Raw genomic sequence first — 113875 nt, forward strand, 5'->3', positions numbered from 1 at the left:
TTAAGACTTCAAGTTTTATTTAATTTTTTAAAACAAGTCAATCAACAAGTGCCCACACAGATTGTCTGATAAATTGTTAAAGAACAAATCGCTATCTTTAAGCGAAAATAAAACGACGCACGTTAGAAAGTTTAAGTTTTCACAACAGTGCGTCGTTGTGTGGAGCGTATTATAGAGATCTGAAAATCCTTTGCAAGTATTTTTTGCAAAAAAATCTAAAATTTTAACTAACTGTTTATTTTTCCAACTTTACCGATTATTTTTACGTCAACTGCCGATATACTTTTAACGCATAAGCATCTGACATGCCCGCCATATAATCACAAATAATCCGTTTTTTGCCTTGCGGTTCGGCATTTAACCAACGATTTACTGTATTTCGTGGCAATAAACGTTCTGGATCACTGGCAAAAATTTGGAACATTTCGGTTAAAATACGTTGCCCTTTATATTCAATACGTTGGGTTTCCACATCACGAATCACATATTTAAACACAAAGGCTTTAAACACGTTTAACACGTCTTCCACTTCGGTGGGTAATTCGGCATTATAACGTAACAACGGTTCGGCAAAATCTGCCGTTAATTTCCACCGCACATTGGTAATAAAGAAATTCACCAATGCCCCAATGGCGTTTTTGCGTTCATAATGGTATTCTGAAAATAATTTGCTCGTTAAAGCATCAATATTTTTGACAATCCATTCTGATGAACAGGCCTTTAATTCTCGTAACGCAATTTGCCACAGATTTTGGTCAATCATGCCAACCACGATGGCATCTTCAAAATCATGTACGCCATAAGCAATGTCATCCGCCAATTCCATAATGCTACAATCTAAGGATTTAAAGCGTGTTTTCAAAAATTCGCTCGGTTCCGACCGCACTTTTTTTAATGAAGTAAATAACTGTTTATCTTGCGTAGATAAAGGTTGCAATAGCCAATCAAACACTGGCAAATCATCACGAAAAATGCCTTTCCCCGGTCGCCAATCAAAGGCCCTAAAATCTTGCTCCGAAGAAGAAAGTGCGGTGTATTTTGGTGAAGTTTCATCTAAAATCGCCGGATATTTCACGATCCCCAACAGCGTCCGGCGAGTCAAGTTCATTCCCGCATTTTGCGTATAAGGCTCTAATTTGGTTAATAAACGGAACGTTTGTGCATTGCCCTCAAAGCCCCCCACATCATACATCATTGAATTTAAAGCCGTTTCGCCACCATGCCCAAAAGGTGGGTGGCCAATATCATGAGCAAAACACAGACTTTCAATCAAATCTGCGGTAGGCAAAAGTGGCTTGATTTCTTGTTGTAACAAGGCTTTGTCTAGCTGTAATTGATCCGCCAAGGCTTTGTAAGTATCAATTAATTTTAATTGGGAAACGAGACTACTGCCAATTTGCGCCACCTCTAAAGAATGGGTTAATCTTGTACGGAAAAAATCATTTTCACCCACGGCGTGAATTTGCGTTTTCGCCTGTAAACAACGAAATGCCGCACTGTGCAAAATTCTCGCACGATCACGTCGAAAAGGTGGACGATGATCTTTCTCTCTGGGTTTATCATTAATAAAGCGTTCAAGCCAAATGGGATCTAACGTATTTTTTAACATTTATGCCACCATATACAATAAGTGAAAAACCAAAGGTGCAAGCACAGAACTCAAAATACCGCATAACACCAACGCAATGGAGCTATACGTCGAGGCGGTCACATCATGTTCCATTAAAGCGGCCGTACCAATCGCATGGGAAGTGGCTCCCACCGCAATACCAATGCCCTCGGAACTGGTCAGGCGAAGTTTACGCAAAATGACATACCCCACCACGGCACCTTGCACCCCCGCCACGACTACGCCCACCGAGGCCATGGACGGAATGCCACCTAAATGGCCAGAAATCGCCATGGCAATCGGCATGGTGACCGATTTAGACATCACGGTTGCCACGATTTCTGGGTTGGCCCCTAACCACAACGCAAACCCACCTGCCGTCAACATGGCAATTAATGAGGCCAATGTGGTCACAAATAAAATGCTTTTCCAAAATGCTGCAATTCGCCGTAATTGTTCATATAACGGCAAAGCTAACGCCACGATACTGACGGCCATTAAATTGTTTAAAGGGGCGTTGCCGGCCATATAATTTTCATAAGGCACGTTGGCAAGTAACAAAGCACCAATCAAAATAGACGCCGTCAACACAAAGGTATTTAACAACACCGATTTTAAGCGTTTATTAATTTGCACCGCCAAAAAAAAGCTGGCAATGGTTAACAAAGAATAGGCGTAAATCATGCTTGCTCCTTAATTCGACGCTGTAATACTTTTTTGCGTAAGCGAGTAAAAGAACGTCGCATAAATAAATAATCCGTCAAGGTTCCCACAATAATCAAAGTAATTAATGAACTCAAAACATTCGGAATTAACAAGGCTTTTGCTTGTGAAATAAGCATATCAAAATGTTGCATAATCCCCACACTAATCGGCACAAACAGCACCATCATATACCGAATAAGTAAATTGGCCCCGAAAAAAATCCATTCTACTTTAATCACTTGCGTGGTTAAACCCAAGAAAAGTAACAATAATCCCACAATGCTGCCCGGAATACCAAGTGGAACCCAATAGACAATCCCATTCCCAAGCCAAAGAAAGGCATATAAAATCGCTAAAGAGCGAACTAAATCAATTAGTTTTTGTTTCATCTTCTCTCTCGTTTTTATTCAACTTTTTTGATAAATTTTATCGATTTATTTTACGCTTATTTTTTCACTTTTGTGATTTTTTCGGTAAAATGTCATTCACCTTTGATTTATACCAAAAAATAATGAAAAAAATAACCTTTTTATTCACCGCACTTGTCTTTTTTCTATTCAGTCACAACGCCTTAAGTGCAGAACGTTGGGTCAACTGTCGTGTGGTTGGCATTAGTGACGGCGACACCATCACCTGTTTATTAGCCAATAATAAGCAACTCAAAGTACGTTTGGCCGAAATTGACGCCCCAGAAAAGGCCCAAGCCTTTGGCAATCGTGCTAAACAAATGCTAGCACAACTTATCCATAAAACCCAAGTCACCTTGCAAATTTCTGACTATGATCGTTACGGTCGCACGGTGGCAACGATCTACAAAGATCGGGAAAATATCAATCTTAAAATGGTACAATTAGGCATGGCTTGGGCTTATACAAAATATATGCGTCACCCAGAATATCTCCAAATGCAACAAATCGCTCAACAACAACGTATCGGCTTATGGCGTGATCCCAATCCCATGCCACCCAGTGAATTTCGCAAACTCAAACGACAAGGTAAAAAATAATGTTTAATGCGATCCCATTTCGTCAAGACTTCCCTTATTTTAACCAAACAGATGCCGTCGTCTATTTGGATAACGCCGCCACCGCTTTAAAACCGCAAGCGTTGATTGATGCCACCGTGGCATTTTATCAATCTGCAGGCTCCGTGCATCGTAGTCAATATGACGAAAAAAACACCACACTTTATGAACAAGCTCGCAGCCGAGTGAAACAGCTCATTAATGCGGAAAGTGAACAAGCGGTGATTTGGACATCTGGCACCACGCAAGCCATTAACACCGTGGCCAACGGCTTACTTCCCCATTTTCAACCTGATGATGAAATTATCATCAGCGAGGCCGATCACCATGCCAATTTTGTCACGTGGCACGCTATCGCCGAAAAGTGCGGTGCAAAATTACATATTTTACCGATCTTAGATAACTTTTTAATTGACGAACAAGCTCTCGTTTCCGCCCTAAACGCACGCACAAAATTGGTGGCGTTAAATTTCATATCTAACGTCACAGGCACACAACAGCCCATCCAACAACTGATTGAAAAAATTCGCCAATTTTCCACCGCACTGATTTTAGTGGATGCCGCTCAAGCCATTAGCCATATCAAAATCGATCTGCAAAAATTGGATGCAGATTTTATTGCATTCTCCGCCCACAAAATTTATGGCCCAAACGGCTTAGGCGTGTTAAGCGGCAAACTGTCCGCCTTAGAAAAAATGCAACCGCTACAATATGGCGGAAAAATGGTGGCCTTTGCCTCAAAACAAGAAATTCGCTATGCAGAACTTCCCTATCGTTTAGAGGCTGGTACGCCGAATATTGCCGCCGTAATCGGCTTTAATGCTGTGTTAATATGGTTAGAAAAATGGGATATTGAACAAGCGGAACAGTACGCTTTACATCTCGCCGAACAAACAAAAGTGCGGTTAAAAACTTACCCAAATTGTCGTTTATTTTCTGCCCCACAACCTAGCACCGTGATCAGCTTTGTGTTTGACAATATCGCCTGTTCTGATCTCGCCACCCTGCTTGCCGAACAATATATCGCCTTACGCACCGGCGTACATTGTGCCATGCCTTATCTCGCTCGTTTAGGTGTGCCTAGCACATTACGCCTCAGTTTTGCTCCTTACAACACCGAGCAAGATGTACAAGCCTTTTTTACTGCCTTAGATAAAGCACTGGAATTATTGGACTAAAAAATGGACATTATCGAACAAATTCAACAAGCTAAAAACTGGGAAGAACGCTATCGCTTGCTAATTCAAGCCGGTAAAAACCTCACCAAACCCAGTGACGAAGAATTGGCCCAATGGCAAGAAATTCAAGGTTGCGAAGTCAGATTATGGTGTAAAATCTCACCAAATTTAGACCGCACTTTACAGTTACAGGCTTATAGTGAGGCACGGATTATGAATGGTTTGCTGTATGTGTTGATTAACCATGTCAATAACAAACCGACAGAAGAAATTCAACAATTTGATTTAACGAGATTTTTCACCGACTTGGGAATTGCACAACGATTAAGTAGCACAAGGTTAAATGGTTTAAAACAAATTGAGCAAGGTATTAAGGCGCAGTCTTAAACTACACAAACACGCCTTGCACCAACCCCATATATAAAGCCGTCCCCACTGCCATGGACAAAAACATATTTTTCTTCCAAAGGTGCAAAGCTAACGTCAACACGCCCGCAATAAAATCAGGAATGCCATGATAACCTTGCAAAATCTCGACGTTTTTATAGCAATACACCACCAACATACCGAACATAGCCGCAGGCAACACTTTGCCTAAATAACGAATATATTCAGGAATCGGGCGGTTGGCGGGGAAGATCCAAAACGGCAGTAATCGGCAAAATTGCACGCCTAACACACCCATAGCAATGGTGATAATTTGTTCGGTTAAGGTCATGGATTTTCTCCCGTTAAACGAATAATTTTGCTTGCTAATTTCGCACGGCGTAAGGTTAATAGGCCCCAAATGGTGAACAAAGTCGGAACTAGAAAATGTTCTTTGCCAACGGTCACGAGGAAAAATAAGGTAATGCCTAAGCCTAATAAACTGCTTTCGTGGGATTTTTCTTTCAGCCAATTTTCCGCAAAAATCACGATAAATAATGCGGTCATGGCAAATTCAATGCCTTTTAAACTAAAAGGCACAATGTCCGTGGCCAGATTCCCGACCACGGCACCAATCACCCAGTAGACTTGCAAATAAAGGCTAACAAAGAAGTAATACCACCCCTTGTCTAAATATTCTGGCACGTTGGCCATATAATTTAATGAAAAGGCTTCGTCTGACATGGTTGAAATTAAATACCAACGTTTTTTACCCAACTGTTTGCCGTATTTTTCTAACATGGAAATGCTGTAAAACACTTGGCGACCACTCACCATTAACGTGACCAACAGCACAGAAAGTGGCGAAAAAATAGCGGTCAAAGAGGTGGCAACAATAAATTCCACAGATCCCGCATAAATCAAGGCTGCCATAAAAAACGGAAACCATACGCCAAAGCCGAGCACTTTCATATAAATACCGTAAGCCACGCCGAGGAAAAGATAGCCAATAATCATGGGGACAGAATAAGGAAAAGCCGCTTTGGCAGCCGCCCAAACTGCGGTGCTTTTTGGCTGATTTTGCATAATTACTCCAAAATCGACAACCCAGGTAACGTAGAAAAACTTTGCGACTTCACCGTGTCATAAAAATCATCAATAAAGGCACTGTCGCCGTCAATTTCACGATAGGCACAATAAAGATTGCTGTATAAACGTTGCTCGGTAATTTGACGTGCCACCACATAACCCCGATCTAAATAAGGTTTCACCGCCCAAAATGGCAATGCGGCTATACCTCGTTTACTGGCGACTAATTGAATAATCGCAATGGTCAATTCACTAGTACGGCGTGTGGGATTAATCCCCGCCGGACGCAAGACTTTGCGGAGTAAATCCAACATATCATCGGGTACAGGATAAGTAATCCAAGTTTGATCAGCAAAATCTTCCGCTTGCCAGATTTCTTTTTGAGCTAAGGGGTGATCTTTGGCGCACAACCCGACCATTTCGTAGGAAAATAACGGCTTATAAATAATCCCGTCAGTGGGTTCCATTTCTGACACAATCGCCCAATCCGCACGGTGAGTAAGCAATAATCCGACGGTATCCGTATGAAAACCCGATACAATATCCAATTCCACCAACGGCCAATGGCTACGGAAACTGTCCATCGCCGGCATAAGCCAGTCAAAGCAAGTATGGCATTCCACCGCAATACGCAACTCCCCCGCCTCGCCTTGTTTGACGCGAGAAAGATCCCTTTCCGCCTCAATAACTTTAGGTAACACATCGTTGGCTAATTTAATTAATCGTTCCCCTGCGGGCGTAAAATGTAAAGGGGTGGTTTTGCGTTCAAATAACGGCAAACCATATTGATCTTCCAATAATTTAATCTGATGCGATAAGGCGGATTGCGTGAGATAGACCCGTTTTGCGGCTAAAGAAACCGAACCGGTTTCTTTTAAGGCTAATAAGGTTTTGAGATGTCGTAGTTCAAGGAAAATGGGTTTCATGAGCGTAATTCATACAAAGCAACAAAAGAATGAATTATATTCTACATTAAAATGTACCGCAGTTTAACTTAAAAATAGAGGATTCATTTCAAATCTTATTTTTCATCAAAAAAAATGCTTGCAAATTTCAGCAAATACAGTTATTTTTCTGCGCGAATTATTTATATAGGGAAATAACAATAATGAAATTGAAAAAAATAAGTTGGGCGATCATGCTCAGTTTGGGGATCATTCCCTCTGTCAGTGCGGTGGAAAAAACAGAAGTTTTAGAGATCATTCAAGTTACTGAAACAAACCAAAGCCCCATGAAAACGGTTCAGCAAACTGAACTCAAAAACGGGCCAACGTCGTTGGGGAATGCTTTAGCGAAACAAATGGGCATTCAATCTAATCACTTTGGTTCGGGGGCCTCGACGCCAGTTATTCGGGGACAAGAAAGTTACCGCAACAAGATTGTGCAAAATGGCGGAGATGTGGTGGATATGGCCAATATGTCGCCCGATCATGCGATTATGGTGGATCCAACATTAGCAAAAGACATCAAAATTATTCAAGGTGTGGATACGCTATTATATGCCTCGGGAATTACGGGCGCCGTGGTGAATGTGGAAGATGATAAAATTCCTACACAACGTCCAACACGCACGGTGGAGGGCAGCTTAGATGCGCATTATAACGCCAATAATCAAGAGCAATTATATAATCTCGCCACCAATGTCAAATTATCTGACCATCTGGTTTTGCACCTTGAGGGCCTACACCGTCAGGCTAAAAATTACAAGTCAGCGGGCTATACGGAAAGATACACGGTGGAAAACCCTTGTAATAATTCCGATACACCAGAATGTATTGAGGCTATTTTCGCTGATGACTATGAAGAAAATATTGAAGAATCAAAAAATTATCGTTATATCAATAACTCTGAGGCCAAATCGAAACAAGGGGCGATTGGGTTATCTTGGATTGGTGAAAAAGGCTATTTGGGTATCGCTTACACCGACAGACGTGATCGCTATGGATTAACCGGACACGAACATAAAGCCCATTTTTGTCATATTCACACCCATGAAGAAAATGACGAATATTTGGAGGGGATTAACCTGCATTGTGAGCATACTAGCGTCAATATTGATGAAGATTTCCACAATCACGATCCAAGTCAACCAGAGCAATATGCCAAACTTAGATTACACTTGAAACGGGTCGATCTGCGTGGTGCATTAAATCAGCCAATAAAAGGCATTGAGCAAATTCGCTTTATGGCCAATGATAGTCGCTATGAACATAAGGAAATCGAGGGGCAATACACCATGTCGAGTTTCCGCCATAATGGTCAATCTTTGCGAATGGAAATGGATCATCAACCCACTGCACAATGGTCGGGAACCGTCGCTTTGCAATACAGTAAAGATCTGATCGACAGTGCCGGTTACGAAGGGATTTTAGATAAAAATACCACGCACTTATACGGCTTATCTGGCGTTGAACGCTATCAATGGCAAGATCTCACCTTTTCGTTATCAGGGCGAATTGATCATCAAAAAATTCAACTTGCCGACGATAAACAGCTACACCGAGGTAAACGCATGGATCCATTACGCAGCATGCAATATGAAACCACCACGTATTCTTTTGCTACGGGAATAGACTGGCAACTCACCTCAGAATGGAAAAGTGGCTTGACCTTTTCACACCAAGAACGTGCACCAAGTGTACAAGAACTCTATGCCCGAGGTACCCACGTGGCCACCAATTCCTATGAATTTGGCGATGAGCAATATGACCGTACCATTAATAATTTGCTGATTGATACCCAAGTTTACGATCAATTTGGCATTCATGAACGGCTGAAAAAAGAAAAATCCAATAATTTGGATATCAGCCTACAATTTAATAATGACCAATGGCAAAGCTATGTGGGCGTTTATTATAAACATTTTAGTAACTACATTTACGCCCACACCATGGATCGTTTTGCGCATTTCCGCCTCTTGCGTTATGCTCAACAACCGGCTCGTTTTTATGGCGCCGAGGGCAATATCAGTTATCGTTTTCACCCCAAATATCGCCTGAGCTTATTCGGTGATTATGTGCGAGGGAAATTGGACAATGGCAACGTGCCTCGTATGCCTGCCGCCCGTTTAGGCAGTCGCTTTAATGCGGATTTAACCAATAATTTATCCGCTAGCCTTGAATATACGCATACGTTCAGCCAACACAAAACCGCACATAATGAATTACCCGTCGGCGGGCATAATATGCTGAATGCAGCCTTGAGTTATGTCGGCGATTTGGGTCAACGGGTTAATTATCGCTTGACCCTTGATGTGAATAATATTCTTAATCAAAAAGTGTATGCGAGTACCTCGTATCTCTCGCATATTCCATTAATGGGACGAAATGTTGCCATGGGCGCCAGTGTGTTATTTTAAGCTGACAAAAAAATGCCCCGTTTTCAACAACGGGGCATTTTTTATTATCTTCTTTTTTTCTTCATTCCCTGACGGGCTTTAAAACGAGGATTTTCCTTACAAATCACATACACCACACCATGACGGCGCACAACTTTACAGCCAGGGTGACGTGTTTTGGCACTTTTTAATGAGGATAATACTTGCATGCTGACTCCTTATTTTGATTTTAATGCGCCGAATTTGCCATAACGATTGGTAAAGTCACTGGCTCGACCCTCATTACCAATTTGACGTGTTTTACCCGTGTAAAACGGATGTGAGGCAGAGGACGTATCACACATAAATACAGGATATTCTTTGCCGTCTTCCCATTTCATGGTATTGGTGGTTCTGGCACAAGAACGGATTAAAAAGCCTTGTTTGGCGTTGCTATCATAAAATAACACGGTACGATAATTATCGGGATGGATTCCTTTTTTCATATTTACACCTTATTTTTTATTGAAAAATAACTAGACTGCGAATATTACCCTAAATAGGCGCATTTCGCAAAACTTATTTTTCAAAAACAAAAAAGATTTTCACCGCACTTTTGTTTATCGATTCTTTATCCAATATTCAATTATTAAAATTATTCATACAAAAAATGAAAATTATGAGTTTGCTTAATAAACTAGAATTCGGCATTATCTCAATCAAGCGGACGTTTAGCCGTCTAAATAGAAATTTATTATTCCCATTATAATAGGAGCAAGATATGACCACATTTCATGTATTAGGATTCCCTCGTGTTGGTGCAAAACGTGAACTTAAATTTGCACAGGAACGCTACTGGCGTAAAGAATTAAGCGAGCAAGATTTATTAGAGTTAGCCAAAGCCTTGCGTGAAAAAAATTGGCAACACCAAGCGGATGCCAATGCCGATTTCGTGGCAACCGGCGATTTCACGTTCTACGATCACATCTTAGATTTACAAGTGGCCACTGGCGCCATTCCTGCACGTTTCGGCTTTGATAGCCAGAATTTAACCTTAAGCCAATATTTTGAATTAGCACGGGGTAACAAAGATCAATTTGCGATTGAAATGACCAAATGGTTTGATACTAACTACCATTATTTAGTACCTGAATTTGCCAAAAACACCCAATTTAAAGCCAACCCCGCCCATTATGTGAATCAGTATCGTGAGGCAGTGGCAAAAGGACATAAAGCCAAACCTGTGATTGTTGGACCATTGACATTCCTTTGGTTAGGGAAAGAAAAAGGCGAAACCTTTGATCGCTTTGATTTATTGAAAGATTTAGTGCCAGTTTATCAACAAATTTTAACCGCACTTGCCAACGAGGGCGCCGAATGGATTCAAATTGATGAACCTGCGTTAGCCTTAGATTTACCACAAGCATGGATTAACGCATTCCAATCTGTGTATGCGGAATTAAGCCAAGTTAAAGCGAAAATTTTATTAGCCACTTACTTCGGTTCTGTGGCAGAACATGCGCCATTATTAAAAGCCTTGCCAGTGGCAGGTTTACACCTTGATTTAGTACGTGCGCCAGAACAATTAGCCGCTTTCGCCGATTATGACAAAGTGCTTTCTGCGGGCGTGATTGACGGTCGTAACATTTGGCGTGCGAACTTAAATAGCGTGCTTGATGTGTTAGAACCATTAAAAGCAAAATTAGCAGATCGTTTATGGATTGCCCCAAGCTGTTCATTATTGCACACGCCTTATGATTTAAGCGTAGAAACCCAATTACAAGCGAACAACCCTGATCTTTATTCTTGGTTAGCGTTCACGTTACAAAAAGTGGAAGAATTAAACGTATTAAAACAAGCGTTAAACAATGGCCGTGCGTCAGTGCAAGCCCAATTAGACGCCAGCCAAACGGCGGCTGATGCTCGTGCGAACAGCAAAGTGATCCACAAAGCGGAAGTGGCAGCACGTTTAGCCAACTTACCAACAGGCGCCGATCAACGTAAATCACCGTTTGCAGAACGTATCGCTAAACAAAATGCGTGGTTAAATTTACCCTTATTACCGACCACCAACATCGGTTCATTCCCACAAACTAGCGAAATCCGTCACGCACGTGCCAGTTTCAAAAAAGGTGAATTGTCTTTAGCCGATTATGAAACAGCAATGAAAAAAGAAATCGAATATGTGGTGCGTAAACAAGAAGAATTAGACTTAGATGTGTTGGTGCACGGTGAGGCAGAACGTAACGACATGGTGGAATACTTTGGCGAATTATTAGACGGTTTTGCATTCACTAAATTCGGTTGGGTGCAAAGCTACGGTTCACGTTGTGTGAAACCACCTGTAATTTTCGGTGATGTCACCCGTCCAGAGCCAATGACCGTGCGTTGGTCGCAATATGCGCAAAGCCTCACCAAAAAAGTGATGAAAGGCATGTTGACAGGTCCAGTTACCATTCTGCAATGGTCATTTGTGCGTAACGATATTCCACGTTCAACCGTATGTAAACAAATCGGCGTGGCCTTGTCTGATGAAGTATTAGACTTAGAAAAAGCAGGCATCAAAGTGATTCAAATTGACGAACCTGCGATTCGTGAGGGCTTGCCACTCAAACGTGCGGATTGGGATGCTTATTTACAATGGGCAGGCGAGGCGTTCCGCTTGAGCTACATGGGCGTGGCAGACGATACACAAATTCACACGCACATGTGTTACTCTGAATTTAACGACATCTTACCTGCCATTGCCGGCTTAGATGCGGACGTGATCACCATTGAAACCTCACGCTCTGATATGGAATTATTAACCGCATTCGGCGATTTCCACTATCCGAACGACATTGGCCCAGGTGTATACGATATTCACAGCCCACGTGTGCCAACAGAGGCAGAAGTGGAACACTTGTTACGCAAAGCATTAAACGTAGTGCCAAAAGAACGTTTATGGGTCAACCCAGACTGCGGTTTAAAAACCCGTGGCTGGCCAGAAACTATCGCGCAATTAGAAGTGATGATGAACGTGACGAAAAAATTGCGTGCTGAATTAGCGTAATATGAAATAGGCTATTTAGCCCCGTATGCAACATACGGGGCTTTTTTTATGGTTGATTTTTTGCTACACTCAAAAACCTAGTCGGGGTGCTTTTTCATCAAAAGCTGAGAAGATACCCGTTGAACCTGAAACAGATAATACTGATGTAGGAAACTAAATTATGTCAAATAACGCTAACTTTATCCAAACCCTTATCCAACAAGCTCAACCTCATTGGCATGATTATGTTGAACATGATTTTGTGCAACAGCTCGGGCAAGGCACACTACCAATCAGCCGTTTTCAATATTATTTAAAGCAAGATTATTTATACCTTTTCCACTACAATCGTGCCTTAGCCTTAGCGATATTTAAAGCGGAAAATTTTGAGCAAATGCGAGAAATTCATCAGGCCATTACAGTTTTATTAGAAGAAATTCAATTACATATCGATTTCTGTCAAGAATGGGAAATTGCTGAACAAGACTTACAGAATCTTGCTGAAGATCCCGCTTGCGTGGCCTACACTCGCTATGTACTAGATTGTGGTATCACGGGCGGACTTGCGGAACTTTATGCCGCCATCGCCCCTTTTGCTATTGGTTATGCGGAAATTGGCTTGCGTTTAAAACAGCAAAATAACCTGCCCAATAATCCTTATCAAAAATGGATTGACACTTACGCCGATGAAAGTTTTCAAACGGCGGTGGAAAAATATCAAGATTTTTTAACCGCACTTTGCCAAGATTTAAACCCAAAACAATTAGCCAATATTCAACACATTTTCACCACAGCGACCCGAATGGAAGTGGCATTTTGGCAAATGGGGTTAGATCATTAATTTTTTTATACTTTGCTGATGAAATTATTGCTATAATTCGCACAATATTTTATTTCAGCACGGTTCATTCAATGAAATTTAAACTGATTTTAGGCTTATTATGCGGATTATTGCCCGCTGTTGTGTTGGCACAATGGAAATCTGTCGGCAAGGCAGATTATAACTGGGGGCCGTTTTTGGTGTATAGCATTACGCTGTCAACCGAAACGGGGCAATATCAAGAAAATCAACGTCCATTAATGCTGACGTTTACTTTCGATAAGCAAGTTGAAGGGAAAAATTTTGCGGTGACGTTGGTGCGGGAAATGGAAAGTTTGAAACTGACGCAAGCGGATACATCCGTTTGGTTAAAAGAGTTGCAACGTATTTTCCCTGACTTTTCGCCACAAGACCAACTGAGCTTTATTGCGTTAAAGGATAAAAGCTATTTTGTGCTAAATGATACGGTGTTAGATTATGAATTTGAGCCCGAATTTGCCCCAATTTTAACCGCAGTTTGGCTGTCTGATAAAACGAATTTTAGTAAAATGCGTGACATGTTGTTAAATCAACAAAATCTCGACAACGAAGAACCCAAAATAGAACGAGAAAACATTCCGTTAGATGAAGAAAATATCAATCCGCAGTTGCCTCCGGAATACCCGTTAGATGAACAACCGGAAGTGGTGTCTTAATTTTGCTATCAGCCCTGTTTAACAGGGCTTTTTCATGGCGTGATGATATTTTCGTTCTAACTGCATGATCATGGCCTGTGCAATATCCACACCGCTTGTTTTTTCAATTAATTCAAGGCCTGGGCTAGCATTGACTTCTAGCACCAATAAACCTTGTTCAGAACGAATTAAATCCACCCCTGCCACATCTAATCCTAAAGCCTTTGTCGCTTGAATAGCGAGGCTTTGTTGTGGTGGTGTGAGGGTGATTTTTTCGGCCAATCCACCACGGTGGAAGTTGGCCCGAAACTCGCCTTGTTGTCCTTGACGTTGCATGCTAGCGACGACGGCTTCGCCAACAACAAAACAACGAATATCCATATTTTCTGCCTCTGCCACAAAATCTTGTAACAACGCCACCACATGGGCCTCTTTCAATGTTTCCAAAATACTCACCGCACTTTGTGCTTTTTCCGCCAACATCACGCCGATCCCTTGTGAGCCAGTGAGGGTTTTTAAAATCGTTGGGCTATCCATTTGTGCCACTGCTTGCTTGGCGGAAAATTCACAGCCAGCTAAACCGCTACTTGGCACAGCCACACCCGCTTGTTGCAATAATTGCAGACTTTGCCATTTATCTCTAGCACGTAAAAAGGCCTGATCCTCATTTAAACACACCGCCCCCTGTGCGGTAAAATGACGTAACACGGCACAACCCATTTGAGTGCTTGCAATACCAAAACGAGGTAACACCGCCTCATATTGAGGCAATAAACGAGGGGAGGCTTGCGCTGAATCTTGATAGTAAATAGCAAAGTGCGGTGCATTTGCGCTGAGTTTTAATAAACAACGATTCGGATCGAGAATATCCATAGTATGTCCTCGCTGTTCTGCGACTTCTTTTAAGCGTTGGCAACTGTATAAACGGGATTCTCGGCATAGCATTAAAATATTCATAAGATTTTGGCGACTTAACTGTTAGAAAAAAACAATTTATATTTTTACTTAATTTCACGTAAAATACCACCACATTTAGTCAAAAAGGAAAAAACGATGTTTGTTAAAATTTATGGTCGTATGACTTGCCCATTTTGCGTGCGTGCAAAAACCTTAGCCGATAAACTTTCAACGGAAGTTGAGGGATTTAGCTATGAATTTATTGATATTATCGAAAAAGACATGAGCAAAGAGGATATTGCCAAAGCCATTGGTGTCGCCGAAGTCAAAACCGTTCCACAAGTGGTAGTGGATAACCAACCGATTGGCGGTTGCACAGATTTCCAAGCCTTTGCGCAACAAAAATTTGCCATTAGCCTGTAATTTTCCACAAAAAAACCTAGTGCATTAACACCGCACTAGGTTTTTTATTTAAACAATTTGCGACTATTTAGATAACACTTTTTGTAGCGCTTGATACAAAGTTTGCGCTTTCTCGCCACTCAAGGCAAATTTATCTTCATCGCTGATCACCACGGCACTTTCATTGCCATAAGCACTGATTTGCATGGAATATTCACCCTTTTCAAGATCAGGTTTCGTTAAGCCAAAACGTGCCCATTCGGTATCATCAAGCGGTTTATATTTTAACAACGCATAACCTTTACCGGCCGTGGATTCTTTATATTCAAAGCCAAGTTGCGGTAACGCTTGTTGTAATTTTTGCCAGGCTTGACGGAAAGTAATATTCATCGCCAAAGCTGTATGTTGATTGCTGTCGGTCACAATAGCGGATTGTACTGCACCGGCGGCCACATCAGCGGTCGCAACTTGTTGTTGCTGTTGACGATAAGCCGCATTCAGTTCACCGACTAATTGATTTAAACGATCTGAAGTATAACGTTCTTTATCTTTTACGGTTGGGGTAAAAATCACTTCATCACGTTTCATTTGCGCCAACGCCACCACTAACGCATTGGAATCGCTCGTGCCGACTTCCTCAATGATATAACGAGCTTGTACATCACCCACATCATCAGCACGCCCCGTTTTCGCCCAATCAGTTTGCACCTGATTGCCCGAGGTGGTGAATGGAATGCCTTGCTCGGTTAACAAACGTTTCACTTGCTGAATATTATAAACCGCTTTTTTCTCAGCAGGATAAACAATAGAAGAACGCTCACCATCAAATTGTGCCACGGAATTGCCAATAATCGCCATCGGCGTAGATGGCGGACGAATATCGGTTCCATCCGTTTTCACCGTCACATTGGTGGGTAATTGATAGGTGTTTTCTTGCCCTAAAATCGTGACGCCCCCCGTATCTAAGGTGGTGAACACGGGAATAATGCCACGTTTTTCATAACTGTCATTCGCCGTTTGCTTACTTTCATTACTGGTTGAGCAAGCTGTCACAGTGGCTAACACGGTGAATGCTAAAAGCCATTTTTTCATCATCAATCCCTTTAAAAAATTTTGTAAAATAGACCGCACTTATAGACCACAAAAACGGTAAAAAGTTTAGGGCTAATCAAATAGCCCTAAAGTGCGGTGAAAATTAAAGTAATTTTGCTTGTTGTAAGGCGGCCAATACTTTTGGTTGTGCCGTTTCACTCAATACGGTTAATGGTAAACGTAAAACAGGTTGACTAATCAAGCCTAATTTATAGGCTGCCCATTTCACAGGAATTGGGTTGCCCTCCACAAATAGATCATGATGTAAAGCCATTAAACGTTGATTAATTTGCTCTGCTTGTTCAAATTGGCCCGCTAATGCCAGTTCGCACATTTTCGCCATATCGGCAGCCGCCACGTTATTGGTCACGGAAATCACACCTTGACCGCCTAATTTAATACTTTCTAAACCGGTCGCATCATCACCACTCAAGAAAATAAACTCTTCACCGGCTAATTCTTTAATTTTACGTACTCGGCTCACATCACCTGTGGCCTCTTTAATCCCGACGATATTTTTAATTTTCGCTAAACGTCCCACGGTTTCTGGTTTCAAATCACTCCCCGTTCTGCCCGGTACGTTATACAAAATTTGCGGTAAATCCGTGCATTCTGCAATGGCTTTAAAATGTTGATACATCCCCTCTTGGGTCGGTTTATTATAATAAGGCACCACGGATAAACAACCGGCCACACCGCTGTTATTCAATAATTTGGTCATAGTGATGGCTTCTGCTGTGGCGTTGGCGCCAGCGCCCGCAATCACAGGAATACGGCCGGCAGCAAATTCGACTGTTTTCAAGATGGCTTTCAAATGTTCATCAGGATTTAAGGTGGCAGATTCTCCGGTAGTGCCCACCGATACGATGCCATGGGTGCCTGCCGCCACATGAAAATCCACTAATTTTTTTAACTCTGGATAATCGACTTCGCCGTGGCTATTCATGGGGGTAATGAGTGCAACAATACTGCCGTGAAATAAAGGTGTTAAAGACATAAAAACCTCTCGTGATATTTTGTTGATGTTTGCTTGATAAATTTCCTTTATCATTGCTAAAATAATCACAATTTGCAAGTAAGTTTTATTATTTTTGTGCAAAAATAATAAAATGAATCAAGATAGTAGGAATTTATTGATGAATTTTTTAAAAATAAGTGCCATTGCACCGCAGTTTGCATTACAAAATCAACACGATGAAACCATTTGCCTGAGCGATTTTAAAGGTCAAAAAGTCTTGGTGTATTTTTATCCTAAAGCACTCACACCAGGTTGTACCACGCAAGCCTGCGGTTTACGTGATGCCAAAGCGGAATTGGATAAACTCGGCGTGGTGATTTTTGGCATTAGCCCTGACAGCCCCAAAAAACTGGCGCAATTTGTAGAAAAGAAAGCGCTCAATTTTGATCTGCTCGCAGATCCTGAACATCACATTGCTGAACAATTTGGCGTTTGGGGCGAGAAAAAATTTATGGGTCGCACCTATGACGGTATCCACCGCATTAGCTTTTTAATTGACGAACAAGGCAAGATTGAACAGGTGTTTGATAAATTCAAAACGGGGGAACATCATCAGGTGGTGTTGGATTATTTATTAGCACATCACAAACACTAAAAAATATAAAATTTTTGTTAAAAATTTGTGCTAGGTCACATTTTTTTATTTTAATTCGTTTTATAATAGAAAAATCGTTTTTTAATTCATCATTTCAAAAGGAAGTATATTATGTCAGATTTACGTCAAGCCGCATTAGATTTCCACGAATTCCCCGTTCCCGGAAAAATTGAGGTTACTCCCACCAAATCCCTCGCCACTCAACGTGATTTAGCCTTGGCTTATTCCCCAGGTGTAGCAGAACCTTGTTTGGATATTGAGAAAAATCCTGCAGATGCCTATCGTTATACAGCAAAAGGTAATTTAGTCGCAGTGATTTCCAATGGTTCAGCGGTATTAGGTTTAGGTAATATCGGCGCCTTAGCAGGTAAACCCGTCATGGAGGGGAAAGGCGTATTGTTTAAAAAATTCGCTGGCGTGGATGTGTTTGATATTGAGATTGATGAAAAAGATCCTGATAAATTAGTCGAGATTATCGCCTCTCTAGAACCGACTTTCGGTGGGATTAACCTTGAAGATATTAAAGCCCCTGAATGTTTCTATATTGAGCAAAAATTGCGTGAACGCATGCACATTCCGGTATTCCATGATGACCAACATGGTACGGCGATTATCAGCTCGGCAGCGGTTATCAATGGTTTACGCATTGTAGGTAAAAAAATTGAAGATGTGCGTTTAGTGGCCTCTGGTGCCGGTGCGGCATCCATTGCTTGTTTAAATTTATTGGTTGCTCTCGGCATGAAACGAGAAAATATCGTGGTGTGCGACTCTAAAGGTGTTATCTACAAAAACCGTGATGACCGTATGGATGACACCAAAAAACTGTATGCCATTGATGACAACGGCACACGTTCTTTAGGTGATGTGATTGAAAATGCAGATATTTTCTTAGGCTGTTCGGCTAAAGGGGTGTTAACGGCTGAAATGGTGAGATCCATGGCTGCGAGTCCGTTGATTTTAGCACTGGCGAACCCAGATCCTGAAATTACCCCACCAGAGGCCAAAGCGGTTCGCCCAGATGCCATTGTGTGTACCGGTCGTTCTGACTACCCTAACCAAGTCAACAATGTCCTTTGTTTCCCATTCATTTTCCGTGGTGCATTAGACGTGAGTGCCACCACCATTAATGAAGAAATGAAAATGGCAGCGGTACACGCCATTGCAGATCTTGCCCTTGCAGAACAAAACGAAGTCGTAACCTCAGCTTATGGCGGCAATGAAGTATCTTTTGGCCCTGATTATATTATTCCTAAACCATTCGATCCACGCTTAATCGTGCGTATTGCTCCAGCAGTAGCGAAAGCAGCAATGGACAGCGGTGTAGCGACTCGCCCAATTACTGATTGGGATGCTTATTTGGAAAAATTAAGCCAGTTCGTTTACAAAACCAATTTATTTATGAAACCGGTGTTTGATCAAGCGAAAAAAGACAAAAAACGGGTCTTATTAGCAGACGGCGAAGAAACACGTATTTTGCATGCGGTACAAGAAATTACCAGCCTTGGTATTGCTTATCCAGTGTTGGTGGGTCGCCATGAAGTCATTGAACAACAAATCAAAAAACTCGGTTTAAAAATTGAAGCAGGTAAAGATTTTGATGTGTTAAGTACAACTGATCCAGTAATTTTTGAAAAATGCTGGGGCTTGTATCACAACAAAATGAAACGCAATGGCGTTACCGCTGCTATGGCAAAACGTCGTATGATCAATAATTCTGCGGCGATTGGTTCTGCATTACTAGAATTAGGTTATGCTGATGCTATGTTGTGTGGACTAGTTGGTACGTTCTCTTCAAGTCTAAGTTTATTAACTGAGATTATCGGTGTTAAAGAAGATGTTAAGGTTCCAGCCACAGTGAATGGTTTGGTGCTTTCTGATCGCAACTTATTCTTAGCCGATACTTTTGTGAACACTGATCCAAGTGCAGAAGAGTTAGCTGAAATCACCTTAATGGCAGCGGATCAAGTACGTCATTTTGGTATTGAACCGCAAGTTGCCTTGATTTCACATTCTAACTACGGTACTTCCGCTCACCCAAGTGCGGTGAAAATGCGTCAAGTTTTACAATTAGTTAAGGAATTAGATCCAAGCTTAATTATTGACGGCGAAATGCACTGTGACGTGGCGTTAACTGAAAGTTTACGCAATGAAATCATGCCGGATAGTCCATTAAAAGGGGCGGCTAATTTGTTAATTATGCCAAATATGGAATCTGCACGGATTAGCTTGAACTTGTTGCAAGGTACTCATACACCGATTACCATTGGCCCAATCCTGATGGGAATGAAAAAACCGGCACATGTGTTAACATCCAAATCGTCTGTTCGCCGTATTATTAATATGGTGGCCGTGGCTGCGGTGAAAGCACAACAAGAAAAGTAAAATAGCACTTAATATTAGGGCGTGAGTTATCCAATCACGCCCTTTTAACAAAAAATTTACATTTTTACTGATCTAAATCAAATTTTTTGTTAATATGGTGTTGGAATTTGTAGAGAGATTCTACAAAAATACATAATAACTCATTAAAAAAGGAAAATATTATGGCATACACTCTACCAGAATTAGGCTACGCCTATGACGCATTAGAACCCCATTTTGATGCACAAACTATGGAAATTCACCATAGCAAACATCACCAAGCCTATGTTAACAATGCCAATGCGGTATTAGAAGCAAATCCTGCATTAGCAGAATTAGCTAATCAAGGTTGCCCAGGTTCATTTTTGAAAAAACATTTGGCGAATGTGCCTGCGGATAAATTTGCAGCATTGCGTAACAATGTTGGTGGACACACTAACCACAGCTTATTTTGGAAATCATTGAAAAAAGGCACGACCTTACAAGGTGCATTAAAAGTCGCTATTGAACGTGATTTTGGTTCAGTTGATGCGTTTAAAGCAGAATTTGAAAAAGCGGCTGCTACACGTTTCGGTTCAGGTTGGGCATGGTTAGTCGTAACAGCAGAAAACAAATTAGCGGTGGTTTCTACTGCAAACCAAGATAACCCATTAATGGGTAAAGATATTGCAGGTTGCGAAGGTTTCCCATTATTAGGCTTAGACGTTTGGGAACACGCTTACTACTTGAAATTCCAAAACCGCCGTCCAGACTACATTAAAGAATTCTGGAATGTTGTGAACTGGGATTTTGTTAGCGAACGTTTTGAGAAACATGCGAAGTAATTTTTACTAAGATATAATAGCAATCGGCTCAAATGAGCCGATTTTTTTTCAAAAAATTCTTCCTTTCTTAATATTTAATTAAGATTTACATGTTCTAATTAACACCAATGAAAGCCAAACAGCTTTCCCAAGCAGTGTACTCGCACGGCAACATATATTAACAAGGAGAAAAAATGAAAAAACTATTAGCTATCGCACTTATCGCAGCATCAACTACCGCCTTTGCTGGATTTAGCAACACAGCGACAACCAATACTGTGTCATCTTCTAGTGGGACAACGACGGTTGCTCAAGCCTTGCAAGCCCGTGATAATAGCGTTGTCACCTTGACAGGCTATATTGTCAGTCAAGTGGATCATGACGAATTTTATTTCAAAGATAATACTGGCAAAATCAAAGTCGAAATTGATGACCATGTTTTCAATAATCAAACCGTGACTCGCAGTGATCGTATTACCATTCGGGGTAAAGTAGATCGTGATTCACATAAAGCAAATGAAGTTGAAGTCTTTGAACTTAGTAAACATTAATTGATAGATCAAGGTATTAAAGGGAGAACAACAGATGAAAAAATTACTCACTCTCGCACTGATTGCGATTTCAAGTACCGCACTGGCGGGTTTTGATAATAACCACAAAGGCGGTTTCGCAGGTGGCTATGCTGGCACGACGATGACCGTTACTCAAGCATTAAAAGCCAGTGATGATACGATTGTCAGCTTAACGGGTCAAATCGCTAGCCAAATTGATGATGATGAATTTTATTTTAAAGATGCCACAGGGCAAATTAAAATTGAAGTAGATGATCACGCCTGGAATGGTTTTACCATCACACCAGATGATCGAATTATCATTCAAGGCAAAGTGGATCAAGAAGTGTTCAAACCCGCAGAAATTGAAGTGTTTAATGTTCGGAAAGCAGACTAATGTCTGAAAAAAGTAAAACGGGCGAAAGCCCGTTTTTTTATGGATGTAATGCCAAATATTCCGTTGCCAATGCGGCCAAATAATTCGCTGTTGGGAAAAGTGCGGTATCATCTACACGGAATTTTGGGTGATGCAAAGCATAAGGCCCGCCTGAACCAATCATAATAAAGACCCCTGCGATTTTTTGTTGATAAAATGCGAAATCTTCTCCGATTGGACTGGCATCCACCAATTTTGCTTCAAAGCCATTTTGACGAGCAATATCTAGGACAAAATCAATCCATTCAGGACTGTTCATTACAGACGGTGGACCTGCGTGCCAATATAACTGAATATCCGCATCAAATGCGAATTTAATACCCTCAATAATCGTTCTAAAACGTTGCTCAATTTGCTCACGCACAGATTGATTGAAACTTCTCACTGTACCTTCTAAATAAGCATTATCAGGAATCACATTCCACGTATTACCACTATGCACTTGGGTAATTGATACCACTGCATTTTCATTAGATGCCACATTACGACTCATTATTGATTGCACCGCATTAATAAGCTGAGCCAAAATAATGATCGGATCATTACCATCGTGCGGACGTGCAGCATGAGCCCCCTTAGCATTGATTTTAATTTCAAAACGATCTACGCCTGCCGTCAGAGCATTTGGCTTCGTCCCTAAGACCCCCACGGGCAAAGTAGGATCATTGTGAATACCAAAAATCACATCGGCATCATTCAACACGCCTGTGTTAATCACATCCAATGCCCCCAACCCTGTTTCTTCAGCCGCTTGGAACAAAATCCGCACAGTGCCTTTAAGGTCTTCTTGACGTTGCTTTAATAAAATCGCCGCCCCTAACGCTGCGGTCTGGTGAAAATCGTGACCACAAGCGTGCATTACACCCTCCTTTTGGGAGGCATAATCCACGCCACTTTCTTCTAAAATGGGTAACGCATCAATATCCGAGCGTAGTACCACGATTTTCCCTGTAGGTTCACCTTGAATTTCAGCGACCAATCCTGTTTTAAGCGGTAAATCCAAAATCGTAATTTGATATTTTTCTAATTCCGCCCGCAAGGCTTTGGTGGTTTCAAATTCTTGGTTAGAGAGTTCTGGATTCTGATGACGTTCTCGGCGAAAACGGATGAGTTGTTCTGCCAAATCAGAATATTGTGCCGTCAGGCTTTCAAAAGTTTTCATCATATTTCCCTGTATTTTTCAATAAAATCTTGCATAGATTGCCCTCGTGCGAGAGCCTGAATATTGCGATAAAGATCATCGCTAATCTGTTGATTTCCTAAGGCATATTCTAGTTTCTTTAACAATTCAGAACTGGCGTAAGGATTTTGCGGACTCCCTTTGGGATGTACAATACGTTGTGATAAAAACTCACCTTTTTTTAACCGCAATTTCACTTCGCCAAAGCGAGTATTCGTTGCATTAGTTTGGTAACGGCGGTGCATTTTTGCCATCATTTTTTGCACATTTTCGCCCACAGGGATAGAAACAAAGGCAGACTGTTCGATCTCTTCACCCAACAAAATTTTTGCCACAATGTATTCTGCACAAAATCGCCCTTGTGCTAGTTCCTGAATTTGCTGATAAATCAACGCCGCATCGCCTTTAGGGTTAAAAATCAGTTCAATTTCTTCAATATTTTCTAAGCAAAATTGCGGTGTTTTTTTTAACAGTTTTGCTGCATCTGCTACAGTCGCAGCGGCAGAACAAAAGGCATAGGTTTTAAACCATAACCCAGGGGTTTTAATTCGCCAAGAAATTCCCCAATCAGAGAAGTCAAGTTCACCCCTTGAGCCAGCATAAACGCGGATAAAGCCTTGTTCTTTATCTAAAAAATCCGTGGGAGCAGCCAAACCGGCTTGCAATAATTCTACCGTTTGAATTGCTGTTTGAGCAGCAAGACCAGCATGTAGTGGCTTAACCGATGAACCAAACATTAGACGTAAGCCCGCCGCTTGTGTTGCGGCTAAACTCAACGCCTGATCTAAAAAATCTAGCTGGTGCAAATATGTAACAGCCGCAACAGCAGCAATTCCCCCGAGAGTCCCTGTGGCATGCCAACCTTGATTATAATGTTGTGGATTCATCACTTCACCTAATCTTGCCATAACTTCCACGCCAATGATATAAGCCGTTAAAAAACGTTGGCTATTAAGGGGTGGTGTGGTCGGCTTGATACTCGCCAAAAGTGCAGATAAAATCACCGCACTAGGATGCCCCCTAACCTGTTCGTGTACGTCATCATAATCTAAATAATGTGCCTGAAAACCATTTAATAATGCTGCTTGACGAGCGGTGCCGCTTTGCGAATGTCCAATAAACCAACTTGTCGGATTCCCTCCTTCTTGTAATAACATCTGTTTAAGCTGAACAACATCCTTTTCCTGACGAGCCGATAATAGACTTGCAAAATAATCAGTTATACCTTGTAACGCCACATTTATCACGGTTTGATCGGTAATGATTGGCGTTGCCAAGATTTTTTCCGCCCATTGTTTTCCTTGCATTAAATATAAAACTCTACTGGATCCGCAAATTGACGGACAAATCGTTTCGTTAATTCATGCTGTGGCTTGCCGATCACCTGTTTTGCTGGTCCTTGTTCTACAATCCCACCATTTGCCATAAACACCACACGATCGGCGACGTTCTTCGCAAATTCCATTTCGTGTGTCACAATGACCATTGTAATTTTTTGTTTAGCCAATTGTTGGATTACCTGCAATACTTCATTAACTCGCTCTGGATCCAATGCCGATGTCGGTTCATCAAATAACAAAACCTTAGGTTTAACCGCTAAAGCTCGGGCTATCGCCACCCGTTGTTGTTGACCACCTGATAACGTGGAGGGATATTGATTTGCCTGTTGTTCTAAGCCGACTTGTTTCAATAAATTCAGCCCGAGTTGTTTCGCCTCTTCAGGATTCATTCTCTGTGCGACAATCGGTGATAAGATAATATTTTCCAACGCCGTTTTGTTTTTAAAGAGATTATAGCTTTGAAACACCATCGCGGATTGATGACGTAATTGGGTTTCTTCTTTATGGGAATATTTCTCCGCATTCAAAGAAACATCCGCAATGCTAATTTGCCCTGAATTAGGTTTTTCTAGCAAGTTTAAGCAACGTAACAAGGTGGACTTACCCGACCCAGAGGGTCCAATAATAGCGACTACTTCGCCCTCTTGAATATACAAATCAATATTTTTTAACACATGATTTGACCCAAAGGATTTAGAAAGTTTTTCAATTTTAATCATATTTACATCCCTCATGTTTAACGTTTATAAGGTGCAGATAACTTGGTTTCTAGGCTTTTTTGCAACCATGAATAAAGAATCACGACTAACCAATATACAATCCCCACGGCTAAATAAGTTTCAAAAAATTTATAAGATTCTACGGTCATTAATTTTGCAGCAGATAACAACTCAGGCACCCCCACAAAAAACGCCACCGATGAATCTTTTAATAAGGAAATAAACATATTCCCCGTGCTCGGCAACGCATTATTAAAGGCTTGAGGTAAAACAACGTGACGATAAATTTGTAACTGACTTAACCCCACTGCACTTCCTGCCTCACGCTGTCCATTATCTACAGATTCCAAACCCGCACGGAAAATTTCGGCTAAATAAGCAGAATATTTCAACGTAAAACAAATAATCGCTGCCATTAATGCTGGCATACTCACCATTGCAGGCACGATTTGTGGTGAACCGTAATAAACGAGAAAGAGCAACACCACTGATGGCATACTACGAAATAGCGAAATATATAAGGCGAATAATTGATCCACCACGAAGAAACGCTGTACCCGCACTAAAGCAATCCCTAAGCCAAAAACAGTGGCAAATAGGATAGAAACAATTGAAATCAGCAAGGTCGTAGGCAAATAGGCAATAATTTCAGGAAAAACACTGAAAAAATAACTGAGGTCAAAATTCATAAACGATCCCATCTATTACGATAACCAAAATGGACACATTGAATACTCCCATTAGCCTAGATTACTGTTCAGGTGTGGTAATATCCGCACCATAATATTTTTCAGACAACGCTTTGATCGTCCCGTTAGCTTTTAATTTTGTGATAGCTTGATCAAATTCAGCACGCAATTTTTCACCTTTTTCCGTACGATTAAAACCATACCCCACTTGTTCAATGACTAATGGTTTATCCACTAATTTAAACGGCAGGTTGCTACGCTTAATTTCCGCCAATAAAATAGGTTTAGAATTGATGTAGCCGTCCACCCGTTTAAATTCTAAGTCTTTCATTGCGCCATCACGGGTTTCGTAGGTTTTTACTGTCACTTCGTGATTTGGAAATTGTTTTTCTAAATTCTTAATATGATTTGAACCCAGTACCCCCGAAATAGTTTTACCTTTTAAATCCGCAAAGGTATTGATGTCAGTATTATCTTTATGGGTGACGATTTGACTACCATAATAGCTATAAGGCTGGGTAAAATCATATTTTGCTTTACGAGCTTCGGTAATTGCCACCGCATTTGCTACGGTATCTAGTCGACCTGCATCTAATTGCCCCATTAAGCCAGCAAATTCAGCATTCGTCCACTCAACGGTGTAGCCTAATTCTTTGGCAATCGCTTCCGTGGTTTCAACATCGAATCCCACTAATTTACCGTCTTGTTTGAAACCATTCGGATAACTCTGCCCTGTGCTACCGATATGCAATACTTTGCTTTCTGTCGCTGGAGTAGATACTGTTTTTTCCGCTGGCTTGTCACCACAAGCAGATAACATAATTGAGCTTAAAAGTGCGGTCGTAAACGCCATTTTTTTCATAAACATAGTTTGGATTCCTTATAGTGAAGAATTAAATTTAATACGATTTGGATGATGTGTTGACCATAATTCAAATAGCATAGGATTAAGAATTTTCCGATAATAAATCGTTGTATGATCAGGTGTTAAATCCGCTCGTCCCACTACTTCAAACCCCTGATGAAAATAAAAATTTGCTAACCAAGGATGATTCTCTGCCGTGCCTAAGGTCACAAAAGGAACTTTCAACGCTGCCAAGACTTCTTGTTCAACCCACTTGAGCAATTGGGCAGCCAAACCTTGCTTTTTAAAATCAGGATGTGTTGCCACCCAACCTATATGCGGTACGCCATAAGGTCCAGGATTATTGCCCCAAGGCAAACGTAAACTGAGAGTGCAAGCCAGCTGATTGTCAATAAATAAACCATACACCAAATTGCTGTTGATATGATTTTGCACGGTGTTTAAATCCGCTGATGCGGCGGCGAAATGAATACCTAATTCAGTAACGGCTTGATAGGCTTGATGCACCACTTTTTGGTATTCCAATGCGTCAACTGCGGTGATTTTCCGAATGGTTTTTGTCATACCAACAATCCCGATTTTTCCGCAAAATCAATCACTACATCCACTTTTTGCGGGGCTGCACCAAGATAATTTTCTGCTTTTAACCAGCTAGCAAGCTCAGCTTTATCCAAATGTTTCACCAATTCGGTGTTTTCGCTTAACACATCTAAAAACGGACGTTGTTGCTCAAAGGCTTGCATGGAACATTCATAAACTAAGTGGTGAGCAGTTTGTTTGCCCAAGCGGTTGCCTAACTCAAACATCACTTTTTCAGATAACAACAAGCCACCTTGCAATTCAAGATTTTTCAACATTTGCTGTTGATTGACTTTCATACCACGCAACACATTTAAAGCAATACTTAATTGAGCCGCAATATACAAATTGATTTCAGGCAGGGCGATCCATTCCGCACGCCAACTCATAGCATCTCGTTCATGTTCCACCCGCATGGACTCATGAATCAATGCCACACTTTTAAATAGCGGTGAAGTCAGACTGGCTAAGCCCTCTAACATGGCGGGATTGCGTTTATGTGGCATAGTAGTTGAACCGATTTTACCTGCACTGAACGGTTCTTCCACTTCGTTAATTTCGGTTCGCATTAGGTTATACAGTTCATTGCCAATTTTGCCCAATGTACCGCTGATTAAGGCAATCACAGAGGCATATTCAGAAAAACGATCACGCGCCGATTGCCAGCCGATATTCGGCGTATTCAAGCCTAATAAATCCAACGTACGTTGTTCCACTTCTGGGCCTTTTTCGCCAAACGAAGCGTAAGTACAGATCGCACCGCTGATATTGCCAACTAACACTCGCTGCTTGATTTCTTGTAAGCGAGTTAAATGTCGAATAAATTCATCGAGCCAGACGGCAAGTTTAAAACCAAAAGTGGTTGGCAAAGCTTGCATCCCATGAGTTCGACCCACCATCGCAGCATATTGATATTTTTTGGCTTGAATTTTGAGTTCCTGTGCCACCAATTTAGCATCACGCTCCACAATGGCAAAGGCTTCTTTGAGCTGCAATACCGTCCCTGTATCCACAATATCTTGCGTAGTCGGGCCATAATGTACAAATTCTCCAGCTTCCCCGCATTGATTTTGCAGGGTATTAATGGTCGCCATAAAAGAATGTTTCAAACGAGCAATACCCTCTGCAATGGTATCTAAATCAAACTGGCTAGGATCGGCTTTGGTGGCAATTTTCGCCGCTGCCTCGGCTGGAATCACACCAAGTTCTCCTTCCGCTTTCGCTAGCGCTACTTCAATTTCAACATGCTTACGTAGTCGATTGGTTTCTGACCACACTTCCCGCATTTCAGGGGTACTAAAATTATTACCAAGGGTTAAAAAATCAATAATATGTGACGCCATTACGATAATTCTCTAATTCATATTGATGGCAAAATTTTATATAAGCGAATTTATCTCAGCCAATAATCTTTTTTTCTATGTTATAGCATTTCGTTATATTTGAATAAAAAAATGGCTCAGTTTTCACCGAGCCATTCATTTATTTCGTTATCATTACAAATTATTTAACAACACTTTCACTTCTTGCTGTTCCAATGCCGAACCGTTTTTCAATACGCTCTCAAGGGTTTGTTTAGCTGTGGCCTTATCGCCTTTGGCTAATTGAACCTTTGCTGTGAGGACATTTTTCCGACTTTCCCATGTTGCGTCTTTGACTAAATTTAAGGTGCTTAATACCTCATCAAATTTGTCTTGTTGTAACTGAATTTCAGCTAAACGAATACCCGCAATTGAGGACAAAATTTCATCTGGTGCTTGTGCCATGGAGTCTTTTAATGCCACTTCTGCTTGAGAAAAATCTTGATTTTGCACCGCACTTTTGGCTTTTTCCAATAAGGCTAAAGTCGCATAACCTGTTTTACTATGTTCTTTCACAAACGCATCAATTTGCGTATTTTTTGTCGTAGCATCCACATTGCTATACACCGCTTGCTCATATTGTGCTGACATTTGTTGCGCTTTGCTCATTTGGTAATCTTGCCAAAAACGCCAACCAAAGACCCCTCCAGCGCCAATAATCACGGCAGCAATCAGGCTTTTATAATTTTCTTTCCACCAAGATTTAATTTCATTCAGTTCTTGTTCTTCTAAACTACTATAAGCCATAATTTATTCCTTAAATGCTTGAGTTAAATAAGCTACTAATTCATCCACGGCAACGGTTTGTTGGTCTGCATTGCCTAATAAATCTTTTACCACCACTTGGTTAGATTGTACTTCAGTTTCACCAATCACAATAGCAAATTTTGCCCCGACTTTGTCGGCACGTTTAAATTGTTTTTGGAATTTGCCACCGCTACAATGGGTCATAATACGTAAGTGCGGTAATTCTGAGCGGAGTTTTTCAGCAATTTTAAACGCTGCCAACGTGGTTCCTTCACCTGCAAAAACAAGGTAAATATCCACCGCACTTTGTACTGGAATAGCTTGGTTCACTTCTTGCACTAGCAACACTAAACGTTCTAAACCCATGGCGAAACCCACACTCGGAGTTGCATGTCCGCCTAGTTGTTCCACTAAGCCGTCATAACGACCACCACCGCAAACCGTGCCTTGCGCACCTAATGCAGTAGTCACCCATTCAAACACGGTTTTATTGTAGTAATCTAAGCCACGTACCAGTTTCGGGTTGATTTCATACTGAATCCCCATATTATCAAGTAAAGCACAGAGTTGAGCAAAATGCTCACGGCTTTCCTCGTCTAGATAATCTAACAATTTCGGTGCATTGTTTAACACCTCTTGTAACGCCTGATTTTTGGTATCTAAAATACGTAATGGATTTTTAACTAAGCGTTCTTTTTCTTCCTCGTTCATTAAATCCAAATGATTTTGCAAGAAATCCACTAAGGCAGAGCGGTAATTTTGGCGAGCCTCTAATGAACCAATGGAATTTAATTGTAACGCTACATGCTGATCGATCCCTAATGCTTTCCATAAACGTGCAGTGAGTAAAATCAATTCCGCATCAATTTCGGGATTCGCAATACCAAAAATTTCCACGCCCGCTTGGTGGAATTGACGATAACGCCCTTTTTGTGGACGTTCATGGCGGAACATCGGACCAATATACCACAAACGTTGTTCATTATTATAAATCCAACCGTGTTCTACTGCCGCACGCACACAACCGGCGGTTCCCTCTGGGCGCAAGGTGAGCTGTTCATCATTGTCCCAAAAGGTATACATTTCTTTTGATACCACGTCGGTCACTTCGCCAATGGCACGTGCAAATAACGGCGTACTTTCCACAATCGGCATACGCACTTCAGCATAACCATAGCTCGCTAACACTTGGCGTACTTGACTTTCTACCCATTGCCATAATGGGCTTTCTGTTGGGGAACAGTCATTCATTCCCCGAATCGCTTGAATGGTTTTTGCCACAATATTTCCTTAAATAATTCTGTTTTTGGGATCTTGTTGAGACACTTTAGCTCGAATTTTGGCCTCAAGCTGATCGATCAATGCGTCATTATCAAAACGTTCTTTCTGGCGTTCACCATCTAAATAATAACCGCTTTTTTTGTTACCACCGGTCACGCCTAAATCCGATACCAAAGCCTCGCCCGGTCCATTTACCACACAACCGATAATCGACACATCCATTGGGGTGATAATATCTTCCAAACGTTGTTCTAAGGCATTCACCGTGCCAATTACATCAAATTCTTGGCGAGAACAGGTTGGGCAGGCAATAAAGTTAATGCCACGCGAACGAATACGTAAGGATTTTAAAATATCAAAACCGACTTTGATTTCTTCCACAGGATCCGCTGCTAATGATACTCGCAAGGTATCGCCGATACCCTCCGCTAAAAGCATGCCTAAACCCACCGCACTTTTGACCGCCCCCGCTCTGGCGCCACCTGCCTCGGTAATCCCAAGGTGTAACGGTTGTTTAATCGCTTTGGCTAACAAACGGTAACTTTCCACCGCTAAAAAAACATCAGAGGCTTTGACACTCACCTTAAATTGATCGAAGTTTAAACGGTCTAAAATTTCCACATGACGCAATGCACTTTCTAACAAAGCCTCAGGGGTCGGTTCGCCATATTTTTCTTGCAGATCTTTTTCCAATGAACCGGCATTCACACCAATACGAATCGGGATATTATTATCTCTGGCACAATCCACCACGGCACGAATACGATCTTCACGGCCGATATTACCGGGGTTAATCCGCAAGCAATCTACGCCGTATTCTGCTACTTTTAAAGCAATGCGATAATCAAAATGAATATCCGCCACTAACGGCACATTCACTTGTTGCTTGATTAACTTAAAGGCCTCAGCGGCGTCCATGGTTGGCACGGAAACACGTACAATATCTGCCCCGACTCGTTCAAGCGCTTTAATTTGTGCCACGGTGGCATCCACATCCGTGGTTCGGGTGTTGGTCATGGATTGCACCGCAATCGGTGCATCACCGCCCACTGGCACCTTGCCTACATAAATTTTTGTCGATTCACGACGTTTAATGGTTGGTTTAAAAGCTGACATAATTTCCGTGATTATTGTAATTTAATGCGAGCCACTCGCCCATCAATTTTCAATGGGTAATTTTCGCCTTTATAGGTAATTTTTACATTCGACGGCGCCCCAATGGTTAAGGCATAAGGGCCTTTTCCGTCCAACGTGATCACTTCACCTTGTTTATATTCTTTTTGTGTCACTAAATTATGACGTTTGCTATCACGCACCGCAATCCAACTGGTGGCGGCGGTTATTTCAATTTGTAAATCCCCTGTCAATGCGCTATCAGCGGTGCTTGACGTATTATTATCGCTCGCTGAATTCTCTGTCACAGCATTGTCTGCGGTGGTATTCTCAACGGTATTATCCGAGGTGCTATGCTGTAATAACATGGCTTGCGCCGTATTACTCGTAACAGTGCTATCCGTTTGCCCCGAAGTTGCGCTAAGATCGTTGCTCGTGGCCGTGTTGTTATTTTCTGTCCCCATTTCCACCGCACTTTCCGTCTGAGGTGGAGGGGCCAAGGTTGCCTGATTATCCACGGGTGCCATTGCATTGGTCGCTTGGCTTACGGTCGGAGTTGACTCTTGCGCAGGCACATAATTTTGCACTAAATTATCCCGTTCTGCATTGGTTTGTTGGTAATTTTCCCACCACCAAAGTGCGGTCATGCCAATAACAAATAACACCACCAAGGCTGTTAACCAGCCAATCCAACGACTATGCGAGGAATGCGGATTTACCACTTTTTTGACTTTAACATGCTTATTTAAATCATTTCTTGCGGTGCCACCAAAATCAATCTTGCCATCAGCCCATAATGTGGCGGGTAATTTCAAGAATTCAGCATAATTACGCACATAGCCTTTCATAAAGGTGGCTGGGATATTTTTCTGTACAAATTCATTGTTTTCAATATGTTCTATCACCGACGGGCGTAAATTCACTTGTTCAGCGGCTTGCTCAATCGTTAAATTTAATTGTTGACGCGCCTGACGAAAAACCTCACCGACGGTTGCGGTAGAATTTTCGATAACGTGCTTCTGCGTATCCATAAATAGCCTTTGCTTCCTAAAAATAAAAGATAAAATTAAGCTGTTAAGTTTAAAGTTGTCGCCTTGCTTTTGCAACTGTTATTTAGCGCTAGGCGTTTGTGATCCCAAAGGACAGCACTTGTTCAATGCGTTCTGCCCCCAATGCAATCATGATCAAACGATCCACGCCTAATGCCACCCCTGATGTATTCGGCATGCCAGCTTGTAGGGCGGCCAACAAACGTGTATCAATCGCTCGAGTCGGTAAGCCTAATTTTTGGCGCAATTGATTATCTTGCTCAAAACGATTAGCTTGCTCATGGGCATCAGTCAATTCATGGAAACCATTGGCTAACTCTAACCCTTTGTAATAAAACTCAAAACGTTCCGCTACTCGGTGATCTTCTGAGCTAATTTGAGCTAATGCGGCTTGACTGGCGGGAAAATGGTAAATCGCCACAGGACGATCTTGACCAATTTTGGGTTCCACTACTTCACTAAACAGAAATTGTAATAATGTATCTCGTTCTTCCGTTTCATCACAGATAAAATGATGTTGTTTCGCCTTATTAACCAATTCCGCTTTGGAGGCAGACAGCGGATCTAAACCCACATATTCTTGAAAAACAAATTGATAGCTTAAACTTTCAGCAGGTTCGCAATCTAAAATATTCTGTAATAAATCATCCACTTCATTAATTAAACGATACATATCGAAGAACGGACGATACCATTCTAACATGGTAAATTCTGGATTATGCCGTTGCCCCGCCTCTTCATTACGGAAAACATGGCAAAGCTGAAAAATGGCGCCTGAACCCGCCGCTAATAAGCGTTTCATATGATATTCTGGGCTAGTATTGAGCCAGAGGGTCTTAGATTGTGCATTAAAAGGCGCAGTAAATTCCGTGCTAAAGGTAGACAAATGCACATCCGTCACCCCAAATTCGCTTAAAATCGGGGTTTCTACTTCTAACACGCCACGTTCAGAAAAAAAGCGTCGGATCTCCGCCATGATTTTGGCACGGGCTAATAAGTTCTTAATTGGCGCAGTGGGCTGCCATTGAGTTTCTGTTGACATAAATAGATAATCAATAAATAAAAAGTGTCGCTATTTTAACGTGAATTACCTAAAATACCAAACCCAGAAATACAATAATCCTGCCATAAAAAGATCACTTCCGCCCAGTTAGCCATAAATAATCGACATAAAAGCCCTGAATCTAACCCTATAATAATTCTCATTTTTATTAAAGTGCGGTGTTTTTTATGAGAAATTTGAGCTAGATCACATTTCTAATCATTAGATGAAAAAAGAGATAGTAATTTATTAAAATTTAAGTAACATTATCCTTAATCATTTTATTCCAACTGTGGGGGAACATTATCGTGCAAATAGTCAATGTAGATATTGCGATAGTCGGTGCTGGTGGTGGTGGTTTGCGTTCTGCAATCGCTGCGGCAGAAGAAAATCCGAATCTTAAAATCGCTTTAGTTTCAAAAGTTTATCCAATGCGTAGCCATACTGTGGCCGCCGAAGGTGGTGCAGCGGCGGTTATCAAAGAAGAAGATAGCTACGATAAACACTTTAACGATACCGTGTCGGGTGGTGACTGGTTATGTGAACAAGACGTGGTAGAATATTTTGTTCAACATTCACCCGTAGAAATGACACAACTTGAACGTTGGGGCTGTCCTTGGTCTCGTAAACAAGATGGTGATGTAAACGTACGTCGTTTCGGTGGGATGAAAATCGAACGGACGTGGTTTGCGGCCGACAAAACCGGTTTCCACTTGTTACACACACTTTTCCAAACCTCTATTCAATATCCTCAAATCCAACGCTTTGATGAACATTTCGTGTTAGATATTTTAACCGATAATGGTCATGCTTGTGGTTTAGTGGCAATGAACATGATGGAAGGGAAACTCATCCAAATTAACGCCAAAGCCGTAGTAATTGCCACTGGCGGTGGTTGCCGTGCATTCAAATTTAATACTAACGGCGGTATCGTGACCGGTGATGGCCTTTCTATGGCCTATCGTCATGGCGTGCCATTACGTGATATGGAATTTGTGCAATATCACCCAACTGGCTTACCGAATACCGGTATTTTGATGACCGAAGGTTGTCGTGGTGAGGGTGGTATTTTATTAAATAAAAATGGCTACCGTTATTTACAAGACTATGGTCTAGGCCCTGAAACGCCAGTGGGTAAACCTGAAAACAAATATATGGAATTAGGTCCTCGTGATAAAGTATCCCAAGCATTCTGGCAAGAATGGCGTAAAGGTAACACACTCAAAACCGCTAAAGGTGTGGATGTGGTGAGTTTGGACTTACGTCATTTAGGTGAAAAATATTTACACGAACGTTTACCGTTTATTTGTGAATTAGCTCAAGCCTATGAGGGTGTAAACCCTGTTGAACAGCCAATTCCAGTGCGTCCAGTGGTGCATTACACCATGGGGGGGATTGAAGTAGATTTCAACAGTGAAACTCGAATTCGTGGTTTATTCGCTGTCGGTGAATGTGCCTCTTCTGGTTTACATGGTGCCAACCGTTTAGGCTCTAACTCCTTAGCGGAATTAGTGGTATTAGGTCGTGTAGCCGGTGAATACGCCGCTGAACGTGCCACTGAAAATGTCCAAATCAATCAAGCCGCAGTGGATGCCCAAGCTCGTGATATTGTTAAACGCTTGGAAGATTTATACAACCAAGAAGGTAACGAAAGTTGGGCAGAAATTCGTGAAGAAATGGGCATGTCCATGGAAGAAGGTTGTGGTATTTATCGTGACCAACAAAGCATGCAAGCCACCGTGGATAAAATTGCCGAATTGAAAGAACGTTATAAACGTATTCGTATTCAAGACCGTTCAAGCGTGTTCAATACCAACGTGCTTTATACCGTTGAATTAGGTTATATCTTAGACGTAGCACAATCTATTGCCAACTCAGCGATTGAACGTAAAGAATCACGTGGTGCTCACCAACGTTTAGACTTTGTTGAACGTGATGATGTGAATTACTTGCAACATACGTTAGCCTATTACAATGGCGACAATGCACCTCGCATTGAATACAGCCCAGTGAAGATTACGAAATCACAACCGGCGAAACGTGTTTACGGTGCGGAAGCGGATGCCGCCGAAGCAGCCAAAGCTGCCGCTAACAAAGGGGAGAATGCAAATGGCTAATGAATCTATGATGACCGTAGAAGTGCTACGCTATAATCCTGAAGTGGATAAAGCACCGCACTTATGTACTTACCAAGTCCCTTACGATAACCAAACCTCTTTATTAGATGCGTTAGGTTATATTAAAGATAAACTTGAACCTGAGCTTTCTTACCGTTGGTCTTGCCGTATGGCGATTTGTGGTTCTTGCGGTATGATGGTGAATAATAAACCTAAACTCGCTTGTAAAACGTTCTTACGTGATTACAGTGGTCACATGCGAATTGAACCATTAGCGAACTTCCCGATTGAGCGTGATTTAGTGGTAGATTTAAGCCACTTTATTGAAAGCCTAGAAGCCATCAAACCTTATATTATTGGCAACAAAATGCCAGAGTTAGATGGTCAACCACATCCGTCAGTGGAATTAGCGAAAAGTCGTACCAAACAAACACCAAAACAGTTGGAAAAATACCGTCAATTCTCCATGTGTATCAACTGCGGTCTTTGCTATGCAGCTTGCCCACAATTTGGTTTAAACCCTGAGTTTGTCGGTCCAGCAGCGTTAACCTTGGCTCACCGTTATAATTTAGATAACCGTGATCATGCTAAAGCACAACGTATGCCAATTATCAACGGTGACAACGGTGTTTGGTCTTGTACGTTCGTAGGGGCATGTTCTGAAGTGTGTCCGAAACACGTCAACCCAGCCGCCGCCATTAACCAAAGCAAATTAGAAAGTGCCAAAGACTATCTAATTTCCATGCTTAAACCAAAAGCGTAGGGGGAATTATGACTGAATTAGTAAGTAAACGTAATAAATACCGCCGTGAAATGACCGCAACTTGGTGGAAAAAATGGGATTTTTACAAATTCTATATGTTGCGTGAAGCGACGGCTTTCGCTGCCGTATGGTTCTGCTTAGTATTGCTTTACGGTATCATCACCTTAGGCAGTGAAAATGGATTTACCACAAACTTTGTGCCATTTTTACAAAACCCTATCGTGGTTATTTTAAATCTCGTGTCAATCGCTGCCTCCATTCTACACTCGGTGACATTTTTCCATATGTCGGGTGAAGTGATGTCTGGAACCTTAGGCGTGAAATCAGAATTAATCCGCAAAGGATTCTATGTGGTTTTCGCTGTGGTCAGTGTTGTGCTGTTGATTTTAGCGTTCATGTAAGGAGAAATAACGATGGTAGATCAAAATCCAAAACGTTCGCAAGAGCCACCTGTCTGGTTATTGTTTAGTGCAGGCAGTGCCATTAGTGCATTAGCTTTCCCAGCATTAATCCTGATTTTAGGTATTTTATTGCCTTTTGATATCATTTCAGCGAATGGCATTATTGCCTTTAGCCATCACTGGTTAGGAAAATTAATCATCTTAGCGTTAGCTGTTTTCCCAATGTGGATGGGCTTACACCGTGTACATCATGGTATGCACGACGTGAAATTACACGTACCAAACGGTGGATTAATTTTCTATGGTTTAGCTGCAATTTATTCTATTGCTGTGATTGCTTCAGTGATTGCTATCTAACGCTAAACTCTCTCAAATACATAATAGGTATCCTTGTGATACCTATTTTTTTGTTTATTTTTACCGCACTTTGTTTAAAAAAACTGATCTTGATCACATATTAATGAAAATATGGTGCTGAAACGTGCAAAGCAACTCAATTCATATTAGAATAGCTCACCTTAATTTCAGACCAAAGGAGTCAACCATGACTATTGCAATTATTATTGCAACCCACGGTGTGGCAGCAAACCAGTTGCTAAAAACCACCGAAATGCTGATTGGTGAGCAAGAAAACGTGGCCACAATTGATTTTGTGCCAGGTGAAAATGCAGAAACCATTATGGGCAAATACCAAGAAAAACTGGCCAATGAGCTTGCTCATTGTGATCAAGTGTTATTCTTGGTAGATACTTGGGGCGGGAGTCCGTTTAATGCGGCCAACCGTGTAGCCAATGATCAAGACAATATGAACGTTGTCACTGGCGTGAACGTGCCAATGTTAGTGGAAACCTTTATGGCTCGTGATGATAATCCAAGCCTTGAAGAACTCACTGCCATTGCCCTTGAAACAGGTCGTACTGGCGTGCGTGCATTGCGTTTTGATGAACCAGAAGAAAAACCGGTTCAAGTAGCCGCTCCTGTTGCACCAGCAAAACCAGCTGAACCGGCAGTAGTGACTCCGAATGCGGAAGGACATTTAGTTATCGGTTTAGCTCGTATTGATGACCGTTTAATTCACGGTCAAGTAGCCACTCGTTGGACCAAAGAAAGCAAAGTCACTCGCATTGTGGTGGTGAATGATGATGTTGCCAAAGACAGCGTGCGTTCCACCATGTTAAAAAGCGTTGCCCCTCCGGGTGTCACTGCTCACGTGGTGCCGGTGGACAAAATGATCCGTGTCTATAACAACCCTGAATATGCCGGTGAGCGTATGATGTTGTTATTCACTAACCCAACGGATGTACAACGTTTATCTGACGCTGGCGTAGAATTTAAGTCTATCAATATCGGCGGTATTTCTTACAAAGAAGGTAAGAAAATGGTGACCAGTGCGGTAGCCGTGAACGACGAAGATATTGCGGCATTCAAAGCCCTTGATGCCAAAGGCATTGAGTTGGATGTACGTAAAGTGTCTAACGATAGCCGTCAATATATGATGGATCTTTTAAAGAAAAATAACTTAATCTAAGGAAATTATTATGGAAATTACAACGTTACAAATCGTACTTGTATTTTTAGTCTCCTGTATCTCTGGTATGGGATCGATTTTGGATGAATTCCAAACTCACCGTCCGTTAATTGCCTGTACACTTATTGGTTTAGTGCTAGGTGATATGAAAACTGGGATCATCATTGGTGGTTCATTAGAATTATTAGCCTTAGGCTGGATGAACATTGGTGCCGCTCTTGCACCAGATGCCGCTCTTGCCTCTGTGGTGTCAACCATTTTGGTTATCGTAGGTGGACAAGAAATCCCAACCGCTATCGCTTTAGCTATTCCATTAGCGGCAGCCGGTCAAGTATTAACCTATGTGGTACGTGCCATTACCGTGGCATTCCAACATGCGGCAGATAAATCCATTGAAGACGGTAATCTTAACCGTTTAGACTGGATCCACTGCTCTGCCTTGTTATTACAAGCCATGCGTATTGCCATCCCAGCCTTAATCGTTGCTTTAACCGCAGGAACAGATACCGTTCAAGCCATGTTAGGAGCGATTCCTGAAGTGGTCACCATGGGCTTAAAAATTGCCGGTGGTATCATTGCCGTGGTCGGTTATGCGATGGTGATTAATATGATGCGTGCAGGTCACTTAATGCCATTCTTCTACGCAGGTTTCGTGGTTGCCGCCTTTACTGACTTCAACCTTGTTGCCTTAGGTATTCTTGGTGCCATTATGGCCGCACTTTACATTCAACTTCACCCGAAATACAACAAATCGCAACAAGTGGTGCAAGTGGTCGCAAACAACAACGATCTGGACAACAGATTAGATTAATGGGGTAATAAAAATGACAACTGAAATCAAAAAAGTCACCCAAAGTGATTTAAATTCCGTGGTATTACGTTCAAACCTATTCCAAGGTTCTTGGAACTTTGAGCGTATGCAAGCCTTAGGTTTCGCCTATTCAATGGTGCCTGTAATCAAACGTTTATACCCCGATCCGAACTCACAAGAACGTAAAGATGCCATTAAACGTCACCTTGAATTCTTTAATACCCAACCATTCGTGGCAGCCCCTGTTTTAGGTGTAACCATTGCGATGGAAGAACAACGTGCGAACGGTAAAGAAATTGATGATGCTGCCATCAACGGTATCAAAGTGGGTCTGATGGGACCATTAGCCGGTGTGGGCGACCCAATTTATTGGGGGACAGCTCGTCCAGTATTCGCTGCATTAGGTGCAGGTGTGGCCTTAACGGGCAGTATCTTAGGGCCTTTATTATTCTTTATTCTGTTCAATCTTGTACGTTTAGGTACACGTTATTATGGCGTGACTTACGGCTACAAAAAAGGTTTGGACGTGGTACAAGATATGAGTGGTGGCTTATTGCAAAAACTCACGGAGGGAGCTTCTATTCTCGGCTTGTTTATTATGGGGGCATTAGTCCAAAAATGGACCAGCATTAACGTCCCATTAGTGGTTTCTACTATCCAAAAACAAGACGGCACCACTGAAATCACTACCGTACAAAGCATTTTAGACAGCTTAATGCCGGGGTTATTGCCATTGCTATTTACCTTTGCTTGTATGTGGTTACTACGTAACCGTGTGAATGCCCTTTGGATTATTATCGGTATTTTTGTTATCGGTATCCTTGGTGCGGCAACAGGGATTTTAGCTTAATTCCCCACAATCCTCACCCCATAAAATCCCCTCTCCCTCTGGGAGAGGGCTAGGGTGAGGGTGAGGGTCATTAACCCCTCACCTCCCGAAAATCCTGACGGATTTTCTCCGTCCTCTCCCAAAGGGAGAGGCTGTTATCGTTCCAATCTAATTTATCATTCACCGCTATGACCAACACCATTCTCATTCTCTACATTCTGGCCTTTTTTGCCTACGCATTCTACGAACAATTTGGATTAGACAAAAGAAAAGGCAAAACCCAACTCAAAGTGCGGTTAAAAAAACGCACGAAATTAGACAGCCTCATTTTTGTTGCTCTAATCGGCATTATTATTTGGCAAACCGAGGGAAATATTGCCCCTGATACCTTGTATTTACTGGCTTTTTTAATTTTACTCAGCCTGTATATGGCATTTTTCCGCTCCCCCATGTTGATCTTAAAAAAAGACGGCTTTTTCTTTGAGAACTTTTTTATTGAATTTGCTAAAATAAGCCAAATTAATTTAGCCGATGAGTTCAAACTGGTGTTTGATCTCACCAACGGAAAACGCCTTGTGGCACAACTCACCGAACAAACTGACGTCGATCAAGTGGTACAATTTTTCGGTGGCTACAAACAGCAAAAATCACAACGCCCAAAACAAGAAAAACAGGAACAAAAATGACCGCACTTTACAAACTCACTGGCACCGCCCAACAATACGCATGGGGTGGCGAAAACTATATTCCCCATTTAATCGGCTTTACCGCTCAAAAAAATCAACCTTATGCCGAATGGTGGCTTGGTGCACATACTTCTTCGCCATCTATGCTTGAAGTAGCGAGTCAAAAAATACCTTTAGATCAATTTATCCGTGAAAATCCAGCGGTTCTTGGTAAACAAAGTCGTACTATTTTCGGTGATGAACTGCCCTATTTACTCAAAATTTTGGATGTGAAACAACCGCTTTCTATTCAACTACACCCAACCAAACAGCAAGCTGAAATTGGCTTTGCGACAGAAAATGAACGTGGTATTGATTTAAAAGATCCGAAACGCACTTACAAAGACAATAACCATAAACCCGAAATGATGATTGCCTTATCCGATTTCTGGTTATTGCACGGTTTCAAACCGAAAACAGAAATTCTAAAAACATTGCGTGAACGTACGTCATTGAAAGCCTTAGCAGATCACTTAGAAACTCAGGATTTACACCGTTTCTATTCAGAGATTATGCAAGCAAACCAAACGCAATTAGCAAATTGGCTATTGCCTATCTTTGAAGATAATCGGCTTGAAGATTTACGTCCAGAAAATCCTGATTATTGGGTCTTATATAGCCAAAAAGAAATGAACATTTCATTAGAAAAATTAGATGCGGGCTTAATGTGTTTCTATTTATTTAATATCGTTGAAGTCAAACAAGGCAAAGGGATTTTCCAAGATGCTGGTATTCCGCACGCTTATTTACGTGGGCAAAATATTGAATTAATGGCGTGTTCCGATAACGTGATCCGTGGTGGTTTAACGCCTAAACATGTGGATATTGATGAATTACTCAAAGTGATTGATTGCCGTGAAGTGATCCCTGAATTAATTCCAACTGCCCCACAACATCATGGATCATTTACCTATACCACACCTGCTAAAGACTTTGCCTTGGCAAATGTACGTTATGATAATGCAGTCCAAATCAATGAGAAGGCAGAAAGTGCGACCATTTTATTGGTCATGCAAGGCAGTCTAAAAATCAGTGATAAAAATACCGCACTTGAACTCAAACAAGGAGAATCTGCCTTTATTTGTGCCGATACGGAATACCAAATTGTTGGACTAGAAATAGGATATTGTGTATTGGCAAAATTACCGTAACCACTTTTATGACATGTATGGAATGAAATCACCGCACTTTCTACCTAATTAGCTTGAAAGTGCGGTGCATTTTTTAAGTGTTTTTGGTACTTAATCTTAACAACGCATAACCTAAAATAGCCGATAAGCAAGATCCTAATAACACGCCCAATCGAGATAGGGTGTTAATTGCATTATCCACTTCCCCCTCAAAGGCCAGACTGGCTAAGAACATTGACATCGTAAACCCGATACCACATAACACCGCAATGGCAAAAATATGTTTGAGTTGAACACCCTCTGGCAATTTGGCGACGCCTAATTTAATGGAGAAATAGCTAAATCCAAACACCCCGAGTGGTTTGCCTATTAACAACCCTAAGGTAATGCCGAGCGGTAAAGCGGAAAGCAGCATGTCACGACTAATGCCACCTAAAAATACGCCCGCATTGGCAAAAGCAAACAATGGCAACACAAAGAAAGAACACCAAGGCGCTAAAATATGCTCCAATGTATGCAACGGACTGTGGCCGTTTTTATCTTTTAAAGGAATACAAAAACCAATAATCACCCCTGCCAATGTCGCATGAACACCCGACTTTAACACGGCTGCCCACAAGACTAAACCCACCATAATATAGGCACAGAGATGACCGACTTTAAGGCGATTTAACACCACCAACGCCAGAATTGCCACGGCCGAAATCGTTAAGGCAAGGACGCTTAAATCAGAGGAAAAGAACAGCGCAATCACCACAATAGCGCCCAGATCGTCAATAATCGCCAGAGCCAATAAAAATACTTTTAACGGCAACGGCACACGCTTACCCAATAACGCCACAATCCCCAAGGCAAAGGCAATATCCGTCGCCATCGGAATCGCCCAACCATTACCCAATTCTGGTTGGTGTTGAGTGAGTAACCAATAAATCACAGCGGGAATCACCATTCCCCCAATTGCCGCAAAAGCAGGGAAAATCGCTTGCTGATAACTGGATAAGGATCCCTCTAAGATCTCACGTTTGACTTCCAGCCCAACAAGTACAAAAAATACCGCCATAAAGCCATCATTAATCCAATGGATAAAGGTTTTATTAATGGCAAAAGAACCAAATTGTACGCTAACGGGAATATCTAAAAAATCAAAGTAATCCGCTTGCCAAGAGCTATTGGCCAATACCATGGCAAGCACGGCAAACACTAATAGCAATATGCCACTGGCGGATTCCATTTTGAAAAAACGTTGTAATAGATTTAACATAAAATAAGTTTCCAAAAAAGTATAAAGGGAAAATACTAACATAATTATTCGGGCTATGTCAGCCCAAACTTAGGGAAAATTCCTCTCGCCTAGCAAATTCCGTCAAAATTAGCCAAAAAAACACCGCACTTTTTATGATGAAGTGCGGTGCCTGTCTTTTGTGAGAAATTAACGTTCGTAAATAATTTCGACGCCCTCATCATCTTCTTCTGACCAATCGTCCCAGAAGTCATCATCACTCTCTTCTGCAGTCTCTAAGGCTTGTTGATGATAATCATCCCATTTGAATTTCACTTCCTCAGCTTGTGGATTTTCATCTTCAACTTCTCTTGGGTTCGCCTCAATAAAATCCATGATTTCACGGGTGAGATCGGACACATTTTTACCGGTTGCAGCAGAAATCAAGAAATATTCTTCCTCATACCCGAGACGTTCGACAATATCCTTGGCTAATTGTTGAGCGTCCTCTGCCGACATGGTATCAATTTTATTAAACACTAACCAACGAGGTTTTTCGGCTAATTTTTCGCTGTATTGAAATAATTCATTTTCAATAATCGCAATATTATCTGCGGGATCCGATTCATCAATCGGGGCAATATCCACTAAATGCACCAACACTCGGCAACGTTCTAAATGCTTTAAGAAACGAATACCTAAACCCGCCCCCTCTGAGGCATTTTCAATTAAACCCGGAATATCCGCCACCACAAAGCTACGATCAGAACCGATACGAGCCACCCCTAGACTGGGCACTAACGTTGTAAAAGGATAGTCGGCCACTTTCGGTTTTGCTGCCGAAATCGCACGGATAAAGGTAGATTTTCCCGCATTGGGTAAACCGAGCATACCCACATCCGCCAATAACATTAATTCCAGTTGCAAATCCCTTTTTTCCCCTGGTGTACCTAAGGTTTTTTGGCGAGGCGCACGGTTGACCGAGGATTTAAAACGGGTATTGCCCAAACCATGATAACCGCCTTTTGCCACCAGCATTTTAGCGCCATTTTGGGTCAAGTCACCCAAGACTTCTTTCGTATCATTATCAATGGCTCGAGTGCCGACTGGCACACGCAAGGTAATGTCTTTGCCCCGTTTTCCCGTACAATCTGAACTACGTCCATTTTCGCCCCGTTCAGCGGCGAAACGTTTTTCAAAGCGGTAATCAATCAAGGTGTTGAGGTTTTCGTCGGCAATTAAATACACATCCCCACCGTCACCACCGTCACCACCGTCAGGACCACCTTTCGGAATAAATTTCTCACGACGGAAACTGACACAACCACTCCCGCCATCACCGGCTTCCACTCTGATTAAGGCTTCATCTATAAATTTCATATTCTTATTCTCCAAATAATGCCCTAATACTATAACAAAAATATCCATACCCCTAACAGAATTTTTTATTTCAAATAAAAAAATAGCCCTAAATAAGGGCTATTTATTTACAACCTAAATATTGCGGTATCTGCCTAAATGCTTTTCCACTGAATTGAACGAAAACTGCACAATGGAGCAAATAATAATATACACCAAAAACACATCAAAATAGGCTTCTACATAGTTATAACCATAAGAGGCTTCTATTCTGCCGATTGCTGTAATGTCTTTTACGGTCATCAAAAATGCCAAACTTGTACCTTTAATCAAATTTAAGGTTAAATTCGCCAAGGCGGGCATGGCGATCACCAAGGCTTGCGGAATAATCACTCGAGTATAGGTTTGAAAACGGGATAATCCGACAGCAATGCCTGCTTCCAGTTGATCTTTAGAAATAGCGAAAAAGGCGGCTCTAAAAATTTCTGATAATAACGCCGTGGTATTCAGCGAGAAAACCACAACGGCGTACCAGAATGGATCAATGGCATCAAAAATATTAAAATTACTGCCCATTTGTTTCAACCACGCATTTAAAAAGCTGGGCAGTAGGCTGTAAATTAATAAAATTTGCAGAATAATCGGCGTGCCACGGATAAAAGAAACATAAACCGACACGAGTTTTGCCCCGATTTTTCCGCCCCCAAGTCTGACCACCGCCATATAAAGTGCAGGCACAAAAGCGATCAAAAGCGATAAAACCGTCAGCGATAAAGTGACACCTGCACCTTGCCAAATGGTAAAAAAGGTGCGATACAGAAATTCATAATCCACTTCCATTTATGCCTCCCTTTTACGAATCCAAAAGCGGGTGAGCCAAGGGGATTTTTGCGAATTTGGCGTTTCAGCTAAGGATCTGTCTTTATTGAGTTTATTTTCAACATACATAAATAAACGCTCCAATAAAAACACAATCACCCAATAAATCAAAATACAAGCGGTGTAAATTTCCACCCCATATGCCCCGTAATTTTGAGCAATAATCAAATTGCCCGCCCCAATTAAGTCAATTAAACCAATGGTATAGGCTAAGGCACTGTCTTTTAACAAATTAGTGGTGGAATTAGCAAAATTCGGCAGTGCAATGACTACGGCTTGTGGCAACATAATTAATAACACTGCTTTAAATGGCGATAATCCTACGGTAATTGCCGCTTCATATTGTCCATGAGAAACCGCACTATAGGCTGCTCGAAACACTTCTGCCATGTACGCACCAAATAACAACACAAAGGTAATAATGGCGAAAATAGCACGATGAAAACCGTTTATATCGTAATGAAATAATACGGAAATCAGCTGCGGCAAGCCATAAAATACCAAAAATAACAACACAATAGCTGGCGTGCAACGCATAATGTAAATATAGCCTGTTGCTAATACGGAAAGTATCGGATTTTTTCCCAATTTCGCCCATGCTAGCAAAATTCCCCATAAAGACCCAAACAATACGCTAAAAAAACATACTGCCAATGTGACATCAAGATATTCTAATAAACGAGGAATGACATTCCATATGACGGAAAAGTCAAAAATTCTACTTTCCATTATTTCCTCACTCTCCACACTTCTGTTAAAACGATAGCATTCAGCATTTTCTTACTAAAATACGCTAAAGAAATAAAAGGCTGTTTTATTCAATAAGATAAAACAGCCCTAATTACATTATTTTAAATAATCACTTAGGCTTTCACCGAAATATTTCAATTCAAGTTCGGCAATTTTGCCTTCTGCACGAAGCGCTTCAATGGCTTTATCGTACTCATCAGCAAATTGCTGTTCATTACGATTGAAAATTGGGTAAGTTGGAATGCCTTTATAACGCACATAAGTTAAACGATCATTAAATTGGTGATAAGGAGCATCATCATTTTTAATATTATTTTTATAACTTAATTCTACATCAAGATAAGCATCATAACGCCCTTCAAGTACCCAGCTATAGGCATCAGAAATTTGGAAAGATTCTGATGGAAGTAACTTGATCGGATTGTCTGGATGTTCTCTATTATAAGAATCTACCACCATATAACGGGCATCTTGCGGTGCAATTGGCACAAGTTTTCCGCTAAATCTAGCAAAAGATTCAATATCTTTAATTTGATCCACATTTTCTTTGCGAATAGTGATACCAATCACACTAGCGGCAATATTATTTTTAGGAAACACATATTTTTTCTTACGTGCTTCGGTAATCCAAATGCCTTTCGTCCCCACAGTGTATTTGCCTGACTCAACCCCAATTAACAGATCATCATCAGAAGTTGGGGTATATTTAAATTCATACTGTGGTAATTTTTTCGCCACTTCTTTAAACACTGCCACCTCAAAACCGTCAGATTCGCCTTTTTCATTCACATAGTCATAAGGTACATAGTAGTTGGTATGAGCCACCACAATTTGTTTTTTTGCAGGCTCTGCATTGGGGGCTTTATTGGTTTCACTTTTATCATTACAACCTGTGACCAACGCCAAAGATGAAGCTAATAGTGCTACCGTAAAAAGTTTTTTAAGATTCATTTTTCTATCCTCTAAATTTATTAATCATCATTAATTAACGTAACGCTTCGCGTACCCATTCTAATCTTTCCCAAGCAATATCTTTTGGCACTGTGCAATCTGCCCCTAAAAGTACCCCTGTTTTTCCTGCTTCTGCCACAATACGGCGAGCTTCTGCTTGAATTTCTTCTTTTGTTCCCGTATATAAAAGATCGGTTTTCAAATTACCAAAGCCACCAATTACGGAATGATTCGGGAAAATTTTACGCCCCTCAGCAAGGGAAATACCCTCCACGACCGCCGCCCAGTTGATGGTTTTTACATCATAATCTTTGTACCATTCAAGGCTATTGCGATGTCCTGCGTAACCACAAATATGCAAAATATTGTATTCGCTAGCTTCTTTGGCGGCTTTCAAAATCGCTTTTTCCCCAGGGGCTAAAATTTCTTGATAGGTTTGCTCATTCACACCCTCGCCCAACAAATTTTGCACACTGAAATAAATGCCCGTTACACCCGCTTCCAAAATCACCCGTTTTGCCAATTTGGCTAAATCGCTGGAAATCACATCTAACGCCTGTTTTACGGTTTCAGGATCTTGTTTAATCCATTCCACTAACAAGGCTTCGCCCTTTGTTGGGTCAGGTTGCATAAAGCGGAAAGTGGAGTTTGCCCCAAAGATATTGTAGAACAGAGCGGTTTCATCACCGTACGCATCTGCCAATTTTTTGGCATAGGCAATTTGATCGGTAAACCAGCGGTCATCATCGGCTAAAGGCTGTAAATTTTTTAAATCAGATACTTGTTTCGCATTCGCCACTTGTGGGTGTTTATAATGAAAATAACCATCAGTCATAATTTTGGCAAAATCAGGTTTAAAAGTTTCAATATATTTCTTTTCACCCTCCAATACCTGTTCAATCAATGCGGGATTTTCAAAAGCATCAACACCTGCTTCATTATCTAAAAAGTGAAACCAAAAACTTGATGGAATCCGTTCTACAGGCTTGCCATTCAAGGCTGCTAACACCAGTTCTTTTCTATTTGACATTGTCATTCTCCATAAAATAAATAAGTGGCTTTATCTTATGCGGAGAAATACCGTTGTTCAAGCCCTTATAACCAAACATTTTGTTATTACTTATAGCGAAATGAAAAAAGAAAAGGGGTAATAAAAATAAATGAATAAAATCAATAAAATAACAATTACTAGAAATGGGTGAAAAATGAGAAATTAGTGTTTTTATAGCGAAATGGAATAATTTATAATTTTTAGGTTGAAAAAATATTTGCTTTTTACACCGCACTTTTATGCGTTATTCACATTTTCGGTGCGATAAAATTTATGTCCAATGGCAGATGACATCACACCCACTATGGAAAGACAAGCCCCAATATAACTTAAGGCGTTAAATTCAGGTCGCTCAAAATCCAGTGGATCAAGCCAGTGCAATAGATGACTAAACAGTAACACAAATAACGATCCTAGGCTTGCAACAACGCTGACTTTGGACACTTCCCAGCGATTTAAGGCTTCCGCATAAGCACCAAAAGCAAGCGGTGTATTTAAACAACAATAAATAAACCAGCCCCAAGCGAAAGGGGTTAATTCCCTCACTTGTCCAATGCTTGCTTGGGGCAAAAATGTCAGCATGCACGCAAAATAAGATAGCAGTAAAATCTGTGGCGTGCTGAAAAAACGCACTAAAATTTTTTGTGCAATACCATATAACACAAAAATCACTGCCGCACTTAAACCGAAAAATATCCCGAGAGAATACAAATTGAGGGTAAAAAATAAGCTAAAGCGTTCATTAAAAAATAAACCTAAGCCAATAATTAACAATATCAATCCTATTTTTTGGTGCATGCCTAATTTTTCTTTAAACACCCATACTCCAGCGATAAGCATGCCAAAGGAGGTAATGGGGCTAAAAATCTGGGTAATCGCAGGTTCTACATAAATCAAACTGGCATTATACAAAAAGAAATTACCAGCCAAGCCAACCACGCCAAGTAGAAATAAAACTAACACTCTCGGGTTAAATTGATTTAATTTTGGCAATTGCTTTTTCCATGCGAGAAACACCAACAAAACCAAACTTGCCGTAGCAAAACGGTAGGAAATCGTGGTAGGAGAATCGACTATCGCAAGCACTTGTTTTAACGCTATCGGCGATGCTCCCCACGCCATTGCTGCCGTGAGTGACAAGAAAAAGCCTAAAATCGGATTTTGTTGCATAGCTAACTTCCCGTGTAAAACATGCCACTTATTTTACGCTAAAAAAACAAAAACGCCTTACTTTTTTAGCAGAGTAAGGCGTTTTAATTTGGTTTAATTTGAAGATTATTCTGTGACGATGCTCACATATTTACGGCTTTTATCGCCTTTCACTTCAAATTTCACTTTACCATCAGCGGTTGCAAATAAAGTGTGGTCTTTACCCATACCTACATTTGAACCTGCGTGGAATTTAGTACCACGTTGACGAACGATAATGCTACCTGCTAATACAGATTCACCGCCAAAACGTTTTACACCAAGGCGTTTAGCTTCAGAATCACGACCGTTACGAGTTGAACCACCAGCTTTTTTAGTTGCCATCTTCTATAACTCCTCTGAAATTATGCTGAAATCCCAGTGATTTTCACTTCGGTGAACCACTGACGATGACCTTGTTGTTTACGGCTGTGTTTACGACGACGGAACTTAACGATTTTAATTTTATCGCCACGACCTTGCGCTACTACTTCAGCCACTACTTTCGCTCCAGTCACAACTGGGGCACCAATTTTAATATCTTCGCCATTAACGACCATTAACACTGAATCAAACTCAACATTTGAGCCGACTTCAAGTTCAAGTTTTTCTAAACGAACAACTTGACCTTCGCTTACTCGGTGTTGTTTGCCGCCACTTTGGAAAACTGCGTACATAAATACTCCGCTAAATTTGTGCTGAATAATGTTTTAGTTCATTTTTAGCACATCAAAATCATATAAATAGGTCGCAAATTCTACGGAAAATTCATCAAAATGGCAAGCGTTAATTTGCAATAAAATAAAAAAAGTCGAAATTATGCGGATTTTGCGACGGTTTTATTTTAGTAATCCCAAAAAATCAGGTAAAATCAACCGCACTTTTGGTTAAAAATAAACAATATTATGCAAAACAATTTAATGGATCAACAAGCTATCCAAGCATTGATTGAAGCGGATATGCAGAAAGTCAATGAAGAAATTTTGGCCCAGCTTAATTCTGACGTGCCCTTGGTGAATCAGCTCGGCTTTTATATTATTCAAGGCGGTGGCAAACGCATTCGTCCGACCATTGCCCTATTGGCAGCAAAAGCGGTGAATTATCAAGGCGATCAAATGCCCACCAGTGCAGCCTTTATTGAATTTATTCACACCGCCAGTCTGTTGCACGATGATGTAGTAGATGAATCTGAGCTACGCCGTGGCAAGCCGACAGCGAACGCAGAGTTTGGCAATGCAGCAGCCGTCTTAGTGGGCGATTTTATCTATACTCGTGCCTTTCAATTAATGGCAAAATTAAATTCATTAAAAATGTTACGAATCATGTCCGATGCCACCAATGTACTGGCCGAGGGCGAAGTGCAACAATTAATGAATGTGCATAATCCGGATACTTCAGAAGAAGATTACATGAAAGTGATCTACCGCAAAACCGCACGCTTATTTGAAGTATCAGCTCAGGCGGCAGCGGTATTGGCGAATGCAAACAAAGAAATTGAACGTGGCTTACAGCTTTACGGTCGCTATGTTGGCACCGCATTTCAGTTGGTAGATGATGTGTTGGATTACAGTGCGAATGCCGTGGCATTGGGCAAAAATGTGGGTGATGATTTAGCCGAGGGCAAGCCGACATTGCCATTGTTACACGCCATGCAACAAGGTACAGCAAGCCAACGTGAACTGATTCGCAACGCCATTTTACAAGGCGGTCAGCGTGAAATTATTGATGACGTATTGGCGATTATGGCGGAACATAAATCCTTAGATCATGCCATGGCACGAGCTAAACAAGAGGCGCAAAATGCCGTAGATGCCATTGCCGTATTGCCTGATAGTATTTACAAACAAGCCTTGATTTCCTTGGCTTATTTATCTGTGGACAGAAGTTATTAATATGGAAAATAATCAAATTCACTTTGAACCGAAACAAAGAAAACGTAAAGAACGCAAGGATCCCAACGCCCCTTTCGTTCGCCCGAAATTAGACTTGCCAAATGGCCACAATAAATTGTTATTACATTCTTGTTGTGCCCCTTGTTCAGGCGAAGTCATGGAGGCGATTTTAGCCTCGGGCATTGAATTTACCATTTATTTTTACAACCCCAATATTCACCCATTAAAAGAATACATGATCCGCAAAGAAGAAAATATTCGCTTTGCAGAAAAACATAATATTCCTTTTATTGACGTGGATGATGACTACGAAAACGACCGTAAAACCTGGTTTAAAAAAGCCGAGGGTATGGAATGGGAACCCGAACGAGGCATCCGTTGCACCATGTGCTTTGACATGCGTTTTGAAAAAGCCGCTCAATATGCACATGAAAATGGGTTTCCTGTATTTACCAGCTGCTTAGGCATTTCTCGCTGGAAAGACATGAACCAAATCAACGACTGTGGCCACCGTGCCGCCAGCCATTATGATGACGTGGTTTATTGGGATTACAACTGGCGAAAAGGCGGCGGCTCGGCTCGCATGATTGAAATCAGTAAACGTGAACGTTTCTATCAACAAGAATATTGCGGCTGCGTGTATTCCTTGCGTGACAGCAACAAATGGCGACTAGAAACAGGCCGTGAACGGATTGAGATTGGGAAGTTGTATTATTCGGCGGATTAAAAAAATCCTAAAAACTACCGCAGTTTGATACTGCGGTAGTTTTTTATGTATTTTTAAGCATAAGCCGGAGCAGTAAACACAGGTTTAATTTGTTGATAAGTCACATTCTTTCCATATTTTGCTTGCCACAAATCGTATTTATTTTGCAATTTTAACCAGAGTTCATCATGCGTATCAAAAGCCTTGCTTAAACGTAACGACATATCTGCAGAAATCCCTTTTTTGCACTTTAAAATCTGACTTAACTCTGAACTTGGTACACCTAAATGTTTCGCCATATCCGTTACGCTAATATCACCCATATATTCTTTTAAAATTTTGCCTGGATGGGGCGGATTGTACATTTCCATTTTTCAACTCCCTAATGATAATCTTGATAATCAACAACTTCGGCATTTCCGCCATTAAATTTAAAGGTTAAACGCCAATTTCCACTTACGCTAATTGACCAATGCCCTGCTAAATCGCCTTTTAACGCATGTAAATTCCAATTTGCCTTATTCATATCTAAGGGCGATGCCGCATCATCCAAGGTTGACAATTGTAAACTTAATTTATTTTTATGCTTCGCCTGAATCCCAGCGGTTGAACCTGTCCTAAAAAAGCGTTCTAGCCCTTTATGTTTAAAAGAAATAATCATTGCTCACTCACCTTTAGTGCAGTGTGCTGTTATATTATACGCCCAGCAAACGGATTTGCAACGACACAGCACGGTTGTTATGGTGAGTGAATTTTAGGAATATCTCAGTAGAAACCAAGATCATTTGTTTGCTTTTGGAATCAAGATCACAAAAATTGTAAAAAAATCATTAAAAAGCACCGCAGTTTAGGCCTAAATTGTGGTGCTTTTTGTACTATTTTTATTTAGCGATTTTACTTCGCCAACCCATCTAGCAATTTCTGATGAATCCCACCAAAACTACCATTAGACATCACTAAAATATGATCTGTCGGTTGGGCTTCTGCCACCACAAACTCCACCAGTTTATCCACATTGGCAGCCCATTTAACAGGTTGAACACAATCGGCGGCAATTTCGGCCACTTCCCAAGGAATATTATCCGGTTGCAGTAAAAACACATTATCGGCTCGCACTAACGCTGGGGCAATTTCATCTTTATGATGTCCCATTTTCATGGTGTTGGAACGCGGTTCTAGCACGGCTAAGATTCGCACGCCACCGCCGACTTTGTCACGAAGTGCGGTCAACGTGGCTTGAATTTCTGTTGGGTGATGGGCAAAATCATCATAAACCGTGACGCCATTTACGGTGCCTTTGACTTCTAAACGACGTTTTGCATTCACAAAGGAACTCAAGGCTTGGGCTGCATTTTGCACGGAAATGCCGGCATGATGTGCAGCCGCAATGGCCATTAAAGCGTTGTGCATATTGTGTTGACCGACAATGTTCCATTGCACTTCAGCGGCCTTTTCGCCTTTGTGGAACACCACAAAATGGGTGCAATCATGGCTAATGCGTTCAGCGTGCCATTCTTGAGCTTTGCCTAAAAATTGTTGTGCGGACCAACAACCCATGTCTAAAGTTTCTTTCACACTTTGTTCTTCCGCCACCGAAAGCACTAGGCCAGATTGTGGCATGGTACGAATCATATGGTGAAATTGGCGTTGAATCGCCTGTAAATCATCAAAAATATCCGCATGATCGAAACCGATATTGTTGATAATTAAGGTTTTTGGGTTGTAATGGACAAATTTAGAACGTTTATCAAAAAAGGCCGTATCATATTCATCTGCCTCAATCACAAAATAAGGGCTGTCAGTAAAACGTGCAGAAACACCAAAATTACCCGCAATGCCGCCGATTAAAAAACCTGGATTTAAGCCATTTTGCTCTAAAATCCAAGTTAACATGCCTGTGGTGGTGGTTTTGCCGTGCGTACCTGAAACCGCAAACACCCAACGATTACGCAATAAATGATCATGCAACCATTGCGGTCCTGACATAAATGGCAGTTGATTTTCTAACACATACTCGACACAAGGGTTGCCACGTTTCATGGCATTGCCCACAATCACCATATCGGGAGCCGGTTGCAGTTGAGAAATTTCAAAATGGGGAATAATGTCAATGCCACTTTGCTCTAAAAATGTGGACATAGGCGGATACACATTGGTATCTGAACCAGTGACATGATAGCCCATTTGTTTGGCAATCATGGCGACACCGCCCATAAAAGTACCACACACGCCTAAAATATGAATATGTTGTTTTGTCATTTTTTGCTCTTTAATCTGATTGAAAATAGACAAATAAGATAAAAATTTGTGCGTTAGATCACATATTTGAATATTTGTCATGTTGATAAAACTGGAATGTTGCTATCATAATCCAACAGGGTGGTTTCGTCTATAAACTGCGGTGAAAAATACCTAACTTTTCTTTCTACTATTAAAATGAGATGCTAATTATGAAAACCTTAGATGCGTTTATTATTGAAAAACAAGCCGAATACCCGAATGCCAAAGGGGCGTTATCGGGTATTCTTTCTTCCATTCGTTTAGTGGCCAAAGTGATTCACCGTGACATTAATCGAGCCGGTTTAACCAATGATATTTTAGGTTATGCAGGCAACCAAAATGTGCAAGGTGAAAGCCAAATGAAACTGGATGTGATTGCCAATGACACCTTTAAACATGCCTTAATGGCTCGTGAAGATGTGGCCGGTTTTGCCTCCGAAGAAGAAGATGAAATCGTGGCTTTTGACACCGAACGTGGGCGTAATGCACGTTATGTGATTTTAACCGATCCACTGGACGGTTCATCTAATATTGATGTGAATGTGTCAGTGGGGACGATTTTCTCTATTTATCGCCGTGTGACTCCACTTGGTACGCCTGTTACCTTAGAGGACTTTATGCAACCAGGGAATAAACAAGTGGCCTCGGGGTATGTGGTGTATGGCTCCTCGACGATGTTAGTCTATACGACGGGCAACGGCGTAAATGGCTTTACTTATGACCCAACTTTAGGGGAATTTTGCCTATCCCATGAAAACTTCCAAATGCCACATTCAGGCAAAATTTACTCTATTAATGAGGGGCAATATCTTAAATTCCCACAAGGGGTGAAAAAATACATCAAATATTGCCAAGAAGAAGATCCTGCCACACAACGCCCTTATGCCTCACGTTATATCGGTTCATTGGTATCGGATTTCCACCGTAATATGTTAAAAGGTGGCATTTATATTTATCCAAGTGCGACCAATTATCCAAACGGCAAACTTCGCCTACTTTATGAGGGCAACCCAATGGCATTCTTAGCCGAACAAGCCGGCGGATTAGCCAGTGATGGTTATGGTCGAATCCTAGATATTCAACCAAATGAACTGCACCAACGTGTACCGTTATTTATCGGTTCAAAAAACATGGTGGAAAAAGCCCAAGAGTTTATGGCGGAATATAAAGACGCAGAATAAGCCGATTAAAACCTGATTTTTACGCAAATTTGTGGCATAATTGCCACAAATTTTTTTTAGTAGAAAGGAAAAAATCATGCGAATTTTACACACCATGTTACGTGTCGGTAACTTAGAGCGTTCCATTAAATTTTATCAAGACGTATTAGGCATGCGTTTGTTACGCACCAGCGAAAATCCCGAATACAAATATTCCCTTGCCTTTTTAGGTTATGCAGACGAGGACGAATCAGCCGTGATTGAATTAACCTACAACTGGGGCGTGGAACAATACGAACTCGGCACCGCTTATGGGCATATTGCTATCGGTGTTGATGATATTTATGCCACTTGTGAGGCTGTGAAAGCCGTTGGAGGCAATGTCACTCGTGAACCAGGTCCTGTCAAAGGCGGCACCACGGTTATTGCTTTTGTGGAAGATCCAGACAGTTACAAAATCGAATTTATCGAAAATAAACAAGCAAAATCGGCCTTAGGCAATTAACCCTCACCCTAGCCCTCTCCCAGAGGGAGAGGGGACTTTTGGTGACTTATTATTTATGACAGAAGAAAATAAAATCCCTGATTATCACTTACTGAAAAATCGTTTTCGTGGTTATTACCCAGTGATTATTGACGTGGAAACGGCTGGGCTGAATTGTCAGACAGATGCGTTGTTAGAATTGGCGGCGATTACCTTAAAAATGAATGATCAAGGTTTGCTCGAAATGGATCAAACCTATCATTGCCACATTAAGCCTTTTCATAATGCGAATATTAACCCTGAATCCATGAAAATCAATGGTATTGATTTAGATAATCCGCTCCGTCAGGCGGTGGCGGTTTCAGAATTAGACGCTATTACGGGTCTATTTCAACTGGTGCGTCGTGGACAAAAAGATGCCGATTGTCAGCGTTCGATTATCGTGGCACATAATGCGGCCTTTGATCAGGGATTTATCATGGCGACAGCGGAAAGAACAGGGGTCAAACGTAATCCGTTTCATCCTTTTAGTACCATGGATACGGCCAGTTTAAGCGGCTTAATGTTCGGTCAAACCGTGTTAGTGAAAGCCTGTCAAGTGGCCAAGATCCCCTTTGATAACAAACAAGCCCATTCTGCCTTATACGATACCGAACGTACCGCAGAATTATTTTGTTATATGGTGAACCACCTTAAACAACTGGGTGGATTTCCGCATATTGTTGATACAAAATAAAAATTCCTTATTTTTTACCGCACTTTATTGAACATTCCTTATTTAATTCAAAAAAGTGCGGTTATTTTTATAAAAATTTTTCAAATCCCCTAGACAAATTCATTTTTTTGAGTACATTTAAATCATTCATTATAAATATAAGGACATAAAATCTATGCTGACCAATCCTGTTGTTATTTCCATCATCGTATTGCTCGTGCTGAGTTTATTACGTATCAATGTCGTGATCGCCTTAGTGATTTCTGCCTTAACCGCAGGCTTAACCGGTGGTCTTGGGTTATCTAAAACCATTGAAGTGTTTACCGGCGGTTTAGGTGGCGGTGCCGAAGTGGCCATGAACTACGCTATTTTAGGGGCGTTCGCCGTGGCGATTTCTAAATCGGGTATCACCGATTTACTCGCCTACAAAGTGATCAAACGCCTTGGCAAACAACCGAGTGGCAGTTCCGTCGCTGGTTTTAAGTATTTTATTTTGGCCGTTTTAGTGGCGTTTGCAATCTCCTCTCAAAACCTGTTGCCAGTGCATATTGCCTTTATTCCTATTGTGGTGCCACCGTTATTAAGTATTTTTAACCGCTTAAAACTGGATCGCCGTGCCGTGGCTTGTGTGTTAACCTTTGGTTTAACGGCCACCTATATGTTGTTGCCAGTGGGCTTTGGGAAAATCTTTATTGAAAGCATTTTAGTTAAAAATATCAATGAAGTGGGAGCGTCATTAGGCGTACATACCAGTGTTGCTGAAGTCTCCATGGCCATGGCGATTCCTGTCACGGGCATGATTTTAGGCTTATTATTTGCTATTTTTGTCAGCTATCGTAAACCGAGAGAATATGCCGTCACTACCGCAGAACCGACCACCGCTGAAATTGAGCAACATATTGCCAACATCAAGCCATTCCACGTTTGGGTCAGCGTGGTGGCTATCGTGGTCACCTTTGCATTACAATTATTCACTAGCTCCACCATTATTGGCGGTTTGGCCGGCTTAATCATCTTTGCGGTATGTGGTATCTTCCGCTTAAAAGAAAGCAACGATATTTTCCAACAAGGTTTACGTTTAATGGCCATGATCGGCTTTGTGATGATTGCCGCCTCGGGTTTTGCCAATGTAATCAATGAAACCGGTGGCGTGACACAATTAGTGGAAGTCTTTAGCCAAGGCCTTGGACAAAATAATAAAGGACTTACCGCTTTCTTAATGTTATTGGTGGGGTTATTTATCACCATGGGGATCGGCTCATCATTCTCTACGGTGCCGATTATCACCTCTATTTATGTGCCATTATGTATTGCAGTGGGATTCTCACCACTCGCTACGGTGTCTATTGTGGGGGTCGCAGCCGCTTTAGGTGATGCAGGTTCACCAGCCTCGGATTCTACTTTAGGCCCAACATCTGGCTTAAATGTAGATGGCAAACATGACCATATCTGGGACAGCGTGGTGCCGACATTCTTACACTACAACATTCCATTAATTGCATTCGGCTGGATTGCCGCCATGGTTCTTTAACCCCTTTTCCCCCTAATGAATGTTAGGGGGATTTCTCCATAAAAATATGAAAAATCACACCGCACTTTTAGGCCAATTAAATCAATATATTGTTGAATTAGCACAACAATATGTACATCTCAAACAAGAAACCCTTTATAACAAATTCGACCCCATGTTATTTAGTGAGAATTTTCAAACCGTTGATTTCTATTTGAATGAGATGCAACAATGTTTCCAACAACTGCAACGACTTAGCGAACAGGATCAGGCTCAATTTGCCTTTTTCACGGAAAAACTGGTCGCACAATACACCGCATTACAAGATGCCATTCGCTTATTACAAACCCCACAAACTGCGGTAGAAAAGAAACCTGTTTTAAATAAACGTGATCAGCTACGCCAACAAATTGAATTACTGCCACCACGTGAAAAATTGGTCAAATATTATGAGGCTTTGCATGCCCTCAATGAAAAATTAGCACAGCAAGAAATTGAATTCAGCCTTGCCACCGCAGAGCAAAAAAGGGTTATTGAGCCACAAATTGCAAGCACCAAACAACGCCGTGAACGCTGTTTAAGTGCAATTGAATTATTGGAAGAATATTTGGCGTTTAAGGATAGCTTGGAGAATGAATAAGCCCTGCACTTGCGTACAGGGCTAACGAAGTGACGATGCTCCGCTACGGAGTAGCGTCACAATGCTTAACCTAGTATGTAAGTGCTAGGTTATTTAGTTTCTCACCCCAAACCGATTGCCCACTAAGAACGCAATAAACCCCCACACCAAAGACGGCACGATTTCGTGGAATTTGCTGAATAATTTAATCCCTTGTACCACATATTGCAAAGCCTCAGGCAAGGACGTTAAATCCACGCCTTTTAATTGCACCAACAAAATATAACAAGCCAAACCTGTCACCATAGAACTAATGGCCCCTGTGGCGTTGGCTTTATCCCAATAAATGCCAAGCACAATCACCCATAAAAAGGCGGCCTCTAGTCCACCAAAGGCGAACAAGTTTAGCCAAATAATCATATCAGGCGGATTTAAAGCCGCCAGCACCAAAAGCAACGTAATGGTCAGCGTGATAATGGAAGAAAACCAACTGATTTTTTTCTGATTGGTGGCCATTTCTGGTTTGGCGGATAAATACAAATCTTTCACGAAAATTGCTGAGGATTGGATTAATTGCGCATCAATGGTGGACATAATCGCTGACATGGGAGCCGCCAAGAAAATCCCTGCCACTATCGGCGGTAACACGTGCAACATTAGGGTTGGGATCACTTGATCGGGAATGGTTAGATCCGGAATAACGGCTCGTCCTAACGCACCAGCCAAGTGCATGCCTAACATAATCACGCTAAGAATAATGGTGCCAATTAACATGCCACGGTGTAAAGCCTTGCTATCTTTGAACGCCATACAACGCACGGCGGTATGAGGCAAGCCCACCACGCCAAAGCAGACTAACACCCAAAATGATGCCATAAATTGAAAGCCTAGCATGTCATTGGGGCCATAAGGGCTGACTAACTGCGGATCGATTTCAGTCAGTTTTTGCACCGCACTTTCTGGCCCACCGGTGGCATAAATGACCGCACCGAGTAAAATCAAGGTACCTAAAATCATCACGGTGCCTTGAATGGTATCCGTCAGCACGACGGCTCGGAATCCGCCAATAAAGGTATAAATGCCAACAGTGGCCGCAAAAATTAACAAGGCACTGGTATAAGAAATCCCGATAGTGGTGGATAACAATCTAGCACCGCCGATAAATTGGGTCATCATGGCGGCAAAAAAGGCAATTAATAAGGCAATACCTGCAATCCAAACAAGGACTTTATTTTTATAACGATAAAGCAGTAAATCATTGATTGTCAATGCCTTACTTTCACGAGATAACAAGGCGAATTTTTTGCCTAACGCCCCTAAAGCTAACCACACCGCTGGCACTTGGATCATGGCTAACAACACCCAACCCAAGCCATATTTATAGGCGGCCCCCGGCCCTCCCACAAAAGAACTGGCACTGGCATAGGTTGAGGCAATGGTCATGGCTAACACAAAGCCGGTCATGGAGCGGTTTCCCACATAGTATTCGGTTAAAAAATCACCTTTTGACCGTTTTACGTACGCATAAACTGCAGCACCAAATACAAACACTAAATAAATAATTAAAGGAAAAATAATCCCTAAGTTCATGATGTGATGTCCTTATCTTGCGAATTTGATAAAGTGCGGTCCTTTTCCGTTGAAATGTCAAGATCAATGTCTTGATACACAATTTTAATCAGCCAATAAGCCACCACAATAAACAAGACAGGCAGATAAATACAAGATAATTCAAACCACAAAGGAAAACCCAAGGGGCCTGCACTGTTATCTGGCAAATAAGCACAAACTGCCCAGCCAATCATGTAAAGAATGGTTAATCCTAACGCCCAACGTGCCTCACGTGCGGCTTGCCGATAACGTTGTTGTAATGTCATGTTCTCTCCTAATAAAAAAGTGGATCCTGACGTTCCACTCTCTTTTTACTATTCTGAAATACCCAACTTCTTCTCGAGATAATGAATATTCGCTCCACCTTTTTGGAAGTTCTTATCCTCCAAAATTAAATGATGTAACGGAATATTGGTCTTAATCCCATCAATAATGGTTTCGGATAGAGCATTTTGCATACGGCGAATCGCCCCCTCTCGGGTGTCGGCATACACAATTAATTTCGCAATCATGGAGTCATAATGCGGTGGCACGGTATAACCAGCATACACATGGGAATCCCAACGCACACCTAATCCACCCGGTGAATGCAAATGCACCACTTTACCCGGTGACGGTAAGAATGTTTTTGGATCTTCCGCATTAATACGGCATTCAATCGCATGACCTTTGACTTTAATATCCGCTTGTTTAATTGAAAGTGACAAGCCAGCCGCAATGCGTAGCTGCTCTTTTACCAAGTCTACGCCCGTGATCATTTCTGTCACAGGATGTTCTACCTGAATACGTGTATTCATTTCAATAAAATAAAACTCACCGTTTTCATACAAGAACTCAAAAGTACCCGCTCCACGATAACCAATTTCCACACAAGCATTGGCACAACGTGAGCCAATATCTTGGCGAACTTGCTCAGAAATCCCTGGTGCCGGTGCCTCTTCTACTACTTTTTGGTGACGACGCTGCATTGAACAATCACGTTCCGCTAAATACACTGCATTGCCGTGGGTATCGGCTAATACTTGAATTTCCACGTGACGTGGGTTTTCCAAGTATTTTTCCATATACACCATATCGTTATTAAAGGCTGCTTTGGCCTCCGCTTTGGTCATGGCAATACTTTCTTCAAGGCTTTCCGCATTACGCACCACACGCATACCACGACCGCCACCGCCACCGGAGGCTTTAATAATCACAGGGAAACCGATACGTTTGGCAATTTCTTTATTTTTCGCCATATCCGAACCCAATGGGCCATCGGAACCCGGTACACAAGGCACGCCCGCTTTTTTCATGGCATTAATAGCGGACACTTTGTCGCCCATTAAGCGAATCACATCAGCAGTTGGACCAATAAAGGTAAAGCCTGAACATTCGACCTGTTCGGCAAAATCCGCATTTTCCGATAAGAAACCATAACCAGGGTGAATCGCATCCGCCCCGGTCACTTCAGCGGCTGCAATAATCGCAGGCACATTTAAATAACTTTTGGTTGATGGGGCGGGGCCGATACATACGGTTTCATCAGCCAATAAAACATGTTTTAAATCACGGTCGGCGGTAGAATGTACCGCAACGGTTTTAATGCCGAGTTCTTTACATGCACGTAAAATACGTAAGGCAATTTCACCGCGATTGGCAATAACCACTTTTTCTAACATAAGATTATTCCAGATTAAAATTGAGGAAGATAAAAATAATGGGCAATACCGCCCATTAGAAAATATTATTCAATCACGATTAACGGTTCATCAAATTCAACCGCATCACCGTCATTAATTAAAATGGCTTTCACCACACCAGCTTTGTCCGCTTCAATGCGGTTCATCATCTTCATGGCTTCCACGATACAAAGGGCATCGCCCACTTTCACCGCTTGTCCCACTTCCACAAAGGCTTTTGCCTCTGGACTTGGGCTACGATAGAATGTTCCCACCATTGGCGAACGCACTTGGTGACCTGATACTTCTTGTGCAGCAGGTGCTGGCGTTACTGTTGCTGTTGCCGTAGCTGTTGGAGCTGGTGCGACTGGAGCTGGAGCCGCTGCTGGAAGTTGGTATTGCACCGCAGTTGGTGCCGGTGTACCACGGCTAATACGAACGGATTCTTCTCCCTCGGAGATTTCCAATTCCATAATGCCTGATTCTTCAACTAATTCGATCAATTTTTTGATTTTACGAATATCCATTGCCATAATGTAGATTTCCTGAAAAATAATATAAAAACGAACCGCACTTTACATCACTTTAATAACCCAATGAATCATCAAAGTGCGGTGAAAAAATTCTGCTCTTTTTGAGAAAAACAAGATTACCCGAAAAAGTGGCTTTTGGCGACAATTTTATGCGAATTTATGCAAATTTCGTGAAAATTTAACGATTTTCTGCTTTTTTTGCTAAAAATTGCACGGCAAAATCCAATCCATATTCGTAACCTTTTGCCCCCAATCCACAAATCACGCCCTCCGCCACATCACTAAAATAAGAATGATGACGAAACGGCTCACGTTTATGAATATTGGACAAATGCACTTCCACAAAAGGGATCGCCACCGCTAACAACGCATCACGCAAGGCCACGCTCGTGTGGGTATAAGCCGCCGGATTGATAATAATAAAATCCACTTGCTGAAAACTTTGGTGAATTTTATCAATCAACTTTTCCTCACTGTTGGCTTGAAAACAATCCAATTTTACACCGCAGTGTTGAGCAAGCTGCTGTAAATGCTGTTCAATTTGCGACAACGACAGCGAGCCATAATGCTTTGGCTCTCTCGCCCCCAACATATTCAAGTTCGGGCCATTTAATAACAAAATGCGTGCAGATAGCGACATAATCTTATCCTTTTGCTGTAATCTGAGGCATTATAACGATTTTTTACAAAAACTCAGCTTAATAAAATGTGGTCTAACCTTTTAGACCGTGATTTTCTCAATAAATTCCGAATCCAAATCAATCACAGGCAAGGTGGAATCTGGCCAAGTTCGCACAATTTGATGTTCCATCAGATCTAACGTATCCAACCCTGGCACCATATTTGGCGTATATTGTTGGGCTAAACGTGCTAATTGCGTTAAACCAAAACTGCTCTCAATGGAAGAACTGATCACTGCTTTTAACCCGCAAGCATGGGCCTGTTCAATCAAACGCACACATTTTTCAATGCTACCGACTAAGGTTGGTTTAATAATAATCGCCACCACATTTGGCTCCGCTTGCACCACAAAATCCGGTTCACGCACCGATTCATCCCACGCAATGGCAATGCCTGTTTCAGCCGCAAATTGACGACTTTCATCACGAGTTTTACAAGGTTCTTCTAAAAATTGAATGCGAGAACGGTATTCAGGTTTGACATATTTCGCAAACATGGCCGCTTTAACTGGCGTCCAACTACGGTTAGCGTCCAAGCGTAAATGCAAATCAGGAATGGCCTCCAACAACATATCGGCAATTAATCCGTCCCGATTGGCCTCATACATACCGACCTTAATTTTCGCCACTTTTTCGCCTTGCATTTGATCCAGTGGCTCATACAATTCATCAGGATCGCCATAACACAGCGGGGCGGTTTGATAATTGCCTTGCTCACCCAATTTACCTTTCAACTCCGCCAACGCACAGCTCAACCCAAAGGCCACTGAGGGATAAACTTCCTCATCCTTTAACGGCAATTTTTCATTGCAAGAACGTGCCTTATTCCAACGGCTTAACCAATCAATGGCTTGCTGTTGAGCCTGTTCCAGCGTTTCTTGGCTAAATTCTGGCAACGGTGCAATTTCGCCCCATCCCTCGTGTTCACCACAAACCACTTGCACCAACAAGCCCTCTCGTTTTTTTAAAAAACGGTTGCGGAGAATTAACTGACTGTCAACGGGAATGCTGTAACGATATAAATTATAACTTCTCATTATTTTCTCTTTGATAAAAAACCTGTCCAACACGATCAATATGTGCCACAAAATCAGGATTGGTAAGTAAGTGATAAACCGACAAATCAAATAAATAAGGGGAATAGGAATCATCAAGATCTAGCCAAATCTTACCTCGAATGTCTTGAGTCAATTTTTCACCTTTTAGGGTTAAATCAATATCCGATCCCTCACGATAATTACCCATAGCACGCGAGCCGTAAATAATCGCTTGTTCGACTTCAGGATATTTTCGTAAGATTTGATGAACTTGCTCAATGGCTTTATCACTTAATCCAAATTTTGGCATAGATTTTCTACCCGTTGTTCAAATTGAATAAATAAAGGTAAATATAAGTTTTCAATTTTCTGAAATTCAGTGGACAAAATAGAATTATCATAAGTATGAACCGTTAAGTTTCGGCTTCTAATCATTTCATACCAAATTTCGCCGTTTTGAATTAGCCCTCGATTAAAAGCTAAACGAGTGGTATCTTTTGATCCGAATATATCCGTCACGCCAAATGATTTTAGAATATCTTGCATTAATTTCCATGCCAATTCGTGGACAATTTCAAAATCTTTGATAATCGCTCTTTTCACAAGATCCGCTTGCCAGTTTTTTGCTTCAAGCAAATCCGCACGCAAATAGCCTAAGGCACTTTGATAATTATGAAAACGCTGTAACCAACGAATATCTTGTTCAACCATCTTAATCTCCTAAAAATCCCCTCTCCCTATGGGAGAGGGCTAGGGTGAGGGTAAAATTAAGGATTCCGCTTAAACTTACTAAAATCAGGTGCTCGTTTTTCATTAAACGCATTGCGTCCCTCTTGCCCTTCTTCCGTCATATAGAACAACATTGTCGCATTGCCTGCAAGTTCTTGTAAACCTGCTTGTCCGTCACAATCAGCGTTTAATGCCGCTTTTAAGCAACGTAACGCAATCGGGCTGTTACGCAACATTTCACGACACCAACGCACGGTTTCTTTTTCTAAATCCACATAAGGCACAACGGTATTCACTAAGCCCATATCCAACGCCTCTTGAGCGTTATATTGACGGCATAAGAACCAGATTTCACGGGCTTTTTTCTGACCCACAAGGCGAGCCATATAACTTGCCCCCCAACCGCCGTCAAATGAACCCACTTTCGGTCCTGTTTGACCGTAAATGGCGTTATCCGCAGACACAGTAATATCACACAACATATGCAACACGTGACCACCACCAATGGCATAACCAGCCACCATGGCCACCACAGGTTTCGGGCAAGTACGGATATCACGTTGAAAATCTAATACATTTAAATGATGTACACCACTTTCGTCTTTATAACCGCCGTAGTCGCCACGTACTTTTTGGTCACCGCCAGAACAGAACGCTTTTTCGCCTTGACCGGTTAACACAATCACACCGATTTTTTCATCAAAACGTGCGTCTGCAAAGGCGTTAATCATTTCTTTCACCGTTTGTGGACGAAACGCATTACGCACTTCAGGGCGGTTAATGGTAATTTTGGCAATGCCGTCAGTGGATTTATGATAAAGAATATCGCTGTAACCGTTGCTGTGATCGACCCATTCAATCGGGGCGTAAAGCACATCATCTTTTGGATTTTGCATAAAAATGTCCTTAATTGTTTTTAATAAAAAGTGCGGTCATTATAACGGAACTTTTGCGATCTCAAAAGCAAAACGGCGTAATTGTTCCGCAAAGGCTTGGGGATTTTCTAAATGGGCATTATGCCCTGCTTGTGGAATGGTACAAAATGACAAATTTTTTTGTATCGCTAATTGCGTAAATTTCTGATCTCGTTCGCCCACCATATAATAAATTGGCAATATTTTAGACCGCACTTTCTCACTCAACGCTGGCTGTTTCGCTAAACTGGTTGCTAATAACATTTTCCCGACATTTTCACCGCAGTTTGTGGCACGTTTAGCAATTAATGCCGCACGTTGTGAGCCAGTCAAATGCGAAAAAACCGGCTGTTGATACCAATCTTGCAACACCGTTTCAGGTAATTCCGTTATAAACCGTTTGGCCCATTGTTGATCGTTTTGCCAACGTTGTTGCTTTTCCTGTTCATTGTTCAGCCCTAAATTCGCCCCCTCTACAATGACCCCTTGTAAATGGCCTTTTGCACAATGGGAATGCAACGCATAATATAATGCTAGCCGTCCGCCTAATGAGTAACCAACTAAAATATAAGGCTTATTTTGAATTTTCTGCTGGATTTGCTGTGAAATAAATTGAGCGGCTTGCTCAAAATCCGTTACTTCTACTTGCTTATTTTCACCATGAAATGGCAAATCCAATGCAAAACAATTAAACTGCGGTGAATTTTTTTGCAATTTTTCAATAATGGCTTGCCAATCAGCTTTGGTGCCAAGTAATCCATGTAAGAAAATTAAAGTTGGCATATTTCGTCCTAATAAAAAAACCACGTTTATCATAACGTGGTTTCAGCAAAAAATCAGCTTTATTTCATCGCTGTGGCTAACGCATGATCATGCAATTCACCGTCCTGTAAGCGTCGGAAATAATCCTTTGTTTCATTCACAATCACATGACGCAAACCAATCAACGCCACTAAATTTGGAAACGCCATTAAACCATTCACAATATCCGCTAAAATCCAGATCGTTTTTAATTCAATAAACGCCCCACAAGCGACCAGCATAATAAAAATCGCACGGTAAACTTTAATGCCTCGAATATCAAACAGATACACAAAACAACGTTCACCATAATAGCACCAACCTAAAATCGTGGTAAACGCAAAAAACAGCAAGCCAATCGTCACAATGGTCGCCCCTATGCTTGAACCTAATCCTTGTGCAAAGGCTAAATTGGTGGCTGCCGCCCCCTCTGTGGGACCGTTCCAAACACCGGTTATCACCAACACCAATCCTGTCATGGAACACACAATAATGGTATCTAAAAATGTCCCAGTCATGGAAATCAACCCTTGGCGTACAGGTTCTTTCGTTTGTGCCGCTGCTGCCGCAATGGGTGCCGAACCTAAGCCAGCCTCATTGGAAAAAATCCCCCGAGCAACGCCAGCTTGAATGGCTTTCATCACGGTTAATCCCAATGCTCCACCAATAGCCGCTTGCGGATTAAACGCACTCTGGATAATTAAGGAAATCGCTGCCGGTATTTTATCGGCATTAAGCAGTAAAATTACCAATGACGTAAGCACATAAAGTATCGCCATAAATGGCACAATTAAAGTCGATGCCTTGGCAATGCGTTTTACGCCCCCCAAGATAATCGCTGCCACCAACGCCGTCACCACCGCTGCCGTGATACCGACTGGCACATTGAAAGAATCTTGCATGGCATGGGTAATCGCATTAATTTGCGGAAACGTCCCAATGCCAAAAAACGCCACCAACACACCAAAAATCGCAAATAATTTTGCCAACCATTTAAGCCCTAGTCCACGTTCAATATAGTACATCGGACCACCTGCCATAAAGCCGTTTTTATCTCGTACCCGATATTTGACCGCCAACAATCCCTCGGCATATTTGGTCGCCATCCCTAACAAGGCGACTAACCACATCCAAAACATCGCCCCCGGTCCACCAGTTTGAATAGCCGTCGCCACGCCCACAATATTCCCCGTACCGATCGTCGCCGAAAGTGCGGTGCAGAGTGCGGCAAAAGCAGACACGTCGCCCGCTTGCCCATTACCTTTCTCACGTTTAAACATATAACCCAAGGCACGTGGTAACTGCACAATTTGAATAAAACCAAGCCGTAGGGTTAAATAAAGCCCTGTGCCAGCTAATAAAATCAGTAGCGGCGGCCCCCAAATAAAGCTATCAATGGATGATAAAAAATCTGACATTAACATAATGATTCTCGTAAAAATTTTAAAAAATTTATACAAGGTAGCGGAAAGCATAGAAGAATACGCTGCCAAACAGCGTAAAAACTGGAATAACCTTTCGCCCCTGTCCTTTTGCCTGAGCGTTTGAAGTGGTTGTTTTACAACAACATTCACTCTTTCGCCTTCGGCGTTTCGCCACATTAATCTGTGCGAAATCTCTCCAAGGGTTCGTCCACTAGCAGTCCTCGCTGATTAAATAAACCAGCACCTGAAAGATTTTACCTCGTCGGTATAGGGTCCATTCCCTATTCTCCAACTAGCTTCAACCGAACTAATTTAACTTTCTTTTATAATAAAGAAAGTGCGGTCAATTTTAGCAAAAATTTTGCAAAATTCAACCGCACTTTGGAAATAATAAGTAACAATAATGATGATTGACAATCGCAAGTTTTTAGGCTGTCTTTTTTACCCCAAAATAGCATGAGATTTACAGCATTAAGAGTTTAGTGTTTCTCAATCACCGCTCTCATTTCTTTCCAACTCTGGCAATCTTTACCTTTAGGATTAGTCTTACACGATTGCTTATCCTCTAATAAAGCTCGAAGATACACCTCTGCCATATATATGCTGCTAAATTTTGAAAGAATCATACCAAAATTCCCAACATATATTGTAGCATCAACATTGCCTTTTTTAGCTAGCGCATTTAAATCTTTAAGATAACTCGTACTAGAAGTACCATTTTGAATGGCTTTCTCAACACGTTGCAATTTTTGGGCATCAGTTTCCGCAAACGCATTATTCACACAAAATAAAGCCGCAAGTGCAGCCGTCAAAATCAGTTTTTTCATCGTAAAATCCTTAAATTTGTAGGAGTGATTGTTTATTGTTTCACCAAAGTGTGAAAGCTTGCGTAGATTAACATTGTTTTTTTTTTGAGCAATATGCTACTATTTTAACCGCTTTATTTTTGAACAATTTTGCTGCTGTTGATAAAATAAAGTCCGCCCAAATTTTCCAGTTTAACCTGAAAATTTGGGCGGACGTTTTGAAATAAGATCAACTAAAATAGCATACCGATTATTACTTTTCCCGTTCCCACTTCACTGCAATATAATTGCAACTCGGGATTAATTTCAAACCGTTTTCACGAATAAACGCCACCAAGGCTTGATAGAGTTTATCGGCCACACCTTGCCCCCGCAACACTTCCGACACATAGGTGTGATTGGCGTTAATAGTTTGATCGTCCACGAAAAAATAGGTCAGTTCAGCAATCTTGTTACCATTTTCGTCTACCACAAAAAATTCGCCTTGATCGTTCTTTTGCTGATGTTGAATATTCATCTTATCGTACCCAATCTTCTGAAAATTCTGCATTTTCTGCAAAATCGGCGGTGTCACAAGGAATGGCTTTTTCTTCCGCTGCCCATTCGCCCAAATCAATTAATTGGCAACGCTTACTGCAAAATGGGCGATAAGCACTTTCAGGCGACCAAACCACGGGCTTTTTACAGGTTGGACATGCTACGCTAAAACTGTCTGTCATTTTTTCTTACTCAAAGTTAAATAAAATTGGTGTAATTCTAGCACTTTTTGGCGGAGTCCGCTCTCGGTTTGTGCCAAATCGCCGTCATTATTAATCACATCATCCGCCACCTTCAAGCGTGCTTCCCGACTCACCTGTGCATTGATAATCTGTTGAATTAATTGCCGTTTATTGTTATCTCGCTGGCTTGCTCGTTCTAATTGCGTTTCAACCGACACATCCACCACCAAAACCCGATCACAAAGTGCGGTCAAGTTATTCTCAATTAATAACGGCACCACAAACAACACATAAGGGGCAGTTTGAGCCTGTAATTGCACCAAACATTCCGCCCGAATAGCAGGGTGTAACAACTGATTGAGCCAATTTTTCTCGCTTTCATTGTTAAACACTTTTTCACGCAACACTGCACGATTTAGCTCGCCGTGTTCGGTTAAAATTTCCTGCCCAAAATACACCGCAATTTGCTCCAACAAAGGCGATCCTTTTTCCACCACCTGACGAGCCACCACATCCGCATCCACCAATGGTACGCCTTGTTCTGCAAAAAGATTGGCAATCGTGGTTTTGCCACTGCCGATACCGCCTGTCAGTCCGATGATGTAGGTCATTTTTTCATCCTGTATGTTATTTTTAATTATCCTACCATATTTAATCCCAATAAAAAAATCTGCCCCATCACCAAAAACGGGGCAAACGGCAAATACACTACTTTTTCCCGTTTTACCGCTTTCCACCCTGCAAACACCAATCCCGAACAGCACGCCACAAACACCAAATACGGCAGTTGTTGCCACGGGTGAAAACTGCTTAATGCGCCCATTAGCCAATAGTCGCCACGCCCGAGAGCGTCTTGCTGATAAAAACAACGGGCGAGATAAAAAATCACATAGAACGACGCAAAGCCAACTAACAGGCTTTGTAAGGCTTGTTCGAGGGAAATCGGGGTAAACTGGAAATAGGCTCCCGTGATGCCTAATGCCATTAACTGTTGGCAATGGGTGACGGAAATAAATTGATAATGCCCGTCAATTTTGGCGATTAAAAATAGCAGCGTACCTGATACTGCCCAAAATAACGCTTGTAGCGGTTCATCAAAATAATAGCCGTTCAAGCCAAAAAAGATCGCTCCAATCCCAAAATACAACCAAAATCCACCGCACTTGATGGGCGTTAAGCGAGAATGTTCGGGGCAATTCTGCGGTGCATTTTCGGGGAAAAGATCGGCATAACTTTGGTAAATTTCTTGCTGAATTTGCGTGGCTAAGTTTTGTAAATAATGCCGAATGGCAACGCCGAGCAAACCGCCCAATACACAAAATCCGAGTATTATCATTGAATTAAGGATCCCATATTAAAGATCGGCAAATACATCCCGAGCATAATTAAGCCAATGAGTCCGCCAATCACCACCATTAACAACGGTTCGAGCATTTGCGAAAGCAGGTCAATTTTGTGATCCAGCTGTTGTTGATAGCTGTCGGCGATATGTTGCAACATTGAGGACAACTGCCCCGACTGTTCGCCCACTTGCAACATTTGTTTGGCTTGCATTGGAAATAAACCCGATCCCACGGCAGCAGAAAACGCATAGCCTTGTGCGATCCAGTGCAATATGGCTTGAACTTCTTGAATTAGGGTTAAATCCCCTTGCAGTTCCACCTTGCTTTGCCAGCTTTTCTTTTGGGGCAAAAAAGATTGTAGGGCTTGGTTTAAGGGTACGCCTGAGGTGAGCATTAAGGCTAATCCCCGACAAAAACTCACTAGCCTTGATAGCTGAACGATATTGCCGAGAACGGGCGTATTGGCGATCAATTTGGTTTTGAGTTGGTTAAGCCAAAGGGACGATTTTAGTTGCTGTTTAATCAGAAGAATCAACCCTACAATAAACAAAATGAGCAACCAAAAATATTGTTGTAATCCGTTCGATAAGAACAATAACACTTGAGTAAAAAATGGTAATTGAGCCTGATTATTGCCGTACATATCGGCAAATTGTGGCACAATAAAGATCAGCAAAAGGGCGGTTAACATCAGCGAAATACCGAGAACGAGCATAGGATAAAGCAGGATTTTCTGTAATTTGCGTTGTAATGCCACCGATTGTTGGCGATGTTCGGCAATTTGACTGCAAACCGTGGCGAGTTTACCTGTCATTTCGCCTACTTGAATCAGTTGGCGTTCTTGTAGGCTTAAAAATTTGCCTTGTTGCTGTAAGGCTTGCGAAAAAGACAGCCCCGTTTCAATTTGCTCCAGCAGTTGACGTAACCAGTGATTGAGCTGAATATTGGTGCAGTTTTGCAATAAAATCAACAGGCTATTTTTTAACGGCACGGCAGATTTAAGCAAAATCGCCAATTGCAACAAGGTATCGCAAATCTCGGCGGAACTGGGTTTAGTCGACAATTGCCAATTTTGTTGTAGCTTAATTTGCTGCAAGCCACGGCTAAATAATTGTTGCCGTGCAGTCTGTTCGGTTTCAGCAATCAATACGCCTTTTTGTTTTTGGTTAAGGCGATTGAGGGCTTGCCAGCGGTACATTTTTAGTTTCATATTATTTTGCTCCACAGTACAACCCCTCTCCCTCGGGGAGAGGGCTGGGGGGAGGGTAAAATGATTTAATTGAACAGAAAAACCCTCACCCTAACCCTCTCCCAGAGGGAGAGGGGATGGTTTGGATAAATGTTAATTGCCTAGCACTCTTCTAATTTCTGCTAGATCTGTAATTCCTTGCTCCACCTTCTGCAAACCAGCCTGTTGTAACGTTTTGAAATCTAATTGATACTGGTTGTCCGAATCGAGCTGTAAAAATTGATAAAGCCCAATTCGCCCTTTGTAGCCTTGATGACAATCACAAGAACTTTCCAATTTTCCACCGCACTTTTGGCAACATTTCCGCACCAGCCGTTGAGCAATCACCAACAATAAACTGTTGTCAATTTCGTGCTGTTTAATCCCCAATTGCAATAAACGTGGAATGGCTGAGGCTGCATCATTAGTATGCAAGGTTGACAGCACCAAATGCCCCGTTTGAGCGGCACGCAATGCCATTGCCGCACTTTCTTCATCACGAATTTCACCAAGCATAATAATATCGGGATCTTGACGCAGAAAGGTTCGCAATAACCGACTGAAATCCAAGCCAATTTGGGGATTAATTTGGGTTTGAATAATGCCTGACAGTGGAATTTCAATGGGATCTTCGGCGGTCATAATATGCTTTTCGGGGCGGTTTAAATAAGACAGTGCGGTGTAAAGCGTGATACTTTTTCCGCTTCCAGTTGGCCCTGTGACCAAAATCAGCCCTTGCGGTTGATCCAACGCCTGTTGAAAACATTGTTGTTGAGCAGCGTTCATGCCTAAATCTGCAAACGCCAATTGCACAGGCTTGTTTTGCTGCATCCGCAACACGGCTTTTTCGCCCAACGGGGTCGGCAAGGTGGAAAGGCGGAAATCCAAAATATCGGAAAACGTGGTTTTAAAATGAAAGCGACCATCTTGTGGCAAACGGGTTTCGCTGATGTCTAATTTTGCCAATAATTTTAGGCGAGAAATAACCCGACTAGACAGGCTCAATGCTATCGGCGGTTGGTTTTGCAACACACCATCCACCCGAAAACGCACCTGCAAATATTGGGCTTGCGGTTCAAGGTGAATATCCGATGCCTGTTGATGGAGAGCGTTTTCAAAAATTTGATTGAGCAACTTAATCACAGGCTCATCACTTTGTTGAGCCGAGTGATGCTTGTCTTCGTTCTCTTGCGGTTGAGCGTGATAAAACACGGGGCTTTCTTGCACCATCAACGCTTGCGGAGCCAGATCCTGCAATAAGCCTTTGAGTACCTTGGTTTCCAATAACACAGGCTCAATCATTTTACCCGTGAGAAACGAGAAAGTTTCACACGCTGATAAATTCGCCAGACTATCTAGCCCGAGCCAGACACAATGTTCATCTTCGGCTAAAGGGCAAGCCAAATAGCGAATTAAAATCCCTTGCTGTTGCTGATTTTGTTGCCATAACTGCGGTGAAATTTCAAAGCGTTTCCCCTCTTGGCTACTCACCGTTTTATTTAACGTGTTTGGGATAGAAAGTAGTGACATATTTATTGTCCTGTGCTACAAAAACCAGATGGGAAAAGTTCCGTATTTGAACCGCAGTTTGCCGCCCACGTCACCCCATCTTTGGCGGTGCCACTGGCTGTTAAGGTGTAACTAACACCGTCTAAGCTGCCATTGCCGACCACTGTAATTACGCCTGCGGATACGGCGACAGATTTAACGTATTTCCCTTTGGCTGTCGTCGTATTAGCTTGAATCCCATTTTTGCCACCCGAACAGTCGGTCACTGCCCCTTGATTATAGACGCAAAGTTCTACTTCCGAACGGTAAGGGGCTACTGCCTGTAACAATTCGGAAATGGCTGCCTTTTTAGTGTAGTTTTGGTAACTTGGAATAGCAATGGTGGCTAAAATCGCCACAATGGCAATAACAATCATAAGTTCAATTAAGGTAAAGCCTTTTTTGAATGAAAAAGATTGGATGGAATGGTTAAAAGTGCGGTGAATTTTCATAGTGTTTTCCTTTTGTTAAAATAAATTCCGTTACACTTTGCACGCCAAGTCAAAATTTGGCAAAATAAACTGTTCAATTTTGGAATCAAGATCACAAAAATCACTTTTTTAGAGGGCAAAACCGATGGTAAACTCACAGGGTTGGTTGGAAAATATACGACACTTACCCTCTCCGCATTTTGATGCTCGCCCCGATCCTGAAGATATTTCGCTGTTAGTTATTCATTACATCAGTCTGCCACCTGAACAATTTGGCGGTGGCTTTGTAGATGATTTCTTTCTTGGTAAACTTGATCCGACCGTTCACCCTTATTTTGAGGACATTTATCAAGTACGTGTTTCCGCCCATTTTTTTATTGAACGAGATGGGCGAATTACTCAATATGTGAGCTTACAAGATCGTGCATGGCACGCTGGCTTGTCGAGCTTTCAAGGACGAGATAAATGCAATGATTATGCCATTGGCATTGAATTAGAGGGGAGCAATGAACAGCCGTTTACGGAGGCACAATACAAGAAATTAGCCGAAATTACCCAACAAATACAAGCAATTTATCCGAAAATCACCGCCGATCGCATTGTGGGACATTGTGATATTTCCCCCGAGCGGAAGATTGACCCAGGACAGTATTTTGATTGGGATAAGTACTTGAAGTTATTGAGATAGATATGTAAATTGGCTATATTTTGTTATTTTTAGATAAAAATAAAGCCACAATGTTTAACTATTGTGGCTCTATCTTATTTAGATTACGCTAATTTTTTAATTTGAGCGGCTAATTTAGATTTGTGGTTAGCTGCTTTGTTAGCGTGAATTAAGCCTTTAGATGCCATACGATCCACGACTTTTTGCATCTCAACGAAAGCGGCTTCTGAAGCTGCTTTATCGCCAGTTGCTACTGCTGCATAAGTTTTTTTGATGTAAGTACGCATCATTGAGCGTTGACTTGCATTGTGTTGACGGCGTTTTTCAGATTGAACCGCACGTTTTTTTGCTGACTTGATATTAGCCAAGGTCAAACTCCTAAGAATTTCTGTTAATTAATCAATATTGCTCTTTCATTCAAAATTAGAATGAGCTGTCTGTAAATTTGTTGTTTTCGGTGAGACACAACCGAATCTTGGCACCGTTTTTCGGTTGCTATAAGCCGTTAAGCAACGCTTTAAACAATGTAGGGCGAGATTTTATCAGTTTTTTTTGTTTTAATATAGCATTAAAATGAAATTTCTATAAAATTAAGCTAATTTTTTCCGATTTCTACATTGAGAACAACCATTTTGAGTAAACGACTTTTAAAATCAGGCATTATCGTCAGCAGCATGACATTACTTTCACGGGTACTCGGTTTAGTGCGAGATGTGGTGATTGCCAATATTATTGGGGCGGGAGCAGCAGCAGACGTGTTTTTATTTGCTAACCGTATTCCGAATTTTTTACGCCGTTTATTCGCAGAAGGTGCTTTTTCGCAAGCCTTTGTGCCAGTGTTAGCGGAATATCAAAAATCAGGCGACATCAACAAAACTCGCGAATTTATTGCCAAAGTATCGGGTACTTTAGGCGGTTTAGTGACTCTTGTTACTGTATTCGCTATGATTGGTTCGCCGATTGTCGCCGCCATTTTCGGTACAGGTTGGTTTGTGGATTGGCTTAACGATGGACCCAATGCGGAAAAATTTAGCCAAGCGTCATTATTGCTTAAAATTACTTTCCCTTATTTATGGTTTATTACGTTTGTGGCGTTATCAGGGGCGATTTTAAACACCATTGGCAAATTCGGCGTGATGTCTTTCTCGCCCGTATTGCTGAATATTGCCATGATTTGCACCGCACTTTTATTAGCACCACATTTAGATAGCCCCGATCTTGCGTTGGCTATCGGTATTTTTGTCGGTGGTTTGCTACAATTTCTGTTTCAAATTCCCTTTTTACGTCAAGCTGGCTTATTAGTTAAACCTCAATGGGCGTGGAATGATGTCGGTGTGAAAAAAATCCGTACCCTGATGATTCCCGCTTTATTCGGCGTTTCCGTCAGTCAAATTAATTTATTGCTTGATACCTTTATTGCCAGTTTTTTAATGACAGGATCGATTAGCTGGCTGTATTATTCCGACCGTTTACTGGAATTTCCGCTCGGTTTATTTGGCATTGCGATTTCTACCGTGATTTTGCCCACATTAGCTCGTCATCATGTGAATCGTAGTGATGATGCACAAAAAAGTGCGGTGGATTTCCGTCAAACTATGGACTGGGGCGTGCGAATGATTTTATTGCTCGGCGTGCCAGCCATGATCGGTATTGCGATATTAGCTGAACCCATGTTACTCACTTTATTTATGCGTGGGCAATTTTTGCTCAATGACGTGCAAGCCGCTGCCCTTTCGTTGTGGGGATTTAATGCTGGCTTATTGAGTTTTATGCTAATCAAAATTCTGGCGAACGGTTACTACGCCAGACAAGACACCAAAACACCGGTGAAAATTGGGATTATTGCCATGGTCAGTAATATGGGCTTTAATCTATTGGCTATTCCGTTTAGTTATGTGGGTTTAGCCATTGCCTCTGCCATGTCGGCTACGCTGAATGCTTATTTGCTTTATCGTGGTTTAGCCCAAGCCGATGTGTATCATTTTTCGAAAAAAAGTGCGGTCTTTTTTGTCAAAGTTTTGCTTTCTGCCGTGGTAATGGGATCGTTGGTGTGGTATTTTAGTCCTAATTTAATGGAGTGGAATGCTATGAGCTTGTTTATGCGTATTCACTGGTTGATTTGGTTAATTGCCGTGGCTGCGGTGAGCTATTTTGCTATGTTAATGTTGTTTGGTGTGCGACAACGGGATATTTTGGTGAGAAATTAAGTTTTGACCCTCACCCTAACCCTCTCCCAAAGGGAGAGGGGACTGGAACTGACATAGACTAATTAACACCCAAAATCGTTCCCTCTCCCTTTGGGAGAGGGCTAGGGTGAGGGTTTGAGGATTTAAGAAACATAATGATTTATTTACTATTAGCTGCCCTTATTTGGGGAAGTTCATTTATTGCAGGAAAATACAGTTATGACATGTTTGACCCTGCCATTACCGTGCAATTACGTTTAGCCATTGCCGCCATTTTTTCTTTGCCTGCGTTTTTTCCTGCTTATCGCAAAATTCCAAGCCATTTAGTCAAAAAAATGTGGCTGATTGCATGTTTGGTGTTTCCAACGGTATTTATGTTGCAATTTATCGGGCTATCTTTCACCTCCGCCGCCAGTGCCGTTACTATGTTAGGGGCAGAACCCTTAATTACTGTGCTAGTTGGCGTATTATTCTTCAAACAACGGCTTAAATTAATCGACATTCTGTTTGGTATCGTTGCCTTTATCGGGGTTGCCTTAGTGGTATTAGGTTCTGAAGAACAAGGCGATGTCAGCCTATTAGGTTGCTTAATGGTTCTCTCTGGTGGTTTCATTTTTGCGTTTTGTTTATATATGAGCAAAGATGTTATGAAAGAACTCAAAGCGGTTGAATTTACCAATATTTTAATTGTATTAGGCACCGTAACCTGTGTTCCGATGACCTTATTATTTACCCAAAATTGGCAGATTAATCCGAGTAGCGAGGGTATTTGGGGGATTCTTTATTTATCCGTAGGTTGCACGTGGTTAGCCTATATTTTATGGAATAAAGGCTTACAAGATGTCAGTGCCAATATTTCCGCTATTTTCAGTGCGTTAGAACCTGTGTTTGGGGTTTTTCTTGCTTTGCTGATTTTAGGCGAACATCTTTCTTTGGTCACAGCAGTCGGTGTCGCTTTGGTTATTTTCTCCGCCATGGGATCCACGCTATTACCTGTTTGGTTTAGAAAATGGACAAGTCCGAAGTTACAATGAGCAAATGGGATATGTATAGAAAAGTGCATTTTTCTATACATATTCTTCAATCTCACCAGAAGAAATGCTTACCAACAACCCCAACACTTCATAATGACTAGTATGTGGAAACATATCGAATAGTTGTATTTTACGAAGTTGGTAATGGCTTAATTCGGCTAAATCTTTTCCCATGCTCACCGCATTACAGCTGGAATAGAGAATAAATGGCGGTTGCATTTGATTGAGAAATTGGGCTAACGGCTTGCCAATACCTCGCCTTGGGGGATTGATGATCACTAAATCAGGCTTTTCTTGTTGATCCTTTAAGGCAAAATTAGCAGCATCTAAGGATTGAAAATTGACATTTTTTAGACCGCACTTTTCCGCTGATTTTTTCGCTGCTTGAATGGCAGACGGTGAAATTTCAATGCCAGTTAATTCAACATGCGGATTTTTCTCGCTAAGTGCTTTCGCACAATGTAAACCAAATCCGCCTACGCCACAAAACAAATCCCACAGCGAATTAACGGGAAAATCTTTTATCCACTGTTGAGCTGTCGCATAAAGGTTTTCTGCCACGGTTGGATTGGTTTGGAAAAAACCTTGTGGACGGATAAATAGCGGAATTTGGTTAAATTGCTCTTCTAACACTTGCTGTTCAGTAAGGAAAATTTCTTTTTCGCCCTCTAAAATCGCCGCATGCTGGGGTTGAATATTCGCGGTAATCACCTTTAACTGCGGTAATTTTGCTTGTAATTTCGCTAATTCTCGTTGAATTAATGCAATCTTGTTCTCAGAGCGTAATACAAAACGCAACATCAATTCGCCGTTATAACGGCTTTCGGTAAGTAAAATAAATTTCAGTTCACCTTTTTGTTTTGCTATGTTGTACGGCACTAACCCTGCACGTCCGATAAAGTCTTTGAGAATAGGGAAAACATCAGCGAAATGTTGGGGATAAAGTTCACAATCGGTTAAATCCACTGCTTGATTTTGCTCGTTGATAATACCTAAAATCGGGCGTTCTACCGCTCCCGACACCACCATTTTGGCTTTATTGCGAAAAGCCGTCAATGGAGACGGAAAAGGATCAAACCACTGTAATTGCGATTGATCCAAGTGGGTGATTTGTTGTTTTAAATGAGCCTGCTTATCGACTAATTGCAACGGATAGGCTTTTTCTATCCATTGGCAAGATTGACACTGCAGGGTTTGATAATGTTGACAATTTATCATTAGGCGTTACGTGCTAACCACAGCTGTTGAACGGCCGTTAAGTCTTTATGATTTTTTAACCAACGTTCGCTTTTCGTTAGTTCATTCCATGAAAAAGAACGGCGTTTAAACAAGAAACGTAAACGTCGTTGACGTTGCTCAAAGTGCAGTGCATTTTCTTGCAGTTTTAAGTTATCCAACACTTGCACCACGCCATCAGGTTCGTTACATAACAAGAGTAAATCACAACCTGCCTGCAAGGCTTTTTCGCTACGCTCTACAAAATCGCCCATAAATCCGGCCCCTTTCATGCCAAGATCATCAGAGAAAATGGCACCGTTAAAGCCGAATTGTTGGCGAAGAATGGTTTGTAACCAGTAGCTTGACCCACTGGCTGGTTGGTCATCACATTGCGTATAGATCACATGAGCAGGCATAATTGCATCAAGCAAATTGTTGGCAATCAACTGTTGAAACGGCTGAATATCTTGCTCAAAAATCACCGCACTTGGACGCTCATCATAAGGCGTTTCTAAATGACTGTCGGCTATCACATGACCATGACCAGGGAAATGTTTGCCTGTGCTTGCCATGCCTGCTTGTTTCATGCCTTGAATAAAGGCGGTGGCAAGACGAATGGTAGGTTCAATCTCGCAGTGAAAACTACGATCACCAATGGCCTTGCATTGATGCCCTAAATCGAGAACAGGGGCAAAACTGAGATCAATATCCAAAGCCGTCATTTCAGCTGCCATTTGCCAACCGCTTTCTAAGGCCAGATGTTGTTGAGTTTCCTGATTGAAACCGATTTCCGCAAAAGACTGCATGGCAGGCAGTTGGGTAAAACCCTCACGGAAACGCTGTACTCGACCGCCCTCTTGATCCACGGTGATCAATAAGGGCTTTTTCACTCGTTGGCGAATCTCTTTAATCAGGGCTTGAATTTGTTCCAGGTCGTAAAAATTGCGAGTGAATAGAATTAAGCCTGCGACTAAGGGGTGTTCTAGTTTTTCGATTTCTTCTTGCTGTAATTCCTGACCTTGCAGATCGATAAGTAAGGTTGACATTGTTTATTTCTCTATTTTTTACCCTCACCCTCGCCCTCTCCCAGAGGGAGAGGGAATAGTTTGAGGAGTATATTTATATAAAAACGCTCATTCAGTCCCCTCTCCCTCTGGGAGAGGGTTAGGGTGAGGGTCAAGGGTTCTATCTCAACTGCAAATACAACCGATAATTCACACTTTCCGGTGTCGGCTTACTCAAATGAATCGCTTGCTGTTGTTCAGGTGCAAGCAATAACGTCGCCCGATATTGATCTTGTTGTAAGCTCACAGGTTGCGTCACGCCATTTTGATCATACCAAAATACGTCATATTGAACGTTAATATTTTGATTTGATTTATTTTTTACCCATGCGGATTGAGCGGTTACATTAGCATCAATCAATGGATTAAGTTCCGCCGTAATATTTAAAATCGGGGCATGAGTATAAACTAATGACGGCTGGCTTGAACTACAGGCGACTAAAAAAAGTGCGGTGCAAATTAACAGAATTTTTTTCATGCACTCGCCCTATTTTGCCAACATTCTGCCGAGCGGTTCACCGCCAACTAAGTGCATGTGGATATGAAATACTTCTTGTCCGCCATGTTTATTGCAGTTCACAATTAAACGATAGCCATCTTCCGCAATACCCTCTTGTTCGGCAATTTTGGCTGCCACGGTAAATAACCGTCCTAAAGCAATTTCATCTTCTGTGGTCACATCATTGACGGTTGGAATCAATTTGTTCGGAATGATTAAAATATGGGTGTTGGCTTGCGGTGAAATATCACGAAATGCGGTCACCAAGTCATCTTGATACACTATATCGGCAGGAATTTCTTTACGGATAATTTTACTGAAAATGGTTTCTTGTGGCATGGCCTTGTCCTTTATAAAAATTGGAAAAATCTTACCGCACTTTTTAGCAGAAATTGAGGAAAATTGCAATTTTTAAGGGCATTTGTTAATACCTTGTTACAGGCCTGTTATGCTTTTTGATCTAAAACAAGTTTTCTGCGGAGTTTGATGAAATTTCTTTGCTTTTGGGGCGAGTTTATCCGTATAATTAACAAAATTTGTAAATTTTCAAAAAATGTTTAGCTTATACGTCGCATAGCAAGAGACGTAACATAGCAATATAAAAATTAAAAATGATGAAATCTGAAGAAAACAGCTCAACAGTTATGGCAAGCCCAACGCAAATGGCACAAATTGGTGAAGATGCAGGGGCCTATAAAGCCAGTAAAAATCAATTCTACTCTTTTCTATCGGCCATTTCTGCTGGGGCGTTTATTGCGTTGGCATTCGTTTTTTATACCACCACACAAACAGGCAGTGCCGGTGCCGCTTGGGGATTAACCAAATTAGTGGGCGGTTTAGTGTTTTCCGTGGGCGTGATTATGGTGGTCGTTTGTGGCTCAGAATTATTTACTTCCTCCACCATGACATTGGTCGCCCGTGTCGGGGGGCGGATTAACACCGCACAAATGCTACGTAATTGGGTGGTGGTGTATTTAGGCAATTTTGTTGGGGCGATTTTTATTGTCAGTTTAATCTGGTTTGGTGGCCAGTTAATGGCTGCAAACGGTCAATGGGGTTTAACCATTTTGCAAACCGCTCAACATAAAATTCATCATACTTGGAGCGAGGCATTTTGCTTAGGTATCCTATGTAACATTATGGTGTGTATTGCGATTTGGATGAGTTATGCCGGTAAAACCTTAACCGATAAAGCCTTTATTATGATTTTACCGATTGGCTTATTCGTGGCCTCGGGCTTTGAGCATAGCGTGGCCAATATGTTTATGATTCCGTTAGGTATTTTAACCGCACAGGGATCTTCGCCAGAATTTTGGCAATTAATTAATGTGGATCCGGCACGTTTTGCGGATTTAGATGTCTATCATTTTATCGTCAAAAATTTAATTCCCGTTACCTTAGGTAACATTGTGGGTGGTGGGGTTTGTATTGCGTTAATGCAATGGTTTACGAACCGACCGCACGCACATTAGGTTAGTCGTAAAAACAAGTTCGCTTGTTTTTATATCGTGAAAAGTTTATTAATTAAAGAGGGAAAGTATCCAAATGACTCAATTAACAGAAACTCAACAACAAGCATGGCAAGGTTTCACTGCGGGTGATTGGCAAACTGAAGTCAACGTACGTGATTTTATCCAAAAAAACTATACGCCGTATGAAGGTGACGAATCATTCTTAGCGGAAGTAACCCCTGCCACGGCGACCCTTTGGGCCGATGTAATGGAAAAAATCAAAGTGGAAAATGCCACGCACGAGCCGTATGATATCGACTGTGACACACCGTCCACCATTACTTCACACAAACCAGGTTATATTGACCAAAAATTAGAAAAAATCGTCGGTTTACAAACTGATGCGCCTTTAAAACGTGCGATTATCCCTTACGGTGGGATTAAAATGGTGAAAGGTTCATGTCAAGTTTATCGCCGTGAATTAAACCCTGAAGTTGAACATATCTTTACGGAATACCGTAAAACCCACAACCAAGGGGTATTTGATGTTTATACACCAGATATTCTACGTTGCCGTAAATCAGGCGTCATTACTGGTTTACCAGATGCCTATGGTCGTGGTCGTATTATCGGTGACTACCGCCGTGTTGCCTTGTACGGTATTGATTTCTTAATGAAAGACAAATTTAAACAATTTGCCTCATTACAACCACGTTTAGAAGCAGGCGAAGATATTCAAGCCACTATTCAATTACGTGAAGAAATTGCTGAACAACACCGTGCGTTAGGCAAAATCAAAGAAATGGCAGCCAGTTATGGTTTTGATATTTCAAATCCAGCAACTAATGCACAAGAAGCCGTACAATGGACTTACTTCGCTTATTTAGCGGCCGTTAAATCTCAAAACGGTGCGGCAATGTCATTCGGTCGTGTGTCTTCATTCTTAGATATTTATATCGAACGTGATTTGCAAGCAGGCAAAATTACTGAACAAGAAGCACAAGAGTTAATCGACCACTTGGTGATGAAATTGCGTATGGTGCGTTTCTTACGTACGCCAGAATACGATCAATTATTCTCTGGCGACCCAATGTGGGCGACTGAAACCTTAGCGGGTATGGGCTTAGACGGTCGTACTTTAGTAACGAAAAACAGTTTCCGTATTTTACACACTCTTTACACCATGGGACCGTCACCAGAACCAAACTTAACTATTCTTTGGTCTGAACAGTTACCAGAAGGCTTCAAACGCTATTGTGCCAAAGTGTCTATTGATACGTCATCTGTACAATACGAAAATGACGACTTAATGCGTCCTGACTTCAACAATGACGACTATGCGATTGCGTGCTGTGTATCACCAATGGTGGTGGGTAAACAAATGCAATTCTTCGGTGCGCGTGCAAACTTGGCAAAAACCATGCTTTATGCGATCAACGGTGGTATTGATGAAAAATCCGGTATGCAAGTCGGTCCTAAATCTGCGCCGATTACGTCAGAATACTTAGACTTTGATGAAGTGATGGAACGTACCGATCACTTTATGGATTGGTTAGCGACTCAATATGTGACTGCGTTAAATATCATTCACTTTATGCACGATAAATATGCGTATGAAGCCTCATTAATGGCATTACATGATCGTGATGTTTATCGTACCATGGCGTGCGGTATTGCTGGACTTTCTGTGGCAGCGGACTCTTTATCAGCAATTAAATATGCCAAAGTCAAACCAATTCGTGGCGATATTAAAGATAAAGATGGTAACGTAGTCGCAAGCAATGTGGCAATCGACTTTGAAATTGAAGGTGAATATCCACAATTCGGTAACAACGACAGCCGTGTAGATGATCTTGCGGTGGATTTAGTTGAACGTTTTATGAAGAAAATCCAAACCCATAAAACCTACCGCAATGCCGTACCAACACAATCTGTGTTAACCATTACCTCTAACGTGGTGTATGGTAAGAAAACCGGTAACACCCCAGATGGTCGCCGTTCAGGTGCGCCATTCGGACCAGGTGCAAACCCAATGCACGGACGTGACCAAAAAGGTGCGGTAGCCTCCTTAACGTCTGTGGCGAAATTACCATTTGCTTATGCGAAAGACGGTATTTCCTATACTTTCTCTATCGTACCAAATGCGTTAGGTAAAGATTACGAAGCACAAAAACGTAACCTTGCAGGTTTAATGGACGGTTATTTCCACCACGAAGCCACTGTGGAAGGCGGTCAACACTTGAATGTGAACGTATTAAACCGTGAAACCTTGTTAGATGCGGTTGAACACCCTGAAAAATACCCACAATTAACCATTCGTGTTTCAGGTTATGCGGTACGTTTCAACTCATTAACGCGTGAACAACAACAAGATGTGATTACTCGTACGTTTACGGAAGCGATGTAATTTTTAATAAATTTCTACTTTAAAATATTAACCGTCTAGGATAAAATCTTAGGCGGTTAGTTTTTTAGAGGATAAAATGGATAAATTCATTGGACTATTCATTAGTATAATTTCAATAGCTATGATTTTTCTTATTGAAAGTATTATATTCAAATTATTAATAGCAATATTGTTAACAGTAATTACAATTATATTTGTTATTTGCATTGATATATCTCTTTACTCTATGATAAGAAAATCTCGAAATATAATCTCCTCTCTAATTACTTTTCATATAATATCAATAATTTCCGTAATATTCGGTTTTCATTGGTACTTTCATCAATATCAGCATTTAACCATTTATGTTGCTCTTCTATCAAGTATTTTATATGTGCTATATTTATCTACTAAATTTAACTGGAGGGATAATAATACATTAAAAGAATACGGCAATAATTTATCTACTTGGTTTTATAATAGTATTGAAGAAATAATGGTTATAATTACTAATATAGTGTTATCAATATTTATCTTAACTTATTCTGAACCAATTAGTATAAATGAATTCTTTGGTAGTAATATAAATATTATTAAACTTTCATGTGCAATGATTATTTGGATAATAAACATCCTTTATCTTATACACAAAATAAAGCTAAGAAAATTTAAATTCATTTCCAGAAACAAATCTATATTTAATATACTATTTGTTTCATTTCTAACGCCTCTTATTATTTCTTTTGTTAGTTCATCGATATATCAGTTATTTGCTTCAGAAGCTATTGGTGGCTGGGAATTTATTGCAATTTCCGCTCCATTTATTACAATGATGTCAGCATTTTATTTCTTTTTATCATATTCAACCCTACTATTAATGGCTGTTGGTATAACATCAATATTATTAATGTTCTTTTCGATAAGACGACCTATTGATATCATATCATTCCTTGTTATTTATACTAGCTCTGTTTTGATTTGGAACCATATAATATTTAAAGAATTAGATATTTTTAATGACGAAAAAATCATTTCATCTTTTATTGACTATTCTTTCTCAGAAGAAATACCATCAAGATGTGATAACATAAAATCTAGACTCAGTCTCATTCATACTCAGAAAATCTTATTTATTGACCAAAATACTGTACTGATTGCAACTAGAAATACATCTGATACAAACAAACTTTATACTTTTAAAACTATAGATTGTACATACAGAAAAAATCGTTAATAAAACAAATAAATTTCAAACAATGCTTTCTTTTATATTAATGTATTTATGCGTATAATAAACCCAATAATTTAAAGATATAAATCCATTTACTATGCAACTAATACGCAGTATTCATCATTTTCCACGTAATTTTTCCCCTTGTGCCTTAACCATCGGCAATTTTGACGGTATTCATTTAGGGCATCAAAAAATCTTAACACATCTGAAAGAAAAAGCTCGGGCGTTAAATTTACCCACTGTCGTGATGATTTTCGAGCCACAGCCTCGGGAATATTTTCAAGGCGAAAAAGCACCAGCAAGATTAATGCGATTGCGAGATAAGTTACATTACTTTCAACAAGCCAACATAGATTATGTTATCTGTGTTAAATTTGACCGCACTTTCGCAGAACAAACCGCACAAGATTTTATTAGCGAATTATTAGTCAATAAACTCAACGTAAAATTCTTAAGCATTGGGGATGATTTCCACTTTGGGCAAGCCCGACAAGGCAATTTTGCATTACTGCAACAATCCGGTCAGCAATATGGATTTGAAGTGGAAAATAACCGCACTTTTTGCTTAGATCAATTACGTATTAGCAGTACCGCCATTCGCCAAGCACTGGCAGAAGATCGACTGGTTGATGCCGAAAAATTACTAGGTCGCCCTTATCGCATTTGGGGCAAAGTGATTCATGGCAAAAAATTAGGGCGTACGCTTGGTTTCCCTACCGCCAATATTCATTTACATCGCCAAGTCAATCCCATTAAAGGTGTCTATGCCGTACGTGCAGAATTAAAAAATGGACAAATTGTACAGGGTGTTGCGAATGTCGGACAACGACCCACCATTAATGGCACAATACAATTATTAGAAGTACATCTGTTTGATTTTAATCAGCATTTATATGGACAGAATATTCAAATTGAATTTTGCTATAAATTACGCAATGAAATAAAATTCGCTAGCCTTGATGCTTTAAAACAGCAAATTCAACAAGATGAAGAAATTGCGAGAGCTTATTTTTCCGAACAATAATCCATAAAATAAAAGTGCGAGAAAATACAAAAATTTTCACCGCACTTTTACGCTAAATATCAGCCCAATTAATAATAAGAATGCTCACCACGTTGGTGTTCGGTCACATCTTTTGCCCCTTTTAATTCATTCGGGAACATGTCGACTAATTGTTTTTCCACACCGTCTTTTAAGGTGACATCCACCATGGAACAACCATTACAGCCACCGCCAAATTGTAAAATGGCATAGCCGTCATCAGTCAGTTCAATTAAGGTAATCCGTCCACCATGGCTCGCTAATTGTGGGTTAATTTGGGTTTGAATGACATAATCCACACGTTCGATTAGCGGTGCGTCATCTGATACCTTACGCATTTTGGCATTCGGTGCTTTTAAAGTTAATTGAGCCCCCAATTCTTCAGTCACATAGTCAATTTCCGCATCTTCCAAAAATGGCAAACTGACTTCATCTACAAAAGCAGAAAATGTGTCATATTGCATTTCGGTATCGGTTTCTTCCACCGCATTGGTTGGGCAATAAGAAACACCACATTCCGCACTCGGTGTACCAGGGTTCACCACGAAAATACGAATATTGGTCCCCTCTTCTTGTTGATCTAATAATTTACGAAAATGTGCCTGTGCAGCGGCTGAAATACTAATTTGTTGCATGTTTTTCCTTGCGTGTCTTTAATCTTACTTATTTAGTCGGAAATGATACGCTGAGATCGGCTTTTATGCAAATTTTATGTGCGAGCAAGCCCCCAAACTTGAATATGTGGTATCCCCATTTTGCGTAATTGTTTCGCCATTTCATTCATGGTTGAACCGGTGGTAATCACATCATCAATAAGACAAACTGAACGATAATTGCATTTTTTTATCTTATTTTGCACAATAAACGCATTTTTTAGATTATTACGCCGAGCTTTAGCGGTTAAACCACGCTGACTTGGGGTATGTTTCGTGCGTAACAACAAATCTTCTCGCATAGGAATGTTTAACCAGCGAGCCAACCATTTCGCCAATAATGCAGCTTGATTATAACCACGTCGCCAATGGCGAACATGATGCAGTGGCACCGGTAAAATCACATCTGGTAACGTTAACCCATGGGTTCGTCTGGCCTGTCGTACCGCCAAATAAAGCAAACGTGCCAAACTGCGATCTAACCAAAATTGCCCTTGGAATTTAAAACGGTGAATCAGCGTCGATAAGGGTTCCGCATAGCGTCCGATAATCACCATTTGTTGCCATGCCGGTTCCTGCTGTAAACATTTACCACAACGCAGTTCATCACGGATTAATTCTGCCCCACAGCAACCGCAATAGGCAAAACGGCGAATCTCCGCATTACAACGGCTACATAAGCCATGGGATCCTATGGCCAATTTTTGCTGACATTGCACACAACTCAAGCCAAACCAGTTCATTTTATCTTTTATCATTTAAGTGAATTTGTGATACTCTTACCGAAAAACCGAATGAACGCAATCATTGCTTGTTCAATTTGGAATCAAGATCACAAAATCAGGAGAATTATCATGGCTGATCCGCACATTAAATCCCCAATGGACGTTTTAGATAAACTGACCGTCTGTCTTTATCGTAGCGGTTTTGTTTTTGCGGCGATTTTCACCGCACTTTTACCCTATTATGAATTTGCGCACATTGGCCTGTTAGCCGCAGCGTTACTTTGTGCCTCATCCTTGCATATTTATCTCAAATCATTCCGTCTATTATTACAATTTGCCACATGGTTAGCCTTATTTTTCCAAATTATCGGCCAAACAGAATTGGCTCTTGGTGCAGCGTTGGTGACCTTGGGCGGACTTTGTTTTAAAGAATATTTTTGTTTCCGTATTTTTGCCTTGAATCTGATGCCGATTTTTGTGGCTTTATTATGGGTCACCAAAGTCATGCAAATCACCTTAGGATTACAAATTTTATGCGTAATTTGCACCGCACTTTTTACGGTGCTAGCCATTCAAAAATGGCGTATGCCGTTGCATTTTGATATTGGGGATAAAGGGAAATATCAAATTTAGCGAGATTGCACCCTTTTTTCGGCCTTTCATCTGGCAATCTGCAGATGAAAAGGCTATTATTATGACCTCTTTGATTAACATAACGTCGCACTTTACCCTATGCAGAAACTGAACATTATTTTCGCCGGCACACCCGATTTTGCCACCCAACATTTACAAGCCCTATTAAATTCTCAACATCATGTGATTGCGGTGTACACGCAACCGGACAAACCCGCCGGCCGAGGCAAGAAACTCCAAGCCAGTCCGGTCAAACAACTGGCCGAGCAATATCAATTACCCATTTATCAACCAAAATCCCTGCGCCAAGCGGAGGCGCAAGCCGAATTAGCCAATCTCAAGGCGGATGTGATGGTAGTGGTGGCTTATGGTTTAATTTTACCTTTAGCCGTGTTGCAAGCGCCTAAGTTTGGTTGTTTAAACGTGCATGGTTCAATCTTGCCTCGTTGGCGTGGTGCCGCACCCATTCAACGGGCCATTTGGGCGGGCGATAAACAAACGGGCGTCACCATTATGCAAATGGACGTAGGGCTAGACACCGGTGATATGTTGCACAAAGTCTATTGTGATATTGCGCCTAATGAAACCGCCGCAACGCTCTATCATAAATTGGCAGAATTGGCGCCCCCTGCGCTGATTGAGGTATTGGATAATTTAACCAATGGAAAATTTCCCTCAGAAAAACAACAAGATAGCCAAAGTAATTATGCAGAAAAACTGAGCAAAGAAGAGGCCCAATTAAATTGGACGTTGTCAGCGGAACAGTTAGAACGGAATATTCGTGCCTTTAATCCCGCTCCGATGGCGTTTCTCACACTCTCCCATCAGGGGCAAGAAGAACGCATTAAAATTCATCAAGCGACCTGTTTGCCACATCAGGATAAAACAGCGGGCAGCATTATTGCGGTGGATAAACATGGCATTCAAATCGCCACCGCCCAAGGTGTACTTAATATTACCCAGTTACAGCCTGCGGGCAAAAAACCCATGTGGGTACAAGATTTTCTCAATGGGCGTGCCGATTGGTTTAAGGTGGGGGATATTTTATGACCGACACAAAAAAACCGACCAAAAACACCGCACTTTCGCACCCCATGGAAGTCAGAGCCGCCGCCGCACAAATGATGTTACAAGTGTTGGATCAAGGCAAATCCCTCTCTGCGCTCATGCCAGAAAAACAAGGCCAAGTAAAAGCACAGGATTTGCCCCTATTACAAGAAATCTGCTTTGGCATTTGTCGTGTTTTGCCTCGTCTGGAATGGATTATTCGCTTGCTCGTGGATAAACCGCTAAAAGGCAAAACACGGATCGTCCATTGTTTATTATTGGTCGGCTTGTATCAGTTACTTTACACCCGCATTCCGCCCCATGCGGCCATTAATGAAGTAGTAAATGCCACCAAAGCATTGAAATCTGAGGGTTTTCGTGGCCTGATTAATGGCGTATTACGCCGTTTCTTACGTGAACAAGACAACCTATTGGCCGTGGTGGATAAACATTGGCAAACCTATCACCCTGAATGGTTCGTGAATAAACTGAAAAAGGCCTATCCAAACTGGCGGGACATTATCGAGGCAAATAATCAAAAACCGCCAATGTGGATTCGGGTGAATGCACAACATTGTTCAGCGCAAGATTACCGCCAGCAATTACTCACCGAAACAGACTTAACCAGTTTTACGGATGACAATCCTTATGCGTTACGTTTAGCCAACCCTACCGCCGTACAAAATTTACCCCATTTTGCCGAGGGATGGCTGACCGTGCAAGATGTCCATGCACAATGGTCTGCTCTTCTCTTAGGGGGACAAAATGGCGAACTGATTTTAGACGCTTGTGCCGCCCCTGGGGGGAAAACCACGCATATTTTAGAATTGGCGCCGCAAGCCAAGGTGGTGGCGTTGGATGTAGAACAGAGCCGCTTAAAACGGGTGGAAGAAAATCTGGCACGGTTACATCAAAAAGCCCTCGTTATTTGCGGTGACGCAAGCCAACCCAAACAATGGTTACCAACCGTGGCAAAAGCGATTATCGGCAAACAAAGTGCGGTGCAATTTGATCGTATTTTATTAGACGCACCTTGTTCTGCCACTGGTGTGATCCGACGCCACCCTGATATCAAATGGTTACGTCAAGAAAGTGATATTGCCCCATTAGTCCAATTACAACAGCAAATTCTCACCGCACTTTGGGCCACCTTAAAGCCCAATGGCGTGTTACTCTATGCGACCTGTTCGGTGCTACCGGAAGAAAATGCGCAACAAATTGCTCGTTTTCTGGCCGAAAATAATAATGCGAAATTAGAAGATTTGCCCTTTGAACAGCAAAATATCGGCATCCAGTTTTTTCCCTCAGAACAAGGGGGAGATGGGTTCTATTATGCGAAATTAAGAAAAATTGCCCTGTAAAAGAAAATAAAAAAACCCGAACCATATGTCGGGTTTTTGTTTGCCAATTTATGATTATTTTTTCAATAATTCACGAATATCTGTTAATAATTCTTCCGTTGTTGGGCCGGCTGGGGCTTCTTCTACTGGTTTCTTCATTTTGTTAATGCCTTTCACCATCATAAAGATCGCAAATGCAATAATAATGAAATCAAACACATTTTGAATAAAGACACCGTAGTTTAAGGTCACGGCTGGGGTTTCGCCCACCGCTTCCGCTAATACGATTTTTAAATCTTTGAAATCCACACCGCCTGTGACAATACCTAAAACTGGCATCACCACATCAGCAACCAATGAACTCACGATCTTACCGAATGCGCCACCGATGATCACACCGACTGCCATATCAACAACATTACCACGCATCGCAAATTCGCGAAATTCTTTCATAAAGCTCATAATTTTTTCCTTTCTAAATAAATTGCTATTAAAGCCCGTGTATTATATAAATTTTATGCAATTTGTATAGCATTTTGTTTATTTTTTAGATAAAAAATGTGGTGGTTTGGAAAAGTTTCTCCATTTCGGAGACCTGTTTCTTATCCGCCAGATACACCACTACATGATCATTTTCTTCAATCACCAATTCTTTGCGAGCAATAATGACTTCCCCCGCACGTAACACCGCACCAATTAAGGCACTGTTAGGTAATTTTAGCTCACCCACTTTACGCCCAATAATATTTGAACTGGTTTTGTCACCATGTACCACCGCCTCCAAGGCCTCTGCGGTGCCGTGACGGAGAGAGGCCACGTTGATAATGTCCCCTTTTCGTACATGCCCTAATAACGCAGAAATCGTGGCTTGTTGCGGCGACACCACAATATCCACGGCGCCCCCTTGAATCAAGTTAATATAGGCCATGCGTTGAATCAAGACCATGACTTTTTTTGCCCCCAACCGTTTCGCCAATAGCGCTGACATAATATTGGCCTCGTCGTCACTGGTTAAGGAAATGAACACATCCATATTTTCAATTTGTTCTTCAAATAACAAACCATGGTCGGAGGCGTCACCATGAAAAACCAAGGTATTGGATAATTTCTCTGCTAATTGTGCCGCCCGTTCTGCATTACGTTCAATCAGTTTGACGGTGCAATTATTTTCTAATTTTTGCGCCACGGTTAACCCAATATTGCCGCCACCCGCAATCATAATGCGCTTATAAGAACGCTCTAAACGTTGTAATTCAGACATCACCGCTTTAATATGTTCGGTGGCACAAATAAAGGTGACTTCATCCCCCGCCTCAATAATGGTCGAGGCTTGTGGGCGAATGGCTTTATCTTGTCTAAAAATCGATACCACACGGCAATCAATATGCGGTAAATGCTCACGCAAAGCAGAAATGGCATAACCTACCAATGGGCCACCGTAATAGGCTTTACACACCACCACACTAATTTGTTTCTCGGCAAAATGCGCCACTTGCAAGGCGCCAGGGTAATTAATTAAGCGAACAATATCTTCCGTCACCAAGTTTTCTGGCGAAATAATATGGTCAATAGGAATCACATCCGGTGTAAATAATTTCTCTTTTTCACGTAAATATTCGGCATTGCGAATGCGTGCAATCTTGGTCGGCGTACGAAATAAGGTATAAGCAATTTGGCTGGCCACCATATTGGTTTCATCGGAATTCGTGACCGCCACTAATAAATCCGCATCCGTAGCGCCCGCCTCACGTAAAACACGTGGCGAGGAGGCAGAACCAATCACCACGCGCAAATCAAACTTATCTTGTAAGCTACTGGTATTCGCCTCATCATTATCGACTAAGGTGATATCGTTATCTTCGCTGACTAAATTTTCCGCCAAGGTTGTCCCCACTTGGCCGGCTCCAAGAATAATTATTTTCACAGGAATTCCTATTTTCGTTCTAACACTAAAGGTTGTATGCCTATATTAACAGAATTTAAACCGCACTTTAACTGTTCAATTTGCTGACAAATCCGATCCGTCACGGATTCGGCTTGCGCCATGTCTTGTGGCGTAATACCCTCAGGGGCTTTTTGAAATAAAATTGCATCTAATAAACGCTCGGCGTGCATGCCGTGACGGCAGTAATGTAATACGCCTTTTTCATTGAACAAGGTGGCTACCCCACTGATTTTGGTCGTGGCAATTCCTAAGGCGCCGTCTTCACCGCCAAAACGTTTAAACAATGTCTCTTGTGGAAAACCACCGCAAGCCAGAAAAAATGAACGCCGAAAAACCACATTGCCACCACAAGTCATTCGCATATGTTGCCAAGCAAAATCAAACTTAGGGTGATTCGCATAACGTTCTGCCAAATTAATCGGCGTTAAAGCCAAACGTACCACGGAAATATCAGGACGGAATGCAAATACCGCACTAGCCACTTCCAATGCCCCTTGTTCATAGGCATCATCTGCATCTAAAAAGGCAATAAATTCCACCGCACTTTGTAACGCTCCCCAATTTCGTGTTTTCGCCACACCGCTATTTTTGGGCATCTGTTCCACTTGGATTTTATTGGGGAATTGTTGGGCTAGTTGGTTCGCTAATGTTAATGTCTGATCGCTAGAGGCATCATCAATGAGCCATAAGGTGCCTAACTGAGGTTGATTTAACACCGATTTTACCGCACGTTCTAAAGTCTGTTCCGCATTATAACAGGGAATGATGACATCAATTTGGGGCAAGTTCATATAAAATCCATCCATAAAAAAACGCTCTCAATCGAGAGCGTCTATTATATTATTTTTTCGCTTTAAGTACACGCTGTGCGAAAATCGTTACCCCTGCGGCAAAGACTATCAGCCCGAGAATCTCGGCGGTGCCGCCCCAGTTTTCTAGGTTGAGTGCGAGCGGTGCGTCAGACCCACCGGAAGTGACCGAGCCTGCGATAATAAAGGCAAGAAGTACCCCGATTAAACTTTCCCCCACGATTAAACCCGCAGCAAATAACGTCCCTGAGCGTTCCGCTTTTTTCTTAAGTTCATCGGCATTCTTGCCAGAACGTTTCGCATAGCTGTCTAAATGACGATTCGTCAACCAAGCCAATATCGCCCCAATAATTAATGGTGCATTAATTGACGGCGGTAAATAAATCCCCATACCGATCGCTAAGGCAGGTAACGCAAAACGATTGTTAGAGGATTTTTTCAATAACGCATCAATGATAATCACCACCACACCTAAACCAATACCAAAGAAGATATAACCCCATTCTAAGTTATGGGAGAAAATACCGTTAGCAATAGTCATCATTAAGGTTGCTTGCGGTGCAGAAAGCACTTGACTTGGATCCATTCCCTCACGTGGTACAGCACCCGTAAATCCATAAGAATAATAGAGAATATCAAGCACCGGTGCAATCACTAACGCTCCAACAATGACCCCAATAATTAAGGCAACCTGTTGACGCCAAGGGGTGGCATGAATCAGATAACCCGTTTTTAAATCTTGTAAGTTATCGTTAGAAATGGCTGCCGTACAGATCACGATAGAACAGCTAAATAAGGTCAACGCCGTTAAGAATTTTTGACCGTCAGCGGTATCTAATAAGCCAGCAGATGAACCAATTAACATTAACACAATGGCCGTGATAACCACGGAAATAATACCGATACCGGAAATTGGGCTAGAGGATGACCCCACCAAACCGGCCATATAACCACAAGCTGCGGCGACTAAGAAACCGATCACAAAGGCCAATAACGTACAAACCACAATTAACGTAATGGCGACTGCAGGTTCAATACCAACCGGTTCTAAGAAACTATATAAGGCTAATACAATCAAGACCACGGAAACCAAGCTGATATAAATCATGGCTTTCGGTGATAAATCTTGCGTAGTGCGGTCATTATTTTTGAAGTTTGGATCTCTTAACGCACGGAATGATTGAATCATCCCTTGTGCCATAGGCTTCATTAACATCAATAATGTCCAGATAGCAGCAACACCGATGGTGCCCACCCCGATAAAGCGGACTTTACTTTTCCAAATACTCACCGCATAGCCGACCATATCCGCATCGACAGGCATTGGCGAAGCAGAGGTAAAATATGGCACCGCAATACCCCATGCAATGAAGATACCGAGTAGAATCGCAATACCGCCTACGATACCAACCAAATAACCGGCACCTAACAAGGCGAGTGAAAAGCCCATTGGCACTTGGAAAATCGCATTACCACCTTTAAACCAAAGGCTTGCACCGTCTGCAATCACACGTAATCCATTGGTCGCAAATCCCACCACTGCAGCAATCACACCACCGGTGGCAATTTCTTTAATGCCACTGTCACCAGAATGATCATCACCGGCTTTCAAAATTTCAGCCGCAGCGACGCCCTCTGGATAAGGTAAATCACTTTTGACCACCATCACATGACGCAATGGCACGGTGAAAATTACCCCAAGCACCCCACCAGAGATACAGATCAATAAGGTTTGCCAAAATGGAAAGCCTTGCCAGTAACCCATCATTAACATGGCTGGCAACACGAAGATCACCGAAGATAAGGTGCCCGCAGAGGAGGCTTGGGTTTGCACCATGTTATTTTCAAGAATATTGGCATCTTTGAAAAATTTTAACACTGCCATAGAAATCACGGCAGCTGGAATAGAAGAAGCGAACGTTAAGCCCACTTTCAGCCCCAAATAAACGTTTGACGCCGTAAACACGACGGTAATTAACGCCCCGAGAATCGTTCCTCGTAGTGTTAATTCTTTTAATGAAAGATCATTGCTTGACATATAAATTATCCCTTAATATAAAAAAACCTCGGTATCTTACTGTAATTTACGCCGTAAAAAAAGCATAAATATCGTTATATAACAATTAATCAATTTTATTTAATAAAATTTAATTAATTTAACGAATTTTTATATTTTTTCTAAATAATCACGCAAAGCATAAATAGCAACTAAATTACGACTCTCACAAAAATCAGGATTGTTCAGTAATTCATCTAATTTTGCCAAAGGGAAACGCAGAATGTCTAACGGCTCCGGCTCATCACCCTCTAATTTTGATGGATAAAAATCTCGTGCCACTAAAATGTGCATTGGGCTGTTCATAAAAGTTAAATTAGAATTGACCGTGCGTAAATGAATAAACTGTTTGGCGCCCAAGCCCAGTTCTTCTTGCATTTCACGGTTGGCACTTTGTTCAATGGTTTCCTCTTTTTCCATCAACCCTTTGCAGAAACCCAACTCATAACGCTCAGTTCCCATGGCGTATTCTCGTACCATTAACAGATCGTCGCCATCAATCGGCAACACCATCACCGCCGCCCGACTGGCAGGCTTAAAACGCTCATAAGTGCGGTGAATTCCATTGGAGAATTTGAGATCCACCGATTGAATGGTAAAAATACGGGATTGACAAGCAGTTTGAATATTCAAAATTTGTGGTAAGGTTTTTTCAGAAAATAGGGGCATTTTGCGATCTCTCGTTTTACAAAAAATAAGAATAACGATACCATAAACAGCGAACAGATTTAAGGGAAAATCATGGCAAAAGGTAAATCAAATAAATCACAGGCACAACCAGACGATAATGATGTTCGTCTTGATAAATGGTTATGGGCAGCACGCTTTTATAAAACTCGCACCATTGCCAAAGAAATGATTGACGGCGGCAAAGTGCATTACAATGGACAACGCACGAAGCCAAATAAAAGCGTAGAAATTGGGGCAAGCATTAAATTACGTCAAGGCAATGATGAAAAAGAGATAAAAGTCACCGCACTTTCCACGCAACGCCGTGGTGCTCCCGAAGCACAATTGCTATATAGTGAAACAGAACAAAGCGTGATAGCACGAGAAAAAATGGCGGTAGCTCGCAAAATGAATATGATGCCACACCCTGATCGTCGTCCCAACAAGAAAGAACGCCGAGAACTTATTCAATTTAAACATCAGTAACCAAATCACAAAAAGTGCGGTAAAATACACCGCAGTTTTTACAAGGAACCACAAAAGAACATGACCGATTACTTAAAAGACCCTCACAAAGATAATGACAAACTGTATCGTTACCTCTTCCAAAACCGTGCTGTACGTGGCGAATGGGTGCGGATTAACCAAAGTTTTATCGATACCTTAAATACCCATCATTACCCCAAAGCCGTACAAAACTTACTTGGCGAAATGCTGGTCGCCACCACCTTACTCACCGCTACACTAAAATTTAACGGCAATATTACCGTGCAAATTCAAGGCGACGGTCCGTTAAAATTAGCCTTAGTCAATGGTTCCGATAGCCAACAAATCCGTGCGTTAGCTCGCTTGCAAGGCGAAATTAGCGACAAAATGAGCTTGCAACAAATGATTGGCAAAGGCGTGTTAGTGATCACCATTGCGCCAAACGAGGGCGAACGCTATCAAGGTGTGGTCGCCTTAGACAAACCGACCATTACCGAGTGCCTAGAAGATTATTTCATGCGTTCCGAACAGCTACAAACGCAATTAATTATTCACACCGGTGAATTTGAGGGTAACCCCGTTGCGGCTGGCATGTTGTTACAAATTATGCCAGATGGTCAGGGTTCACCGGAAGATTTTGAGCATTTAGCCACGCTCACCACCACCGTCAAACCCGAAGAAATTTTCGGCTTATCGGCGGAAGAAATGCTGTACCGTTTATATCACGAAGAAAGTGTTGAAGTGTACCCTGCTCAACCTATCGCCTTTCATTGCGGTTGTTCCGCCGAACGTTCAGGCTCTGCTTTAATGTTAATTTCAGAGGCGGAGATAGATGAAATCCTAGCAGAACATAATGGCAGCATTGATATGCAATGTGAATGTTGCGGCACCCATTATTTCTTTAATAAAGAAAAAATTGCGCAACTTAAGGCGCAATAATTTACCCATTTAAAAGGATAACCATGTCAGAACAAATTTATGGCATTCATGCCGTGAGTGCCTTTTTACAACGTACACCTGAACGTATTATTGAAGTGTTAGTACTTAAAGGCCGTGAAGATAAACGCTTACAGCCTTTACTCAATGACTTACACAAATTAGGCATTACGGTGCAATTTCTCAATCGTCAAAGTTTGGATAACAAAGCCAACGGTGAAGTACATCAAGGCATTATTGCCCGAGTGCAAGCAGCCAAAGAATTAAATGAAAACGATCTGGATCAGATTTTGCAAAACAAACAAAATCCGTTTTTACTCGTGTTAGACGGCGTGACTGATCCACATAATCTCGGCGCTTGTTTACGGACCGCCGATGCCGCAGGTGTGGATGCAGTGATTGTACCGAAAGATAAATCGGCTCAATTAACTTCAGTGGCTCGTAAAGTGGCTTGTGGTGCGGCGGAAACGATTCCCTTAGTTCGGGTGACAAATTTAGCGCGTACCTTGCGAGAACTACAGCAAGATCACAATATCTGGGTGATTGGTACGGCGGGCGAAGCCACAGAAACCCTATATCAAACCAAATTAACAGGCGCTATTGCCTTAGTGATGGGCGCCGAGGGTGAGGGCATGCGACGCTTAACTCGTGAATGCTGTGATCAGTTAGTGAGCATTCCCATGGCAGGATCGGTTTCATCCCTTAACGTTTCCGTCGCTACGGGGGTGTGTTTGTTTGAGATTGTGAGACAGCGATTAGGTTAACCCACCAAAATCCTAAACAACGGCATATCCCAACTTTCTACGGGAAGTTGCTCAACTTGTTGACATTGATGTGCCAAGCCCACGGGGATAAACGATTTCTGTTGCCAATCTTGTAGCGTGCGGTCGTAAAAGCCGCCGCCCATGCCTAAACGATTACCTTGTTGGTCAAAAGCGACCAGAGGGGTAAAAATCATATCCAGTTGCGCCACGGGCAACACATTTTGTACGTTTAACTGCGGTTCAAAAATGCCGAATTTATTGGTAATTAACGGCGTGTCAGGGCGATGTTGTAAAAAAAGCAGATGCCCCGCACAGAAAGGGTGCAACACGGGCAGATAGACTTTTTTGCCTTGCTCCCATAAGGTTTCAATCAATAATTGCGTGGAAATTTCACCGTCAAAAGACAAATATAACGCAATATTTTGGGCTTGGCGTTGTTCAATTAAAGTCACGGCTTGTGCGGTAATCCGTTGCTCTGCTTGCGCTTGTTCAAGTGCGGTTAGATTTTTTCGTGTTTTTCGCATGTGTTGACGAAGATCTTGACGAAGTTGAGCGATATTTTGTGATGGCATAAGCAATATTGATATGAGGTTTGAAAGGCCCCGAGATGCCGTTGCGGGTGGTCGGTCCTTGAACCCGACGGTTCAAGGGAGTCAGTTTTAGTCATTTTTAGGCTTCTTAACTTTGTTACAAGAACAAATTAAGCCTGCACACCAATAACACAGAGAACCAACTCGAAGTATGTAAGTATCGGCTCAGGGACGTAACCCTTTGGCGAACATCTCAGGTAATCTTTGAATTATACTAACGCAAATTCCGCCGCTTGACTAGCATTTATTTCAGCTAACAAAGCAGATTTATTGAATTTCATACGCAGGCTGTTGATTTGTTGTGCGAGTTAAAATATTTTCTAAAGAGGCAGATAATTGCTGAATCTGATCTTGCAACACTTTCTCCATCAAATTGTTTTTTTGCTTTTCTTGCAACAATTCAAAACTTAAATTCAACGCCACAATATTTACCGCACGATCCACTTGCACGGTTTGCATGCGTTCTTTCATTTCGCTGACACGTACATCCAGCAATCTTGCTGCCTCACGCAAGTCATCATGCTGTTCTTCAGGGACATTTAATAAAAAAATCTGCCCTAACAAATTTAATTCAATCTTTTTTAATGCCATATTCTCACCATTCCTTGAATTTTTTGTTATTATGCCACAGAGAAAGATTTTATGTCATGAATAATCTGTTAGAATTAACGGATATTCATTAACGGGGAAAAATATGATCGACTATTTTCAACTGAACCAAAAACTTAAATCTGCCAGTATCGCCCTGTCTGCTGCCGAATTGCACGGATTTCTCAGTGGGCTGATTTGTGGTGGATTAGATGATCAAAGTTGGCAACCCTTGCTTTATCAATTTACCAACGATAATCACGCCTATCCCACCGCCTTATTAAATGACGTCACCGAAATCTATGCCAAAATTAACCGCACTTTAAGCGATATTGACGGCTTTAATTTTGAATTATTATTGCCGAACGAAGACGCTGATATTTTTGCACAAGCCGATGCCTTATGCGAATGGGCGAATCACTTTTTATTGGGTTTAGGTTTAGTGCAAACCCAATTAGACAAAGAAAAAGGCGAAATTGGTGAGGCCATTGATGATTTGCATGACATCTGCCAATTAGGCTATGATGAACAAGATGATCCGGAAGAATTAGCCGAAGCCTTAGAAGAAATTATTGAATATGTTCGGACGATTGCGGCCTTGTTTTATACGCATTTTCGCCCGTTTGAGAAAACCAAACCCACGATTCACTAGGAGGAAAATGATGGATTTAGCCTATATGCACGCCATTCCAAAAGAAGAATTTATTCAACACCGTGCAACCTTATTCGCAGAAATGGAAGATGATTCAAGTGCGGTGATTTTTTCATCAAAAGAAGTATTTCGTAATAGCCATTGTACTTATCCATTTCGTCAAGATAGCTATTTTTGGTATCTCACAGGATTTAATGAGCCTGATGCGGTGTTAGTGTTAAGTAAAAAAAATCAGCAATTTTCTACCGCACTTTTTCTCCGTCCGTCTGATCCTGAACGAGAAACTTGGGACGGCAGACGATTAGGTCTTGAAAAAGCAACGCAAGCCTTACAAATCGATCGGGCGTTTAATATCAGTGAATTGAAACAACAACTACCTAGCTTATTGTCTGGTGCCAAAACCGTTTATTTTTTACAAGGATTAGATGGTCGCTCCGCTGACGATGCGTTTATGCAAAATTTATTGTCTGAATTAAGCGTGACAGAATTTACCCCATTACAACCGATATTAGATGAAATGCGTTTATTCAAATCTGAAAATGAAATTCGCATTATGCAACAAGCAGGACAAATAACTGCACTCGCCCATATGCGTGCCATGAAAGAAGCCCGTGCCAATCGTTTTGAATATGAAATTGAAGGTGAAATATTGCATGAATTTAGTCGCTTTGGGGCGAGAGGGGCATCTTATAATAGTATTATCGGTGGTGGCGAAAACGCCTGTATTTTGCACTACGTTGAAAACGATCACCCACTTAAAGATGGTGATTTATTGCTCATTGATGCAGGCTGTGAGTTTGCCATGTATGCAGGCGATATTACCAGAACATTCCCAATCAACGGCAAATTTAGCCCAGCACAACGGGAAATTTATGAGATCGTGCTAAAAGCTCAAAAACGGGCGCTTGAAATCTTAGTCGCAGGCAATTCTATTCAACAAGCCAATGATGAAGTGGTGCGAATTAAAACCGAGGGTTTAGTCCGTTTAGGTATTTTAAAAGGCAACGTGGACGAACTCATTGCCAATCAGGCGTACAAAGAATTTTATATGCACGGCTTAGGGCATTGGTTAGGGTTAGATGTGCATGATGTCGGCAGTTATAGCAACGGCACACACAATGTGGATAGAAATTCCAAAATCAGAGACCGCACGTTACAACCTGGCATGGTGTTAACGGTTGAACCAGGCTTATATATTTCGTCAAAATCGGATGTACCTGAACAATATAAAGGTATTGGCGTACGCATTGAAGATAATATTTTAATTACCGAAACAGGGAATAAAATCTTTACTTCTGCTGTGCCAAAAGAGATTGATGAGATTGAGGCATTAATGGCGGAAAGATAATTGAAACTAAAACAAAGGCTTGCAATCGCAAGCCTTTTTGTTATCTATTTACCATTATTGCAAAACGGAAATATCCGCCACTTGCAAGAATAAATCTTGTAACGCTTTCAAAATAGCTAAACGGTTTTGGCGAAGTTTTTGATCATCCGCATTCACCATCACGTTATCAAAGAAATTATCTACTGGCTGACGAAGATTGGCTAATTCATCTAGCACTGCACTGTAATCGCCTTTGGCAATTAACGGTTGTACTGCTTGTTGCAAGGCTACCACATTGTCTGCTAAGGTTTTTTCCACAGGTTCAACGCAGGCAGAAAGATCGATATTGCCAATTTCAATATCCGCTTTAGCCAGAATATTGCTCACCCGTTTATTGGCAGCTGCCAAGGCTTCCGCTGAATCCAATGTGCGGAAATGCGACACGGCACGAACGCGGGCATCAAAATCCGCTGGACGAGTTGGACGGCGAGCCAGAACGGCTTGAATTTCGTCCACCGCAATACCTTCATCTTGATACCACGCACGGAAACGACCGAGCATAAAGTCCACAACGTCATCAATTAATTCCTGTTTGGTAACAATTCGCCCTTCTTCCCCTCTTGTAAATGGAGTACAGTCATCTGGTAATGGGTTTAATTTCGAAAATAATTTAGAATTCTTTATTTTTTTATCATCTTGATCTTTATAAATATCAACAGCTGAACGGACTAATCTTACTAAATCAAGAGGCAAATTTTTCTCTACAATAATTCGTAATGTTCCCAATGCCGCACGGCGTAACGCAAATGGGTCAGCACTGCCTTTCGGGGCTTGCCCGATACCGAAAATGCCTGTTAAGGTATCAATTTTATCCGCCAACGCCACCGAACAAGCCACTAAGGAATTTGGCAAATTATCGCCTGCAAAACGTGGCATATATTGTTCATTTAACGCCACCGCCACGTCTTCATCTTCACCATCGTGACGAGCATAGTGCATTCCCATTACGCCTTGCGTGTCGGTAAATTCAAACACCATATTGGTCATTAAATCGCATTTTGACAGCAAGCCCGCACGTTTGGCTTTTGCCACATCCGCCCCAATTTGAGCGGCGATTTCACCTGCCAACTGTTCAATACGAGCGGTTTTATCACGCAATGTGCCAAGCTGTTGTTGGAATAACACGGTTTCTAAACGTGGCAAACGATCTTCCAAACGTTGTTTTAAATCGGTTTTGAAGAAAAATTCCGCATCCGTCAAACGTGGACGCACCACTTTTTCGTTACCTTCAATAATCGCCGTTGGATCGGCTGGATTAATGTTGGAAACAAAAATAAAGTGTGGTAATAATTTGCCGTTTTTGTCGTAAATTGGGAAATATTTTTGGTCGCCTTTCATCGTGTAAACCAGTGCTTCCGCTGGCACAGCTAGGAAACGCTCTTCAAATTTAGCGGTTAATACATTCGGATATTCCACCAGTGAAGTCACTTCATCTAACAAATCTTCATCAATATCCGCCACACCACCAAGTGCGGTGGCTTTTTCCTGAGATTTTGCCAGAATAATCGCTTTACGTTCATTGAAATCCGCAATCACTTGACCACGCTCCGCTAAAATTTGTGGATATTCATCAGCGTGCTGAATGTCAAATTCACGCTCGCCTAAAAAGCGGTGTCCACGAATGGTGCGACCGCTTTTTACGCCTAAAATTTCACCGTCAATCAATTCTGAACCGAGCAACATGGTTACCGTATGCACCGGACGAATAAACTGCACGGTTTTATCTGCCCAACGCATTGGTTTTGGAATGGGCAATTTCGCCAGTGCGACTGCGACCAAATCAGGTAAAAGATTTTTGGTGGCTTGACCTTGTTGTACGGCACGATGTACTAACCATTCGCCTTTGTCAGTCGCCACACGCTCCGCTTGATCCACAGTAATGCCACAGCCTCTCGCCCAGCCTTCGGCTGCTTTGGTCGGATTGCCATTGGCATCAAACGCCGCTGCAACCGCAGGCCCTCGTTTTTCAATTTGCTTGCTTGGCTGTTCGGTCGCCAAATCCGCCACTTTCAACGCCAAACGGCGTGGGGCGGCGAACCATTGTAAATTAGTGAATGTTAAACCTGCTTGATTCAGCTCGGCGGTGAAATTCTCCGCAAAAGCCGTAGCAAGGGTTTTTAACGCTTTCGGTGGCAACTCTTCAGTGCCGATTTCTAGTAGGAAGTTTTTGGTTGTCATTTATTTAGGTTCTCATTTATTTAAAATAGCTTTATATCGGTATCTACGTTTAAGATTACACAAATTCATATTGAATTCGAATTTATTATTCTCATATGATTCCTTTAAATCCGAAAGTTCTTCTTCATAAAAAACCTCATCTATGTCATTCAAAAATTCTACTTTATAAATCGATTTATCATTTTTTACGATACCAACCCTAAAGATTTCTGAACCACAAGAGCCATTAAAAGAATCACCACTAAAATCATTATTTAAATCAAACCTCTCATTTCTATAATATAAATTTAATACGAAAAGTCCAGCTAAAGCATTAATTAAACTTTCTAAGTTTGCTTTTTTAAAGCTTTCCTTATCTCGTTTATTATGCTTAATTGCTTGATATGCTATCAACCACTTTTCACTACTTGTTCCTCTTTTATGAGCTTTTCTTAAGGGGGTGATTAAATCTGTACTAAAATGAATATTGTTATGTACTATTTTTACCACTTTCTTACCTAAATCCCATTGAGAATTTAGGTAAGCCATACAGTCTGTATCAAAATATACTCTTTCATCATCAGGCTTTGAACCACCATTTTTAAAATATAACTCTTTAGATAAAGATTCAAATTCCACGCAAATCCTAATAATCAGCTCAGAAATTTTTAGTGAATACGTATTCTTATTTTCATCACTAAAATGTATAAAATTAGATAGTTCAATTACTTCTTTTTCTAAGTTTTTATACATAAACCAGTATAAATTATTCATATAACAGACCTTATCTAGTTATTTCAATATTTATAATTTAAATACTATCTCGCCATTTTCCCATACCAACACTGGAATGCCAACATAGCCATTCGCCTTTTTCGCTTCAAAAACAGGTTCACTATCGTGCAATTTCAAAAACGCTTTTAAATTCGGCATATTCGCGGAGATATCGGCTTCAATATAATCAATATTGCGTGCTTTTAACTCAGCAACAAATGGTGCGGTGTCTGGGCAATGTCAGCTAAAGTATAAAATCGGTTTTATTGTTGCTCCTTTTTGAATTGTGCAATCACTGATTGCAAAATCTCAATTATCCACGCACTGCGTGGACAATCTCGCCTTAGTAATCCGTTCTTCCAACTCTTTCTCCGTTGGCAAAAACGGTAAATACTTGGCACTAAATAACTGCTTGCGATCTGCCAAAACTGAATATTTCGCCACCGCTTCGCTTTTTTCGCTACATAATACTAAGCCGATAGTTGGATTATCATCCGCTCCTTTAATTTCTTGATCAAATAAGCGAACATAAGTATCCATTTGCCCCACGTCTTGATGTTTTAATTTACCGATTTTTAAATCAATCAACAAAAAGCATTTGAGTTTGAAATTGTAAAACACCAAATCAATGTAAAAATCTTCATCATCAAAACGAATTCGTTTTTGGCGTTCCACAAAAGCAAAACCTTTGCCAAGCTCCAACAAAAACAGTTGCAAATTGTTAATAATGGCTTGCTCAACGTCATCTTCTTGATAGCTACCATCTTGTAAATTTAAGAAATCCAAAATATAAGGATCACGCAAATAATCTTCGATGGTTTCTTTTAGCTCTGCGGTTTTCTGTTCCGCTTCGATCATCACTGGCGTTTTGTTTTGGCTTGCTAATAAACGTTCGTAATACAACACAGAAATTTGGCGATCTAAGGCTCGAGCTGACCAACTTTGCTCAATAGCTTCATTCATATACCACAGACGAGCCTGCTCATTTTCCACTCGAAGTAAGCGGCGATAGTGAGTCCAACCTAATTCGGGTCTCACTGAGTCCCGAATTGGAAAGGCCATAAAAAATTGTCGCATTTTGCGTAAATTTCGCTCATCAAATCCCTTGCCAAACATCTCCGTTAAGCGTTCAGAAAGATCTTTTAGTACATATTTTCCGTACTCCGCACGGCTTTCGCCCTGCTGTTCATCTTCTACAATCAAACGCCCAATCTGCCAATAAGACTGCACCATCGCCACGTTGACCGTTTGGCGAACTTGGTTTCTTGCCTGGTGAATAATCTCGGCAATTTGGCTAAATAGTGTATTGTTGGTTTGTGGCAAATTCGGCATTTTGTTTCTCTATTTAGATTTTGCAATCCGTGCTGGCACAATTCGAGACGCACTGCGTCCCGAATCTCACTTACTTCTTACAGCCCGGGAACCCTAAGGCTTCACGACTGGCATAATAAGCCTCCGCCACACCTTTGGTCAGCGTGCGAATACGCAAAATATAACGCTGACGTTCTGTCACCGAAATCGCTTTGCGTGCATCCAGCATATTAAAGCTATGTGCGGCTTTTAAAATGCGTTCGTAAGCAGGCAATGGCAATGGTTTTTCTAATTCTAACAAGGCTTTGGCTTCTTTTTCGTAATGGTCAAAACATTGGAATAAAAAGTCAGTGTCAGCGTATTCAAAGTTATAAGTAGATTGCTCCACTTCGTTTTGGTGGAACACATCGCCGTAAGTGGTTTTGCCCAGTGGACCGTCTGAATAAACCAAATCATACACGCTGTCCACACCTTGAATATACATCGCCAAACGCTCTAAACCGTAGGTGATTTCGCCTGTGACAGGACGACATTCTAAACCGCCCACTTGTTGGAAATAGGTGAACTGGGTCACTTCCATTCCGTTCAACCACACTTCCCAGCCTAAGCCCCACGCCCCTAAGGTTGGGTTTTCCCAGTTATCTTCCACGAAACGAATGTCGTTTTGCGTTGGGTCAAAACCGAGCATTTTTAGGCTGTCTAAATAGAGTTCTTGAATATTATCAGGGGACGGCTTGATGACTACTTGGAATTGATAATAATGTTGCAAACGGTTTGGATTTTCGCCGTAACGACCGTCTGTTGGACGGCGTGATGGTTGTACATAAGCAAATGCCATTGGCTCAGGTCCTAAGGCACGCAATGCGGTCATTGGGTGGCTTGTTCCAGCCCCCACTTCCATATCAAAAGGCTGTACAATGGTTGCCCCTTGTTTCGCCCAGTAATCTTGCAGGGCTAAAATCATCCCTTGGAATGTTTTTACGTTAAATGTTGTTGTCATAAGTTATCTCAAAAAATAATGAAAATTTGCACCGCATTATACGGGAAAATTGATGAATATAAAACGGTTATAAATCACCAAAACACACTTGTAATGCGGTAATTGCCGTTAAAGCGGCGGTTTCGGTGCGTAATACTCGCTTGCCAAGCAAAATGTCGGTAAAGCCTTGTTGTTTTGTCTGCTGAATTTCTTGTGGCGACAAACCGCCCTCCGAGCCAATCAACAACCGCACACCAGCCGCAGGAATTTGCGGCAAAGTTTTAATGGAATAATTGGCTCTTGGGTGCAAATTGAGCTTTAACGTGCCATCTTGCTCCGCACACCAATCTTGCAACTTCATCATCGGACGAATTTCAGGCACCACATTTCGCCCACATTGTTCACAAGCCGCAATAGCAATTTTCTGCCACTGCTGAATTTTTTTCTCCATCCGCTCTGCATCCAACTTCACGCCACAACGTTCTGACCAAAGTGGCGTGATCACATTCACGCCCAATTCTACGGATTTTTGAATCGTAAATTCCATCCGTTCGCCACGAGAAATGACCTGTCCTAAATGGATTTTTAACGGGCTTTCTCGGTCATCCAGTTGACGATCTAAAATGGTTACGCTGACATTTTTTTTACTGCTTTCAGTAATTTCGGCAGAATAACAATAATTTGAGCCATCAAACAGCGCTAATTTTTCGCCCACTTGCATACGCAATACTCGCCCAACATGATTGGCGGCCTCTTCGCTCAGTTGGCATTGCGTTTGATTTCCTAAAGGTTCGGGGTGATAGATTCTGGGTATTCTCATGGTTATTTCATATTTTTCATCAAGTCTCGCTATAATAAAGCAAAGTGCGGTGAAAAAAAACAAGGTTTTTTAAGGTTATTCGTAATTCAAATAAAAAAGTTCTGCACAAGACAGAACTTCTTTTTGAATAAGGGATGGCACGATAGATAGCAAATGCCGACGGTGATTATTCCACGTAACGACTAATTGCCCCCGCAATTTCCGTATCTTTATATAAGGCAGACACAACATCTTTTAAGGTGGCATCTAAGGATTTTTGAATATCGTTATTGTTCACACCTAATGCGCCTTCATCAATGCGACTTGCGCCGAAGTTTTTGGTGAAATTGCCTTTGATACCTTGCACATGCACTTCTAACTGCACTCTGGAACTGATTTTATGGCGAATATTGCCCTCTTCGACTTTGGCATAAAATTCTTTCACCGTCACAAGCACATTGGTATTCACGCCATTTGTGGCTAAACGGAAACCTTTTGCGTTCAAGTCTTGTTGTACCACTTGTTGAAATAATTTTTCCACTGCTGGCGAAGAATAAAGTTTAAATAATGCACTATTCAGGGTGTAACTTGACACCTCGGTTTGACTCCGTCCGTCTTTACTCACCACATTCACAATGGCTTTTTGATTTTGCGTATTAAATGCGGTGGTGGCCGTTGGGGACTGAGGATTAAAGGTTAAGGTATTGCTCGGCGTGGAAGAACAGCCGGCTAATAAAAGGGCCCCTAAGGCGAATGCCCCCCATGAGAATTTTTTAATCAATGTCATAATTGCTCCTTTTAGTAAGATGAAATTTATATGCACATATTCTTGCAAACTTCGTCAATAATGTATAGCCTTTGCGTAAAATTTTATGATAGGAAAGCCATTATGTCAAAACAACAAGAACTTGAACAACGATTACAGACCGAATTTCAACCGCACTTTGTGAAAGTAGAAAATGAAAGCCACATGCACAGCTCAGGAAAAGGGGCCGATTCGCATTTTAAAATTGTATTAGTCAGCGATAAATTTAATGGACTTCGCCAAGTGGCAAGGCACCGTTTACTGTATCAACTTTTTGCACAAGATTTAGCCCAAGGCATTCATGCCTTAGCATTGCACACTTATACGCTATCGGAGTGGCAAGCCTTACAAGGAAATTATCCAACCTCGCCCAAATGTGTCGGAGTCGGACAATAACGCTTTTGGGGTAGTTGAAAAATATCTTTACTTTTTTTTAACAAAAATAGGGAAAAAAATACGGTTAAACTGGAAGAATAATCAAATTTTGGTTAAAATACCTTGTTATTATTGTTTTTTATGAACAACAACACCGAATTTGAGTTTTTTATTTTTATGATTTCTTGGGGGACTGTCTTGATTCTCCCTATGTTATCGCTCAAAGTGCGGTCATTATTTTGGAATTTTTCTAAAATAATGGCTTAATTTTCAACCCTAACGAAAAAGTAGTGCAAATAATGATTACGATTAAAAAAGGCTTGGATCTTCCTATTGCAGGAAAACCAGAACAAGTCATCCGTGACGGTAATGCCGTAACTGAAGTTGCTATGCTTGGCGAAGAGTATGTGGGTATGCGTCCTTCGATGAAGGTACGTGAAGGTGATGTGGTGAAAAAAGGTCAGGTACTTTTTGAAGATAAAAAGAACCCTGGCGTGGTTTTCACTGCTCCTGCAAGTGGTACTGTCACGACGATTCATCGTGGTGCCAAGCGTGTATTGCAATCTGTGGTGATTGCTCTGGATGGTAACGAACAAGAAACTTTTGCTAAATACGAAGTTTCTGCGTTAAATCAATTAAGCGAACAAGAAGTTCGTCAAAATCTACAATCTTCTGGTTTATGGACCGCATTTCGCACCCGTCCATTCAGTAAAATTCCAGCGGTTGATGCGGTTCCATCGTCTATCTTTGTGAACACCATGGATACTAATCCATTGGCAGCGGATCCAACGGTAATTATTGAGCAATATGCCGATGATTTCGCTCATGGTTTAACCGTGCTAGGTCGTTTACACAACAAAATTAATTTGGTGAAAGCCGCTGGTGTTACCTTGCCAAGCGTAGGAACCGCAACCGTTCACGAAGTGAAAGGCGTTCATCCTGCAGGATTAGTGGGAACACACATTCACTTTATTGATCCTGTCAGTTTCACCAAACATGTGTGGCATTTGAATTATCAAGATGTGATTGCGATGGGTAAATTATTTACCACCGGTGAATTGTTTACCGACCGTATCGTGTCTTTAGCCGGTCCACAAGTGAAAAATCCACGTTTAGTGCGGACCCGTTTAGGAGCGAATTTATCGCAATTAACCGCTAATGAGCTAAATGCCGGTAACAACCGTGTGATTTCAGGTTCCGTGTTAAACGGTGCCACCGCACAAGGCCCACATGATTACTTAGGTCGTTATGCCCTACAAGTCTCCGTGTTAGCCGAAGGTAACGAAAAAGAATTTATGGGTTGGATTACGCCACAAGCAGGCAAATATTCCATTACTCGTACTGTGTTAGGTCACTTTAGCCGTAAATTATTCAATTTTACCACCGCAGTTAACGGTGGCGATCGTGCCATGGTGCCAATTGGTTCTTATGAACGTGTGATGCCATTGGATATTTTACCCACCTTATTATTACGTGATTTAGCCGCCGGTGATACGGATTCTGCCCAAACCCTAGGTTGCTTAGAGTTAGATGAAGAAGATTTAGCCCTTTGTACCTATGTTTGCCCAGGTAAAACCGATTACGGTGTCCTGTTACGTCAAGCATTAGAAAAAATTGAGAAGGAAGGTTAAAAATGGGGTTAAAACATCTTTTTGAAAAAATGGAACCCGCATTCCTACCTGGTGGTAAATTTGCCAAACTTTACCCTGTGTTTGAAGCAATGTTTACTTTGCTTTACACGCCAGGTACGGTAACAAAAAATGGGACACACGTACGTGATGCGATTGACTCAAAACGTATGATGATCACCGTTTGGTTAGCTTTGTTCCCTGCGGTATTCTATGGTATGTACAATGTGGGTCATCAATCCATTCATGCCATTGCTAGCCTTGGCACCACGGTTGATGCCTTAGCGGCTCATGACTGGCATTATGTCATTGTTCAGTTATTAGGTTTAGACGTTTCTGCAGATGCCGGCATTGGTAGCAAAATGGCACTGGGTGCGGTCTTTTTCTTACCAATTTACTTAACCGTTTTCTTGTTAGGTTCAGCGATTGAAGTGGGCTTTGCGGTCGTACGTGGCCACGAAGTTAACGAAGGGTTATTCGTTACTACGATTCTGTTCGCTTTAGTGGTGCCACCAACTTTACCACTATGGCAAGCAGCGTTAGGGATTACTTTCGGTTTAGTCGTAGCGAAAGAAGTCTTCGGCGGTGTCGGTAAAAACTTTATGAACCCTGCTCTCGCTGGTCGTGCATTCTTGTTCTTCGCTTACCCTGCTCAAATTTCAGGTGATGCGGTGTGGACAGCAACGGATGGTTTCTCAGGTGCAACAGCGTTATCCCAATGGGCACAAGGTGGTGAAGCGGCATTAAAACACATCTCTACTGGTCAACCAATTACGTGGATGGATGCGTTTTTAGGCAATATCCCAGGTTCCATGGGTGAAGTTTCTACCCTTGCCTTAATTATCGGTGGATTGATTATTTTATTCGCTCGCATTGCGTCTTGGCGGATTATTGCCGGTACGTTCTTAGGTATGGTGATTACAGCGACAGCCTTTAACTTAATCGGTTCTTCAACCAACGCCATGTTCTCCATGCCTTGGCACTGGCACTTAGTGTTAGGTGGTTTTGCGATTGGTATGATCTTTATGGCGACTGACCCTGTTTCAGCGTCATTTACTGAAAAAGGTAAATGGTGGTACGGTGCGTTAATCGGCTTTATGGCAGTATTAATTCGTGTCGTCAACCCAGCTTACCCAGAAGGGATGATGTTGGCTATTTTATTCGCTAACTTATTTGCTCCATTGTTCGACTACTTAGTGGTGCAAGCAAATATCAAACGTCGGAGAGCTCGCAATGTCTAAATTTAATAAAGATAGCGTCGGCGGCACATTAACCGTCGTGGTGTTATTGAGCTTAGTCTGTTCTCTTGTAGTAGCGGGTGCGGCAGTGCTGTTAAAACCTACGCAAGATATTCAGAAACAACTTGATAAACAAAAAAATATTTTACAAGCTGCTGGTTTAATGCAGCCCAACATTAATGTTCAAGAAGTCTTTGCCAAATCCGTTGAGCCTAAAATCGTGGATTTAGCCACTGGTGACTATGTAGATGACGTGAAGAACTTTGACGCGAAAGTGGCGGCTAAAGATCCTGCGACCAGTATTGCCATCAGCCCTGATGACGATAAAGCACACATTAAAGTGCGGGCAAAATATGCCGAAGTTTATTTAGTCAAAGATGATGCAGGCAATACCACACAAGTCGTGTTACCAATGTATGGTAATGGCTTATGGTCAGTGATGTATGGCTTTGTTTCGGTAGCCACTGATGCCAATACGGTGAAAGGTATCACCTACTATGAACAAGGTGAAACGGCCGGTCTGGGTGGTGAAATTGCGAATCCGCTTTGGCAGAAAAAATTTGAAAATAAGAAAATCTTCAACCCGCAAGGTGACGTTGCTTTAGGTGTACACAAAGGTGGTTCTGCTGATGTAGAACACGGTGTAGATGCCTTATCTGGTGCAACCTTAACCTCTAACGGTGTAGATGGTTCAATTAAATATTGGTTCGGTCCAAATGGTTTCGGTCCATATTTGACCAAATTCAAAGCAGCAATGGGGGCAAACTAATGGCTAGCTCTAATTACAAAAAACTGTTGTTATCCCCAATTGCGGATAGCAACCCGATTGCATTACAAATCCTCGGGATCTGTTCTGCATTGGCGGTAACGACCCAATTACAAACAGCGGTCGTGATGGCGATTGCGGTAAGTTTAGTAACGGCTTTTTCAAGTTTATTTATTTCACTTATCCGTAATTATATCCCAAACAGCATTCGTATTATCGTACAAATGGCGATCATTGCCTCCTTGGTAATCTTGGTTGACCAAATTTTACGTGCTTATGCCTATGATTTGTCCAAACAACTTTCGGTATTCGTTGGCTTAATTATCACCAACTGTATCGTCATGGGACGTGCGGAAGCCTTTGCCATGAAATCTGCTCCATTAGAAAGTTTTGTGGACGGTATCGGTAACGGTTTAGGTTATGGTGCCATTTTAGTCACCGTGGCATTTTTACGTGAATTAATTGGTTCAGGTAAACTTTTCGGTGTGACTATCTTCCAAACCATCAATGATGGCGGT

Annotated in this window: 123 protein-coding genes, 1 other RNA gene, 1 pseudogene and 3 riboswitches (1 of these 128 cut by a window edge); of the genes and pseudogenes, 49 read left to right on the top strand and 76 right to left on the bottom strand. The window is 41.5% G+C overall.

The window, feature by feature from the left end; all coding sequences use genetic code 11:
• Window positions 1-262 precede the first annotated feature (262 nt).
• From ACTG7L_RS07085 to ACTG7L_RS07095, 3 genes are read right to left on the bottom strand one after another with little or no spacing between them, the layout of a single operon-like run.
• Window positions 263-1609 (bottom strand): anti-phage deoxyguanosine triphosphatase, encoded by a 1347-nt coding sequence (locus ACTG7L_RS07085; protein WP_439327979.1) that lies wholly within the window; start codon window positions 1607-1609, stop codon window positions 263-265.
• On the bottom strand, window positions 1610-2293 hold the full coding sequence (locus ACTG7L_RS07090) for a CidB/LrgB family autolysis modulator (RefSeq protein ID WP_439327980.1): 684 nt from the start codon (window positions 2291-2293) through the stop codon (window positions 1610-1612). It abuts the gene before it with no gap.
• A complete protein-coding gene (locus tag ACTG7L_RS07095) occupies window positions 2290-2703 on the bottom strand; it encodes a CidA/LrgA family protein (protein ID WP_439327981.1) in 414 nt (137 codons plus the stop codon). The genes ACTG7L_RS07090 and ACTG7L_RS07095 overlap by 4 nt, the downstream gene beginning before the upstream one ends.
• A 122-nt stretch (window positions 2704-2825) precedes the next feature.
• Between ACTG7L_RS07095 and ACTG7L_RS07100 the strand changes: the two genes are divergently transcribed.
• The 3 genes from ACTG7L_RS07100 to ACTG7L_RS07110 are packed head-to-tail and all read left to right on the top strand — an operon-like array spanning window position 2826 to window position 4903.
• On the top strand, window positions 2826-3320 hold the full coding sequence (locus ACTG7L_RS07100) for a thermonuclease family protein (protein WP_439327982.1): 495 nt from the start codon (window positions 2826-2828) through the stop codon (window positions 3318-3320).
• On the top strand, window positions 3320-4516 hold the full coding sequence (locus ACTG7L_RS07105; protein ID WP_439327983.1) for a cysteine desulfurase: 1197 nt from the start codon (window positions 3320-3322) through the stop codon (window positions 4514-4516). Before ACTG7L_RS07100 ends, ACTG7L_RS07105 begins: the two co-directional genes overlap by 1 nt.
• Before the next feature lie 9 nt (window positions 4517-4525).
• Complete coding sequence (locus tag ACTG7L_RS07110; RefSeq protein WP_439328077.1) at window positions 4526-4903, top strand: SufE family protein; 378 nt, start codon at window positions 4526-4528, stop codon at window positions 4901-4903.
• 1 nt (window position 4904) lies between these two features.
• Here the strand turns inward: ACTG7L_RS07110 and ACTG7L_RS07115 are convergent, their stop codons facing one another.
• From ACTG7L_RS07115 to ACTG7L_RS07125, 3 genes are read right to left on the bottom strand one after another with little or no spacing between them, the layout of a single operon-like run.
• Window positions 4905-5234, bottom strand: a complete 330-nt coding sequence (locus ACTG7L_RS07115) for a branched-chain amino acid transporter permease (protein WP_439327984.1) — start codon at window positions 5232-5234, stop codon at window positions 4905-4907.
• Window positions 5231-5968 carry an AzlC family ABC transporter permease gene (locus ACTG7L_RS07120; protein ID WP_439327985.1) on the bottom strand — a complete coding sequence of 246 codons (738 nt, stop codon included), beginning with the start codon at window positions 5966-5968 and terminating at the stop codon, window positions 5231-5233. Before ACTG7L_RS07120 ends, ACTG7L_RS07115 begins: the two co-directional genes overlap by 4 nt.
• Before the next feature lie 2 nt (window positions 5969-5970).
• Window positions 5971-6897, bottom strand: a complete 927-nt coding sequence (locus ACTG7L_RS07125) for a LysR family transcriptional regulator (RefSeq protein ID WP_439327986.1) — start codon at window positions 6895-6897, stop codon at window positions 5971-5973.
• A 182-nt stretch (window positions 6898-7079) separates the two neighbouring features.
• Between ACTG7L_RS07125 and ACTG7L_RS07130 the strand changes: the two genes are divergently transcribed.
• Window positions 7080-9329, top strand: coding sequence for a TonB-dependent receptor (locus ACTG7L_RS07130; protein WP_439327987.1), 2250 nt, complete (start codon window positions 7080-7082; stop codon window positions 9327-9329).
• 44 nt (window positions 9330-9373) lie between these two features.
• On the opposite strand, the gene ykgO is transcribed toward ACTG7L_RS07130, so the two are convergent.
• Together ykgO and ACTG7L_RS07140 are read right to left on the bottom strand one after the other, a co-directional pair.
• Window positions 9374-9517 carry a type B 50S ribosomal protein L36 gene (gene ykgO, locus ACTG7L_RS07135; protein ID WP_386690910.1) on the bottom strand — a complete coding sequence of 48 codons (144 nt, stop codon included), beginning with the start codon at window positions 9515-9517 and terminating at the stop codon, window positions 9374-9376.
• A 9-nt stretch (window positions 9518-9526) separates the two neighbouring features.
• A complete protein-coding gene (locus ACTG7L_RS07140) occupies window positions 9527-9793 on the bottom strand; it encodes a type B 50S ribosomal protein L31 (protein ID WP_386687186.1) in 267 nt (88 codons plus the stop codon).
• 275 nt (window positions 9794-10068) lie between these two features.
• Between ACTG7L_RS07140 and metE the strand changes: the two genes are divergently transcribed.
• The 3 genes from metE (at window position 10069) to ACTG7L_RS07155 (ending at window position 13833) form a co-directional block, all read left to right on the top strand.
• Window positions 10069-12339, top strand: coding sequence for a 5-methyltetrahydropteroyltriglutamate--homocysteine S-methyltransferase (metE, locus tag ACTG7L_RS07145; protein WP_439327988.1), 2271 nt, complete (start codon window positions 10069-10071; stop codon window positions 12337-12339).
• Window positions 12340-12411: 72 nt separating this feature from the next.
• A riboswitch (TPP riboswitch) is annotated at window positions 12412-12508 on the top strand.
• On the top strand, window positions 12500-13159 hold the full coding sequence (gene tenA / locus ACTG7L_RS07150; protein WP_439327989.1) for a thiaminase II: 660 nt from the start codon (window positions 12500-12502) through the stop codon (window positions 13157-13159). It overlaps the preceding riboswitch by 9 nt.
• A gap of 71 nt (window positions 13160-13230) precedes the next feature.
• The gene (locus tag ACTG7L_RS07155) at window positions 13231-13833 is read left to right on the top strand and encodes a hypothetical protein (RefSeq protein WP_439327990.1); all 603 of its coding nucleotides are present in this window, start codon (window positions 13231-13233) and stop codon (window positions 13831-13833) included.
• An 18-nt stretch (window positions 13834-13851) separates the two neighbouring features.
• On the opposite strand, the gene ACTG7L_RS07160 is transcribed toward ACTG7L_RS07155, so the two are convergent.
• Window positions 13852-14769, bottom strand: coding sequence for a RimK family alpha-L-glutamate ligase (locus ACTG7L_RS07160; RefSeq protein WP_439327991.1), 918 nt, complete (start codon window positions 14767-14769; stop codon window positions 13852-13854).
• Window positions 14770-14865: 96 nt separating this feature from the next.
• Between ACTG7L_RS07160 and ACTG7L_RS07165 the strand changes: the two genes are divergently transcribed.
• Window positions 14866-15132 carry a GrxA family glutaredoxin gene (locus ACTG7L_RS07165; protein WP_439258124.1) on the top strand — a complete coding sequence of 89 codons (267 nt, stop codon included), beginning with the start codon at window positions 14866-14868 and terminating at the stop codon, window positions 15130-15132.
• A gap of 63 nt (window positions 15133-15195) precedes the next feature.
• On the opposite strand, the gene bamC is transcribed toward ACTG7L_RS07165, so the two are convergent.
• Both bamC and dapA read right to left on the bottom strand, forming a co-directional pair.
• On the bottom strand, window positions 15196-16203 hold the full coding sequence (gene bamC, locus ACTG7L_RS07170) for an outer membrane protein assembly factor BamC (RefSeq protein ID WP_439327992.1): 1008 nt from the start codon (window positions 16201-16203) through the stop codon (window positions 15196-15198).
• A 103-nt stretch (window positions 16204-16306) separates the two neighbouring features.
• Entirely contained in the window at window positions 16307-17200 is an 894-nt protein-coding gene (gene dapA, locus ACTG7L_RS07175) for a 4-hydroxy-tetrahydrodipicolinate synthase (RefSeq protein ID WP_439327993.1), read from the bottom strand.
• A 139-nt stretch (window positions 17201-17339) separates the two neighbouring features.
• On the opposite strand from dapA, the gene bcp reads away from it, so the two are divergent.
• From bcp to ACTG7L_RS07200, 5 genes are all read left to right on the top strand, one after another.
• Window positions 17340-17816: a thioredoxin-dependent thiol peroxidase gene (bcp, locus tag ACTG7L_RS07180; RefSeq protein WP_439327994.1), complete on the top strand. Its 477-nt coding sequence runs from the start codon at window positions 17340-17342 to the stop codon at window positions 17814-17816.
• A gap of 108 nt (window positions 17817-17924) precedes the next feature.
• Window positions 17925-20198, top strand: coding sequence for an NADP-dependent malic enzyme (locus tag ACTG7L_RS07185; RefSeq protein ID WP_439328078.1), 2274 nt, complete (start codon window positions 17925-17927; stop codon window positions 20196-20198).
• 161 nt (window positions 20199-20359) lie between these two features.
• Complete coding sequence (sodA, locus tag ACTG7L_RS07190; RefSeq protein WP_439327995.1) at window positions 20360-21001, top strand: superoxide dismutase [Mn]; 642 nt, start codon at window positions 20360-20362, stop codon at window positions 20999-21001.
• Window positions 21002-21174: 173 nt separating this feature from the next.
• On the top strand, window positions 21175-21531 hold the full coding sequence (locus tag ACTG7L_RS07195; RefSeq protein ID WP_439327996.1) for a YgiW/YdeI family stress tolerance OB fold protein: 357 nt from the start codon (window positions 21175-21177) through the stop codon (window positions 21529-21531).
• Window positions 21532-21565: 34 nt separating this feature from the next.
• Window positions 21566-21928: a YgiW/YdeI family stress tolerance OB fold protein gene (locus ACTG7L_RS07200; protein ID WP_439327997.1), complete on the top strand. Its 363-nt coding sequence runs from the start codon at window positions 21566-21568 to the stop codon at window positions 21926-21928.
• Between the two features lie 37 nt (window positions 21929-21965).
• Here the strand turns inward: ACTG7L_RS07200 and ACTG7L_RS07205 are convergent, their stop codons facing one another.
• The 12 genes from ACTG7L_RS07205 to epmA form a co-directional block, all read right to left on the bottom strand.
• Entirely contained in the window at window positions 21966-23129 is a 1164-nt protein-coding gene (locus ACTG7L_RS07205) for an amidohydrolase (RefSeq protein WP_439327998.1), read from the bottom strand.
• On the bottom strand, window positions 23129-24454 hold the full coding sequence (locus ACTG7L_RS07210; RefSeq protein ID WP_439327999.1) for an MmgE/PrpD family protein: 1326 nt from the start codon (window positions 24452-24454) through the stop codon (window positions 23129-23131). Before ACTG7L_RS07210 ends, ACTG7L_RS07205 begins: the two co-directional genes overlap by 1 nt.
• Window positions 24454-25206 carry an amino acid ABC transporter ATP-binding protein gene (locus tag ACTG7L_RS07215; RefSeq protein WP_439328000.1) on the bottom strand — a complete coding sequence of 251 codons (753 nt, stop codon included), beginning with the start codon at window positions 25204-25206 and terminating at the stop codon, window positions 24454-24456. The genes ACTG7L_RS07210 and ACTG7L_RS07215 overlap by 1 nt, the downstream gene beginning before the upstream one ends.
• A gap of 17 nt (window positions 25207-25223) precedes the next feature.
• Entirely contained in the window at window positions 25224-25895 is a 672-nt protein-coding gene (locus tag ACTG7L_RS07220) for an amino acid ABC transporter permease (RefSeq protein ID WP_439328001.1), read from the bottom strand.
• A 61-nt stretch (window positions 25896-25956) separates the two neighbouring features.
• The gene (locus tag ACTG7L_RS07225) at window positions 25957-26763 is read right to left on the bottom strand and encodes an amino acid ABC transporter substrate-binding protein (protein ID WP_439328002.1); all 807 of its coding nucleotides are present in this window, start codon (window positions 26761-26763) and stop codon (window positions 25957-25959) included.
• Between the two features lie 12 nt (window positions 26764-26775).
• Window positions 26776-27324: a GNAT family N-acetyltransferase gene (locus ACTG7L_RS07230; RefSeq protein WP_439328003.1), complete on the bottom strand. Its 549-nt coding sequence runs from the start codon at window positions 27322-27324 to the stop codon at window positions 26776-26778.
• Window positions 27321-28682, bottom strand: a complete 1362-nt coding sequence (gene purB / locus ACTG7L_RS07235) for an adenylosuccinate lyase (RefSeq protein ID WP_439328004.1) — start codon at window positions 28680-28682, stop codon at window positions 27321-27323. Before purB ends, ACTG7L_RS07230 begins: the two co-directional genes overlap by 4 nt.
• Window positions 28683-28835: 153 nt before the next feature.
• Window positions 28836-29447 (bottom strand): YfgM family protein, encoded by a 612-nt coding sequence (locus tag ACTG7L_RS07240; protein WP_439328005.1) that lies wholly within the window; start codon window positions 29445-29447, stop codon window positions 28836-28838.
• Window positions 29448-29450: 3 nt separating this feature from the next.
• A complete protein-coding gene (gene hisS, locus ACTG7L_RS07245; RefSeq protein WP_439328006.1) occupies window positions 29451-30728 on the bottom strand; it encodes a histidine--tRNA ligase in 1278 nt (425 codons plus the stop codon).
• 9 nt (window positions 30729-30737) lie between these two features.
• A complete protein-coding gene (ispG, locus tag ACTG7L_RS07250) occupies window positions 30738-31844 on the bottom strand; it encodes a flavodoxin-dependent (E)-4-hydroxy-3-methylbut-2-enyl-diphosphate synthase (RefSeq protein ID WP_439239764.1) in 1107 nt (368 codons plus the stop codon).
• A gap of 11 nt (window positions 31845-31855) precedes the next feature.
• Window positions 31856-32872: a RodZ domain-containing protein gene (locus ACTG7L_RS07255; RefSeq protein ID WP_439328007.1), complete on the bottom strand. Its 1017-nt coding sequence runs from the start codon at window positions 32870-32872 to the stop codon at window positions 31856-31858.
• 88 nt (window positions 32873-32960) lie between these two features.
• Entirely contained in the window at window positions 32961-33932 is a 972-nt protein-coding gene (epmA, locus tag ACTG7L_RS07260) for an elongation factor P--(R)-beta-lysine ligase (RefSeq protein WP_439239766.1), read from the bottom strand.
• Between the two features lie 308 nt (window positions 33933-34240).
• On the opposite strand from epmA, the gene frdA reads away from it, so the two are divergent.
• The 9 genes from frdA (at window position 34241) to manA (ending at window position 42257) form a co-directional block, all read left to right on the top strand.
• Window positions 34241-36049 (top strand): fumarate reductase (quinol) flavoprotein subunit, encoded by a 1809-nt coding sequence (frdA, locus tag ACTG7L_RS07265; protein ID WP_439257250.1) that lies wholly within the window; start codon window positions 34241-34243, stop codon window positions 36047-36049.
• Complete coding sequence (locus ACTG7L_RS07270; RefSeq protein ID WP_439328008.1) at window positions 36042-36812, top strand: succinate dehydrogenase/fumarate reductase iron-sulfur subunit; 771 nt, start codon at window positions 36042-36044, stop codon at window positions 36810-36812. Before frdA ends, ACTG7L_RS07270 begins: the two co-directional genes overlap by 8 nt.
• A gap of 8 nt (window positions 36813-36820) precedes the next feature.
• Window positions 36821-37213 (top strand): fumarate reductase subunit FrdC, encoded by a 393-nt coding sequence (gene frdC, locus ACTG7L_RS07275; protein ID WP_439239770.1) that lies wholly within the window; start codon window positions 36821-36823, stop codon window positions 37211-37213.
• Between the two features lie 12 nt (window positions 37214-37225).
• On the top strand, window positions 37226-37570 hold the full coding sequence (gene frdD / locus ACTG7L_RS07280) for a fumarate reductase subunit FrdD (protein ID WP_439328009.1): 345 nt from the start codon (window positions 37226-37228) through the stop codon (window positions 37568-37570).
• 187 nt (window positions 37571-37757) lie between these two features.
• Window positions 37758-38741, top strand: a complete 984-nt coding sequence (gene manX / locus ACTG7L_RS07285; protein WP_439239772.1) for a PTS mannose transporter subunit IIAB — start codon at window positions 37758-37760, stop codon at window positions 38739-38741.
• A gap of 10 nt (window positions 38742-38751) precedes the next feature.
• Window positions 38752-39552 (top strand): PTS mannose/fructose/sorbose transporter subunit IIC, encoded by an 801-nt coding sequence (locus tag ACTG7L_RS07290; RefSeq protein WP_439239773.1) that lies wholly within the window; start codon window positions 38752-38754, stop codon window positions 39550-39552.
• Between the two features lie 13 nt (window positions 39553-39565).
• The gene (locus ACTG7L_RS07295; protein ID WP_132302907.1) at window positions 39566-40402 is read left to right on the top strand and encodes a PTS mannose transporter subunit IID; all 837 of its coding nucleotides are present in this window, start codon (window positions 39566-39568) and stop codon (window positions 40400-40402) included.
• A 167-nt stretch (window positions 40403-40569) separates the two neighbouring features.
• A complete protein-coding gene (locus tag ACTG7L_RS07300) occupies window positions 40570-41067 on the top strand; it encodes a DUF986 family protein (protein WP_439328010.1) in 498 nt (165 codons plus the stop codon).
• Window positions 41064-42257 (top strand): mannose-6-phosphate isomerase, class I, encoded by a 1194-nt coding sequence (manA, locus tag ACTG7L_RS07305; RefSeq protein ID WP_439328011.1) that lies wholly within the window; start codon window positions 41064-41066, stop codon window positions 42255-42257. Before ACTG7L_RS07300 ends, manA begins: the two co-directional genes overlap by 4 nt.
• 73 nt (window positions 42258-42330) lie before the next feature.
• Here the strand turns inward: manA and nhaA are convergent, their stop codons facing one another.
• From nhaA to rplU, 9 genes are all read right to left on the bottom strand, one after another.
• Entirely contained in the window at window positions 42331-43497 is a 1167-nt protein-coding gene (gene nhaA / locus ACTG7L_RS07310) for a Na+/H+ antiporter NhaA (RefSeq protein ID WP_439328012.1), read from the bottom strand.
• 168 nt (window positions 43498-43665) lie between these two features.
• Window positions 43666-44835, bottom strand: coding sequence for an Obg family GTPase CgtA (gene cgtA / locus ACTG7L_RS07315; protein ID WP_439328013.1), 1170 nt, complete (start codon window positions 44833-44835; stop codon window positions 43666-43668).
• A gap of 114 nt (window positions 44836-44949) precedes the next feature.
• Window positions 44950-45654, bottom strand: a complete 705-nt coding sequence (locus ACTG7L_RS07320; RefSeq protein ID WP_439328014.1) for an amino acid ABC transporter permease — start codon at window positions 45652-45654, stop codon at window positions 44950-44952.
• Window positions 45655-46422: an amino acid ABC transporter permease gene (locus ACTG7L_RS07325; protein WP_439328015.1), complete on the bottom strand. Its 768-nt coding sequence runs from the start codon at window positions 46420-46422 to the stop codon at window positions 45655-45657.
• A 117-nt stretch (window positions 46423-46539) separates the two neighbouring features.
• Window positions 46540-47394, bottom strand: a complete 855-nt coding sequence (locus tag ACTG7L_RS07330) for a transporter substrate-binding domain-containing protein (protein WP_439328016.1) — start codon at window positions 47392-47394, stop codon at window positions 46540-46542.
• Between the two features lie 34 nt (window positions 47395-47428).
• On the bottom strand, window positions 47429-48424 hold the full coding sequence (locus tag ACTG7L_RS07335; RefSeq protein WP_439328017.1) for a uroporphyrinogen decarboxylase family protein: 996 nt from the start codon (window positions 48422-48424) through the stop codon (window positions 47429-47431).
• 258 nt (window positions 48425-48682) lie between these two features.
• A complete protein-coding gene (locus ACTG7L_RS07340) occupies window positions 48683-49615 on the bottom strand; it encodes a DMT family transporter (protein WP_439328018.1) in 933 nt (310 codons plus the stop codon).
• A 105-nt stretch (window positions 49616-49720) separates the two neighbouring features.
• Window positions 49721-49978, bottom strand: coding sequence for a 50S ribosomal protein L27 (gene rpmA, locus ACTG7L_RS07345; protein WP_005634356.1), 258 nt, complete (start codon window positions 49976-49978; stop codon window positions 49721-49723).
• A gap of 20 nt (window positions 49979-49998) precedes the next feature.
• Complete coding sequence (gene rplU, locus ACTG7L_RS07350) at window positions 49999-50310, bottom strand: 50S ribosomal protein L21 (RefSeq protein WP_439239780.1); 312 nt, start codon at window positions 50308-50310, stop codon at window positions 49999-50001.
• A gap of 243 nt (window positions 50311-50553) precedes the next feature.
• On the opposite strand from rplU, the gene ispB reads away from it, so the two are divergent.
• The gene (gene ispB / locus ACTG7L_RS07355) at window positions 50554-51525 is read left to right on the top strand and encodes an octaprenyl diphosphate synthase (RefSeq protein WP_439328079.1); all 972 of its coding nucleotides are present in this window, start codon (window positions 50554-50556) and stop codon (window positions 51523-51525) included.
• Window position 51526: 1 nt separating this feature from the next.
• Window positions 51527-52252 (top strand): epoxyqueuosine reductase QueH, encoded by a 726-nt coding sequence (locus ACTG7L_RS07360; RefSeq protein ID WP_439239781.1) that lies wholly within the window; start codon window positions 51527-51529, stop codon window positions 52250-52252.
• A gap of 53 nt (window positions 52253-52305) precedes the next feature.
• On the opposite strand, the gene ACTG7L_RS07365 is transcribed toward ACTG7L_RS07360, so the two are convergent.
• The 3 genes from ACTG7L_RS07365 to mpl form a co-directional block, all read right to left on the bottom strand.
• Window positions 52306-52602: a HigA family addiction module antitoxin gene (locus ACTG7L_RS07365; RefSeq protein WP_439328019.1), complete on the bottom strand. Its 297-nt coding sequence runs from the start codon at window positions 52600-52602 to the stop codon at window positions 52306-52308.
• A gap of 11 nt (window positions 52603-52613) precedes the next feature.
• Complete coding sequence (locus tag ACTG7L_RS07370) at window positions 52614-52892, bottom strand: type II toxin-antitoxin system RelE/ParE family toxin (RefSeq protein ID WP_439328020.1); 279 nt, start codon at window positions 52890-52892, stop codon at window positions 52614-52616.
• A gap of 233 nt (window positions 52893-53125) precedes the next feature.
• Complete coding sequence (mpl, locus tag ACTG7L_RS07375) at window positions 53126-54490, bottom strand: UDP-N-acetylmuramate:L-alanyl-gamma-D-glutamyl-meso-diaminopimelate ligase (protein ID WP_439328021.1); 1365 nt, start codon at window positions 54488-54490, stop codon at window positions 53126-53128.
• A gap of 191 nt (window positions 54491-54681) precedes the next feature.
• Here mpl and fbp point away from each other — a divergent pair, with 191 nt between their 5' ends.
• The 5 genes from fbp to priC all read left to right on the top strand — a co-directional run bounded on the left by fbp (window position 54682) and on the right by priC (window position 59020).
• Window positions 54682-55692 carry a class 1 fructose-bisphosphatase gene (gene fbp, locus ACTG7L_RS07380; RefSeq protein ID WP_439239784.1) on the top strand — a complete coding sequence of 337 codons (1011 nt, stop codon included), beginning with the start codon at window positions 54682-54684 and terminating at the stop codon, window positions 55690-55692.
• Between the two features lie 76 nt (window positions 55693-55768).
• Complete coding sequence (gene gloA / locus ACTG7L_RS07385; protein ID WP_439328022.1) at window positions 55769-56176, top strand: lactoylglutathione lyase; 408 nt, start codon at window positions 55769-55771, stop codon at window positions 56174-56176.
• A gap of 55 nt (window positions 56177-56231) precedes the next feature.
• The gene (gene rnt / locus ACTG7L_RS07390; RefSeq protein WP_439328023.1) at window positions 56232-56891 is read left to right on the top strand and encodes a ribonuclease T; all 660 of its coding nucleotides are present in this window, start codon (window positions 56232-56234) and stop codon (window positions 56889-56891) included.
• A 154-nt stretch (window positions 56892-57045) separates the two neighbouring features.
• Window positions 57046-58401 carry a Na+/H+ antiporter family protein gene (locus ACTG7L_RS07395; RefSeq protein ID WP_439328024.1) on the top strand — a complete coding sequence of 452 codons (1356 nt, stop codon included), beginning with the start codon at window positions 57046-57048 and terminating at the stop codon, window positions 58399-58401.
• Window positions 58402-58447: 46 nt separating this feature from the next.
• Complete coding sequence (priC, locus tag ACTG7L_RS07400) at window positions 58448-59020, top strand: primosomal replication protein PriC (protein WP_439328025.1); 573 nt, start codon at window positions 58448-58450, stop codon at window positions 59018-59020.
• Window positions 59021-59113: 93 nt separating this feature from the next.
• Here priC and panF read toward each other — a convergent pair whose 3' ends face one another.
• The 19 genes from panF to ppdD all read right to left on the bottom strand — a co-directional run bounded on the left by panF (window position 59114) and on the right by ppdD (window position 74485).
• Entirely contained in the window at window positions 59114-60589 is a 1476-nt protein-coding gene (gene panF, locus ACTG7L_RS07405; RefSeq protein ID WP_439328026.1) for a sodium/pantothenate symporter, read from the bottom strand.
• Window positions 60586-60876, bottom strand: a complete 291-nt coding sequence (locus ACTG7L_RS07410; protein ID WP_439239882.1) for a YhdT family protein — start codon at window positions 60874-60876, stop codon at window positions 60586-60588. The genes panF and ACTG7L_RS07410 overlap by 4 nt, the downstream gene beginning before the upstream one ends.
• A 48-nt stretch (window positions 60877-60924) precedes the next feature.
• The gene (accC, locus tag ACTG7L_RS07415) at window positions 60925-62271 is read right to left on the bottom strand and encodes an acetyl-CoA carboxylase biotin carboxylase subunit (RefSeq protein ID WP_439328027.1); all 1347 of its coding nucleotides are present in this window, start codon (window positions 62269-62271) and stop codon (window positions 60925-60927) included.
• A 65-nt stretch (window positions 62272-62336) separates the two neighbouring features.
• Entirely contained in the window at window positions 62337-62798 is a 462-nt protein-coding gene (gene accB / locus ACTG7L_RS07420; protein WP_439328080.1) for an acetyl-CoA carboxylase biotin carboxyl carrier protein, read from the bottom strand.
• A 184-nt stretch (window positions 62799-62982) separates the two neighbouring features.
• Window positions 62983-63444 carry a type II 3-dehydroquinate dehydratase gene (aroQ, locus tag ACTG7L_RS07425; RefSeq protein ID WP_439257226.1) on the bottom strand — a complete coding sequence of 154 codons (462 nt, stop codon included), beginning with the start codon at window positions 63442-63444 and terminating at the stop codon, window positions 62983-62985.
• Window positions 63445-63525: 81 nt separating this feature from the next.
• Entirely contained in the window at window positions 63526-64521 is a 996-nt protein-coding gene (gene menC / locus ACTG7L_RS07430; protein WP_439328028.1) for an o-succinylbenzoate synthase, read from the bottom strand.
• A complete protein-coding gene (locus ACTG7L_RS07435) occupies window positions 64508-64831 on the bottom strand; it encodes a nucleotidyltransferase domain-containing protein (protein ID WP_439328029.1) in 324 nt (107 codons plus the stop codon). The genes menC and ACTG7L_RS07435 overlap by 14 nt, the downstream gene beginning before the upstream one ends.
• Window positions 64813-65232: an HI0074 family nucleotidyltransferase substrate-binding subunit gene (locus ACTG7L_RS07440; RefSeq protein ID WP_439328030.1), complete on the bottom strand. Its 420-nt coding sequence runs from the start codon at window positions 65230-65232 to the stop codon at window positions 64813-64815. Before ACTG7L_RS07440 ends, ACTG7L_RS07435 begins: the two co-directional genes overlap by 19 nt.
• Before the next feature lie 56 nt (window positions 65233-65288).
• A complete protein-coding gene (gene menB, locus ACTG7L_RS07445; RefSeq protein ID WP_439328031.1) occupies window positions 65289-66146 on the bottom strand; it encodes a 1,4-dihydroxy-2-naphthoyl-CoA synthase in 858 nt (285 codons plus the stop codon).
• 39 nt (window positions 66147-66185) lie between these two features.
• Window positions 66186-66947, bottom strand: a complete 762-nt coding sequence (menH, locus tag ACTG7L_RS07450; protein ID WP_439328032.1) for a 2-succinyl-6-hydroxy-2,4-cyclohexadiene-1-carboxylate synthase — start codon at window positions 66945-66947, stop codon at window positions 66186-66188.
• Window positions 66948-67006: 59 nt separating this feature from the next.
• Window positions 67007-68389: an alanine/glycine:cation symporter family protein gene (locus ACTG7L_RS07455; RefSeq protein WP_439239892.1), complete on the bottom strand. Its 1383-nt coding sequence runs from the start codon at window positions 68387-68389 to the stop codon at window positions 67007-67009.
• A 97-nt stretch (window positions 68390-68486) separates the two neighbouring features.
• Window positions 68487-68592, bottom strand: a riboswitch (glycine riboswitch).
• Window positions 68593-68594: 2 nt separating this feature from the next.
• Window positions 68595-68691: riboswitch (glycine riboswitch) on the bottom strand.
• A 177-nt stretch (window positions 68692-68868) separates the two neighbouring features.
• The gene (locus ACTG7L_RS07460) at window positions 68869-69216 is read right to left on the bottom strand and encodes a hypothetical protein (RefSeq protein WP_439328033.1); all 348 of its coding nucleotides are present in this window, start codon (window positions 69214-69216) and stop codon (window positions 68869-68871) included.
• A 232-nt stretch (window positions 69217-69448) separates the two neighbouring features.
• On the bottom strand, window positions 69449-69712 hold the full coding sequence (locus ACTG7L_RS07465) for a GNAT family N-acetyltransferase (protein WP_439328034.1): 264 nt from the start codon (window positions 69710-69712) through the stop codon (window positions 69449-69451).
• Between the two features lies 1 nt (window position 69713).
• On the bottom strand, window positions 69714-69914 hold the full coding sequence (gene yacG, locus ACTG7L_RS07470; RefSeq protein ID WP_439328035.1) for a DNA gyrase inhibitor YacG: 201 nt from the start codon (window positions 69912-69914) through the stop codon (window positions 69714-69716).
• Window positions 69911-70525, bottom strand: a complete 615-nt coding sequence (coaE, locus tag ACTG7L_RS07475; protein ID WP_439328036.1) for a dephospho-CoA kinase — start codon at window positions 70523-70525, stop codon at window positions 69911-69913. Before coaE ends, yacG begins: the two co-directional genes overlap by 4 nt.
• A 26-nt stretch (window positions 70526-70551) precedes the next feature.
• Window positions 70552-71250 (bottom strand): prepilin peptidase, encoded by a 699-nt coding sequence (locus ACTG7L_RS07480; RefSeq protein ID WP_439328037.1) that lies wholly within the window; start codon window positions 71248-71250, stop codon window positions 70552-70554.
• Complete coding sequence (locus ACTG7L_RS07485) at window positions 71247-72467, bottom strand: type II secretion system F family protein (protein WP_439328038.1); 1221 nt, start codon at window positions 72465-72467, stop codon at window positions 71247-71249. The genes ACTG7L_RS07480 and ACTG7L_RS07485 overlap by 4 nt, the downstream gene beginning before the upstream one ends.
• A 132-nt stretch (window positions 72468-72599) precedes the next feature.
• Window positions 72600-74015 carry a GspE/PulE family protein gene (locus ACTG7L_RS07490; protein WP_439328039.1) on the bottom strand — a complete coding sequence of 472 codons (1416 nt, stop codon included), beginning with the start codon at window positions 74013-74015 and terminating at the stop codon, window positions 72600-72602.
• A 2-nt stretch (window positions 74016-74017) separates the two neighbouring features.
• On the bottom strand, window positions 74018-74485 hold the full coding sequence (gene ppdD / locus ACTG7L_RS07495) for a prepilin peptidase-dependent pilin (RefSeq protein ID WP_439328040.1): 468 nt from the start codon (window positions 74483-74485) through the stop codon (window positions 74018-74020).
• A gap of 124 nt (window positions 74486-74609) precedes the next feature.
• Here ppdD and ampD point away from each other — a divergent pair, with 124 nt between their 5' ends.
• Window positions 74610-75152: a 1,6-anhydro-N-acetylmuramyl-L-alanine amidase AmpD gene (gene ampD, locus ACTG7L_RS07500; protein WP_439328041.1), complete on the top strand. Its 543-nt coding sequence runs from the start codon at window positions 74610-74612 to the stop codon at window positions 75150-75152.
• Window positions 75153-75235: 83 nt separating this feature from the next.
• Here the strand turns inward: ampD and rpsT are convergent, their stop codons facing one another.
• Window positions 75236-75499 carry a 30S ribosomal protein S20 gene (gene rpsT, locus ACTG7L_RS07505; RefSeq protein ID WP_386689482.1) on the bottom strand — a complete coding sequence of 88 codons (264 nt, stop codon included), beginning with the start codon at window positions 75497-75499 and terminating at the stop codon, window positions 75236-75238.
• Window positions 75500-75763: 264 nt separating this feature from the next.
• Here rpsT and murJ point away from each other — a divergent pair, with 264 nt between their 5' ends.
• Both murJ and ACTG7L_RS07515 read left to right on the top strand, forming a co-directional pair.
• Window positions 75764-77338 carry a murein biosynthesis integral membrane protein MurJ gene (gene murJ, locus ACTG7L_RS07510; RefSeq protein WP_439328042.1) on the top strand — a complete coding sequence of 525 codons (1575 nt, stop codon included), beginning with the start codon at window positions 75764-75766 and terminating at the stop codon, window positions 77336-77338.
• A gap of 134 nt (window positions 77339-77472) precedes the next feature.
• Window positions 77473-78351 (top strand): DMT family transporter, encoded by an 879-nt coding sequence (locus tag ACTG7L_RS07515; protein ID WP_439328043.1) that lies wholly within the window; start codon window positions 77473-77475, stop codon window positions 78349-78351.
• Between the two features lie 33 nt (window positions 78352-78384).
• Here the strand turns inward: ACTG7L_RS07515 and rlmC are convergent, their stop codons facing one another.
• The 4 genes from rlmC to hinT form a co-directional block, all read right to left on the bottom strand.
• Window positions 78385-79569, bottom strand: coding sequence for a 23S rRNA (uracil(747)-C(5))-methyltransferase RlmC (gene rlmC / locus ACTG7L_RS07520; RefSeq protein ID WP_439328044.1), 1185 nt, complete (start codon window positions 79567-79569; stop codon window positions 78385-78387).
• Window positions 79569-80615, bottom strand: a complete 1047-nt coding sequence (nagZ, locus tag ACTG7L_RS07525; protein WP_439328045.1) for a beta-N-acetylhexosaminidase — start codon at window positions 80613-80615, stop codon at window positions 79569-79571. The genes rlmC and nagZ overlap by 1 nt, the downstream gene beginning before the upstream one ends.
• 139 nt (window positions 80616-80754) lie before the next feature.
• On the bottom strand, window positions 80755-81111 hold the full coding sequence (locus ACTG7L_RS07530; RefSeq protein ID WP_439328046.1) for a YcfL family protein: 357 nt from the start codon (window positions 81109-81111) through the stop codon (window positions 80755-80757).
• A gap of 9 nt (window positions 81112-81120) precedes the next feature.
• A complete protein-coding gene (gene hinT / locus ACTG7L_RS07535) occupies window positions 81121-81471 on the bottom strand; it encodes a purine nucleoside phosphoramidase (protein WP_439328047.1) in 351 nt (116 codons plus the stop codon).
• A 275-nt stretch (window positions 81472-81746) separates the two neighbouring features.
• On the opposite strand from hinT, the gene focA reads away from it, so the two are divergent.
• From focA to ribF, 4 genes are all read left to right on the top strand, one after another.
• Entirely contained in the window at window positions 81747-82604 is an 858-nt protein-coding gene (gene focA / locus ACTG7L_RS07540; RefSeq protein ID WP_439258143.1) for a formate transporter FocA, read from the top strand.
• A gap of 73 nt (window positions 82605-82677) precedes the next feature.
• Window positions 82678-84990, top strand: a complete 2313-nt coding sequence (gene pflB, locus ACTG7L_RS07545; protein WP_439328048.1) for a formate C-acetyltransferase — start codon at window positions 82678-82680, stop codon at window positions 84988-84990.
• 76 nt (window positions 84991-85066) lie between these two features.
• A complete protein-coding gene (locus ACTG7L_RS07550; protein WP_439328049.1) occupies window positions 85067-86203 on the top strand; it encodes a hypothetical protein in 1137 nt (378 codons plus the stop codon).
• A 94-nt stretch (window positions 86204-86297) separates the two neighbouring features.
• Window positions 86298-87227 carry a bifunctional riboflavin kinase/FAD synthetase gene (ribF, locus tag ACTG7L_RS07555; protein ID WP_439328050.1) on the top strand — a complete coding sequence of 310 codons (930 nt, stop codon included), beginning with the start codon at window positions 86298-86300 and terminating at the stop codon, window positions 87225-87227.
• Window positions 87228-87295: 68 nt separating this feature from the next.
• Here the strand turns inward: ribF and nfuA are convergent, their stop codons facing one another.
• Together nfuA and ACTG7L_RS07565 are read right to left on the bottom strand one after the other, a co-directional pair.
• Window positions 87296-87880, bottom strand: coding sequence for a Fe-S biogenesis protein NfuA (gene nfuA / locus ACTG7L_RS07560; protein WP_439239912.1), 585 nt, complete (start codon window positions 87878-87880; stop codon window positions 87296-87298).
• Window positions 87881-87954: 74 nt separating this feature from the next.
• Window positions 87955-88641 carry an amidophosphoribosyltransferase gene (locus tag ACTG7L_RS07565; RefSeq protein WP_439328051.1) on the bottom strand — a complete coding sequence of 229 codons (687 nt, stop codon included), beginning with the start codon at window positions 88639-88641 and terminating at the stop codon, window positions 87955-87957.
• A 111-nt stretch (window positions 88642-88752) separates the two neighbouring features.
• Here ACTG7L_RS07565 and ACTG7L_RS07570 point away from each other — a divergent pair, with 111 nt between their 5' ends.
• The 3 genes from ACTG7L_RS07570 (at window position 88753) to rsmB (ending at window position 91664) form a co-directional block, all read left to right on the top strand.
• Window positions 88753-89256, top strand: a complete 504-nt coding sequence (locus tag ACTG7L_RS07570; protein WP_439328081.1) for a DUF2301 domain-containing membrane protein — start codon at window positions 88753-88755, stop codon at window positions 89254-89256.
• A gap of 99 nt (window positions 89257-89355) precedes the next feature.
• Window positions 89356-90306 carry a methionyl-tRNA formyltransferase gene (gene fmt / locus ACTG7L_RS07575; RefSeq protein WP_439328052.1) on the top strand — a complete coding sequence of 317 codons (951 nt, stop codon included), beginning with the start codon at window positions 89356-89358 and terminating at the stop codon, window positions 90304-90306.
• Window positions 90303-91664: a 16S rRNA (cytosine(967)-C(5))-methyltransferase RsmB gene (gene rsmB, locus ACTG7L_RS07580; protein ID WP_439328053.1), complete on the top strand. Its 1362-nt coding sequence runs from the start codon at window positions 90303-90305 to the stop codon at window positions 91662-91664. Before fmt ends, rsmB begins: the two co-directional genes overlap by 4 nt.
• Window positions 91665-91718: 54 nt before the next feature.
• Here rsmB and mscL read toward each other — a convergent pair whose 3' ends face one another.
• The 5 genes from mscL to nudE all read right to left on the bottom strand — a co-directional run bounded on the left by mscL (window position 91719) and on the right by nudE (window position 97122).
• Window positions 91719-92105 (bottom strand): large-conductance mechanosensitive channel protein MscL, encoded by a 387-nt coding sequence (mscL, locus tag ACTG7L_RS07585; protein ID WP_439239918.1) that lies wholly within the window; start codon window positions 92103-92105, stop codon window positions 91719-91721.
• A gap of 85 nt (window positions 92106-92190) precedes the next feature.
• Complete coding sequence (trkA, locus tag ACTG7L_RS07590) at window positions 92191-93567, bottom strand: Trk system potassium transporter TrkA (protein ID WP_439328054.1); 1377 nt, start codon at window positions 93565-93567, stop codon at window positions 92191-92193.
• 8 nt (window positions 93568-93575) lie between these two features.
• On the bottom strand, window positions 93576-94379 hold the full coding sequence (locus ACTG7L_RS07595) for a glycosyltransferase family 2 protein (RefSeq protein WP_439328055.1): 804 nt from the start codon (window positions 94377-94379) through the stop codon (window positions 93576-93578).
• A 49-nt stretch (window positions 94380-94428) separates the two neighbouring features.
• Window positions 94429-96435 (bottom strand): OPT family oligopeptide transporter, encoded by a 2007-nt coding sequence (locus ACTG7L_RS07600; protein ID WP_439328056.1) that lies wholly within the window; start codon window positions 96433-96435, stop codon window positions 94429-94431.
• 129 nt (window positions 96436-96564) lie between these two features.
• Window positions 96565-97122, bottom strand: coding sequence for an ADP compounds hydrolase NudE (gene nudE, locus ACTG7L_RS07605; RefSeq protein ID WP_439328057.1), 558 nt, complete (start codon window positions 97120-97122; stop codon window positions 96565-96567).
• Window positions 97123-97194: 72 nt separating this feature from the next.
• On the opposite strand from nudE, the gene hslR reads away from it, so the two are divergent.
• Genes hslR through rlmB form a run of 3 tightly spaced genes read left to right on the top strand, consistent with a single transcriptional unit; the run spans window position 97195 to window position 99308 of the window.
• On the top strand, window positions 97195-97608 hold the full coding sequence (gene hslR / locus ACTG7L_RS07610) for a ribosome-associated heat shock protein Hsp15 (RefSeq protein WP_439328058.1): 414 nt from the start codon (window positions 97195-97197) through the stop codon (window positions 97606-97608).
• A 60-nt stretch (window positions 97609-97668) separates the two neighbouring features.
• On the top strand, window positions 97669-98547 hold the full coding sequence (gene hslO / locus ACTG7L_RS07615; protein WP_439328059.1) for an Hsp33 family molecular chaperone HslO: 879 nt from the start codon (window positions 97669-97671) through the stop codon (window positions 98545-98547).
• A gap of 23 nt (window positions 98548-98570) precedes the next feature.
• Window positions 98571-99308, top strand: a complete 738-nt coding sequence (gene rlmB, locus ACTG7L_RS07620) for a 23S rRNA (guanosine(2251)-2'-O)-methyltransferase RlmB (RefSeq protein WP_439328060.1) — start codon at window positions 98571-98573, stop codon at window positions 99306-99308.
• On the opposite strand, the gene ACTG7L_RS07625 is transcribed toward rlmB, so the two are convergent.
• The 3 genes from ACTG7L_RS07625 to ACTG7L_RS07635 form a co-directional block, all read right to left on the bottom strand.
• The gene (locus ACTG7L_RS07625) at window positions 99305-99880 is read right to left on the bottom strand and encodes a 5-formyltetrahydrofolate cyclo-ligase (protein ID WP_439328061.1); all 576 of its coding nucleotides are present in this window, start codon (window positions 99878-99880) and stop codon (window positions 99305-99307) included. The genes rlmB and ACTG7L_RS07625 overlap by 4 nt on opposite strands.
• Window positions 99881-99903: 23 nt before the next feature.
• Window positions 99904-100101: non-coding RNA, 6S RNA (gene ssrS, locus ACTG7L_RS07630), on the bottom strand.
• Window positions 100102-100165: 64 nt separating this feature from the next.
• Complete coding sequence (locus ACTG7L_RS07635) at window positions 100166-100489, bottom strand: cell division protein ZapA (RefSeq protein WP_439243687.1); 324 nt, start codon at window positions 100487-100489, stop codon at window positions 100166-100168.
• 103 nt (window positions 100490-100592) lie between these two features.
• Here ACTG7L_RS07635 and ACTG7L_RS07640 point away from each other — a divergent pair, with 103 nt between their 5' ends.
• Window positions 100593-101138, top strand: a complete 546-nt coding sequence (locus ACTG7L_RS07640) for a YecA family protein (RefSeq protein WP_439328062.1) — start codon at window positions 100593-100595, stop codon at window positions 101136-101138.
• 10 nt (window positions 101139-101148) lie between these two features.
• Window positions 101149-102486 carry a Xaa-Pro aminopeptidase gene (pepP, locus tag ACTG7L_RS07645; protein WP_439328082.1) on the top strand — a complete coding sequence of 446 codons (1338 nt, stop codon included), beginning with the start codon at window positions 101149-101151 and terminating at the stop codon, window positions 102484-102486.
• A 54-nt stretch (window positions 102487-102540) separates the two neighbouring features.
• Here the strand turns inward: pepP and glyS are convergent, their stop codons facing one another.
• The 7 genes and pseudogenes from glyS to ACTG7L_RS07680 form a co-directional block, all read right to left on the bottom strand.
• Window positions 102541-104703, bottom strand: a complete 2163-nt coding sequence (gene glyS, locus ACTG7L_RS07650) for a glycine--tRNA ligase subunit beta (protein WP_439328063.1) — start codon at window positions 104701-104703, stop codon at window positions 102541-102543.
• A gap of 12 nt (window positions 104704-104715) precedes the next feature.
• Window positions 104716-105456: a hypothetical protein gene (locus ACTG7L_RS07655; RefSeq protein WP_439328064.1), complete on the bottom strand. Its 741-nt coding sequence runs from the start codon at window positions 105454-105456 to the stop codon at window positions 104716-104718.
• A gap of 30 nt (window positions 105457-105486) precedes the next feature.
• Window positions 105487-105723: pseudogene (locus ACTG7L_RS07660) on the bottom strand (hypothetical protein).
• A gap of 42 nt (window positions 105724-105765) precedes the next feature.
• On the bottom strand, window positions 105766-106788 hold the full coding sequence (locus tag ACTG7L_RS07665; RefSeq protein WP_439328065.1) for a PDDEXK nuclease domain-containing protein: 1023 nt from the start codon (window positions 106786-106788) through the stop codon (window positions 105766-105768).
• Window positions 106789-106858: 70 nt separating this feature from the next.
• On the bottom strand, window positions 106859-107767 hold the full coding sequence (gene glyQ, locus ACTG7L_RS07670; RefSeq protein ID WP_386689237.1) for a glycine--tRNA ligase subunit alpha: 909 nt from the start codon (window positions 107765-107767) through the stop codon (window positions 106859-106861).
• A 67-nt stretch (window positions 107768-107834) separates the two neighbouring features.
• Complete coding sequence (gene rsmE, locus ACTG7L_RS07675) at window positions 107835-108566, bottom strand: 16S rRNA (uracil(1498)-N(3))-methyltransferase (protein WP_439328066.1); 732 nt, start codon at window positions 108564-108566, stop codon at window positions 107835-107837.
• A gap of 166 nt (window positions 108567-108732) precedes the next feature.
• On the bottom strand, window positions 108733-109332 hold the full coding sequence (locus ACTG7L_RS07680; RefSeq protein ID WP_439328067.1) for a YajG family lipoprotein: 600 nt from the start codon (window positions 109330-109332) through the stop codon (window positions 108733-108735).
• A gap of 102 nt (window positions 109333-109434) precedes the next feature.
• On the opposite strand from ACTG7L_RS07680, the gene ACTG7L_RS07685 reads away from it, so the two are divergent.
• The 5 genes from ACTG7L_RS07685 to ACTG7L_RS07705 form a co-directional block, all read left to right on the top strand.
• The gene (locus ACTG7L_RS07685) at window positions 109435-109746 is read left to right on the top strand and encodes a BolA family protein (protein ID WP_439328068.1); all 312 of its coding nucleotides are present in this window, start codon (window positions 109435-109437) and stop codon (window positions 109744-109746) included.
• A gap of 278 nt (window positions 109747-110024) precedes the next feature.
• Window positions 110025-111356 (top strand): Na(+)-translocating NADH-quinone reductase subunit A, encoded by a 1332-nt coding sequence (locus ACTG7L_RS07690; protein WP_439328069.1) that lies wholly within the window; start codon window positions 110025-110027, stop codon window positions 111354-111356.
• Between the two features lie 2 nt (window positions 111357-111358).
• Entirely contained in the window at window positions 111359-112594 is a 1236-nt protein-coding gene (locus ACTG7L_RS07695; protein WP_439328070.1) for an NADH:ubiquinone reductase (Na(+)-transporting) subunit B, read from the top strand.
• A complete protein-coding gene (locus ACTG7L_RS07700; RefSeq protein WP_439328071.1) occupies window positions 112587-113360 on the top strand; it encodes a Na(+)-translocating NADH-quinone reductase subunit C in 774 nt (257 codons plus the stop codon). Before ACTG7L_RS07695 ends, ACTG7L_RS07700 begins: the two co-directional genes overlap by 8 nt.
• Window positions 113360-113875 carry the 5' portion of an NADH:ubiquinone reductase (Na(+)-transporting) subunit D gene (locus ACTG7L_RS07705; protein WP_439243711.1) on the top strand. It continues 108 nt past the right edge of the window, so 516 of the gene's 624 nt are visible here — the first part of the coding sequence; it begins with the start codon at window positions 113360-113362; its stop codon lies off the right edge, out of view. The genes ACTG7L_RS07700 and ACTG7L_RS07705 overlap by 1 nt, the downstream gene beginning before the upstream one ends.

Source organism: Lonepinella sp. BR2357 (assembly GCF_051851525.1).
GTDB lineage: Bacteria > Pseudomonadota > Gammaproteobacteria > Enterobacterales > Pasteurellaceae > Lonepinella.

What these genes read in the sequence shown, in the direction of transcription:
- panF (WP_439328026.1), bottom strand. Translation starts at nt 60,589, where the DNA reads ATGAACTTAGGGATTATTTTTCCTTTAATTATTTATTTAGTGTTTGTA.
- ACTG7L_RS07595 (WP_439328055.1), bottom strand. Translation starts at nt 94,379, where the DNA reads ATGAACTTGCCCCAAATTGATGTCATCATTCCCTGTTATAATGCGGAA.
- ACTG7L_RS07085 (WP_439327979.1), bottom strand. Translation starts at nt 1,609, where the DNA reads ATGTTAAAAAATACGTTAGATCCCATTTGGCTTGAACGCTTTATTAAT.
- ACTG7L_RS07205 (WP_439327998.1), bottom strand. Translation starts at nt 23,129, where the DNA reads ATGAAAACTTTTGAAAGCCTGACGGCACAATATTCTGATTTGGCAGAA.
- accC (WP_439328027.1), bottom strand. Translation starts at nt 62,271, where the DNA reads ATGTTAGAAAAAGTGGTTATTGCCAATCGCGGTGAAATTGCCTTACGT.
- ACTG7L_RS07200 (WP_439327997.1), top strand. Translation starts at nt 21,566, where the DNA reads ATGAAAAAATTACTCACTCTCGCACTGATTGCGATTTCAAGTACCGCA.
- rpmA (WP_005634356.1), bottom strand. Translation starts at nt 49,978, where the DNA reads ATGGCAACTAAAAAAGCTGGTGGTTCAACTCGTAACGGTCGTGATTCT.
- accB (WP_439328080.1), bottom strand. Translation starts at nt 62,798, where the DNA reads ATGGATATTCGTAAAATCAAAAAATTGATCGAATTAGTTGAAGAATCA.
- yacG (WP_439328035.1), bottom strand. Translation starts at nt 69,914, where the DNA reads ATGACAGACAGTTTTAGCGTAGCATGTCCAACCTGTAAAAAGCCCGTG.
- ACTG7L_RS07565 (WP_439328051.1), bottom strand. Translation starts at nt 88,641, where the DNA reads ATGAACTGGTTTGGCTTGAGTTGTGTGCAATGTCAGCAAAAATTGGCC.
- bcp (WP_439327994.1), top strand. Translation starts at nt 17,340, where the DNA reads ATGAATTTTTTAAAAATAAGTGCCATTGCACCGCAGTTTGCATTACAA.
- ACTG7L_RS07550 (WP_439328049.1), top strand. Translation starts at nt 85,067, where the DNA reads ATGGATAAATTCATTGGACTATTCATTAGTATAATTTCAATAGCTATG.
- ACTG7L_RS07125 (WP_439327986.1), bottom strand. Translation starts at nt 6,897, where the DNA reads ATGAAACCCATTTTCCTTGAACTACGACATCTCAAAACCTTATTAGCC.
- ACTG7L_RS07130 (WP_439327987.1), top strand. Translation starts at nt 7,080, where the DNA reads ATGAAATTGAAAAAAATAAGTTGGGCGATCATGCTCAGTTTGGGGATC.
- menC (WP_439328028.1), bottom strand. Translation starts at nt 64,521, where the DNA reads ATGAGAAGTTATAATTTATATCGTTACAGCATTCCCGTTGACAGTCAG.
- ACTG7L_RS07210 (WP_439327999.1), bottom strand. Translation starts at nt 24,454, where the DNA reads ATGCAAGGAAAACAATGGGCGGAAAAAATCTTGGCAACGCCAATCATT.
- ACTG7L_RS07295 (WP_132302907.1), top strand. Translation starts at nt 39,566, where the DNA reads ATGACAACTGAAATCAAAAAAGTCACCCAAAGTGATTTAAATTCCGTG.
- ACTG7L_RS07570 (WP_439328081.1), top strand. Translation starts at nt 88,753, where the DNA reads ATGGCTGATCCGCACATTAAATCCCCAATGGACGTTTTAGATAAACTG.
- ACTG7L_RS07320 (WP_439328014.1), bottom strand. Translation starts at nt 45,654, where the DNA reads ATGGAAGTGGATTATGAATTTCTGTATCGCACCTTTTTTACCATTTGG.
- ampD (WP_439328041.1), top strand. Translation starts at nt 74,610, where the DNA reads ATGGTAAACTCACAGGGTTGGTTGGAAAATATACGACACTTACCCTCT.
- ACTG7L_RS07230 (WP_439328003.1), bottom strand. Translation starts at nt 27,324, where the DNA reads ATGACAAAAACCATTCGGAAAATCACCGCAGTTGACGCATTGGAATAC.
- frdC (WP_439239770.1), top strand. Translation starts at nt 36,821, where the DNA reads ATGACTGAATTAGTAAGTAAACGTAATAAATACCGCCGTGAAATGACC.
- priC (WP_439328025.1), top strand. Translation starts at nt 58,448, where the DNA reads ATGAAAAATCACACCGCACTTTTAGGCCAATTAAATCAATATATTGTT.
- ACTG7L_RS07440 (WP_439328030.1), bottom strand. Translation starts at nt 65,232, where the DNA reads ATGGTTGAACAAGATATTCGTTGGTTACAGCGTTTTCATAATTATCAA.
- ACTG7L_RS07655 (WP_439328064.1), bottom strand. Translation starts at nt 105,456, where the DNA reads ATGAATAATTTATACTGGTTTATGTATAAAAACTTAGAAAAAGAAGTA.
- tenA (WP_439327989.1), top strand. Translation starts at nt 12,500, where the DNA reads ATGTCAAATAACGCTAACTTTATCCAAACCCTTATCCAACAAGCTCAA.
- ACTG7L_RS07290 (WP_439239773.1), top strand. Translation starts at nt 38,752, where the DNA reads ATGGAAATTACAACGTTACAAATCGTACTTGTATTTTTAGTCTCCTGT.
- rlmC (WP_439328044.1), bottom strand. Translation starts at nt 79,569, where the DNA reads ATGATAAATTGTCAACATTATCAAACCCTGCAGTGTCAATCTTGCCAA.
- ACTG7L_RS07195 (WP_439327996.1), top strand. Translation starts at nt 21,175, where the DNA reads ATGAAAAAACTATTAGCTATCGCACTTATCGCAGCATCAACTACCGCC.
- cgtA (WP_439328013.1), bottom strand. Translation starts at nt 44,835, where the DNA reads ATGAAATTTATAGATGAAGCCTTAATCAGAGTGGAAGCCGGTGATGGC.
- ACTG7L_RS07255 (WP_439328007.1), bottom strand. Translation starts at nt 32,872, where the DNA reads ATGGATACGCAGAAGCACGTTATCGAAAATTCTACCGCAACCGTCGGT.
- nagZ (WP_439328045.1), bottom strand. Translation starts at nt 80,615, where the DNA reads ATGTCAACCTTACTTATCGATCTGCAAGGTCAGGAATTACAGCAAGAA.
- ACTG7L_RS07365 (WP_439328019.1), bottom strand. Translation starts at nt 52,602, where the DNA reads ATGGAAATGTACAATCCGCCCCATCCAGGCAAAATTTTAAAAGAATAT.
- fmt (WP_439328052.1), top strand. Translation starts at nt 89,356, where the DNA reads ATGCAGAAACTGAACATTATTTTCGCCGGCACACCCGATTTTGCCACC.
- mscL (WP_439239918.1), bottom strand. Translation starts at nt 92,105, where the DNA reads ATGAGCTTTATGAAAGAATTTCGCGAATTTGCGATGCGTGGTAATGTT.
- mpl (WP_439328021.1), bottom strand. Translation starts at nt 54,490, where the DNA reads ATGACAAAACAACATATTCATATTTTAGGCGTGTGTGGTACTTTTATG.
- ACTG7L_RS07270 (WP_439328008.1), top strand. Translation starts at nt 36,042, where the DNA reads ATGGCTAATGAATCTATGATGACCGTAGAAGTGCTACGCTATAATCCT.
- pflB (WP_439328048.1), top strand. Translation starts at nt 82,678, where the DNA reads ATGACTCAATTAACAGAAACTCAACAACAAGCATGGCAAGGTTTCACT.
- ACTG7L_RS07090 (WP_439327980.1), bottom strand. Translation starts at nt 2,293, where the DNA reads ATGATTTACGCCTATTCTTTGTTAACCATTGCCAGCTTTTTTTTGGCG.
- metE (WP_439327988.1), top strand. Translation starts at nt 10,069, where the DNA reads ATGACCACATTTCATGTATTAGGATTCCCTCGTGTTGGTGCAAAACGT.
- nfuA (WP_439239912.1), bottom strand. Translation starts at nt 87,880, where the DNA reads ATGCAACAAATTAGTATTTCAGCCGCTGCACAGGCACATTTTCGTAAA.
- purB (WP_439328004.1), bottom strand. Translation starts at nt 28,682, where the DNA reads ATGGCGTCACATATTATTGATTTTTTAACCCTTGGTAATAATTTTAGT.
- ACTG7L_RS07370 (WP_439328020.1), bottom strand. Translation starts at nt 52,892, where the DNA reads ATGATTATTTCTTTTAAACATAAAGGGCTAGAACGCTTTTTTAGGACA.
- aroQ (WP_439257226.1), bottom strand. Translation starts at nt 63,444, where the DNA reads ATGTCGCTATCTGCACGCATTTTGTTATTAAATGGCCCGAACTTGAAT.
- rplU (WP_439239780.1), bottom strand. Translation starts at nt 50,310, where the DNA reads ATGTACGCAGTTTTCCAAAGTGGCGGCAAACAACACCGAGTAAGCGAA.
- glyS (WP_439328063.1), bottom strand. Translation starts at nt 104,703, where the DNA reads ATGACAACCAAAAACTTCCTACTAGAAATCGGCACTGAAGAGTTGCCA.
- ACTG7L_RS07155 (WP_439327990.1), top strand. Translation starts at nt 13,231, where the DNA reads ATGAAATTTAAACTGATTTTAGGCTTATTATGCGGATTATTGCCCGCT.
- manX (WP_439239772.1), top strand. Translation starts at nt 37,758, where the DNA reads ATGACTATTGCAATTATTATTGCAACCCACGGTGTGGCAGCAAACCAG.
- ACTG7L_RS07395 (WP_439328024.1), top strand. Translation starts at nt 57,046, where the DNA reads ATGCTGACCAATCCTGTTGTTATTTCCATCATCGTATTGCTCGTGCTG.
- menH (WP_439328032.1), bottom strand. Translation starts at nt 66,947, where the DNA reads ATGCCAACTTTAATTTTCTTACATGGATTACTTGGCACCAAAGCTGAT.
- ACTG7L_RS07160 (WP_439327991.1), bottom strand. Translation starts at nt 14,769, where the DNA reads ATGAATATTTTAATGCTATGCCGAGAATCCCGTTTATACAGTTGCCAA.
- ACTG7L_RS07340 (WP_439328018.1), bottom strand. Translation starts at nt 49,615, where the DNA reads ATGCAACAAAATCCGATTTTAGGCTTTTTCTTGTCACTCACGGCAGCA.
- frdD (WP_439328009.1), top strand. Translation starts at nt 37,226, where the DNA reads ATGGTAGATCAAAATCCAAAACGTTCGCAAGAGCCACCTGTCTGGTTA.
- menB (WP_439328031.1), bottom strand. Translation starts at nt 66,146, where the DNA reads ATGCAAAATCCAAAAGATGATGTGCTTTACGCCCCGATTGAATGGGTC.
- ACTG7L_RS07700 (WP_439328071.1), top strand. Translation starts at nt 112,587, where the DNA reads ATGTCTAAATTTAATAAAGATAGCGTCGGCGGCACATTAACCGTCGTG.
- ACTG7L_RS07100 (WP_439327982.1), top strand. Translation starts at nt 2,826, where the DNA reads ATGAAAAAAATAACCTTTTTATTCACCGCACTTGTCTTTTTTCTATTC.
- ACTG7L_RS07460 (WP_439328033.1), bottom strand. Translation starts at nt 69,216, where the DNA reads ATGAAAAAACTGATTTTGACGGCTGCACTTGCGGCTTTATTTTGTGTG.
- coaE (WP_439328036.1), bottom strand. Translation starts at nt 70,525, where the DNA reads ATGACCTACATCATCGGACTGACAGGCGGTATCGGCAGTGGCAAAACC.
- hslR (WP_439328058.1), top strand. Translation starts at nt 97,195, where the DNA reads ATGGCAAAAGGTAAATCAAATAAATCACAGGCACAACCAGACGATAAT.
- ACTG7L_RS07465 (WP_439328034.1), bottom strand. Translation starts at nt 69,712, where the DNA reads ATGAATATTCAACATCAGCAAAAGAACGATCAAGGCGAATTTTTTGTG.
- ACTG7L_RS07455 (WP_439239892.1), bottom strand. Translation starts at nt 68,389, where the DNA reads ATGTTAATGTCAGATTTTTTATCATCCATTGATAGCTTTATTTGGGGG.
- ACTG7L_RS07115 (WP_439327984.1), bottom strand. Translation starts at nt 5,234, where the DNA reads ATGACCTTAACCGAACAAATTATCACCATTGCTATGGGTGTGTTAGGC.
- ACTG7L_RS07225 (WP_439328002.1), bottom strand. Translation starts at nt 26,763, where the DNA reads ATGTTTATGAAAAAAATGGCGTTTACGACCGCACTTTTAAGCTCAATT.
- rsmB (WP_439328053.1), top strand. Translation starts at nt 90,303, where the DNA reads ATGACCGACACAAAAAAACCGACCAAAAACACCGCACTTTCGCACCCC.
- ribF (WP_439328050.1), top strand. Translation starts at nt 86,298, where the DNA reads ATGCAACTAATACGCAGTATTCATCATTTTCCACGTAATTTTTCCCCT.
- ACTG7L_RS07640 (WP_439328062.1), top strand. Translation starts at nt 100,593, where the DNA reads ATGATCGACTATTTTCAACTGAACCAAAAACTTAAATCTGCCAGTATC.
- ACTG7L_RS07220 (WP_439328001.1), bottom strand. Translation starts at nt 25,895, where the DNA reads ATGAATTTTGACCTCAGTTATTTTTTCAGTGTTTTTCCTGAAATTATT.
- ACTG7L_RS07120 (WP_439327985.1), bottom strand. Translation starts at nt 5,968, where the DNA reads ATGCAAAATCAGCCAAAAAGCACCGCAGTTTGGGCGGCTGCCAAAGCG.
- manA (WP_439328011.1), top strand. Translation starts at nt 41,064, where the DNA reads ATGACCGCACTTTACAAACTCACTGGCACCGCCCAACAATACGCATGG.
- ACTG7L_RS07335 (WP_439328017.1), bottom strand. Translation starts at nt 48,424, where the DNA reads ATGTCAAATAGAAAAGAACTGGTGTTAGCAGCCTTGAATGGCAAGCCT.
- ppdD (WP_439328040.1), bottom strand. Translation starts at nt 74,485, where the DNA reads ATGAAAATTCACCGCACTTTTAACCATTCCATCCAATCTTTTTCATTC.
- ACTG7L_RS07515 (WP_439328043.1), top strand. Translation starts at nt 77,473, where the DNA reads ATGATTTATTTACTATTAGCTGCCCTTATTTGGGGAAGTTCATTTATT.
- ACTG7L_RS07215 (WP_439328000.1), bottom strand. Translation starts at nt 25,206, where the DNA reads ATGATTAAAATTGAAAAACTTTCTAAATCCTTTGGGTCAAATCATGTG.
- bamC (WP_439327992.1), bottom strand. Translation starts at nt 16,203, where the DNA reads ATGAAAAAATGGCTTTTAGCATTCACCGTGTTAGCCACTGTGACAGCT.
- ACTG7L_RS07485 (WP_439328038.1), bottom strand. Translation starts at nt 72,467, where the DNA reads ATGAAACTAAAAATGTACCGCTGGCAAGCCCTCAATCGCCTTAACCAA.
- hinT (WP_439328047.1), bottom strand. Translation starts at nt 81,471, where the DNA reads ATGCCACAAGAAACCATTTTCAGTAAAATTATCCGTAAAGAAATTCCT.
- ACTG7L_RS07480 (WP_439328037.1), bottom strand. Translation starts at nt 71,250, where the DNA reads ATGATAATACTCGGATTTTGTGTATTGGGCGGTTTGCTCGGCGTTGCC.
- dapA (WP_439327993.1), bottom strand. Translation starts at nt 17,200, where the DNA reads ATGTCTTTAACACCTTTATTTCACGGCAGTATTGTTGCACTCATTACC.
- gloA (WP_439328022.1), top strand. Translation starts at nt 55,769, where the DNA reads ATGCGAATTTTACACACCATGTTACGTGTCGGTAACTTAGAGCGTTCC.
- ACTG7L_RS07410 (WP_439239882.1), bottom strand. Translation starts at nt 60,876, where the DNA reads ATGACATTACAACAACGTTATCGGCAAGCCGCACGTGAGGCACGTTGG.
- nhaA (WP_439328012.1), bottom strand. Translation starts at nt 43,497, where the DNA reads ATGTTAAATCTATTACAACGTTTTTTCAAAATGGAATCCGCCAGTGGC.
- ACTG7L_RS07685 (WP_439328068.1), top strand. Translation starts at nt 109,435, where the DNA reads ATGTCAAAACAACAAGAACTTGAACAACGATTACAGACCGAATTTCAA.
- ACTG7L_RS07695 (WP_439328070.1), top strand. Translation starts at nt 111,359, where the DNA reads ATGGGGTTAAAACATCTTTTTGAAAAAATGGAACCCGCATTCCTACCT.
- ACTG7L_RS07665 (WP_439328065.1), bottom strand. Translation starts at nt 106,788, where the DNA reads ATGCCGAATTTGCCACAAACCAACAATACACTATTTAGCCAAATTGCC.
- pepP (WP_439328082.1), top strand. Translation starts at nt 101,149, where the DNA reads ATGGATTTAGCCTATATGCACGCCATTCCAAAAGAAGAATTTATTCAA.
- epmA (WP_439239766.1), bottom strand. Translation starts at nt 33,932, where the DNA reads ATGTCAACAGAAACTCAATGGCAGCCCACTGCGCCAATTAAGAACTTA.
- ACTG7L_RS07105 (WP_439327983.1), top strand. Translation starts at nt 3,320, where the DNA reads ATGTTTAATGCGATCCCATTTCGTCAAGACTTCCCTTATTTTAACCAA.
- ACTG7L_RS07690 (WP_439328069.1), top strand. Translation starts at nt 110,025, where the DNA reads ATGATTACGATTAAAAAAGGCTTGGATCTTCCTATTGCAGGAAAACCA.
- ACTG7L_RS07240 (WP_439328005.1), bottom strand. Translation starts at nt 29,447, where the DNA reads ATGGCTTATAGTAGTTTAGAAGAACAAGAACTGAATGAAATTAAATCT.
- rnt (WP_439328023.1), top strand. Translation starts at nt 56,232, where the DNA reads ATGACAGAAGAAAATAAAATCCCTGATTATCACTTACTGAAAAATCGT.
- sodA (WP_439327995.1), top strand. Translation starts at nt 20,360, where the DNA reads ATGGCATACACTCTACCAGAATTAGGCTACGCCTATGACGCATTAGAA.
- ACTG7L_RS07360 (WP_439239781.1), top strand. Translation starts at nt 51,527, where the DNA reads ATGGAAAATAATCAAATTCACTTTGAACCGAAACAAAGAAAACGTAAA.
- nudE (WP_439328057.1), bottom strand. Translation starts at nt 97,122, where the DNA reads ATGCCCCTATTTTCTGAAAAAACCTTACCACAAATTTTGAATATTCAA.
- ACTG7L_RS07300 (WP_439328010.1), top strand. Translation starts at nt 40,570, where the DNA reads ATGACCAACACCATTCTCATTCTCTACATTCTGGCCTTTTTTGCCTAC.
- ACTG7L_RS07530 (WP_439328046.1), bottom strand. Translation starts at nt 81,111, where the DNA reads ATGAAAAAAATTCTGTTAATTTGCACCGCACTTTTTTTAGTCGCCTGT.
- ACTG7L_RS07165 (WP_439258124.1), top strand. Translation starts at nt 14,866, where the DNA reads ATGTTTGTTAAAATTTATGGTCGTATGACTTGCCCATTTTGCGTGCGT.
- focA (WP_439258143.1), top strand. Translation starts at nt 81,747, where the DNA reads ATGAAATCTGAAGAAAACAGCTCAACAGTTATGGCAAGCCCAACGCAA.
- ACTG7L_RS07140 (WP_386687186.1), bottom strand. Translation starts at nt 9,793, where the DNA reads ATGAAAAAAGGAATCCATCCCGATAATTATCGTACCGTGTTATTTTAT.
- ACTG7L_RS07635 (WP_439243687.1), bottom strand. Translation starts at nt 100,489, where the DNA reads ATGGCATTAAAAAAGATTGAATTAAATTTGTTAGGGCAGATTTTTTTA.
- ispB (WP_439328079.1), top strand. Translation starts at nt 50,554, where the DNA reads ATGGATCAACAAGCTATCCAAGCATTGATTGAAGCGGATATGCAGAAA.
- ACTG7L_RS07600 (WP_439328056.1), bottom strand. Translation starts at nt 96,435, where the DNA reads ATGTCAAGCAATGATCTTTCATTAAAAGAATTAACACTACGAGGAACG.
- ACTG7L_RS07325 (WP_439328015.1), bottom strand. Translation starts at nt 46,422, where the DNA reads ATGGAAAGTAGAATTTTTGACTTTTCCGTCATATGGAATGTCATTCCT.
- ACTG7L_RS07435 (WP_439328029.1), bottom strand. Translation starts at nt 64,831, where the DNA reads ATGCCAAAATTTGGATTAAGTGATAAAGCCATTGAGCAAGTTCATCAA.
- ACTG7L_RS07095 (WP_439327981.1), bottom strand. Translation starts at nt 2,703, where the DNA reads ATGAAACAAAAACTAATTGATTTAGTTCGCTCTTTAGCGATTTTATAT.
- rsmE (WP_439328066.1), bottom strand. Translation starts at nt 108,566, where the DNA reads ATGAGAATACCCAGAATCTATCACCCCGAACCTTTAGGAAATCAAACG.
- ACTG7L_RS07680 (WP_439328067.1), bottom strand. Translation starts at nt 109,332, where the DNA reads ATGACATTGATTAAAAAATTCTCATGGGGGGCATTCGCCTTAGGGGCC.
- ACTG7L_RS07625 (WP_439328061.1), bottom strand. Translation starts at nt 99,880, where the DNA reads ATGCCATCACAAAATATCGCTCAACTTCGTCAAGATCTTCGTCAACAC.
- glyQ (WP_386689237.1), bottom strand. Translation starts at nt 107,767, where the DNA reads ATGACAACAACATTTAACGTAAAAACATTCCAAGGGATGATTTTAGCC.
- ispG (WP_439239764.1), bottom strand. Translation starts at nt 31,844, where the DNA reads ATGTCAGCTTTTAAACCAACCATTAAACGTCGTGAATCGACAAAAATT.
- ykgO (WP_386690910.1), bottom strand. Translation starts at nt 9,517, where the DNA reads ATGCAAGTATTATCCTCATTAAAAAGTGCCAAAACACGTCACCCTGGC.
- ACTG7L_RS07330 (WP_439328016.1), bottom strand. Translation starts at nt 47,394, where the DNA reads ATGAATCTTAAAAAACTTTTTACGGTAGCACTATTAGCTTCATCTTTG.
- fbp (WP_439239784.1), top strand. Translation starts at nt 54,682, where the DNA reads ATGAAAACCTTAGATGCGTTTATTATTGAAAAACAAGCCGAATACCCG.
- ACTG7L_RS07490 (WP_439328039.1), bottom strand. Translation starts at nt 74,015, where the DNA reads ATGTCACTACTTTCTATCCCAAACACGTTAAATAAAACGGTGAGTAGC.
- rlmB (WP_439328060.1), top strand. Translation starts at nt 98,571, where the DNA reads ATGTCAGAACAAATTTATGGCATTCATGCCGTGAGTGCCTTTTTACAA.
- hslO (WP_439328059.1), top strand. Translation starts at nt 97,669, where the DNA reads ATGACCGATTACTTAAAAGACCCTCACAAAGATAATGACAAACTGTAT.